82 protein-coding genes, 1 tRNA gene and 2 pseudogenes (1 of these 85 only partly in view) are annotated in these 81,421 nt (G+C 43.7%); 34 read left to right on the top strand and 51 right to left on the bottom strand.

Annotated features, from left to right (window positions below; translation table 11 throughout):
• The 9 genes from JZY04_RS13050 to JZY04_RS13090 form a co-directional block, all read right to left on the bottom strand.
• Positions 1 to 346, bottom strand: partial view of a DEAD/DEAH box helicase gene (locus JZY04_RS13050; RefSeq protein ID WP_005805377.1) — the start only. 974 nt of this gene lie to the left of the window's left edge; the window shows 346 of its 1,320 coding nt (coding positions 1–346); the start codon lies at positions 344 to 346; its stop codon lies beyond the left edge, outside the window.
• A 19-nt stretch (positions 347 to 365) separates the two neighbouring features.
• The gene (locus tag JZY04_RS13055) at positions 366 to 1,490 is read right to left on the bottom strand and encodes a BF3164 family lipoprotein (protein ID WP_122143422.1); all 1,125 of its coding nucleotides are present in this window, start codon (positions 1,488 to 1,490) and stop codon (positions 366 to 368) included.
• Between the two features lie 90 nt (positions 1,491 to 1,580).
• Complete coding sequence (nqrF, locus tag JZY04_RS13060; protein ID WP_005776994.1) at positions 1,581 to 2,852, bottom strand: NADH:ubiquinone reductase (Na(+)-transporting) subunit F; 1,272 nt, start codon at positions 2,850 to 2,852, stop codon at positions 1,581 to 1,583.
• 22 nt (positions 2,853 to 2,874) lie between these two features.
• Entirely contained in the window at positions 2,875 to 3,501 is a 627-nt protein-coding gene (gene nqrE / locus JZY04_RS13065; protein WP_005776993.1) for an NADH:ubiquinone reductase (Na(+)-transporting) subunit E, read from the bottom strand.
• A 28-nt stretch (positions 3,502 to 3,529) separates the two neighbouring features.
• On the bottom strand, positions 3,530 to 4,162 hold the full coding sequence (locus tag JZY04_RS13070) for an NADH:ubiquinone reductase (Na(+)-transporting) subunit D (RefSeq protein ID WP_005787205.1): 633 nt from the start codon (positions 4,160 to 4,162) through the stop codon (positions 3,530 to 3,532).
• Positions 4,163 to 4,178: 16 nt separating this feature from the next.
• Complete coding sequence (locus tag JZY04_RS13075; protein WP_005776989.1) at positions 4,179 to 4,856, bottom strand: Na(+)-translocating NADH-quinone reductase subunit C; 678 nt, start codon at positions 4,854 to 4,856, stop codon at positions 4,179 to 4,181.
• Positions 4,857 to 4,870: 14 nt separating this feature from the next.
• Entirely contained in the window at positions 4,871 to 6,049 is a 1,179-nt protein-coding gene (locus tag JZY04_RS13080) for an NADH:ubiquinone reductase (Na(+)-transporting) subunit B (RefSeq protein WP_032542406.1), read from the bottom strand.
• A 33-nt stretch (positions 6,050 to 6,082) separates the two neighbouring features.
• Complete coding sequence (locus tag JZY04_RS13085) at positions 6,083 to 7,435, bottom strand: Na(+)-translocating NADH-quinone reductase subunit A (protein WP_032530869.1); 1,353 nt, start codon at positions 7,433 to 7,435, stop codon at positions 6,083 to 6,085.
• Between the two features lie 545 nt (positions 7,436 to 7,980).
• Positions 7,981 to 9,378 carry a C1 family peptidase gene (locus JZY04_RS13090; RefSeq protein WP_122143435.1) on the bottom strand — a complete coding sequence of 466 codons (1,398 nt, stop codon included), beginning with the start codon at positions 9,376 to 9,378 and terminating at the stop codon, positions 7,981 to 7,983.
• A 162-nt stretch (positions 9,379 to 9,540) separates the two neighbouring features.
• Here JZY04_RS13090 and JZY04_RS13095 point away from each other — a divergent pair, with 162 nt between their 5' ends.
• The 17 genes from JZY04_RS13095 to JZY04_RS13175 all read left to right on the top strand — a co-directional run bounded on the left by JZY04_RS13095 (position 9,541) and on the right by JZY04_RS13175 (position 31,505).
• A complete protein-coding gene (locus JZY04_RS13095) occupies positions 9,541 to 10,758 on the top strand; it encodes a BamA/TamA family outer membrane protein (protein ID WP_032537960.1) in 1,218 nt (405 codons plus the stop codon).
• 135 nt (positions 10,759 to 10,893) lie between these two features.
• Positions 10,894 to 11,643, top strand: a complete 750-nt coding sequence (locus JZY04_RS13100) for a TolC family protein (protein WP_122143423.1) — start codon at positions 10,894 to 10,896, stop codon at positions 11,641 to 11,643.
• 13 nt (positions 11,644 to 11,656) lie between these two features.
• A complete protein-coding gene (locus tag JZY04_RS13105; protein ID WP_122143424.1) occupies positions 11,657 to 13,876 on the top strand; it encodes a hypothetical protein in 2,220 nt (739 codons plus the stop codon).
• A complete protein-coding gene (locus tag JZY04_RS13110; RefSeq protein ID WP_122143436.1) occupies positions 13,866 to 15,215 on the top strand; it encodes an O-antigen ligase in 1,350 nt (449 codons plus the stop codon). The genes JZY04_RS13105 and JZY04_RS13110 overlap by 11 nt, the downstream gene beginning before the upstream one ends.
• A 138-nt stretch (positions 15,216 to 15,353) precedes the next feature.
• The gene (locus JZY04_RS13115) at positions 15,354 to 16,244 is read left to right on the top strand and encodes a glycosyltransferase family 2 protein (protein WP_122143425.1); all 891 of its coding nucleotides are present in this window, start codon (positions 15,354 to 15,356) and stop codon (positions 16,242 to 16,244) included.
• Between the two features lie 43 nt (positions 16,245 to 16,287).
• Entirely contained in the window at positions 16,288 to 17,499 is a 1,212-nt protein-coding gene (locus JZY04_RS13120; RefSeq protein ID WP_122143426.1) for a glycosyltransferase family 2 protein, read from the top strand.
• 794 nt (positions 17,500 to 18,293) lie between these two features.
• A complete protein-coding gene (locus JZY04_RS13125; protein ID WP_122143427.1) occupies positions 18,294 to 18,524 on the top strand; it encodes a helix-turn-helix transcriptional regulator in 231 nt (76 codons plus the stop codon).
• 71 nt (positions 18,525 to 18,595) lie between these two features.
• The gene (locus tag JZY04_RS13130) at positions 18,596 to 19,540 is read left to right on the top strand and encodes a glycosyltransferase (RefSeq protein ID WP_122143428.1); all 945 of its coding nucleotides are present in this window, start codon (positions 18,596 to 18,598) and stop codon (positions 19,538 to 19,540) included.
• A gap of 122 nt (positions 19,541 to 19,662) precedes the next feature.
• The gene (locus JZY04_RS13135) at positions 19,663 to 21,123 is read left to right on the top strand and encodes a lipopolysaccharide biosynthesis protein (protein WP_122143429.1); all 1,461 of its coding nucleotides are present in this window, start codon (positions 19,663 to 19,665) and stop codon (positions 21,121 to 21,123) included.
• 27 nt (positions 21,124 to 21,150) lie between these two features.
• Entirely contained in the window at positions 21,151 to 22,266 is a 1,116-nt protein-coding gene (locus JZY04_RS13140) for a glycosyltransferase (protein WP_005805316.1), read from the top strand.
• Positions 22,263 to 23,423, top strand: coding sequence for a glycosyltransferase family 4 protein (locus tag JZY04_RS13145; RefSeq protein WP_122143430.1), 1,161 nt, complete (start codon positions 22,263 to 22,265; stop codon positions 23,421 to 23,423). The genes JZY04_RS13140 and JZY04_RS13145 overlap by 4 nt, the downstream gene beginning before the upstream one ends.
• On the top strand, positions 23,420 to 24,331 hold the full coding sequence (locus JZY04_RS13150) for an SP_1767 family glycosyltransferase (protein WP_122143431.1): 912 nt from the start codon (positions 23,420 to 23,422) through the stop codon (positions 24,329 to 24,331). Before JZY04_RS13145 ends, JZY04_RS13150 begins: the two co-directional genes overlap by 4 nt.
• 4 nt (positions 24,332 to 24,335) lie before the next feature.
• Entirely contained in the window at positions 24,336 to 25,487 is a 1,152-nt protein-coding gene (locus tag JZY04_RS13155; protein ID WP_122143432.1) for a glycosyltransferase family 4 protein, read from the top strand.
• Between the two features lie 3 nt (positions 25,488 to 25,490).
• Entirely contained in the window at positions 25,491 to 26,345 is an 855-nt protein-coding gene (locus JZY04_RS13160; RefSeq protein ID WP_122143437.1) for a glycosyltransferase family 2 protein, read from the top strand.
• Positions 26,346 to 26,364: 19 nt separating this feature from the next.
• The gene (locus tag JZY04_RS13165; RefSeq protein ID WP_122143433.1) at positions 26,365 to 27,570 is read left to right on the top strand and encodes a glycosyltransferase family 2 protein; all 1,206 of its coding nucleotides are present in this window, start codon (positions 26,365 to 26,367) and stop codon (positions 27,568 to 27,570) included.
• A 12-nt stretch (positions 27,571 to 27,582) separates the two neighbouring features.
• Positions 27,583 to 30,270 (top strand): ATP-binding protein, encoded by a 2,688-nt coding sequence (locus JZY04_RS13170; protein ID WP_122143434.1) that lies wholly within the window; start codon positions 27,583 to 27,585, stop codon positions 30,268 to 30,270.
• A 149-nt stretch (positions 30,271 to 30,419) separates the two neighbouring features.
• Positions 30,420 to 31,505, top strand: a complete 1,086-nt coding sequence (locus JZY04_RS13175) for an endonuclease/exonuclease/phosphatase family protein (RefSeq protein ID WP_022011842.1) — start codon at positions 30,420 to 30,422, stop codon at positions 31,503 to 31,505.
• Between the two features lie 217 nt (positions 31,506 to 31,722).
• Here JZY04_RS13175 and JZY04_RS13180 read toward each other — a convergent pair whose 3' ends face one another.
• From JZY04_RS13180 to ettA, 3 genes are all read right to left on the bottom strand, one after another.
• Positions 31,723 to 33,597 carry a choice-of-anchor J domain-containing protein gene (locus tag JZY04_RS13180; protein WP_220575412.1) on the bottom strand — a complete coding sequence of 625 codons (1,875 nt, stop codon included), beginning with the start codon at positions 33,595 to 33,597 and terminating at the stop codon, positions 31,723 to 31,725.
• Positions 33,598 to 33,619: 22 nt separating this feature from the next.
• The gene (locus JZY04_RS13185) at positions 33,620 to 36,409 is read right to left on the bottom strand and encodes a TonB-dependent receptor domain-containing protein (protein ID WP_032541399.1); all 2,790 of its coding nucleotides are present in this window, start codon (positions 36,407 to 36,409) and stop codon (positions 33,620 to 33,622) included.
• A 195-nt stretch (positions 36,410 to 36,604) separates the two neighbouring features.
• On the bottom strand, positions 36,605 to 38,293 hold the full coding sequence (gene ettA / locus JZY04_RS13190; RefSeq protein ID WP_005776885.1) for an energy-dependent translational throttle protein EttA: 1,689 nt from the start codon (positions 38,291 to 38,293) through the stop codon (positions 36,605 to 36,607).
• A gap of 116 nt (positions 38,294 to 38,409) precedes the next feature.
• Here ettA and JZY04_RS13195 point away from each other — a divergent pair.
• The 10 genes and pseudogenes from JZY04_RS13195 to JZY04_RS13235 all read left to right on the top strand — a co-directional run bounded on the left by JZY04_RS13195 (position 38,410) and on the right by JZY04_RS13235 (position 43,738).
• Positions 38,410 to 38,482 (top strand) — tRNA-Lys (locus JZY04_RS13195).
• A 274-nt stretch (positions 38,483 to 38,756) separates the two neighbouring features.
• The gene (locus tag JZY04_RS13200; RefSeq protein ID WP_118308302.1) at positions 38,757 to 39,986 is read left to right on the top strand and encodes a site-specific integrase; all 1,230 of its coding nucleotides are present in this window, start codon (positions 38,757 to 38,759) and stop codon (positions 39,984 to 39,986) included.
• 75 nt (positions 39,987 to 40,061) lie between these two features.
• Positions 40,062 to 40,637, top strand: a complete 576-nt coding sequence (locus JZY04_RS13205; protein ID WP_007483943.1) for a site-specific integrase — start codon at positions 40,062 to 40,064, stop codon at positions 40,635 to 40,637.
• A 65-nt stretch (positions 40,638 to 40,702) separates the two neighbouring features.
• A pseudogene (locus JZY04_RS21515) lies at positions 40,703 to 40,915 on the top strand (ORF6N domain-containing protein); the annotation flags it as partial.
• Between the two features lie 21 nt (positions 40,916 to 40,936).
• A pseudogene (locus tag JZY04_RS21520) lies at positions 40,937 to 41,200 on the top strand (ORF6N domain-containing protein); the annotation flags it as partial.
• A 258-nt stretch (positions 41,201 to 41,458) separates the two neighbouring features.
• Positions 41,459 to 41,911 carry a JAB domain-containing protein gene (locus tag JZY04_RS13215; RefSeq protein ID WP_122143613.1) on the top strand — a complete coding sequence of 151 codons (453 nt, stop codon included), beginning with the start codon at positions 41,459 to 41,461 and terminating at the stop codon, positions 41,909 to 41,911.
• A gap of 298 nt (positions 41,912 to 42,209) precedes the next feature.
• The gene (locus JZY04_RS13220; RefSeq protein WP_122143614.1) at positions 42,210 to 42,743 is read left to right on the top strand and encodes an antirestriction protein ArdA; all 534 of its coding nucleotides are present in this window, start codon (positions 42,210 to 42,212) and stop codon (positions 42,741 to 42,743) included.
• A 43-nt stretch (positions 42,744 to 42,786) separates the two neighbouring features.
• Positions 42,787 to 42,999 carry a hypothetical protein gene (locus JZY04_RS13225; RefSeq protein ID WP_122143615.1) on the top strand — a complete coding sequence of 71 codons (213 nt, stop codon included), beginning with the start codon at positions 42,787 to 42,789 and terminating at the stop codon, positions 42,997 to 42,999.
• 24 nt (positions 43,000 to 43,023) lie between these two features.
• The gene (locus tag JZY04_RS13230) at positions 43,024 to 43,239 is read left to right on the top strand and encodes a DUF3873 domain-containing protein (RefSeq protein WP_007483934.1); all 216 of its coding nucleotides are present in this window, start codon (positions 43,024 to 43,026) and stop codon (positions 43,237 to 43,239) included.
• Between the two features lie 19 nt (positions 43,240 to 43,258).
• On the top strand, positions 43,259 to 43,738 hold the full coding sequence (locus tag JZY04_RS13235) for a hypothetical protein (RefSeq protein ID WP_122143616.1): 480 nt from the start codon (positions 43,259 to 43,261) through the stop codon (positions 43,736 to 43,738).
• Positions 43,739 to 44,035: 297 nt separating this feature from the next.
• Here JZY04_RS13235 and JZY04_RS13240 read toward each other — a convergent pair whose 3' ends face one another.
• The 17 genes from JZY04_RS13240 to JZY04_RS13320 form a co-directional block, all read right to left on the bottom strand.
• Entirely contained in the window at positions 44,036 to 44,353 is a 318-nt protein-coding gene (locus JZY04_RS13240) for a hypothetical protein (RefSeq protein ID WP_044301334.1), read from the bottom strand.
• 12 nt (positions 44,354 to 44,365) lie between these two features.
• Positions 44,366 to 44,815 carry a DUF3872 domain-containing protein gene (locus tag JZY04_RS13245; RefSeq protein ID WP_122143617.1) on the bottom strand — a complete coding sequence of 150 codons (450 nt, stop codon included), beginning with the start codon at positions 44,813 to 44,815 and terminating at the stop codon, positions 44,366 to 44,368.
• 21 nt (positions 44,816 to 44,836) lie between these two features.
• The gene (locus tag JZY04_RS13250; RefSeq protein ID WP_122143632.1) at positions 44,837 to 45,415 is read right to left on the bottom strand and encodes a conjugal transfer protein TraO; all 579 of its coding nucleotides are present in this window, start codon (positions 45,413 to 45,415) and stop codon (positions 44,837 to 44,839) included.
• Positions 45,416 to 45,417: 2 nt separating this feature from the next.
• The gene (traN, locus tag JZY04_RS13255) at positions 45,418 to 46,326 is read right to left on the bottom strand and encodes a conjugative transposon protein TraN (RefSeq protein WP_118158788.1); all 909 of its coding nucleotides are present in this window, start codon (positions 46,324 to 46,326) and stop codon (positions 45,418 to 45,420) included.
• Positions 46,327 to 46,359: 33 nt separating this feature from the next.
• On the bottom strand, positions 46,360 to 47,745 hold the full coding sequence (traM, locus tag JZY04_RS13260; RefSeq protein WP_122143618.1) for a conjugative transposon protein TraM: 1,386 nt from the start codon (positions 47,743 to 47,745) through the stop codon (positions 46,360 to 46,362).
• Entirely contained in the window at positions 47,720 to 48,025 is a 306-nt protein-coding gene (locus JZY04_RS13265; protein WP_011107099.1) for a TraL conjugative transposon family protein, read from the bottom strand. The genes traM and JZY04_RS13265 overlap by 26 nt, the downstream gene beginning before the upstream one ends.
• 3 nt (positions 48,026 to 48,028) lie before the next feature.
• Complete coding sequence (gene traK / locus JZY04_RS13270; RefSeq protein ID WP_044135951.1) at positions 48,029 to 48,652, bottom strand: conjugative transposon protein TraK; 624 nt, start codon at positions 48,650 to 48,652, stop codon at positions 48,029 to 48,031.
• A gap of 12 nt (positions 48,653 to 48,664) precedes the next feature.
• Positions 48,665 to 49,690, bottom strand: coding sequence for a conjugative transposon protein TraJ (traJ, locus tag JZY04_RS13275; protein WP_011107101.1), 1,026 nt, complete (start codon positions 49,688 to 49,690; stop codon positions 48,665 to 48,667).
• An 18-nt stretch (positions 49,691 to 49,708) separates the two neighbouring features.
• Positions 49,709 to 50,338 carry a DUF4141 domain-containing protein gene (locus JZY04_RS13280; RefSeq protein WP_080783850.1) on the bottom strand — a complete coding sequence of 210 codons (630 nt, stop codon included), beginning with the start codon at positions 50,336 to 50,338 and terminating at the stop codon, positions 49,709 to 49,711.
• A 4-nt stretch (positions 50,339 to 50,342) separates the two neighbouring features.
• Complete coding sequence (locus JZY04_RS13285; RefSeq protein WP_122143619.1) at positions 50,343 to 50,699, bottom strand: DUF3876 domain-containing protein; 357 nt, start codon at positions 50,697 to 50,699, stop codon at positions 50,343 to 50,345.
• Between the two features lie 28 nt (positions 50,700 to 50,727).
• Positions 50,728 to 53,232 carry a TraG family conjugative transposon ATPase gene (locus JZY04_RS13290; protein ID WP_122143620.1) on the bottom strand — a complete coding sequence of 835 codons (2,505 nt, stop codon included), beginning with the start codon at positions 53,230 to 53,232 and terminating at the stop codon, positions 50,728 to 50,730.
• Positions 53,229 to 53,555, bottom strand: coding sequence for a DUF4133 domain-containing protein (locus JZY04_RS13295; RefSeq protein WP_032529744.1), 327 nt, complete (start codon positions 53,553 to 53,555; stop codon positions 53,229 to 53,231). Before JZY04_RS13295 ends, JZY04_RS13290 begins: the two co-directional genes overlap by 4 nt.
• Positions 53,556 to 53,566: 11 nt before the next feature.
• Positions 53,567 to 53,863, bottom strand: coding sequence for a DUF4134 domain-containing protein (locus JZY04_RS13300; RefSeq protein WP_007216059.1), 297 nt, complete (start codon positions 53,861 to 53,863; stop codon positions 53,567 to 53,569).
• A 165-nt stretch (positions 53,864 to 54,028) separates the two neighbouring features.
• Positions 54,029 to 54,709, bottom strand: a complete 681-nt coding sequence (locus JZY04_RS13305; protein WP_122143621.1) for a hypothetical protein — start codon at positions 54,707 to 54,709, stop codon at positions 54,029 to 54,031.
• Position 54,710: 1 nt separating this feature from the next.
• Positions 54,711 to 55,169: a DUF3408 domain-containing protein gene (locus tag JZY04_RS13310; RefSeq protein WP_122143622.1), complete on the bottom strand. Its 459-nt coding sequence runs from the start codon at positions 55,167 to 55,169 to the stop codon at positions 54,711 to 54,713.
• 4 nt (positions 55,170 to 55,173) lie between these two features.
• Positions 55,174 to 55,935, bottom strand: a complete 762-nt coding sequence (locus JZY04_RS13315; protein ID WP_007216062.1) for a ParA family protein — start codon at positions 55,933 to 55,935, stop codon at positions 55,174 to 55,176.
• 2 nt (positions 55,936 to 55,937) lie between these two features.
• Entirely contained in the window at positions 55,938 to 56,285 is a 348-nt protein-coding gene (locus tag JZY04_RS13320) for a hypothetical protein (RefSeq protein WP_122143623.1), read from the bottom strand.
• 359 nt (positions 56,286 to 56,644) lie between these two features.
• On the opposite strand from JZY04_RS13320, the gene mobA reads away from it, so the two are divergent.
• The 7 genes from mobA to JZY04_RS13355 all read left to right on the top strand — a co-directional run bounded on the left by mobA (position 56,645) and on the right by JZY04_RS13355 (position 65,034).
• On the top strand, positions 56,645 to 57,082 hold the full coding sequence (gene mobA / locus JZY04_RS13325; protein ID WP_122143625.1) for a conjugal transfer protein MobA: 438 nt from the start codon (positions 56,645 to 56,647) through the stop codon (positions 57,080 to 57,082).
• Entirely contained in the window at positions 57,067 to 58,305 is a 1,239-nt protein-coding gene (gene mobB, locus JZY04_RS13330; RefSeq protein ID WP_122143626.1) for a conjugal transfer protein MobB, read from the top strand. The genes mobA and mobB overlap by 16 nt, the downstream gene beginning before the upstream one ends.
• Before the next feature lie 20 nt (positions 58,306 to 58,325).
• Positions 58,326 to 60,329: a conjugal transfer protein MobC gene (gene mobC, locus JZY04_RS13335; RefSeq protein ID WP_122143627.1), complete on the top strand. Its 2,004-nt coding sequence runs from the start codon at positions 58,326 to 58,328 to the stop codon at positions 60,327 to 60,329.
• 69 nt (positions 60,330 to 60,398) lie between these two features.
• The gene (locus JZY04_RS13340; protein WP_122143628.1) at positions 60,399 to 61,052 is read left to right on the top strand and encodes a hypothetical protein; all 654 of its coding nucleotides are present in this window, start codon (positions 60,399 to 60,401) and stop codon (positions 61,050 to 61,052) included.
• A 183-nt stretch (positions 61,053 to 61,235) separates the two neighbouring features.
• A complete protein-coding gene (locus JZY04_RS13345) occupies positions 61,236 to 62,771 on the top strand; it encodes a DUF3945 domain-containing protein (RefSeq protein WP_122143629.1) in 1,536 nt (511 codons plus the stop codon).
• Positions 62,768 to 62,956, top strand: a complete 189-nt coding sequence (locus tag JZY04_RS13350) for a hypothetical protein (RefSeq protein WP_122143630.1) — start codon at positions 62,768 to 62,770, stop codon at positions 62,954 to 62,956. The genes JZY04_RS13345 and JZY04_RS13350 overlap by 4 nt, the downstream gene beginning before the upstream one ends.
• Positions 62,953 to 65,034, top strand: a complete 2,082-nt coding sequence (locus JZY04_RS13355) for a type IA DNA topoisomerase (protein ID WP_122143631.1) — start codon at positions 62,953 to 62,955, stop codon at positions 65,032 to 65,034. The genes JZY04_RS13350 and JZY04_RS13355 overlap by 4 nt, the downstream gene beginning before the upstream one ends.
• Positions 65,035 to 65,139: 105 nt before the next feature.
• Here JZY04_RS13355 and JZY04_RS13360 read toward each other — a convergent pair whose 3' ends face one another.
• From JZY04_RS13360 to JZY04_RS13465, 22 genes are all read right to left on the bottom strand, one after another.
• Positions 65,140 to 65,661: a dihydrofolate reductase family protein gene (locus JZY04_RS13360; RefSeq protein ID WP_118158777.1), complete on the bottom strand. Its 522-nt coding sequence runs from the start codon at positions 65,659 to 65,661 to the stop codon at positions 65,140 to 65,142.
• Positions 65,662 to 66,051: 390 nt separating this feature from the next.
• Positions 66,052 to 66,330 carry a helix-turn-helix domain-containing protein gene (locus JZY04_RS13365; RefSeq protein ID WP_005926255.1) on the bottom strand — a complete coding sequence of 93 codons (279 nt, stop codon included), beginning with the start codon at positions 66,328 to 66,330 and terminating at the stop codon, positions 66,052 to 66,054.
• 12 nt (positions 66,331 to 66,342) lie between these two features.
• Positions 66,343 to 68,382, bottom strand: a complete 2,040-nt coding sequence (locus tag JZY04_RS13370) for a bifunctional DNA primase/helicase (protein ID WP_122142014.1) — start codon at positions 68,380 to 68,382, stop codon at positions 66,343 to 66,345.
• Positions 68,345 to 68,773, bottom strand: a complete 429-nt coding sequence (locus JZY04_RS13375) for a helix-turn-helix domain-containing protein (RefSeq protein ID WP_175413995.1) — start codon at positions 68,771 to 68,773, stop codon at positions 68,345 to 68,347. The genes JZY04_RS13370 and JZY04_RS13375 overlap by 38 nt, the downstream gene beginning before the upstream one ends.
• Before the next feature lie 35 nt (positions 68,774 to 68,808).
• Complete coding sequence (locus JZY04_RS13380) at positions 68,809 to 69,666, bottom strand: RteC domain-containing protein (RefSeq protein WP_050496763.1); 858 nt, start codon at positions 69,664 to 69,666, stop codon at positions 68,809 to 68,811.
• 76 nt (positions 69,667 to 69,742) lie between these two features.
• Positions 69,743 to 70,591, bottom strand: a complete 849-nt coding sequence (locus JZY04_RS13385) for an AraC family transcriptional regulator (protein ID WP_122142013.1) — start codon at positions 70,589 to 70,591, stop codon at positions 69,743 to 69,745.
• A gap of 79 nt (positions 70,592 to 70,670) precedes the next feature.
• Positions 70,671 to 71,027 carry a hypothetical protein gene (locus JZY04_RS13390; protein WP_234058932.1) on the bottom strand — a complete coding sequence of 119 codons (357 nt, stop codon included), beginning with the start codon at positions 71,025 to 71,027 and terminating at the stop codon, positions 70,671 to 70,673.
• 17 nt (positions 71,028 to 71,044) lie between these two features.
• Entirely contained in the window at positions 71,045 to 71,641 is a 597-nt protein-coding gene (locus tag JZY04_RS13395) for a T6SS immunity protein Tdi1 domain-containing protein (RefSeq protein ID WP_122142011.1), read from the bottom strand.
• A gap of 97 nt (positions 71,642 to 71,738) precedes the next feature.
• The gene (locus JZY04_RS13400; protein WP_122142010.1) at positions 71,739 to 72,044 is read right to left on the bottom strand and encodes a hypothetical protein; all 306 of its coding nucleotides are present in this window, start codon (positions 72,042 to 72,044) and stop codon (positions 71,739 to 71,741) included.
• 83 nt (positions 72,045 to 72,127) lie between these two features.
• Complete coding sequence (locus JZY04_RS13405) at positions 72,128 to 72,712, bottom strand: T6SS immunity protein Tdi1 domain-containing protein (protein WP_122142009.1); 585 nt, start codon at positions 72,710 to 72,712, stop codon at positions 72,128 to 72,130.
• Between the two features lie 75 nt (positions 72,713 to 72,787).
• A complete protein-coding gene (locus JZY04_RS13410) occupies positions 72,788 to 73,270 on the bottom strand; it encodes a hypothetical protein (RefSeq protein WP_122142008.1) in 483 nt (160 codons plus the stop codon).
• Between the two features lie 99 nt (positions 73,271 to 73,369).
• Positions 73,370 to 73,891 carry a DUF2262 domain-containing protein gene (locus tag JZY04_RS13415; protein ID WP_122142007.1) on the bottom strand — a complete coding sequence of 174 codons (522 nt, stop codon included), beginning with the start codon at positions 73,889 to 73,891 and terminating at the stop codon, positions 73,370 to 73,372.
• 53 nt (positions 73,892 to 73,944) lie between these two features.
• On the bottom strand, positions 73,945 to 74,775 hold the full coding sequence (locus JZY04_RS13420; RefSeq protein ID WP_122142006.1) for a hypothetical protein: 831 nt from the start codon (positions 74,773 to 74,775) through the stop codon (positions 73,945 to 73,947).
• Positions 74,776 to 74,777: 2 nt separating this feature from the next.
• Positions 74,778 to 75,542, bottom strand: a complete 765-nt coding sequence (locus JZY04_RS13425) for a hypothetical protein (RefSeq protein ID WP_122142005.1) — start codon at positions 75,540 to 75,542, stop codon at positions 74,778 to 74,780.
• Between the two features lie 58 nt (positions 75,543 to 75,600).
• Positions 75,601 to 76,032, bottom strand: a complete 432-nt coding sequence (locus JZY04_RS13430; protein WP_120145246.1) for a hypothetical protein — start codon at positions 76,030 to 76,032, stop codon at positions 75,601 to 75,603.
• Positions 76,033 to 76,092: 60 nt separating this feature from the next.
• A complete protein-coding gene (locus JZY04_RS13435; RefSeq protein WP_122142004.1) occupies positions 76,093 to 76,455 on the bottom strand; it encodes a hypothetical protein in 363 nt (120 codons plus the stop codon).
• Between the two features lie 75 nt (positions 76,456 to 76,530).
• Positions 76,531 to 77,187 (bottom strand): hypothetical protein, encoded by a 657-nt coding sequence (locus JZY04_RS13440; RefSeq protein WP_122142003.1) that lies wholly within the window; start codon positions 77,185 to 77,187, stop codon positions 76,531 to 76,533.
• A 76-nt stretch (positions 77,188 to 77,263) separates the two neighbouring features.
• The gene (locus JZY04_RS13445; RefSeq protein ID WP_122142002.1) at positions 77,264 to 77,668 is read right to left on the bottom strand and encodes a hypothetical protein; all 405 of its coding nucleotides are present in this window, start codon (positions 77,666 to 77,668) and stop codon (positions 77,264 to 77,266) included.
• Between the two features lie 86 nt (positions 77,669 to 77,754).
• Complete coding sequence (locus JZY04_RS13450) at positions 77,755 to 78,306, bottom strand: DUF4240 domain-containing protein (protein WP_120145244.1); 552 nt, start codon at positions 78,304 to 78,306, stop codon at positions 77,755 to 77,757.
• Between the two features lie 77 nt (positions 78,307 to 78,383).
• Entirely contained in the window at positions 78,384 to 78,980 is a 597-nt protein-coding gene (locus JZY04_RS13455; RefSeq protein WP_220575411.1) for a hypothetical protein, read from the bottom strand.
• Positions 78,981 to 79,477: 497 nt separating this feature from the next.
• Positions 79,478 to 79,840 carry a hypothetical protein gene (locus JZY04_RS13460; protein WP_004328536.1) on the bottom strand — a complete coding sequence of 121 codons (363 nt, stop codon included), beginning with the start codon at positions 79,838 to 79,840 and terminating at the stop codon, positions 79,478 to 79,480.
• A 282-nt stretch (positions 79,841 to 80,122) separates the two neighbouring features.
• Positions 80,123 to 81,343 (bottom strand): transposase, encoded by a 1,221-nt coding sequence (locus tag JZY04_RS13465; RefSeq protein ID WP_118299854.1) that lies wholly within the window; start codon positions 81,341 to 81,343, stop codon positions 80,123 to 80,125.
• Positions 81,344 to 81,421 lie beyond the last annotated feature (78 nt).

Consider the following 81,421-nt stretch of genomic DNA (forward strand, 5'->3'; position numbering starts at 1 on the left):
TGATAACCGCCGGCTGCATTCCTTTCATCGTCCGATGCTCTTCCATTGCCGGACGTCCGCCATAACAACTCATTGCCTTGAACTCTGTTCCCATCGCCTTGAACACCTGCTCTATCTGCAACGCCAACTCGCGCGAAGGCACCAGCACCACAGCTTGTACTCCTTTCACATCAGCCCTCAGACTACCGACCAACGGTAACAAGAAAGCAAGGGTCTTGCCCGAACCTGTGGGCGAAAGCAATATCAGGTCTTCGCCACCTTTATTAAATGCCTCAATAGATGCTTCCTGCATCGGATTGAGCTGTTCTATTTTCAACCTATCGAGTATCTCCTTCAATCCATTCATTGTTTTTTCTTTCTCTTGTTTAATCCTTTAATTGATATATAAAGTAAGGGTCATCATTATAATAAGTAATCAGCATCAGGCGGTTCAACCGTCCGTCCACCATCATAGAAATGCTGAAATTATCCAACTTATACTTTCGGACCGGATTACCATTCCAATCGTACTGCTCTACGTACATATAGCGATTTCCTTTATCATTGTCACTGCCCACTGCATAAGGTGTACGTCCCGAATAGGAAATATACACATAATCTCTCGTCGGAGACACCTGCATATAATGCGTTACGTTCGCATCCAATCCATCAGCAATGTTTAAAGTTTCATCATCAAAACCTTTTTGCTGGAAGTTCAGAGTCCGGACGCTATCACCTTTCATATTCATGAACTTCACTATCTTGAAGTATTTATAAGCATAAACCATCCGATTTCTCTGCGGATTGGCAGCCAAAGATCCCAAAACCGGTGATTTTCGAGCGAACCTCAATGTCAACGGATAGCGTTTTTCTTCTTTCAATGAATCACCCTCCACCTTGATTGTACGTATATAGCGTCCTGACTGATAAACAAATTCATCCTTTCCAATCTCTTGCAAATCGTTTACTCCCCATTTTTCTGTAGGAAATAACGTATAGAGATACGTTTGGTTCAGTTCCTTATCCAACCGATATATCCTTCCATTACTTCTTTCATACAGACAGCATAATGCTTCCTTATCAACCGAAGGCACCACCTCCGGTATAAGAAATTCATCCGGCCCGTTACCCTTTACCCCTACAGTCTTTATGTAGGTCATGGCCGGATAATGGAAAACAAAGTAAGGTGCCCTATAATTTTTCTGCACCAAAATACTGTCCGAGCAGAGTAACATCCTGTCTTCGGACGTCTTGAATATAAAAGTATCGGGCTCAACGATCTGCTGCCCCTTCAGTTCGACAACTTCCCCAAACGGATCCTGATCTTTCAGAAAGACCTCGCCCGTCTCCAGTGGAGCTAAAGAAACGATATCCTTCTCCATTGCTTGGGCAATGACACTGTCCTGCACCTGTACTCCGTTTCCGGCTGCACTTTTCTGTCTTCCGCCACACGATAGTAAGTTCACGCCCAATAGAACGAAACAAACTGAACTGACAACTCTGTTTTTCATAGCTGTTTCAATTTTAACGATGACACAAAGATAAAAAAAAACTGCTTCCGGACAGCCGAAAGCAGTTTCTTTATTATAATTCCCGAAGGATTATCCACCGAAGTTATCAAACATCAGGTTCTTAGCCGGAACACCAAGATCGTCGAGCATCTTCTCAACAGCCTTACTCATCGGGCCAGGACCACACATGTAATATTCAATGTCTTCCGGAGCTTCATGGTTCTTCAAGTAAGTTTCGTAAATCACGTTGTGTACGAAACCTGCTGTATACTTCACGCCGGCTGCGTCTGCTGCAGGGTCCGGACGGTCGAGTGCCAAGTGGAACTTGAAGTTCGGGAAATCTTTTTCAATCTGCAGGAAGTCTTCCAGATAGAATACTTCGTTCAGTGCACGGGCACCGTAGAAGTAGTTCATCGTACGGTCAGTGATATGCAGTGTCTTCGTCAGGTGCATAATCTGAGCACGCAACGGAGCCATACCTGCACCACCACCAATCCACATCATTTCGTTCTTCGAATCGAGGATCGGGTGGAAGTCACCGTAAGGGCCACTCATGGTCACCTTGTCACCCGGCTTCAGCGTGAAGATGTAAGAAGAAGCGATACCCGGCATCACATCCATAAAGCCCGGTCCCTGGTCTTTCGGTTTGAAAGGAGGAGTAGCGATACGTACAGTCAGCATGATGCGGTCACCTTCAGCCGGATAGTTGGCCATAGAGTAAGCACGGATAGTCGGCTCGTCATTGCGGCACTTCAAGCCCAGCAGACCGAATTTCTCCCATGCCGGAAGATATTCGTCACCAATCAGGCTCTTATCGATATCCTTATCATAATCCATCGAGAAGGTAGGAATCTTGATCTGGGCATACGAACCCGGCACGAAGTCCATGTGTTCGCCCGGAGGCAGAGCCACGATAAACTCTTTGATAAACGTAGCCACGTTCTTGTTCGAGATCACCTCGCACTCCCACTCTTTCACACCCAGGATAGACTCGTCGATCTTGATAGACATATCCTGTTTCACCTTTACCTGGCAACCGAGGCGCCAGTGATCGGCCTGTTCTTTACGAGAGAAGAAACCGGTTTCGGTAGGCAAAATCTCGCCACCGCCTTCGAGCACCTGGCAACGGCACTGTCCGCACGAACCCTTACCACCACAAGCCGATGAAAGGAACACATTGTTGGCAGACAACGTACCCAGCAGTGTACCACCCTGAGATGTTTTCAGTTGTTGCTCTCCATTCATCGTAATCGTAACCTCGCCCGAAGGAGAAAGATAGCTCTTCGCAACGAGCAGTATAATGACAAGCAGGATGATCACCACAAGGAAGACTCCGATACTTGCTAATATTAAAGACGTCATTGTTTTATTCTTTTTACTTTAGTTATAACTTCAATCCAGAGAAACACATAAAGGCCATAGCCATCAGTCCTACTGTGATAAACGTAATGCCCAGACCTTTCAGCGGAGCGGGAACATCAGAGTAGGCCATCTTTTCGCGGATAGCAGCCAGACCAACAATAGCCAGTAACCAACCGATACCGGAACCGAGCGCGTATACCACAGCACTACCTACACCGGTGATGGCTTGCGGGTTCGACGGATCCATCGTGATTCTCTGCTGCATGAACAGTGAAGCACCCATGATGGCACAGTTAACGGCGATCAGCGGCAGGAAGATACCCAGTGAAGCGTAGAGCGAAGGACTGAATCGTTCCACTACCATTTCTACCAACTGCACGATACCGGCAATAACGGCAATAAAGAGAATAAAACTCAGGAAGCTGAGGTCAACACCTTCAATGATAGCATTGGCAGCCAGCACCTTTGTCTGAAGCAAGTAGTTGACCGGCAACGTAACGATCAAAACAAAAGTTACGGCGATACCCAGTCCTACAGCAGTTTTCACATTCTTCGACACAGCCAGATATGAACACATACCCAGGAAGAAGGCGAATATCATGTTGTCCACAAAGATGGAGCGGACGAATAAACTTAATAATTGTTCCATAATTTTTCTTTTACTTTCTTAGGTTGTATTACTTTTCCTGGAGTTCTTTGCAACGGCTGCGCTGATACCAGATGATACAAGCACAGATGATCAGTGCCATCGGCGGCATCAACATCAAACCATTGTTGATATAGCCCATCTTGTAGAATGACTCGGGGATAATACGGAAGTTGAGCAATGTGCCCGATCCGAGCAATTCGCGGAAGAAAGCCACGATAATCAGAATCTTGGCATATCCCAGACCATTACCCACACCGTCGAGGAATGACTCCCACGGGCCGTTTGCCATGGCAAATGCTTCCAGACGTCCCATCAGGATACAGTTTGTAATGATCAGACCTACATATACCGAAAGCTGTACGCTTACGTCGTATGCAAATGCCTTCAACACTTCACTTACTATAGTTACCAACGCAGCTACTACCACCAACTGTACGATGATACGGATACGGTTAGGAATCGTCTTACGCAGCAAAGAGATAACGACGTTTGAGAAAGCCGTAATCACAGTTACCGAAAGACCCATCACGATAGCCGGTTCCAGTTTGGCCGTTACAGCCAGCGCCGAACAGATACCGAGCACCTGCACGGTTACCGGGTTATTCAATCCCAGCGGAGTAGCGAATACTTCTTTATTCTTTTTAGAAAATAATTGGCTCATATTCTATCGTTCCTCCTTAATTATTAGTTAAAAATTTATCGTACTGGCTCAGACAAGCTTTGATCATGGCATCCACACCTTTCGAAGTGATTGTACCACCCGAAATACCGTCTACCTGATAAGCAGGGTCTGTCACCTTTCCGTTTTTCTCTACAGCCAGTGCAACCTGTCCGTCTTTCAACACCTTCTTGCCCGAGAATTCACCCTGGAAAGCGGTTGTCGCAATTTCGGCACCCAAGCCCGGAGTTTCGCTGGCATGCGAGAAATAAACACCATAAACAGTGTCCTTATCAGCATTTAAAGCCACATATCCCCAGATAGCGCCCCAAAGGCCGGCGCCATAAACCGGTACCACATACTTGGTCTCTCCGTCTACATCACATACGAAAACGTGCAAACGATTGTTTTCCTTTGCTTCTTTTTCGTAGCTGATAGAGAAACCATCCGTATTTTCTGTCAGAGTGCCATCTACGTTCATCAGCATGTCACCCTTTACATATTTATTATATTCAGCATCGGCGTCCTTCACATCTCTGATGTTCAAAGCAGCCAGAATTTGCTTCTTCGTATCCAGCTCCTGATTCTTGTTCTGAATCGCTTTCAGTGAAGAGCTGACGAATGCGAGCAGGAATGCCACGATAACAACCATTACCGAAGCATAAATGATAGTATAAGAATTACTATTTGTATTCATCTTTCTTGTTCGGTTTAATTGTTAGACTTAATAGCGCGTTTTTCACGCAGTTTGATGTTGCTCTGAACCACACAGTAGTCAATCAGCGGAGCGAAGATGTTCATCAGCAGGATAGCGAGCATCATACCTTCGGGATAACCGGGGTTCAGCACACGAATGATGATGGCCATCGCACCGATCAGGAATCCGAAGATATATTTACCGGTCTCCGTACGTGCAGAAGTCACAGGGTCGGTAGCCATAAATACGGCACCGAAGCAGAAACCACCCAGCACGAGGTGTTCGTACCAAGGCATGTGAGCCATGGCAGTGTCCGGACCTACAGCATTGAAAATCCAGCCCATGAAAGCACCACCTACGAATACGGAAAGCATCGTTTTCCAGCTTGCGATACCTGTCCACAACAGGATAGCAGCACCAATCAGAATAGCAATCACACTGGTTTCACCGATAGAACCCGGAATCAGACCGGTCACCATGTCCCAGGAGAAAGCCGGGAACCCGTTCGGATCGGTAGCAGTAGATGCTACACCCAACGAAGTGGCCGCTGTCAGTCCGTCTACCGTATTACCCAGTCCGAAGATACTGTCTTGTGCCACCCAAACGGCATCACCCGACATCTTGGTAGGATATGCGAAGAACAGGAAAGCACGGGTAACGAGCGCAACATTGAACACGTTCATACCTGTACCGCCGAATACTTCTTTGGCGAAGATAACAGCAAATGCAGTAGCTATCGCCAGAATCCACAACGGACAGTCCACCGGTACGATCATCGGAATCAGGATACCCGAAACGAGGAAACCTTCCTGAATTTCTTCTTTCTTCCACTGTGCTACGACAAACTCGATGCCCAGACCCACTACATAAGATACGATAATCTTAGGCAGTATGGCCAGGAAACCGTAAATGAACATTTCGATGAAACCACCCTGAGCTCCGGTGTGAGTGAAATGCTGGTAACCTACGTTGTACATACCGAACAGTAAAGCCGGTATCAACGAAATAACCACAATCGACATGATACGTTTGCTATCAATCGAGTCGTGGATGTGCGCTCCCGATTTCGAAGTGGTGTTTGGCACGAACAAGAATGTTTCGAAACCGTCGAACACCGAACGAAACGCGTGGAGTTTGCCGCCCTCTTCAAAGTTCGGCTTTATCTTATCGAGATAATTTCTTAACGCTTTCATTAATTATGAATTATATAAATTATGTGTTATGAATTACATCATTTCAGCACGAAGCATATCGAGTCCGGCACGAACGATGCGTTGCAATTCCAGTTTCGAAGAGTCGACAAACTCACACAAAGCAAAGTCCTCGGGCGCTACTTCGTAGATACCCAGAGCTTCCATGCGATCGATGTCTCCGGCAATGATTGCTTTAATCAGGAATTCAGGCAGAATGTCCATCGGGAACACTTTGTCGTATTCGCCGGACATAATCATGTGGCGTTCGCCTCCCTTGATACGGGCATCGAGCACATACTCTTTCTTATTCCCCATCAACCAGCTGAAATACGAACGGTTCACGCTGAACTGATTGAAACGTGGCATAATCCATCCCAACATTTCGTGGATGTCGTCGCCTTCGGGAATCACGGTCAACTGACTGTCGAAAGCACCGAGGAATCCGTTTGGTTTCACCTGCTTGCCTGTCAGCACATTACCGCTGATGTAACGCAACTCCTTACCTTTTGTCACGTTTCCGGCAAACACATTGGTCAACAATGCACCTACTTTCAGTTTGCAATAAGCCGGTTTCAGGACTTCAGAGCCTGTAACGGCTACAGTGCGTGTCAGATCCACCCGTCCGGAATTGAACAGACGTCCGATGAAGATCACAGCTTCTGCGCCGATGGTCCACACGGTTTCACCTTTCACCACAGGAGCTACATGATTGATTTGCACCCCTACATTTCCGGCAGGGTTCGGTCCGTCAAATACGGTTACCGTGACATTTTTAGCCTGTGTCAAGGCTGTCGTTTTTTGTTTGCTGCTAATACCGAGATACGTCTTGGCGATCTTAGCCAGGGCATCCAGTCCAGTCTGGAAATTAGCTTCTTCCCCTTTCAGAGCGAACTCAAAATCGGGTGCCAGCGGGTTGCTGTCGAAAGCAGAAATGAAAATAGCCCGCGGAGCGACTGTCGGATCGGCAATCACGTCATACGGACGCTGTCTCATAAATGCAAACATACCAGCTTCCAAGAGTGCAGCTTTCACAGCCTCACCGTCGAGTTTGGATACGTCCTTCTTGCCGAATTCTTCGTAATCCTGCTCAGCAGCGGCTTCAACCACGATGTTCAGCACCTTACGGCGTGCACCGCGCTCCACGCTTGTTACAACGCCGCTAACGGGCGAAACAAATTTAACTTCAGGATGGTTCTTGTCGATAAACAAGGGTCCCCCGGCCATCACATATTCCTGTTCTTTCACCACCACCTTCGGAGTCACTCCTGGGAAATCATCGGGTACGAGTGCGTAGAATCCCGGTTCTTTCACCGTTGAGAGCTCTTCAGCAGCTTTTCCTTTCAGGTTGATGTCAAGGCCTTTACGTAACTTTATTACATTTGCCATGTGATTATATAAAATAATGGTTTCATAATTTGCCCGCAAAAGTAATAAATAATAATGTGAATAAAGAGGAAATGTGAAAGGAATTAAGGAGATATTTCTTTAATTAGCATCGTTAACGATCACAAAGACACTAAAAAGGCTAAAATTATCACTGATGAACGGTCAACAAAGAACGAGGAACAGGCTATGCTGAATGAATTATTGACGACGAACAGGGGATGTCGGAAAGTATAAATTATGGGGGGACATAGCCATCCGGAAAGAAGGGTGTAGCCTTAGTTGCAAAAGGGTGTAGCCCTATGGATGAAAGGGCGTAGCCCCAACAGCAAAAGGGTGTAGCCATCCGCGGAGGACAGCTACACTCTTTTTTATTTAGCGTCGATCGTTTGGAACCCTTCAATCGATATATAAAGATATGTATTCAATCTCCTCTCCCCCCAAAGGACGCTCCCCTTATAAACCGGGGGAGAATGAAGGCAATACCTACCTTATGGCACAAACCTGTTGACCGTTTATCATTCAGAGTTCATCGGTCAGCGTTCATTTCACTCTTCCGGAGCAAACATCGGGTCCCAGGCAGGCAAACGAACAGGTTTCTGCTTCAGAACTTCCAACACTTTGGGAGTTGCGAATTTCTTTTCTACCACCAGGCGGAACATATATTCGTTGAACCACTGATCCGTCATAATCAAGTGTCCCTGATAGCCATTGGCAGCTCCCCAACTGTTTTCCACCATCCATTTCACCGGTTTGCCATCCTTAATGTCTACCGCCATCAGAGTCATGGCATGGCTCGATCCACTGGCAAATGTCTGCACACGCTGTTTCTTATCCATACCGAAAGTGGTACCCATCAACGAAGCATAGTCATAGTTGTTCACATCCAGCAACCCGCGTTCCGAGTTCAAGAATTTACCTACATCACACGAAAAATACATCATCGTACTATCCTTCAGCGAAGCGATGGCCATCTCCTTGATTTCATCGGCCGGCAGGTTAACATACGTCCAGTTACGTCCGTCATAACGGTGACGGTCAAAGTCGATTTCATAACACTTATAATATTCACGGCTCGGATCGTTCATCAGCATCACGTAATTGTCCAGCAGATTCTTGTCGCCGTATTTTTCGAGGAACGACATCGGTGTGTATTGTGCAGTCTCCACCGGATTCCCTTTTTCATCTTTACGCGTCCAGGTAAACTCCGTAGGAGGAACCCCCAGATTCAGCACCAGCATGCGGTATACGGTGCCCAGCATTTCCGTTTTACTGTTTTCAAGCGCAGGCAGTTTGTCTCCCTTTGCAGCCTGATCACGCAGTTGCAGACCAAATTCACGCAATTTTTCAGCAATCAGCCCAGCCATGCGTGATGTATTCTCGCTGCTGTTCGTCTCAGGCATCACCTCTTTGGGCACCAGACCATATTTAGAAACGATGTCGGCTACACCTGTAAACGTACCTCCGTCACTCAGCGGATTACGGAACAGCCACTCCACCATTTTGTCGTCCATCGGCTTCTCACGGGTGTCGATGACACCTTGCAGGAAAAGATTCGCTTTCTCCAGTTGATCCCAGAAGAAGTTGTAATTCTGAGAAAACTCAAACGATCCGAGTCCGTACCGGGCGATGGCTTTGGCGCGCATCACATTCAGGCCGGTGAACAGCCAGCAACGACCGGACGATTTCTGGTCTGTAATTCCTTTTGAGTCTACTTTAATAGAAAAATGGGTATCCATTCCCTTCAGGTTGTCCTGATTCAGAGCAAGCTTACGGATATCGTTGTTACCGATCGCGTTACGGATGGCCTTGTCGGTTGTCGTGCCCTGGTAGTTTTGTTTAATCCGGTTCAGCATTTCAGAGCTGATACCTCCCTTGTCCTGCTGTGCATACACACTTAAGAATGCGGCACTCAGAACAAAAACAGATAATATTCGTTTATTCATGTGGTAAAGTAATTTGGTTAATAAAGGAGCCTTCTCCTTTTTCTTTGCAAAAATAGCATCCTTTTCCGGATTTTTTGTCACAGTATTTAGATTTATTATCTATTCGAATGAAAACTAATCCAAATAAAATAGTTTCCTTTGCACCCATATTCGTACAAAGCAATGAAAAAATATATAATAGGTATATTGATGGCGATCATGCCCGCCACATTCACTGTGGCTCAAGAAGAAGGCACTACGCTCAGCACTGACACGACAAAGCAAGACAGCATTCCCGCCCTATCCAAGCGCGAACTACGACGTCAGCGGGTGGCCCGCCGTAACCTCCACTACAATATTCTCGGAGGTCCCAGCTACACTCCCGATTTCGGTCTGCTGATTGGCGGCAGCGGGTTGATGACCTTCCGGATGAATCCCAGCGACACCACCCAGCAGCGCTCTGTAGTGCCCGTAGCCATTGCCCTGATGTTCAATGGCGGACTCAACCTGTTCTCCAAGCCGCAACTTTTCTTTAAGGGCGACCGTTTCCGTATTTTCGGACAGTTCAGTTATAAAAACACACAGGAAAACTTTTACGGCATCGGTTACAGTACCAATAAGGATTATGTGCGCAGCGACACCACCAGCCAGTATCGTTACAGTGGATTGCAGATCAACCCCTGGTTCCTGTTCCGTCTGGGCGAAAGCAACTTCTTTGCCGGTCCGCAAGTCGACCTCAATTATGACCACATGTACGATCCGGCCAAATACCTTGTCGACCAACCCTCTTATAAAGCGGCCGGCGGCACAGAGAAAGGCTACAAGAACTTCAGTTCAGGTGTCGGTTTCCTGCTGACTTATGATACACGCGACGTACCCGCCAATGCCTATCGCGGCATGTATCTCGACTTCCGAGGCATGATGTACCAAAAATTCCTGGGAAGCGACAACAACTTCTACCGTTTGGAGATAGACTACCGCCAGTACAAAACGTTGCGCAAACGCGGTGTACTTGCATGGACCGCCCAAAGTAAAAACGTATTTGGCGACGTTCCGCTCAATAAATACGCGCTAAGCGGCACTCCGTTCGACCTTCGGGGATATTATATGGGGCAATACCGCGATAAATCGTCACACGTCGTCATGGCCGAATATCGCCAGATGATCAATACGGACAAGGGCAACTGGGTGAAACGCATGCTCAGCCATGTAGGCTATGTGGCTTGGGCCGGATGCGGATTTATGGGTCCCAATCCGGGAAAAATAGAGGGTGTTCTGCCCAACATGGGCGTGGGTCTCCGCATAGAAGTACAGCCCCGTATGAACGTCCGTCTCGACCTGGGACGCAACATGGTGAACAAACAAAACCTGTTCTATTTCAACATGACCGAGGCATTTTAAATAAATTATATTCAAATTCAATGCTATATTTATAAAAAAAAGGGGTATATTTAGGGCATTAGTTGCAGATTTGTCTTATATTTGCACAGATTTCACAAGCATACAGACAATATATACAAATAAATATACCCGTTTATGAAAAGAGCCCTATTCATATTCATTAGTATACCCCTACTCTTATTTGGTGCAGCTTCTCTTGTATATGCGCAGGAAACCAGCGATTACTCTAAACTGACTACGGAAGACTATACTAATATTTCCCTCCCCCCACTCGACCTTCTGTTCGAAAATGCCAAAGGAGGACCGATCTATGAACTGGCCGGTGTAAAAGAGCAGATAGAGCGCAAACTGCTGGCCAAGGAAAGACGCGCGTTCCTGAAGTTCTTCAGTGCCCGGGGTACTTATCAATGGGGAAAAGTAGGTATGGATAATACCTTTACTGATGTATCTACGCCCATCATGTACAACTACAATACATCCAAACAAACCATGTATACGATAGGTGGCGCTATCAACATCCCCTTTGACGAATTATTCGATCTGTCTCCTCGCGTTAAACGCCAAAAACTGAATGTAAAAGCTGCTGCCTTGGAACGGGAAGTAAAGTTTGAAGAGATGAAGCGGGAAATCATCGAGATGTATGCAACTGCAACCTCTCAGCTCAATGTATTAAAACTGCGTGCTGAAGCTTTGGAGTTAGCAACTATGCAGTATGATGTGGCCGAGAAGAATTTCGTAAACAACATCATTGACACAGGAAATTTATCTGTCGAGAAGCAAAGACAATCCGCTGCATTAGAAGCTTTCGAAAAAAGTAAGTTTGAAGTAATCAAGAGCCTAATGATTCTGGAAGTCATCACCCGTACACCTATTTTAAGAAAATAAACAATCATACATTATGGACTATGTATTTTATCTGCTCCGCTCCCTCTATCGCGTGAAATGGTGGATTCTGTTGGGTACCGCCCTTATTACCGCTTTTGTATATTTCCGTATAGGACGTATGCAAGGAGGCTACAATGTGGAATCCACTCTTTATACAGGTGTCGTTTCGGGCTATGGCATTGAAGAAGAGACTAAAGTAGACTGGGCGTTGGCTCAAAACTCAATGGACAACCTGGTCAATATCCTGCAATCGGAAAGTACCCTGAAGCGTGTCTCCCTGCGTCTTTTCTCACGCGTCCTGGTAAAAGGGAGGCCGGATAAAGACAACGAAGGAATCACCGCCTCCAGCTATAATTATACTTACAATCACATGAAGAACAGCAAGGATGGTAAAGCGCTGGTTGCCTTGATCGATCGGAACAGCGAAGACAAGACCATGGAGAACTTCATGAAATATGAACGTCCGGACAAAGAAAATTACATTTACGGATTGTTTTATTTTCAGCATGTATTTTACAGCTTTCAAGCCCTGAAGAAGATCAAAGTAGAACGTAAGGGAAACAGTGATTTAATCAAGACCAGCTATCAGTCCGGTGATCCGGGCATTGCCTATAATACGATTGACATCCTGATGAAGGAATTTGTCAACGAATATCAGGCACTCCGTTACGGAGGCACCGATAAAGTGATTGAATACTTTGAAGCTGAATTGAAACGCATCGGCAAAGAACTTGCCGGACAGGAAGATAATCTGACTCAATATAACGTGGACAACCGGATTATCAATTATTATGACGAGACCAAAGAGATAGCTGCCATCAATAAAGAATTTGAATTGCGCGAACAAGATGTCGAGTTTGCTTACAACAGTTCGAAAGCGATGCTTATGGAACTCGAGAGACAGATGGATGCAAACTCCAAGTTACTGATCCATAACGTGCAGTTAGTGGATAAACTAAAACAGACGAGCAATTTAACCGGAAAAATCACTGAGATGGAAACAATTTCATCGCCAAATGACAGTACCGGAACCAAGCTCCAAGCCTACAAAGACCGCTTAGCGCAGAATCGGAAAGAATTGTCAAGCATTGCCAGCCGATACGTGAACGGACAACATTCCAAAGAAGGAGTTGCCCGAAACACCATCGTGGAACAGTGGCTCGACCAACTACTGCTTTTTGAGAAAGCAAAGGCCGAACTGAAAATCGTACAAAAAAGCCGTAATGACCTGAATGCAAAATACACTCACTTTGCTCCGGTGGGCACCACCATTAAGCGCAAAGAACGCATCATCAACTTTACTGAACAGAGCTACCTGACCAATTTAAAGAGCTATAACGATGCCCTATTGCGCAAAAAGAATCTGGAGATGACAGCCGCCATCCTGAAAGTGCTCAATCCGCCTGCCTATCCGATCAATCAAGAATCTGTAGGACGCCGGAAAATTGTAGCGATGGCATGTGCTGGCACCTTCTTCTTTTTAGTAGCAGTATTCCTGTTGATAGAACTGATTGACCGCACCCTGCGTGACACAACCCGTACGCGCAAGTTGACAGGCGGCATTGTACTGGGCTCCTATCCTGCTCCCATGAAGCCCGGCCCCGTCAATAAACAATGTGAGGATATGGCCACCCGTTATATGGGCACCGCTATTCAACGTTTCTTTACCGGACGAGCAGAAGGGCTTCCTTTTATTCTCAATCTTCTCAGTACCGAAGAAGGCAGCGGCAAGTCCTATTTGGCAGAACGCCTTAAGAACTATTGGGAATCGCTTGGCCTGAAAGTACGACTGCTGACCGATGGGGTTGATTTCGACTCCGGTTCACCCGGCTTCATATTATCCCAAAGTCTGAAAGAGATCTATACGCCTCAGTCCGAAGAAATCGTGATTGTGGAATACCGCAATCTGAAGCAAATAAACATACCGACACCCTTGTTACAAGAAGCTCAATTGAACTTATTGGTTGCTTCGGCTATTCTTGGTTGGAAAGCGACTGACAAGGTATTACTCCAAAAGCTCAGGTTACAGATAGGAAAGCCTCCTTATTTCTACCTCAACCGCGCGCCGAAGTACGAAGTAGAGACTTACACCGGTATGCTTCCGCCATATACCTGGATGCGCAAACAGATGTATCGGATCTCTCAACTCGCACTGACAGAAAGGTCTCTATACCGCCTCCACAGCAAGAAAACCTCCAAAGACAATCTCCAGGATGACGATGATGATGAATGATGAAGAAATCTATAAAGAACGGGATCCGGATACATCCGAGCCCGTTTTTTATCTTTTGTTTGCCTCTCAGTTGATACTGATGTTGATGGGGATGTTCATGTCTGTCAAAATGGGTCTGGTCACTCTTCCGATAGTTACCGTATTGGGTGTGATTGCTTTAGGCAGATGCAGCAGCCGGAGTACAGACTGGAAACGGGGAAGAAACTTAATGGCAGGACTTATCCTGATATGGGGGCTCTATTGCCTGTTCGAAGTAGGCAATTCCAATCACGTGCAGGAAGCCTGGAACATAGCTATCACCCAATACTTTTTCTATCCGTTGCTTTGCGCTTTCCTGGTGCCTCTGACCATCCGTAACTATAAAGGGATAGAAGCTCTGCTGCTGATTTGGTCTGTTTTCGTTTTAATAGCCACCCTGAAAGGTTACTGGCAAAAAAATCACGGCTTCAACGAACGGGAACTCTATTTTCTTTACGTATTGGGCGGATATCGCACCCATATCATCTGGTCCGGCATCCGCTATTTTTCCTGCTTTTCCGATGCAGCCAACTATGGAGTCCACGCAGCCATGGCCGCCACCACATTCGGCCTGTCCGCCTTCTTCGTCCGTAAAAAGTGGATGAAGATATACTTCGGTGTCATCACCCTTTGCGCTCTTTATTGCATTGGCATCTCGGGTACCCGGGCAGCCGTAGGCGTACCGTTGGGAGGAATCCTGCTGTATGTTTTAATCTCTAAAAACTGGAAAGGATTTGTGCTTGGAGTCGTTTCACTGTTTGCCGTCTTTTCATTTTTTTACTTCACTAATATCGGAGACAGCAACCAGTATGTACGCAAGATGCGCTCTGCTTTCCGTCCCAATAAGGACGCCTCCTATCAAGTAAGGGTTGAGAATAAGAACAACATGAAAGCATTGATGGCAGTAAGACCCATCGGTTACGGGCTCGGCCTGTCGAAAGGAGCACGTTTTCAGCCCCGAGAACTGATGCACTACCCGCCCGATTCGTGGTTGGTGAGCGTATGGGTAGAAACGGGTATCATAGGACTGGTGCTCTATCTGCTTGTTCATGGAGTACTCTTTGCCTGGTGTTCCTGGCTATTGATGTTTAAGGTGATGAACAAGCGCTTGAGAGGCTTGTTGGCCGCCTGGCTTTGTATGGCTGCCGGTTTCTTCGTTGCCGCCTATGTAAATGATGTGATGCAATATCCCAACTCCATTATCGTTTATACCGGTTTCGCCCTTTGCATAGCGGGTCCTTATATCGATCCCGTGATGCAGAAAGAAGAAGAGGAACTGAAAAAGAAGAAAAATAAGACAGAGCAAGAAGAATTTTATTAATAATTAAAATAGAAATGAATACGATTCACCACAGATTACACAGATTAACACAGATATTTTAATTTAACTCGCAGTAAAATAAATTATTAATCTGTGAGAATCCGTGTAATCTGTGGTGAACTCAAAACCGTTACATAAATGAAACAAACACCTCCTGTCATCTCTTTTATCACCATCTGCTACAACGGCTTGAATGACACTTGTGAGCTGATAGAGTCGCTACGCGCTACCGTACATTCCGTCAGTTACGAAATCATTGTGGTGGACAACGCATCCCGGCAAGACGAAGCCCGGATGATACAGGAACGATACCCCTTTGTGCGTACCCTCCGCAGCGAGAAGAACCTCGGATTCGCGGGAGGCAACAACCTCGGGATACAGATAGCGCAAGGACAATACCTGTTCCTGATCAACAATGACACTTACCTGGTCGAAGACGGGCTACCGGCCTTGATCGAACGGTTGGAGAGCAGCCCCCGCATCGGGGCCGTATCACCTAAGATCCGCTTCGCCTTCCCACCGCAAAACATCCAGTTTGCCGGATACACCAAGTTGAGCCCCTATACGATGCGCAACAAGGCTTTGGGTATGGGATGTCCGGACGATGCTACTTTCAGCACGCCCCGCCCCAGCGCCTACCTTCATGGAGCCGCACTGATGCTGAAACGGGAGGTCATCTGGAAAGCCGGACTGATGCCGGAGATTTATTTCCTCTATTATGAAGAACTGGACTGGTGTACCAGCATGACGCGCGCCGGCTATCAGCTTTGGTACGAACCGCGCTGCACCGTTTTCCATAAAGAGAGCCAAAGCACCGGCAGGCAGAGTCCCCTTCGCGCTTTTTATATGATGCGAAACCGAATGCTTTACGCCTGGCGCAACCTGTCGGGAATGAAACGTTGCCTGTCCATCGTTTACCAAATGCTGGTAGTAGCTCCCAAAGACAGCCTGCGCTTCGCCCTGAAAGGACAGCCCAGGTTAGCAGGAGCCGTCTGGTGCGGAGTGAAGGATTTCTGGGCACTGTGCTGAATCGTCCGTATAAATGTTTAAACAATAACCCAATATCAGACTTATGATACTAACCTTGATCGACTGGATTTTATTCATTCCTCTGGCGCTCTGCGTCAGCTATCTGCTGGTGTATGCCATCGCTTCCAAATTCTATCGTTCCCCCATCTATCCGGAAGCAGACAAGTTACACCGCATCGCCGTATTCTTCCCTGCTTACAAGGAAGACAAAGTCATCATCGACTCCGTACGCTCTTTCCTTGAGCAGGACTACCCCAAAGAGATGTACGATGTATACGTCATCTCCGACCACATGCAAGACTCCACCAACGAAGCCCTTCGGCAGCTCCCCATCCGTCTACTGACGACCACCTACGAAGACAGTTCCAAGGCCAAAGCTCTCCTGCTGGCCATCCGTACCATCCAGGAGGACGGAAAGGCAAGCGGGCTAAGCGACTACCGGCTGGCTTACATGTATGACATCGCCGTGGTAATGGATGCCGACAACGTAACCGTCCCCGGTTTCCTTTCCGAAGTAAACCGTGCCTACTCTGCCGGAGTGAAGTCGATGCAAGCCCACCGCGTAGGCAAAAACCTAAATACGGACATCGCCCTGCTGGACGGGGTAAGCGAGGAAATCAACAACGGATTTTTCAGGAAAGGGCACAATGTCCTCGGATTGTCCGCCGGCTTGGCGGGTTCGGGTATGGCTTTCCAGTATTCCTGGTATTACGAGGCTGTGGATCAACTCAGAACGGCGGGCGAAGATAAGGAGCTGGAGCTTCTGCTGATTGAGTACGAAATGCATACCGTCTACTTGGATCACCTGCCCGTCTACGACGAGAAGACGCAAAAGAAAGAGAACATCAAGAATCAGCGCCGGCGCTGGATGGCAGCACAATTCAGCATTCTGCTCAGGGCGTTGCGCTTCGTAAGAGACGTCAAGGAGGATGCGGGATGGTGGCGATGGTGGCCGGAACCGGATTTGACCAATAAAATTGTCCAATGGATGCTCCCCCCACGCCTGGTACAACTGGCGGCCGTTTTCGGGCTGACACTGCTCGCCACATTAGTGAGCTGGCAGGCGGCACCCAAATGGTGGGTATTGTCGGCAGCACAGGTGGCAGCCATGTTCATTCCCGTCCCCGCCCGTCTGCTCAACGGTAGACTGCTGAAGGCACTGATGCAAGTACCCTCGCTGGCACTAGGAACCATCGCTAACCTGCTCCGGCTCAAAGAAGCTAACAAGAAATTCATACATACCGAACATGGGTGAGTGATAAATCACCACTTCGTGACACTGAGTTTCACGAAGTTTCAGTTCGCCACAGATTTCACAGATGAATACAGAGGATTTATTTTCTTTTGGATACCCATAAACGAGAGACTGGAACCCTATGAACTTCTGTGATAAATCATCCTCTGCGAAACTCTGTGAGCCTCTGTAGTAAATTATCACTGAGTTTTGCAGTTCCTTCTGTTCCTCGTTCACCGTTCCTTGTTCAAAAACGCTCATCGTTGGTGCAAGAGACGCAATCATCGATTTGAGAATCAAGATCCATCTTTTAATCAAAACAGTTTCGGTCAATATGTTCATAAGATTTCATTTTAAAAAGTTGAGAGTATGCCTTCCTTTCGGGGAACGACTGGACAAAGCTAAGCATTGGAAGTAGAGAATACAAAAAAGTGGTGCAGATTGGTGCACTTCGGTGCAAAAGAGCACAGCGTCCTCTTGATGAAACACACCCTCTACCAAGGTTAAACAGAGCCTCTTTTACTCCCTTTTAAACCCTCCATTTCCACCATTCAGAACCTGCAAAACACCAACACGGAGACCAACATACTTCCGCGCCCGCAATACTCTTTCAGTCAACAGTTTATAAAGAAAACATCGAAACCGGCCAACATGAAAACCTGCACATAAATAAATAATAAACAAAAAAGATATATTAAAATATATCAGCAGAATTTGCGATCGGAGGACGATTTTTCACTATTATCTGATCTCACTGCTCACGAAACAAATCCAGGACTCAGCATCATAAATCGCACCAGACTGTCCCGGAACTATTGGCGAGCTTACGAAAAAAAGCGAATTTATCTACCACACAGGCCTCCGAAATGATGGAAATAAGCCGCAGCTTGCTAAGCAAACTGGAGCACGGCAAAAACATGTCGACTGAAAAACTGGCAGACATCATCGCTTACTACATTGCTTTCATAGAAGAAAACTCGGAAGTGAAAATCAGTTGCCGGGAGATACTGAACGAAATCATCATGCAGGCCTCACCTTTTTCCTGAAGGAGAAAAAGACTTTATTTAAATCTTTTTGTGTATCTTTGCTCTATTGAACCGTACCTCATACAAACAACATGGAACAACCTAACGGGCACCCCAAGGTGAGTGTCATTATCCCTGTATATAACACCTGCAACTACGTGCAGGAAGCACTTGAAAGCATTTGCCGGCAGACATTGACGGACTTGGAAATAATCGTGATAGACGATGGGTCGACTGACGGAAGCCGGGAAGTTATAGACAAGATAGCTGCCACAGACAGCCGTATCCAGGTATACGGACAAACGAATCAAGGATTGTCTGTCACACGCAACGAAGGCCTCAAATATGCTGTCGGAGAATATATTTATTTCATGGATAGTGATGACCTCTTAGAGCCGGACGCACTTGAGCTTTGCTATAACAAATGTATAGCAGAGGCTCTCGACTTCGTCTTTTTTGATGCGGAAACCTTTAGCGGTGAAGCCAATACAGGCAATAAGCCTTTCGATTATAAAAGAACCTCAGGACTATCTGAAAAAACATATAAAGGCACAGATATATTGAAACAACAATTAGAAACCTACAAGTTTAAGTCATCAGTCTGCCTCAACTTATTCCGACGGGAATTTATCAGCACTGAAAAGCTTTCATTCTATCCCGGAATATTGCATGAAGATCAACTTTTCATGGCACAAGCCTATCTGCATGCTTCACGCATAGGATTCATCTGCCGTGCGTTTTTTCACCGCCGTGTCAGAACAGACTCTATCATGACCCGAAAATTTACATGGAAAAACATGGAGGGATACTTTACCGTAACCAACGAACTATTGAATAAAATCCCAACTTATCCCAAAGAATGCCATTACATCATATCCCTTTTCTTGCGACAGATGCTCGATGCTGCCGTATGGCAAGCCCATACATTACCTTTACGACAGCGCCTCAAGCTATGCCTGCTCTGCCTGCGGCATTACAAACGATACGTCAGCACACGGACACTGATGGTGCTGATGCTAAAAAAACAAAAGTTATGAATCCATTTCACCACGGAGGACACTGAGGACACAGAGAATATCTTTCTCTTAATTTTCTTGATAAATAAAAGATTAAAACCCTGTGTCCTCTGTGGTGAACCAAACTCAAAAACACCATAAGAATGACGTCTATCAAACATCAACTTTTCTCCGGAGTATTCTATACCGCCCTTGCCAAATACAGCGGCATAGGGGTGTCACTCGTCGTCGCGGGCGTATTGGCACGCCTGATTTCGCCGGACGACTTCGGCGTGATGGCCATAGCCACGGTGATCATTGCCTTTTTCAACCTGTTCACCGACGTAGGCCTGTCACCCGCCATCATCCAGCACAAAGGATTGACCCGGGAGAACCTGTCCGGACTCTTTTCTTTCACCATCTGGACAGGCATCGGCCTGGCACTGCTTTTCGCCGCTGCCTCGTGGCCCATTGCCGCCTACTACGACCGGGAAATACTGCGGACACTGTGCCAGCTGCTGGCCGTCAACCTGTTTTTCGCCTCTGCCACCATCGTTCCCAACGCACTGTTCTACCGCAACAAAGAATTCAAATTCATCGCCCTGCGAAGCTTCGTCATACAGATTGCCACCGGTGCGGCAGCCGTCGTGGCGGCTCTGTGCGGAGCCGGATTGTATGCGCTGGTCATCGGGCCCATTCTGTCGGGCATCCTGATTTTCGTGGTCTCCATACGACGCTATCCGCAGCGCCTGAGGCTTACGTTGGGGCTGGACGTGTTGCGCCGGATATTCTCCTACTCTGCCTACCAGTTCCTGTTCAACATCATCAACTACTTCAGCCGGAACCTCGACAAACTACTAATCGGCAAGTACATGGGAATGTCTCCCCTGGGTTATTATGAAAAATCGTACCGCCTGATGATGCTGCCGTTACAAAACATCACACAGGTGATCACCCCGGTGATGCACCCCATCTTCAGCGAATACCAGAACGACCTTGAACGCCTGGCATCGGGTTACGAACGCATTGTCCGCTTTCTGGCCTTCATCGGACTGCCGCTGAGCGTGCTGCTGTACTTCACGGCCGGCGAAGTGACCCTGATCCTGTTCGGCGACCAATGGATGCCCTCCATCCCTATATTCCGGATACTCACGCTGTCAGTAGGCATACAGATCGTCCTCTCCTCCTCCGGATCCATCTTTCAGGCGGCAGGCGATACGAAAAGCCTGTTTGTGTGCGGCCTGTTTTCATCGGTACTCAACGTGGCGGGCATCCTGCTGGGCATTTTCCGGATAGGCACACTCCAAGCCGTAGCCACGTGCATCACACTGACGTTTACCGTCAACTTTGTGCAATGCTACTGGATGATGTACCGGGTGACACTGCACCGCAACCTGCGGCATTTCGCGGTTCAGCTTGTATCACCATTAGCGGTCAGTGTGCTGCTGATAGCCGTACTCTATCCGCTCAGCCTGCTGACAGAAGGAGGCAACATTTTTCTGACCCTGATTGTAAAAAGCATTATATTTTTCTGTATATTTGGGTGCTACATACAGTTGACCGGTGAATATGACATCATCGGCAAGGCAAAAGGCATCCTGAACAAACGTAAAAGCAGGGGGTGAAAGCCCATCTTAAAAACAAAACAAACAATGAAAGCACTGTTTCTTATCTTCCACGGATTCGAAGAGGCAAACGGGATCAGCAAGAAAATCCGTTACCAGATAAAGGCACTCAAAGCGTGTGGCTTGGAAGTAGATACCTGTTGGCTGGATGACGCCCACGACCACAAACGGCGGATGATAAATAACCATGTCCTCCGGGATTATGGCAACGGAATCCGGGGAAAGATTCTGAAACGCACCGAATTAAACAGCATCGTCCATTATGTAAAGACAAACGGAATGCAACTGGTTTATGTAAGAAGCGACCACAATACAACTCCTTTTTTGATCTGCATGTTGTGGCGCCTCAAGCGGGCCGGCGTAAAAGTTGTCATGGAAATACCCACCTATCCCTATGACCAGGAATACAAAGGTCTTCCATGGGCATATCGGCGTGTATTAATGGCAGACAAGTGCTTACGTGGATTAATGGCCACGCAAATCGATAAGTTTGTCACTTTCTCAGACCACAAAACCATCTTCGGCCGCCCTACGATACAAATATCCAATGGAATCGATTTTGACTTCATTCCCCTCAAACAGAGCACTGCCACTACCCGAGAACTGCACTTGATAGCCGTAGCCACCATACACCCGTGGCACGGATTCGACCGTGTCATCCGGGGATTGACACACTACCTCCGGCACGAGCATCGGGAAGATGTCAAGCTACACATCGTAGGTCAGGGCGTACCGGCAGTCGTCGACGAATACCACGCCCTGGTGGAGGAAGGGGCAATAGAACAAAACGTTATCTTCCATGGCCCCTTGTTCGGAGAACCTCTGAACCGGGTATTCGACCAATGTCAAATAGGAATAGGCAGCCTGGGGCGCCATCGAAGCGGAATCACAGACCTGCGGTCACTGAAAAATCGCGAGTACGCTGCCAGAGGTATCCCTTTCATCTATTCAGAAACAGATGCGGACTTCGAATCGATGCCCTACATCCTGAAGATACCGGCAGACGAGTCTCCGGTAGACATCGGACAAGTGGTCCGGTTCTACCATTCGGCAAAAGAGATCCGACCGGCTGACATACGAGCCTCCATCCGGAATAAACTTTCGTGGGAAGTGCAAATGAAACATGTAATCGAGGAACTATGAAACAACCCATAAAAATAGCCTACTGTATCCCCGGACTCTATGCCGCAAGTGGCATGGAGAGGGTACTTACATTAAAAATAAACTATCTGGCCGACGTTTTGGGATATGATGTATACGTCATCCTGACTGAGGAAAAAGAACTGCCTCCTTATTATCCTTTATCAGAAAAAGCCCACATCATCCATCTGGACCTCAATTTCGACCGCATGCACACAGTTACTAAGCATTTGTGGCAGCGATTGTGGAAATACAGCCAACTGCAAAGAATCTATAAGAAACGGTTGACTGAGGCATTGATGCAAATCCGTCCGGATATTGCAATATCCGTTTTGCGGCGAGAGATTAATTTCTTAACTTCCATCAAAGACGGCAGCCTGAAAATCGGCGAATTCCACTTCAGCCGGCATAATTACCGCAGCCTGGAACACCAGAAGTTCCTTCCAAGCTTTGTCCGCCGGAAATTATCAGAATTATGGATCGGGCAACTGATTAATAAACTGCGTAAGCTGGACCGTTTTGTCGTGTTGACCAATGAAGATAAAGAGATGTGGCCGGAACTGGACAATGTCATTTGCATATACAATCCTGCTTCTTTCAAAGTAGAGCATACAGCCGAAGGGACCACACACCGGGCTATTACCGTCGGACGATACACTTACCAAAAAGGAATCGACTTACTGTTGCCTGCATGGCAGATCGTCAGCCGTAAACATCCGGACTGGGAACTGGAGATATTTGGTGCAGGTGACCGAGCTGCTTATCAAGAACAAGCCCGGAAACTGGATATAGAAAAAACATGCCATCTGAACGGCATTACCAATGACATAGCAACAGAAATGTGCCGAAGTTCTATTTTCATACTTTCATCACGTTATGAAGGAATGCCAATGGTAATCGGCGAAGCAATGGCATGCGGGGTACCACCGGTATCTTTTACATGTCCCTGTGGTCCACGCGACATCATTACAGACGGAAAAGACGGCTTATTGGCCGAAAACGGCAACATCAATTCCCTGGCCGAGAAAATCATCTACCTGATAGAACATGAAGGTCAACGACAGCAGATGGGACAACAGGCACAGCAAAGCATACGAAAATTTCATCTGGATACGATCATGCAACAATGGGATGAACTCTTTAAAAAACTACTATCATGAATATAACACAGCTTATAACACAGATACGTTATAAATTGAAATATGGCAGTACGGTGGAGTGGTATAACTTTTGGTATATAGTTCTCCGCAGACGGCAAAAGATTATCCCTCAAGTAGCATCAATAGATGAAACGATCCGGAAAATAATACAAGACCGATGCTCCGTGAGCCGCTTTGGTGACGGAGAAATGTTATTGACCAACGCCCACAAAAGAATTGGTTTCCAAGAAGGTAATCCCCAACTGGCCCAGCGGCTCAAAGAGGTGTTAACCAGCGATAATGATAAACATTTAGTATGCATATCCGATGTTTTTCAGCATTTGGAACGCTACAACCGGAAAGCGCGACGCTTCTGGCGCACTCACTTCTTTATCTACGGCTCGTGGTGGGACCGGCTATTACTTCCCGGACGAACCTATTATAATACATTTGTCACACGTCCTTATATGGATTTTAAATCGAAAAGAGAATGCGGGAAATGGTTCCATGACATGAAAGGCATTTGGGAAGGCAGAGACATCATATTTATCGAAGGCGAAAAAAGCCGTTTAGGGGTGGGCAACGACCTCTTTGACAATACACAGAGCATCCACCGGATTTTATGCCCGCCCTGTAATGCTTTCAACTCTATAAATCGCATCCGGGCAGAAGCATGCAAACAAAACAAAAACGTGCTCTTCCTGATCGCATTGGGCCCCACAGCCACAGTATTGGCCTACGATTTGTTCAAAGCGGGATACCAAGCTATCGACATCGGGCACGTGGACATAGAATATGAATGGTGGCGTATGGGCGCGCGACGCAAAGTGAAACTTGAACGCAAATATGTGAACGAAGTTCCTAATGGAAATCTGGTAGCTGACGCGGGAGAAGAATATAACAAACAAATAATCGCAAAAATAAGTTGATAGCATGAGAATCGTCTATTATCTTCCGTCGCTCTATGCCCCAGGTGGACTTGAACGTATCATTACGTTCAAAGCCAATTACTTTGCAGAACATCTGGAAGGTTACGAAATCTATATCCTCACATCAGAGCAAATGGGACGCCCCATCTATTATGATTTGTCGCCCAAAGTGAAGCACATTGATCTGAACGTACCTTTCGACTGGCCTTTCAATCAATCACGTGTCAGTAAACTTTTAAAGTACCCATATCGCTACAGGCTTTTCAAACAACGCCTCAGTAAAATACTGACAGAACTAAGACCCGACATCACAATTTCAACCCTGAGAAGAGAACTCTATTTTATCTCAGGTATCTGTGATGGAAGTACAAAAATCGGAGAATTCCATGTCACACGCCATTCATATGGAGTGGGAAGCAAGGAGTATGGTAAATCAATAGTAGGGAAACTCAGAAGATATTGGGAAAAAGCATTTTTAAAACATCTACAACAACTCTCTAAAGTAATAGTATTAACTCTTGAGGAAAAGGATTTTTGGCCGGAACTTACCAATCTTTGCGTCATACCCAATCCTATCATTACTCCGACTGATCTACAATCGGACTGCACTCAGAAATATGTAATAGCGGCCGGAAGATACGCTCCGCAAAAAGGGTTCGATTTACTAATAAAAAGTTGGTCCATCGTATCTCAAAAACATCCGGACTGGACGTTACGCATCTATGGTGAAGGCATACTGCATGACAAATTGCAACAGCAAATAAATCAGGAGGGCATCGACCGGACTTGCCTTCTAGAGCCTACCACCCCCAACATAGCTGATAAATATTGCGAAAGTTCAATCTTTGTACTCTCCTCCCGGTTCGAAGGATTCGGAATGGTCATAACTGAAGCGATGTCGTGCGGAGTCCCACCCGTGGCGTTCGCATGCCCCTGCGGGCCCCGTGACATCATAGAACACGGACTGAACGGACTCTTGGCACAACCGGAAGACATAAACGATTTAGCCACGCAAATAAACGACCTGATAGAGCATGAAGACAAACGAAAAGAAATGGGACGAAATGCCCGTATACGTTCAGAACGCTTCCGAATGGAAACTATCGCGCAGGAATGGAAAACATTATTTGAAACATTAAAAGTAACAAAAGAGTAAATGATGAAGTGGTATACAAAATATTTGCAAATATACGAAAAACCTTTTGCTGAAGCACCGCAAAATGTCATTGACGAAGTTCGTGAGAATTTGAGAAAGCTACAGTCGGATTCTCCGGTTGTTACAGTCTCCGTCATAGGATATAACGAAGAGAAACGTCTATTGGCAAGCCTGTGGTCCTTGAGTGAGATGAAGTGCAAATATCCGGTGGAGATTATCGGGACAGACAATGATTCTAAGGACCGGACGGCAGAAATCTATGAAGCGACAGGGGTACCATATGCGATAGAATATCAACACAGCTGCGGACACGCCCGGCTTTGCGGATTAAATCGTGCGCGGGGAAAATATCACATTAATATTGATTCCGATACTTTGTATCCTCCGCACTATGTCGAGACAATGGTTAACGCATTAGAGCGTCCCGGAGTTGTGGCGGTAAGTTCACTATGGAGCTATATACCCGACAAAGAACACTCCCGGACCGGATTAAAAGTATATGAGTTTCTCAGGGATATTCATCTATGGATACAATCAATCAAACGCCCGGAATTAAGTGTAAGAGGACTGGTATTCGCATACCGCACGGATTACGCCCGCCAAACAGGGATACGCACAGACATCAAACGGGGTGAAGACGGATCGTTGGCTTTACGGCTCAAAGAGTATGGAAAAATATACTTTATACGTAAAAAGAAGGCACGTGCGGTCACAGGATATGGCACCATAAGTGCTGACGGATCATTAGCCGGCAGTTTCAAAGTACGGGCGATCAATGCCCTCAGAAACATAGGAGGAATATTCACCTCCCGAAAAGAATATAAAGATGAAGACGACAACCTGATTCAACCTAAATAAAATTAAAATAAAAAATACTATGATCACCGTACAAATTCTTTTCTGGCTTGCCCTCTTCCTCGTATTCTATACCCACTTGGGATACGGAATACTGCTTTACACACTGGTCAAGCTCAAAGAACTCACTGTGAAACCCGTCAAGCGGCAACTCCCGCCCGACAAGCTGCTGCCGGACGTGACACTTTTTATCACAGCCTTTAACGAAGAAGACGTTGTGGACGAAAAAATGCACAACTGCCTGAAACTGGACTATCCCAAGGACAAATTGCACATTGTGTGGACCACCGACGGAAGCAACGACTCTACCAACGAACGGCTGAAGGCATGGCCGCAAGCCACCGTCCACTTCCAACCCCTGCGGCAAGGAAAAACCGCTGCCATGACACGGGGGATGACACTGGTGGACACGCCACTTGTGGTATTCACCGATGCCAACACAATGCTGAACCGGGAAGCGATACGCGAAATCGTGTTGGCTTTTGAGGATCCGGAGGTGGGATGCGTTGCCGGAGAAAAACGCATCGCCGTGCAAGAAAAGGATGGAGCCGCAGCCGGTGGTGAGGGCATATACTGGAAATATGAATCGGCACTAAAGGCACTGGACGCACGTCTTTATTCGGCTGTGGGAGCCGCAGGCGAGCTGTTTGCCATACGCCGGGAGCTGTTCACGGTAATGGAACCGGACACACTGCTGGATGACTTCATCCTGTCGCTGCGCATCGCCATGCAGGGATACAAGATAGCCTATTGCACCCGGGCATATGCCATCGAAAGCGGATCGGCAGACATGGGCGAAGAGCAGAAAAGAAAGGTGCGCATTGCCGCCGGCGGACTGCAATCTGTCTGGCGGCTGAGGGAACTGCTCAATCCCTTCCGTTACGGAGTGCTGAGTTTCCAGTATATATCACACAGGGTGCTGCGGTGGTCGGTGGCCCCGGTGCTGCTGTTCGCCTTGCTCCCGCTCAACGTTGCCATACTGCTGATGGGGGGCTCTCCTATCTGGTACGGCACCATTCTGGCACTTCAGGTATTGTTCTACATCTTAGCGATGGGAGGTTATTATCTGTCTGCCCGGCAAATAAAAAACAAGCTGTTATTCATCCCATATTATTTCCTGTTTATGAACATTAACGTGATGAAAGGTGTTAACTACCTTCGTAAAATGAAAGGAACAGGAGCATGGGAAAAAGCCCAAAGAACGAAAACAGAATCCTTAAACCAATAAACCGAACGAAGCATGGATAGAATACTGCATGATGTAAACAATGCCCATAAGATACTGCAACTGACAGCTGACACACTGATCTTGGTGGACAAAAACGGCACGTGTCTGGACATCGACCCGCACAGCGATTTGTGGTTCCTGCAAGAAGACAGGCTCTTGGGAAAAAATCTGTTCAATCTGCTTCCCGACCATACCTTCCAGAAACTGCTGCCGGACTTCCGCCGGGTGACCCAACAGGGGATAACGGTGAACCGCAACTACAGGCTGCCGTTGGAAGGGGACGAAACGTACTACTTCAAATGCATCATGCAGCCGTATGACGGCGACAAGGTGTTGTGCCAATATCGTGACATCACGGCACGGAGCAACGTAAAGCTGCAACTGGAACGTACGAATTACGAACTGAAAGAGATACAAAAAGCGGCACAGATAGGGCAATGGAAATATGCATCGCGCGAAAAGACATTCTATTATCGGGGATACAACGGAATAGTATGTACGGAAGAAGAGCGGAGCGTCAACTTTCAGGATTATTACGAGACCATTCTGAGCGAAGATCTGCCTGCCGTGAACACATGGATGGAGGCAAACCGCCGTAAACTGGTAAAGGAGTACATCGAATACCGCATTCTGTTGGAAGGACAGGTATACTATATGCGCCAGCAATGCTACCTGAGGGGTGAAGCAGAAGACGGTAACATCATTCTGGAAGGGTATATACAGAACATTACGGACATCCAGCGGAAGAGGAATGACATCAACACGCTGACGCATGCCATCAACAATGCCAAAGAAAGTATTTATGCGGCACGGAAAGACGGCACGCTGATATTTGCCAACAGACAGTTCAGGCTCAACCACCGGATCACGGAACAGGCGGACCTATCGCAAATACGGATTTTCGACATTGTAGGCGACATGGACAGTCCGAAGGATTGGGAAGAACGTTACCACAGCATACGGGAAGGACAGAATTTCAACTTCCTGGCCTACCACCCGCTGAAGGATGATAAAAGCACATTGGCGTTTGAGGGTACGATGTACAGCGTGACAACGGATGACGGAGAGGAAACCTTTTGGTCGTTTACACACGACATATCGGAACGTATACGGTACGAATCGCAGATAAAACGGCTCAACCGCATCATGGATACCACGATGGAAAACCTCCCGGCGGGGATCGTTGTGAAGGATATAGAGAATGATTTCCGGTATATCTACCGAAACCGGGAATCGTATAACCGGGATATCAGCGCGGAAAATGCCATCGGTATGAACGATTTCGATTATTATCCGCTGGAAATGGCACAGCAGAAACGGAAAGAGGACATGGAAATTGCCAATACCGGAAAAGGGATGCACTGGATCATGGAAGGTAAAGACAAAAATGGCAATCTGCTGATTCTGGACAAACAAAAAATCATAGTAGAAAGTGAAGACTTCTCGCCCATCATTGTCAGCATCGAGTGGGACATTACTCAGCTGGAACTGATGCGCCGCGAACTGATGGAATCGAAAGAGAAAGCAGAGACGTCGGATAAACTGAAGTCGGCCTTTCTTGCCAATATGAGCCACGAAATACGGACACCGCTCAACGCCATCGTAGGATTCTCACGCATCATCTCGGAGAGCGAAAACCCGGAAGAGCGAAAAGAATATTATGAAATAGTGGATGCCAACAACGAACGGTTGCTGCAACTGATCAATGAAATACTGGATCTGTCGAAAATAGAATCGGGCATCGTGGAGTTCACTTACGGACCGGTAAAGCTGCACACGCTTTGCAAAGAGATTCATGATGCACATGTGTTCCGCTGCCCGCAAGGAGTGGAACTGAAATTTGACTCGCCGGACGAAGCTTTGAGCATTCACTCAGACAAGAACCGGATTTTCCAAGTATTCTCTAACCTGATAGGAAATGCATTTAAGTTCACGACACAAGGCAGCGTGAGCTACGGCTACAGGCAAGAAGCCGAAAAAGTGGTATTTTACGTAAAAGACACCGGACTGGGCATCGAACCGGAGAAGTTGGGACGGGTGTTTCAGCGCTTTGCCAAGCTCAATAACTTCGCTCAGGGCACGGGGTTGGGATTGTCGATATGCAAGACTATCATCGAACGTCTGGGAGGAGAAATATCCGTTTCTTCGGAAGTGGGGACAGGTACTACATTTACCTTCTGGCTGCCTCTGGAAAGCGTAATGCAAGATGTGAAGGCCGATAAGGAAGAACGTTGGGACGGAGAAACTGACAACCGGCAATATCCGGAAGCCGACGACCGGACAAAAGAGCCGGCGGGAAGCAAGGAGGAACGTAAATCCATGGAAGTAACGGAGGCGGAAACCGATAAGGCTACCATCCTGATAGCAGAAGATACCGACAGCAATTATGACTTGCTAAATGCGATTCTGGGCAGGAAATACCACCTGATACGTGCCAGAGATGGCATGGAAGCTGTAACCATGTACGATGAAGCGGAACCGGACCTGATATTAATGGATATAAAAATGCCCAATCTGGATGGGCTGGAAGCTACCAGGATCATCCGGCAATTGTCCGCAGATGTACCTATCATCGCACAGAGTGCTTATGCTTATGAATATGACCGGAAAGCTGCCGAAGAGGCAGGATGCAACGATTTCATCTCGAAACCGATTGCTCAGGAAAAGCTGAAGGAGATGATAAAGAAATGGTTGAGATAAAGAACCTCACCATAAGTTCACCACAGAGGACACAGAGGACACGGAGTTTTTATTTTCCAGGTTTATAGAAAGATCTTAAATTCTTCCTCTGTGAACTCTGTGTCCTCTGTGGTGAACTTATGGTGGACTAAAATGCAGAATTCAAAACAATGGGAAAGAAAGCCGTATCCAAATTATTTTATTATACCTCTGTCGCACTGACTTTTGCTTTGGCAGGTGTCACCATCACCGGAGCATTTGCCGGGCATGTTCCCCCGGAAAGTTCTACTTTAATACCTTTCATCGGGCTCTTGCTGTCGGGGCTCTTGCTGATCAACCTCGCTGCGGCCATCTATTGGGGCATACGCCGCCGGTTCTGGATAGTCATTCCGCTGATAGCCATAGCTGCCAACTGGCAATATCTGGGACGGATATTCCAACCACCCTTTCCGGCGGAAAAAGGAGGTGGAAAAACTTTGAAAATAGCGACGTATAACGTAGACAGTTTCGGTAACGAGCAATCGGGGTACTCGTGCAAAGAAATCGCGAAATACATGGAAGAGCATCAAGTGGACATCGTCTGTCTTCAAGAGTTTGCCGCTAACCGATATTTCACCGCAGACAGCATACGAAACACTTTTGCAAACTGGCAATACGTCATTATCCCGCAAGCTCCGGACAGCATCTCCATCCTGCAGATAGCTTTATTCAGCAAATATCCGGTGAAGGACAGCAAACTGATCACTTATCCGGACTCAAGGAATTGCAGTATGTGGTGCGACCTGGACGTAGACGGACAAACGGTTCGTGTTTTCAATAACCACCTGCAAACAACGGAGGTCAGCCAAAATAAGCGCAGGCTGGAAAGGGAACTGGCTAAAAACGAACTGACAGGCAGAGAGGAAGCAGTGGCCAGGCAATTGTTGGAGGGACTCAACGAAAACTTCAGGAAACGTGCGGCACAGGCAAAGACTTTGGAACAATTAATCCGCACCACCCCCTACCCTATACTGGTTTGCGGTGACTTTAACTCTCTCCCATCGTCCTACACATACAGTACCGTGAAAGGTGACAATCTTCAAGACGGATTCCAGACTTGCGGACATGGGTACATGTATACGTTCCGGTACTTTAAACGCCTGCTGAGAATCGACTATATTTTCCATTCCAAAGAGTTTAAAGGGGTAGACTACTATTCGCCTGACCTCGATTTGTGCAGTGATCATAATCCGGTAGTGATGGAGGTGAAGATGTAAACGGGAGTGTATCAAAACGCCTTTTCACCACAGATCACACAGATTATCACAGATACCATAGATTAAAAACGTTAATAATCAACGAATTAAACTCGTTCTATGTTACTCTGCGTCCTCTGTGGTGAGTTTCACCCCCATAACTCTCTCGTTATAATATAAAAGAAGGCCATCCTGATTACTCAGAGCGGCCTTTCTTATTATAAATGAATTAGTTTTCTTATTCTACTTTCTTCAAAGAGTCTACAACATATTCAAACTGTCCTTTACCTGTCACTTTATACTTAATGGTATATTGTGCATCAGAACCATCGTAGATACCAAAATTAATCGTATAAATAACATCAACACCTTCCACAACATCTGCATCACCATAAAGTGACTGGAGTGCTGGCAAAAATGCTTCTGGTAAACGTTCAAACATAAGCTTTTTCAAATCATCATCAGACATAGTACCATAGGCAGCTGGGTTTTGTACTTTCCATTTATCTGGGCGGAAGTCGAAATTATTCTGATAAGCAGAACTACCATAATAATATTCATTATTTCCATATGAAGTTACATATTCAGAATAGTGCTCTTTCACCCAATCCACAATAGTCTGATAGAATGTAGAGGTTTCTGCATCACCTTTAGCCTTCAGCGTAATTACTGTGCTCGGGTCAAAGTTCCACTTACCGTCAGACAATACAAACTGCTCTGTTTTATCAACAATACGTGTATTCAATGACCACCTTGCAGTTTCAGCAGAATAAGTATATTCATCACTGTAGATCTTCAATTCGGTACCATTATAATATCTGTAGATCACTACACGTGCATCGCCATCAACAGGATATGCTACCATCTTAGACAAATAAGCAGGCAAATAGTTAACAGCCGGAACTTCTGAAGTAAAGTAACGTTTGCTCTGCCCCATATCTCCATAATCAGCGTATGTCGGAACATATACGTCACCACTCTTATCTTTCCAGCTCTTACCATCGTACACTTTCACTGCGTAAGCAGGAGTAGAAAGACTGTTAGCCGGGATAGAAGTACCTACCATGATGTTATCAATCTGATAAGTAGTAGTCTTTTTATTAGCACCATCACCTACATACTTAAAGGCTACATAAACCTTCTTGCCCGCATAAGCTGATAAAGATACCTTACCGGCAGATGCAAATGTTCCATAACCGCTTGTCGGCTTGGTAGGGATGTTGAAATCCGAAGTTACGTCAGTCCAGTGAGCAGCTTTAACATCTTTACCATCAAAATCTTCTGAGATAAGCACTGACAGACAGTTGGCATTGTAATAACCCACAGTTACATCAAAACCAAGATAATCACCGGCAACAACAGAAACAGCAGGGGTAACCATCCAAGCTATACATTCACCTTCCATCTTATTGGCCGAGTATTGCACATACTGATTATCATCATAAGAAGTCACTTTCCACTCGGTTCCACCAACAGAACTGAGAAACCAGCCTTTCAGCTCAGTTAAGTCTCCGGTAGGAAGTGCTTCAAAATCCTGCCACATTAACGGATTCTCCAACTGTCCTTCACCCGATTTATAATCTACGAAAACAGCAGTCCCCTTTTCGGCATCTTTGAAATTCTCGTTTAGCATCTTATACATCTGACCTTCTGTCTTTTCATTCAGATAAGGTGCAAAAGCATTTTCGCCATAAACTAACTTATAATCGGCGTCTGTCGGTTTCAGATATTTCACTGAAGCATATTCAGACAACAGGGCAGACATTGCCTCTTTATACTTATAGGTAATCTTTGCACTTGAACCTTTGTCGGCAGTATAATATTTGTCAAGCAAGAAAGCAGGAATATAGGTAGCTCCTGTAATCTTCTCTGTAAGATACATGTTAGTCTTAACATTTGCGAGGTCTTTAGCCAAATCCTTTCCCGCAATCTCTTCATTAGTAGAATTCGTGCTGATAGTTGCATAATCAGCATCAGTCAGCGTATATTCAATCTTCATCAAATTCGTCGGTTGGGTTATCTCATCCAATCCTTCGAAGTTGTCATCGTTATATTTACAGCCGGACAGCAGAATCAACGATACCGCTACAGGCATTAATAGATTTCTATTCATAATTTAAACTTCCTGTTTTAGATTAGAAATTAACTTTTAATCTCAAGCTATAAGTACGGCCAAATCCGTAGAACACATTGTATGCAGTCTTCCAGTCGTGATTGCTACCATCTGTAGCGTCAGAAATATAAGTCTGGTCAAATAAGTTGTTCACATTACCTGACAGCACTGCATTCAGCTTACCAAAGTTGAATTTATAACTTGCGTTCAAGTCGAATGTGCTTGCTGTCGGAATACGCCAGGGAGTAGAAAAGTCTTTTTCACTGTTCATTACCAGGTCGTTTGAGTTTAATGACCAGTCGGCATAGTTACGTGCATATAAGTTCCAATCAATACCCAAACGAATGGCTTTGTCAATCTTGAAAGTAGCACCCAATGCAGCAGTAGTCTGCGCCGATCCTCCCACTTTCACATCTTTCAGGTTCAGTTTCATTGTACCCGGTTCCAACCCATTGGCTGCGGCATTAACAAGAACCGTCACATTTTCACCCTTATCATTCTTCATAGATGCACTGTTTACAAATTGACCTTCAACGGTAAAACTTCCTGATGCATTGCTATCCCAACGCCAGTTACCGATAGAGAACATACCGCTCAAATCCAACCATTGGAAAGGTCTTGCAACAAAATCAAGTTCAACACCCTGGTGTAAGGCGTTTACACCTTGCATATTAATGACCGATTTGGTAGAAACCAGCTTACTTGCATCGTAAGGCTCGCTAAGGCTGCCTTCATAATAATTGTCAATATCCTGCGAACGGGTAGTTGTCTTATCCATCCAGCGAGTGTGATAAGCATTGACATTCACCGTCAAATAAGTTGAACGGTAGCCATATCCGATTTCAAAAGAAAATACTTTCTCGTTTACTGCATCGGGGTTTGTTGCATTGCTGACTGTTGAATTCAGGAAAGCACCACCCGAGAAGAAAGGAGCACGGCTGATATAACCGATATTAGCAAAAACGTTATGATTTTCGGTAAGGTTATAATTCAAACCTCCTTTTGCATTCCATCCGATAAAGTTGGTGGTTTTTGATTTAGCGTGTGCCTTGTCATAGTAGAAACGGTCATAACGCCAGTAACCGGTATTAGAAACCGAACCGGAAATGAAAGCACTCAGCTTATCTCTGTTATATTCACCCTGGGCAAACACACCTTCAGACATTACATAACCATCGTAGTCACGATAAACCACATCACCCACTTTCAACTTCTGATTTACGAATGCCGAACCGGCAGCAGCAGCGGCATTGTTAGAAGCTAAAACAGCTTTTCTTGAAGAAGAGTCCACGTAAAAGTCCCCCCCATAGAGGTCAACCAATTCATTCGTATGCGTACCTTTATAATAACGGTAGTCTATACCACCATAAAAATCAAAATAGTCACCAATCTTGGTTGTATAAGTAGAGAGCAGACCATACCAGTTATGGAAGTTCTTAGACTTCGACATAGCCATAACCGAACCGTTCTCGCTGGCTTCGTTCAAAGCATAGATTTCATCATAAGCAAATGTACCGTCAGCTTTACGGAAAGTCATATTCAGCTTTCCACTGTTACTACCATACCAGTTGCTACGATCAGCACTGGTCAATCCCTGACCGGAATAACCATATCCACGACCGATAGAAGCATACAAGGCTGTACTTAAGCTTGATTTATCATTAATCTGCCATAAGTGGTTCAACGACAACTGAGGTTTATTATATACATTATAAGCAGATGATTTTCTTTGTCCATTCAATCCAAAACCGTAAGTAGGATTATAACGATAAGGCTTTTCACCATTCATATAGTTTTTAGCAACTTCTTGCCATCCCTCGATAGTAAGTCCGTCTTTATTTCCACGCTGATTGTGCCACTGAGGAGCAGCAAAAGCAGTAAATGACAATTGATGATTGTCGTTGAAACGTTTTGTGATATTCACAAACCAGTTATAAGCCTCGTAGTCGGTTCCCTGAATATAACCATCTGCCCAGGTCTTACCTCCCAAAAGGGTCATAGCCCAACCTGACTTGGTCAATCCGGTAGATACCTTGAACAGGATCTTGTTTAATCCGTCATTACCCATACCATAAGATACGAAACCGCCCTTATTGGCATCAACTGTATTTGTCACGATGTTGATAGAACCACCCACAGAAGGAGCTGCTACCTTTGACGCACCCAAACCACGCTGTACTTGCATGCTACGAGTCACATCACTCAAACCGGCCCAGTTAGACCAGTAGATACCACCCCACTCCATATCATTCATCGGAACACCATTAATCATCATAGCAGAGTTCTCAGTCTTGAAACCACGTATGTTTACTTTGGAATCACCAAAACCACCACCTTGCTTAGTTGCATAGATACCCGGAGTTGACTTCAGAACTTCAGGAAATTCCTGCGTTCCGAGTTTTTCTTCGATAAAGACGGGGTCAACTGTTGATACAGCTACCGGAGTTTTACGCGAAACAGCAACGGAAGATGTAATGATAACGTCGTTCAATACCATTGCATCCGGTGCCATTTTAATCACGCCCAAATCTTCAGTACCCCCTTTGTGGGTGATCTTCTTACTGAAGTCTTTGTAGCCAAGGTACTTGATAAGCAGTGTCGAACCGGAGGCAGCTTTCTGTGTAAACTCACCATCCAGGTTAGTCACACTACCTTGGGTAGTACCGACAATCGTTACGGCTGCACCAATCAATGGCTCACCTGTTTCCGCATCCACAACTTGACCTTTCACTGTTACCTGGGCAATAGCCGTAGCGGCAGAGCATACCGTCAGTACTGCAACCAGCAGGAAATGAATTAGATGTCTTCTCATAATTCTCTTTGTTAGTTAATAGAACTTGTTAATTAATAAATTGTAAATAAACGTTTTGGAGCACAAAGGTAATTAATATTCTTTATATATACATTACAAAGATGCTACAATTCTTTAAGAGAGATAAACATATTATAGCTCTATGAAACAAAAAAGCCCCGCAATTAATTTGCGGGGCTTACACATTGTTAAGTATTAGTCAGCTATCAGCTTTCTATATCTCACGCGCTTAGGCTCTTCGTTGCCAAGCCGTTTCAATTTATTCTCTTCGTATTCCGAGTAAGAACCTTCAAAATAGAACACGTTCGAATCGCCTTCAAAAGCAAGAATATGAGTACAGATTCGATCGAGGAACCAGCGGTCATGCGAAATCACAACGGCACAACCTGCGAAATCTTCCAAACCTTCTTCAAGCGCACGCAGGGTATTGACATCAATATCATTGGTCGGCTCGTCGAGCAATAATACATTTCCTTCTTCCTTCAATGCCATGGCAAGGTGCAAGCGATTACGCTCACCACCGGAAAGTACTCCACAAAGCTTTTCCTGATCAGCACCCGAAAAGTTGAAGCGTGAAAGATAGGCGCGTGCGTTAATGTCACGCCCTCCCATGCGGATCAAATCATTTCCGCCGGAAATTACCTGATAAACACTCTTATTCGGATCAATATCTTTATGTTGCTGGTCTACGTAAGCCACCTTCACGGTCTCCCCTACTTCAAATTCACCCTTATCAACTGTTTCCAGTCCCATAATCAAACGGAAAAGAGTTGTTTTTCCGGCACCATTCGGACCGATAACTCCCACAATACCATTAGGAGGAAGCATGAAGTTGAGATCGTCAAACAACAGTTTATCACCGTAAGCTTTAGCCACATGTTTAGCCTCGATCACCTTATTACCCAAACGAGGACCGTTCGGTATGAAGATTTCCAGTTTCTCTTCTTTTTCTTTCACGTCTTCGTTCAGCAATTTATCGTACGAGTTTAAGCGGGCTTTGCCCTTAGCCTGACGTGCCTTGGGTGCCATACGTACCCATTCGAGCTCACGTTCCAGAGTTTTGCGACGTTTGCTGGCAGTTTTCTCTTCCATTTCCATCCGCTTGGTTTTCTGCTCCAGCCAGCTGGAATAATTACCCTTCCAGGGGATACCTTCGCCACGGTCAAGTTCAAGAATCCATCCGGCCACATGGTCAAGGAAATAACGGTCGTGTGTCACAGCAATTACCGTACCTTCGTATTGCTGCAAATGCTGTTCCAACCAGTCGATAGACTCAGCATCCAAATGGTTGGTCGGCTCGTCGAGCAATAAAATATCAGGTTTTTGCAATAACAAGCGGCAAAGCGCCACACGACGACGTTCACCACCCGAAAGATTAGCCACAGACTGATCTTCGGGCGGGCAACGGAGAGCATCCATTGCACGTTCCAGTTTACTATCCAGATTCCAGGCATCCGTCGCATCAATAATATCCTGCAATTCCCCTTGCCGTGCAAAAAGTTGATCCATCTTGTCCTGATCTTCATAATATTCAGGCAAACCGAACTTCTGATTAATTTCTTCGTATTCGTTCAGTGCATCAACAATGGGTTGCACACCTTCCATTACGATTTCTTTCACTGTTTTAGTGTTATCCAGATAAGGCTCCTGTGCCAGATAGCCTACTGAATATCCGGGAGAAAAAACCACCTCTCCCTGATAAGACTTCTCCAGACCGGCAATAATCTTCAGCAAAGTAGATTTACCCGAACCGTTGAGACCGATAATACCAATCTTAGCTCCATAGAAGAAAGAAAGATAAATGTCTTTTAGCACATTCTTGTTAGGTTGGAAAGCTTTGCTTACTCCCACCATCGAGAAAATTATTTTTTTATCGTCAGCCATATATAAATAATGTGTATTGATATTTATGGCACAAAGATAACAAAAATGTTCGGAATTTATTTGCAATTATAAAAAATAGCTCTATCTTTGCACCCGCTTAACAGCAATAAAGGATTGATTCGCTAGCTCAGCAGGTAGAGCACAACACTTTTAATGTTGGGGTCCTGGGTTCGAGCCCCAGGCGGATCACATAAGAACAAAGCCAAACGGCGACAAAAAAGAGACAAGTCCTACAATATCAACGTATTGTAGGACTTTTTTTATTGTTTCAGTCTTGCTTAAAAGACAAAAAAGGGGCACGAAAAGACACGGTTGAGTATCCAAATCGTACCCCCTTCCCCAAAAAACGATTAGGGGGTACGATTGTCGGAAAATGGCTTACTTTTGACGTGATTTGTCTATACTCTATTTATCTCATTTACAGTGATTAAAATTAGTTTTGCAATCTAAAAAAAGTGAGATTATGAAAAATGAAAAGAGTACATTCAGCGTATTGTTTTACCTGAAAAAAGACAAGATGAAAAAGAATGGTTTAGTACCCATTCATGCCCGTATCACAATCAACGGCAAACAAACCCAATTCAATACCAAGTTAGAAGTATTAGAAACTAACTGGAAATCCGGCAGAGCCATAGGTAAATCAATGGAGATACAAAGGCTTAATTCCATGCTGGACGACATCAAAGCAAATATCCGTTCCCACTTCCACAATCAATTAATGCGGGATAGCTATGTTACACCCGAAAGCGTGAAAAATGCACTATTGGGAAAAGAGGAAGAAGCAAATACCATTATTTCTTTTTTCACCCAGCACAACGACCAATACAAGAAAAAGGTCGAAGCAGGAGAAGCCACCCCAAAAACGTACAGCCGATACGAACTAACAAAGTTACGCCTAACTGATTTCCTAAAAGACGAATATCGTGTATCGGATTTGCCTATACGCCAAATCAACAAAGTATTTATTGAGAATTTCTACCTGTATATAATAAAGAACCACGATTGTTCACCCAATACGGCAATGAAGTTTATACAGCGTTTCCGCACGGTGGTAAACTTTGCACAGGGTACAGGATTGATAACAGCCGACCCGTTCGCCAATTATAAACTGAAATTCGAGTATATAGAAAGAGGGTATCTTGACAAGGACGAGATAAGCAGGATATGCAATAAGGATTTTGCTTCAAAGCGATTGGAGCAGGTACGGGATATTTTCATTTTTAGCTGCTATACGGGACTTTCATACGTGGATATATGCGAATTAACCAGTAACGACATACGTTTGGCATTTGATGATAATCTATGGATTATAAAGAAACGTCACAAGACTAAAGTAACATCAAACATCCGCTTGCTGGATATTCCTAAAGCCATCCTGAACAAATATGAAGGGAAATTGAAAAACGGTCAGTTGTTACCTGTTATCAGCAATCAAAAGATGAATGATTATTTGAAAGAAATTGCCGTTCTATGTGGTATCGACAAAAATATCACGTTCCACCTTGCAAGGCACACATTCGCAACGACTGTTACACTGGCTAATGGCGTGCCTATCGAGAGCGTTTCAAAGATGTTAGGTCATACAGATATTCGGACAACTCAAATCTACGCAAAGGTAATAGACACGAAATTGAGCAATGACATGGAACTATTGGCACAAAAGCTCAACAGTAAATGCCTTGTTACTGTATAACGCTCCGGAACTTATCACAGTTTGTGATAAGTTCCTATTTACCTACATATTAATAATCCTATAAATAATTGATATATGAAATCGCTACCAATCAAAAATACTTCCCTGACATTGGAAGAAACTAATCTTATCCTGAAAGCCCGGTTTACAATAACACGTTTAGATAAAATCCGGGATATATTTCTTTTCTCCTGCTTCACCGGATTAAGTTATAATGACATTAAAAATCTGACTATTAACAATTTGGTCATTACTCCTGATGGGAAATATTGGCTAAAGATATATGTGCAGAAAAGTAATACCCCGATAAAAATACCACTTTTAGACATATCTCGCACTATTATAGAAAAATATAGGAACAGTTCAAATGAAACAGGTTCATTACTGCCTGTACCCAGTATTCAAAAGACAAATTACTATCTTAAAGAAGTAGGTAAAGAATGTAAATTAGAGAAACATCTTACTTTTAATTTTGCAAGACACACATTCATTTGTACTATCATAATGGGTAACGATTTAGAAACTTCGATAGTAAATAAACTTATAGGAAGAAAAGTACAAGGCAATTCCAAAATCACAGACTTTCAGCTATACAAAGCAATGAAGACAGTTTCAGAGAAATTAAAAGGGAACAACATTATAAATATCTAAATAAAAAAATTATGGACTTACAAATCATCCAAAGCAAGATTTATGAAATCAGGGGTTACCGGGTTATGCTCGATAGCGACCTTGCGGCACTTTACCAAGTGGAAACAAAAGCCTTGAAACAGGCTGTAAAACGTAATCTCGACCGTTTTCCGGACGATTTTATGTTTGAACTTACCAAAGAAGAAACTGAATGTTTAAGGTCGCAAATAGCAACCTTAGAGAAAGGAGCAGATGATGAAACTAACTTGAGGTCACAAATTGTGACCTCAAGATGGGGTGGCTCTCGTTATCAAAATTTCGTGTTTACCGAGCAGGGGGTCGCCATGATTTCATCCGTTCTAAGAAGTGATACAGCCGTTAAGGTGAATATTTCCATCATGCGTGCTTTCGTCCTCATGCGGCAAATGTCAATCGGTTACGAGGAACTTCTTAAACGCATCGAAGAACTGGAACAGAGTACGGATGCACAATTCAGCGAAGTGTACCAAGCATTGACCCAGTTATTAAGCAAACCCGAACCGAAGCCACGCAAACCGATAGGATATAGAACCTATGACGAATAACGATTTAAGGTATTCGGTTGTCTAAGGGGTGTCACCAGTGATACCCCTTTTTTAGTTCCCTAAAGTAATGTATCTCAATCACAAATTTTAGCAAAGTTACAGCCCGGCGGGGACAAATACCAAATCCGAGCCGTTCCGGTTTTCTAAAAAATCTCCACACCTACGGGTCGTATTTTTTGAAAAGATTAGGTTGAAGTCCCCGCCAAACTGTGAGTGTCCGGCAAAATTTCTTATTGTTTAATTTAAAATTCAAGCGTTATGAAAACAACAGAATTTACCATGCCGGAAATCACTATCTCTTATAAAGACAATGTAAAAGCATCCGAAAGAATGAAAATACTTTCTTCTCAAACTTCTTATTCTTACTTAAAACCTTTCTATTTTGAATGTATGGAACATCACGAAGAAAGTTATGTAATGTTCCTCAATCGGGCAAACAAGGCTTTAGGCGTTTCCCTTATCTCTAAAGGCGGCATGGCTGAAACTGTAATGGACGTGAAAATCATCCTGCAAACAGCCTTAAAAGTCCATGCTTCGGGCATCATCCTCTCACATAACCACCCATCGGGCAATCTACGTCCGAGCGAACCGGACAAGCAAATCACTTCAAAAATAAAAGAAGCCTGCAAGGTCTTGGATTTACACCTGTTAGACCATATCATCCTGACAGAAGAAAGCTATTACAGTTTTACAGACGAGGGGCTTTTATAAGCCCTTTTTTTACTCTCTCATTACCCAATACAAAAAGCCTGATGGCTTTTGTTTCTATCCTCTTAAACAAGAGAAAAATTTTCCCTAAAACTGATTGGAACATTGTCAAAGGTATATCCGTGCCTGTTACTGTTCAAATTATTTTTTAGAAATCTCCACACCTGCGGGTAGTATTTCATAAATAATAATTTGCCCTGTACCAGTCCCGAACCTTTGAAAAGACAATGTTCCCATTCAGTTAAAGGAAAAATTTATGTGGTGGGCGACAAGCGATGTAAACGATTAAAATTCAAAAGTCATGGAAACAGTAACTTTATCAGAAGCAAGAGTTTATGTAGGTACTTACAACAAGTATAACAGTGGTTCACTTTTCGGCAAGTGGTTAGACCTTTCCGATTATTCGGACAAGGACGAATTTATGGAAGCGTGCCGGGAACTGCACAAGGATGACCAAGACCCGGAATTTATGTTTCAGGATTACGAGAATATCCCGGAAGCCCTGATTTCCGAAAGTTGGCTTTCCGATAAGTTCTTTGAGCTTCGGGATGCCATCGAAAAACTAAGCGAAACCCAGCAGGAAGCGTTTTTCGTATGGTGCGACCACCACAACAGCGATATAAGCGAAGAAGATGCGGACGACCTTATTTCTTCTTTTGAGGACGAATATCAGGGAGAGTATAAAGACGAGGAAGATTACGCCTATGAAATCGTAGAGGAATGTTACGACCTGCCGGAGTTTGCAAAGACCTACTTTGATTATTCGGCTTTTGCCCGCGACCTGTTTATGACTGACTACTGGATGGATAACGGCTTTGTTTTCCGTTGCGCCTGATTACTAACCGGGTGGAGCAATCCACCCGCAACACACCAAGACAATGAAAGTATATAATAAGATAACGACTTTTTTACGATGGTTTATACTTGCTTTTATCATCTATCAAGCAGCCAGCAGCACCGCCGGAATGTGGATAGCCCTAATCATAGGCTTTTTTATTATCCGGTTCGTTCTCCGGCTGCTTATCTCTGCCGTTTACCTGTTTTTTATGGCATTTATTTTCATTGTGCTGCTTTCACTTCTGATTATCTGACAACTCATTTTAAATTATAACAATATGGAAAGTTTAAACAAAAACGGGGTAAGCATTACCCAAACACCGGGAGAGGAAAAATATGTAAAATGCTGTTTAGGCGCATTTAGGGGTCAAATCTATTATCAATATGATTACCGCCATACAGACGGCGAACTGTTCAGCACCCTTGCCAAAACACTTGACGAGTGCCGCAAACGGCGGGATGAATGGATGGCGAAAAAAGAAAAGGTACAATAATAATTTAAAAGTTACATTTATGAAAACGACAGAAGTAAATAAAAGGATTATCGGCAGACGTTGTAAGTGTATATTTACGGGCTTACTGGTAACGGGTATTATTGAAGCCGTAGAAGAAAACGAACATTCCGTGCAGGTGAAAGTACATTTTGACACGCCGCACCAATGGGGGGATGAACTTTATTCCTATGACTGGTCTTTCGGACGTAAAACAGACGGTTTCGGGTCTTTGAAATATTTGGAACTGTTGCCCGACGAAACGACATTCGATGCAATGATAGTTACTTTCAGCGACCCTATCGGCACACTGGACGGTATTTTTGAAGATGTGAAAACGTGGGGTGTCTGTTCCCTGAAAGGCTGGATAGATAGCTACGAAAGCACCCGTTTCACGCCCATAGACGTAGATAAGGCAGTTATAACGAGTGAATATAATATGGAATGTGTAAAAGAGTGGTTGGAACATAACACACCCATAAAGGACATTATAATCGGTTAATGAAGAACGGCGGCAAATGCCGCCGCTACTTTCTTTCCGTGAGCCGAAGCGGAAAAAGAAAGATAGCAAAGAAACCTGTTTCCATTCCCTATAAAAAGATAACCCGCCGGGAAATACCCGCCGGATTATCTATCATAACATTACGCATAACGTATCATTCCAATTCTTCGCCCCATAGTTCCTTATCGGTCGGTGCGTATTTCATTTCATGCCAGCACCAGCCACCCACCAACAGGTAAAAGGCAGCCAAAGCCATAAAGAAACTACATACCATAATAGTATATCTGAAACCTGATATTATTCCTCATGGTGCAGAAAGGTTACTTTCAGAACACATACCATTTCTTCATCTTCGGCATCAAATTTCCACGTCCGCTTTTTGACAACCATTTCCGTATCAAAATCGAAATGTTCCAGTACGGGTGCATTATCTTCTTCATCCGCCCACCTGAAAGCCTGATTAGACGGTGTTTTCCTTAATTCCACCCGGTCAAATTGGGAAATGCTTTCTTTATCCACTATCACAATATCACCGACTGCCGGAACTGCATCTGTTTTCCATGTGGTATTTACAAAAAATGAAATACCGTTTATATCCAATTCTATTTTAACCATGTCCTTTTTACTTTATTTGTTTTCTTCTTCCTTGTTATTGTCATTGTTAAATGAAAATGTTAATTGCTGTAACGTCCCGAAGCTATCTTGAAAATACACATCTACCGTTTGCTGGTCGGTCGATGCAGAGGTATAGTAAAGCCGGAATGTTTCACCCGGAAGCGGGTACAGGTCATTCGGCAGTAAAACCGTCCCATCGGACATTTTCAGCGTTCCCGCCCCGTCCGGTTGGAAATAGCAGATGAAATACTTTGTTTCCTCAAACCGCCCATCCCGGTGAAGCTGACACCTGATTTCGGCGGTTTCACCCACCTTTAATTTTTTCGGCACTGGCATCGTTTCGATACTGAACGGGTAAGACTGCTGTATATCCACATTGTCATTACACGCACCCACCAATAGCAAGGCGGCCATTACATAGCAGCCTATCAAAATACGGCTTAAAATCTTTCTCATATTCATTATATATAATAGGTTAGTTTATCACATTATAAATTTCAGTCCTACGCCAAACTGTGTATGGAACTTTCCGACTGAAGAACCGAACAGGCATCTTTCCCTTGCGTTAATCAGGAACACCACCCGGTCGGTAATATAACTTTCCAGTTCCAGCGTCAGCGCACCGCCATAGACAAAACCGTCCTTATCGGTCAGGGTCGAGCCATCGGGTAGCAATTTATCGCCCCAGTTGCTCGTTTCGTACCCGGCAAGTGCGGACAATCCCAGCGAAAGAAAAAAGGTTTTCTTCCGGTCTGAAAGGAAGTTCATATAGTAACCGCCCTCGCCTGTAAACTGGCTGACTGGTATTTGCAAATCCTTGTAGGGGTAATGCTTTTCGAGGTATTCCCCGCCAACAACCCACCTGTTCCCGTTTTTGGTATAGGTGGAAAGAGCCGCCCCGAAATAATAGGCGAAATCGCTTTTACTGTTCCAGTGAACACCGTCCGCCATGCCGCCCGTAACCTGCAAGCCTTTCATTCCCGGCAGACATCTTTGTGCGTGTGCCTGGTTGAAAGTCAGGCACAGCACAAAAAGGGATATAATACAACATATCCTTTTCATGTTCATTTGATTTTAAGTTCGTTAATCACTTTGGCAGCCACTATATCCGAATTTTCCACCCGGATAGTTTGGTGTCTGCCCCCGTTCTTTTCCACCAGTTCGATGACTAATATCTTATCGTCAGGGATAGTGAACTGCGGAACGGTGTACACGGTGCGGACGGTACTTTTGCCGCCGATAACCAGTATCTCGTTATAGCTCCGCACCGGGTCAATCACCGTTTCCTGAATAGCCGTTCTTTTGGCTACTTTCTTATCCACAATCTTGAAACGGATAAAGTCGGTATCAAACGGCACGTTTGAACTGTTCTTTGTTTGTGTGTGGAAGTAGAACAGCCCGTTATGCGAATAAATCCCCTTTACCAAGAACTGCACCCCGAACCGTTTGCATCCCAAATGCTTTATTTCCCGGTCATTGTTCTTGTAGATGGACTGCATAATCAGCTTTACCAAAAGCGGGCTTTCGTTACCCAGTTCACGGAAATAGATGTTCATCCGGGTATGGCTGAAATCCGTTGTGTCCTCATTCTCCAAGAAGTCTTTCATTTCGATGTTCAGCATTTCCGGTTCGTGTGCGTATTTTGCGTTAAAACTGTAAAAGCTGCCATCCTCACAGATAACGGAAAAATTGGTTTCACCGGGAAAGCCCTCTGTCGTAGCCTTGACCCTGACAACATTTTCCGCCCCGTCCGCTTTTCCGGCAATAATGTAGTTACTGCCTAAGTCCACGTACTTAACGGCAGACGGGAAAATGATATGTACCGTTTTGGCGAACGTCACCTGTACACCGTAAGGTGTCACCATTTGGCGGTAAGGCAGCTTTTTTGTAATGCCCTGATACAAATCGTTACTTTGTGCTTTCATTGAAACCACGCCCAAAAGCAGGGCGAACATGATAATTAACTTTTTCATTTTGGATTGAAATTTTTATGGTTGATAAATAAATTACTGTTGTTTGGCGTAAAGCATCACCTGATAGTTCGCTTTCAGGTGTACTTTTACCGTTCTGAACTTCTTGGCAAGGTATTGCGACCCGCCTTGCATCAAGCCCCTTGTAATATCCATTGCGACCTGCTGCCCGGCACTTTGCGCAAATGAAATGCTCGTACCCAGTCCCGCACCGATGTTCGCCATCGCTTCCTTTGCCGCTTCCTGTTCCAGTGACGAGGGAACGGAAAGCCCCTTTTGCCCGTCACTGTCGTAAACGGCAAGTTCCACCGGAATGATGTTACCCGCATATTCGAGCGAGGACACCAGTATGTCGAGCCGTTCCCCCTGCACTTTGGCACTTCCTGAAACAAGGCTGTTTTTCGGGACAATCACGTTCCCCGCCTGTAACGGTTCTAACAGCCGGAGCTTGACGGTCTGCCCGTCCATAAGTGTTTGGTCGTTATGAATACACGCCCGGATAGTATTCTTTCCCATCGAATAACCGCTACCGACCGCCGTATTAAACCCGTAATTGCGTGGCTTGCTGTATTCGGCGACAAATTCGGCGTTGCTCATGGGCTGCTGCAATCCTGAAACCGTCCTGTCCGATACCGATTTTACAGGTGTGGCATTTCCTTTGCCCTGAACAGGTGCGGACGGTGCGACCTGTGCAATCTGTCCCGGTTGCGGTGGTACGCTTTGCCCGTTCTGTCCGTTCATATACTTTGCCGCCAGTTCGTAGGACTTTTCCATAAGTGCAACCTGTTCATCCATGTTACCCGCACCGCTTTCTTTCGCATCGAGCCGGGCAGTGAGTTCTTCCACCTGACGTTTCAGTTCCTCTTTTTCCTTGTCCTCTTTCGGCGTTTCGTAGAAACTGCCTAACTGACGGTTCATGTCCCGGTAAGCTGCCGCCGAAGATTGGATAGAGGAACGGCTATTGTTCGGCGCACCCGCCCCGAAGTCTATTACATTGGTTTTCGGTTTTTCTGCCGGAGCATCATCTATCAGGGTCAAATCTTCCCCGTTCCCGTTTTCCTCTCCGAGCGAAAAGGCAAAATCCTGTAAGGAGCGCATCTTGTCCGCCTGTTTGTTCTCCATTTGTTCCTGTTCGTAGGCGGTCTTTTTATCGCTGATTATCCCGTCCCCTTTGGGTTGCGGAATATCGGCATTAAATCCGCCCACGTTTTCCACCTTTGCTTCGTCCTTATCGGACGGTGCAAAAATCAGGTACATAGACCCTAAGAAAACCAGTCCCATAAGCGGGTAAACCAGCATCTTTTTTCGTTGCTGTATCTGCTGTGGGGTCAGTTCCTTTTTTTCCTTTCCCTGTTTTTCAGGTTCTTTTCCCTTTGCCGTTTCCGGTGTGGGAACTTCATTCTTCACTTCTTTTTCTTCCATTGTCTGACTGATTAAAAATGTTCGTACTGTCTTTACTTTGTAACTGCAACTGCCTGATGTGTTCTATCCGTATGGTTTCGCCATCCTCTTTTCCTATCCGGTAAATGGATGATACCGTAAAGTAGATGGATAGCCCGCCGAAGAACAGGAGCATAAGCAGGATTACCGCCAGCCTTATTTCCGGTGTCATGCGCCCGCACAGGCGGCGGAGTTTTTCATCCGCCCAGTCCTGCACATGGGTAATTGCCTGATTGACCGGAGAGAGTATTTTCCGTATCATGGCTTACCGCTTTATGGTGTTCAAGTCCTTATTTTCCGTTATCTCGAAACTTTCCATGATAAAGCCGTGCGGATTATTATCACTTCTTACGGCGTTTAATAACCGGCAACGGGTGACAAGGCTTCTTTCCGTCACGCTGCTTTCACGGATAATCATTTGGCGGGCATAGGTAGCCACCGCATACGGGTACACATCGAAATTGCATGAAACACTGTCTATCTGTATGGTCTGGCTGATATTGCCCGAAATGATACGGTTGTAATATCCCTTTTCCGAGAGGTCACGGTAATAGTTAAATGCGCTCTTATCGGCGAGGAACAGCGACCGTTTGATATTGCTTTCGATAGCGTTCTTATCCGGTGAGAGCGTGAAAAAGAGTTCGTGAAAACGCTTCACATGTTCCCTTGCTTCAACCGGACGGTTTTGTGTCAGGTCTTGCGAAAGCGCAAGCATCAAACTTTTACCACCGTCCAATACATAAATTTTCTGTCGTTGCGCTTCGGCAAATGTGTAGGAGTTCCAAACGGCATACCCCGTTATCAGGGTACACATAACGACAAACACAATCCCGAAAAGACGTATCTGTTTGAAACTGGTTTCAATGTTCTTTAAACTTTTAAATTCCATCTTGATTTTTAATTATTGATTACCTTTGATTAGTTTACCGCCGACCCTGCCGCCAGCGTTTCCGGTGGCTGCTCCGGCTACCGCACCAACGCCACTGCCCGTTTTATTGGCTGCACTGTTTATATTCCGGCTCATGTTGCCCATTCCGCCCGCCTGAATAATCCAGTTCGATACGGTGGGGATGGTGAAGTAACCGATGATACCGATTATCATAAAGATTATGTACACTGAATTGCTGCTATCGGGTACAAAATTGGGGTCTGATAGCTCCTGAATATCCTTTTGGAGCATAAGCACCTGTATTCGGGCAAGAATGGAACTGAACAGGTCTGAAACGGGTAGCCACAGGTAAACAGAAATGTACCTTGTTATCCATTGGGTCAGTGTCGCCTGAAAGCCATCATATACACTGATGGCAAAGGCTATCGGACCCAGTATGGCAAGGACAATCAAGAAAAAGGTTCGGATAGTGTCTATCACAAGGGCTGCCGATTGAAAGAGCAGTTCCAAAAGTTCCCTGAACCAATCCCGGACGGATTGCTTAATATTGTGGGCTGCCCTATCCATGTACATACCGCCCATTGTGGCAATATCTTTGGCAGACCATCCCAATTCGTCAATCTGTTTATCAAACGCTTCATCCGAAACAAGGTAAGCCGTTTCCGGATTACGCACCATCGCTTCATATTCCAGTTTGTCCTTTTGTTCCCGGTAGGCGTTCATATCGAAAGTTTGCGTTTCGAGCATATTGTTACACCCCTTGACTACTGGCGACATCACGCTGTTAATCGTACCCAGTACGAATGTGGGGAAGAACATAATACAGAAGCCTATTACAAAGGGACGGAGCAAAGGGTAAACGTCTATCGGTTCGGCACTGGCGAGCGACTGCCATACTTTGGCAGCCACATAAAACAAAGCCCCCAGTCCCGCTATTCCTTTGGCTACCCCCGCCATGTTCCCGCATAACGGCATCATATCCGTGTATAAACTACGGAGTATCTGATGCAGGTTATCAAATTCGATTGCTAATAACATACTACCTATTTTTAGAAGTTACCAGTAACGTTCATCCGCCGAACCGTACAAAGCCATTACCCGGTCAGTGTCCTTTTTCTTTTTCGCCCGCAGGTAGGAAACGGAAATATTTTTGCGGGTATAATAACTCACCAAATCCCGGTAGTTCCTGATGGCGTTATACGTCCGGTCGATAACGTCCATCCGTTCTTTATCCGACATGGAAAGCCCGTTGATGTTCACCACACTTTTCATTTCTTCCAGCACATCGGAACTTTCCTGCAACAGTTGGGTATAGCCATAGGCAATGGCGGAAAGCTCGTCCGGCGTGTAGTTTTCATCCGAAAGCATCTTCTGAAAACTGTTCACATAGATGTCGGAAATCTCACCGATAAGCAGGATAGACTTTTGTACTTTCCGGGCATCTTTGACAAGGTTATGCACTGATTTTAAGGCATCATAATAATCTTTTCCCTGTTGATAAATCTTTACCGTTTCCTGAAAATTCTTTATCATATTCTGTGCGGTCGAAGAAGTCTGAATGATGTTCTTTGACGCATTGATAATCCCTTGCGCCAAGTTGCCGGGGTCACTCACCACCCATTGTGCGTTTACCTTTCCGGCAAACAGGCTGCATACTACGAGCAGCATTATAATCTTTGTTTTCATACGCTTACTTCTTTATTGGTTGGTTACTCCGTTTATATTCTCCGCCGGGAGAAAGCAGAATCCGGTCATTCTCTTTGTCATAAGTCAGCAGGACGGACAACCCCGTTTCGATGAACAGGTTTCCGTCTTGTTCTGAAATCTGATAGGTTTCCGTTTGGATAGTCCCCCGGTAGGTCTTTCGATAGGTCGTTACCCGGTAATGCCCGTTTTCCTCAAAGAGAGAGAACGCAGGACGGTTTTTCACGCTTTCCCAGTCACCATGCATCGCCCTAAGACGGTCGGTGTTTGTTTCCTTACAGGAAGAAAGCCCCAGTAACAAGGTGCATAACAGCACCGGAAACAAGAATTTTAAATGTTTCATACTGAATGATTTTTAAATTGTTAATTGATTATTTTTCGGGATTGCGCTTGCTTTCGGCAAGCCGTTTGATAGCAAGTTCGAGATTACCGCCCAACTTTTCGGACAAGGCGAATAGTTCCATCTTTTCCGTTTCTTCGGTGGTGTATGTAAAATATTCTTCCAAACTCACTTCGGTAGCATATACGGCTGATTGTGTACCGCCTAAGCCTATCCAAACTTCCTTGTATTTCCGGTTCGGATGATTGGCAAGGTTGATGGAAAGCACCTGTGAACGTTCCTTATCGGTCAGTCCCAAAAGGTTCTGTATGCTATCGAATTTATTAAGGTATTTCCTTTGGTCGAGCAGTATCTTACAATCAGAATTGTTTATAATACTCTCTTTTACAATGGGCGAGGAAATAATATCTTCGACCTCTTGGGTAACTACAATCGCTTCGCCGAAATACTTCCTAACGGTTTTGTATAAATATTTTATGTAATCCGCCATATTCGCCGATGCAATCGCTTTCCACGCTTCTTCTATCAATATTAATTTCCTGATACCCTTTAGTTTACGCATTTTGGAAATAAATACTTCCATGATAATAATGGTTGTAATCGGGAACAGGATTTTGTGGTCTTTGATATTATCCAACTCAAAGACAATGAAGCGTTTATGCAGCAAATCAAGCTCCTTGTCGGAGTTCAGCAGGTAATCATATTCGCCCCCTTTGTAGTAAGGTTCTAATACATTCAGGAAGTTGTCTATATCGAAATCCTTTTCCCGGACGTTTTTTTCTTGCAGGTGTTCCCGGTAATCGGTTTTCACATACTCGTAGAATGTATTGAAGCAGGGAGTAACCGAATTGTCCTTAGTAATCAGTTCGATATAGGAACTTACGGCGTTTGACAAAGCCACTTCTTCCGCCCGTGTGGGTGCTTCATCATCCCTTTTCCACAGGGTCAGGATAAGCGTTTTGATACTCTCTTTCTTTTCAATATCGAATACCCCATCTTCCACATAGAAAGGATTAAACGCTATCGGGTTTTCAGTGGTATAGGTAAAATATATCCCATCTTCCCCGTGCGTTTTCCTATTTATCATTTCACACAATCCTAAGTAACTGTTTCCGGTATCAACCAGTAGGACGTGCGCATTTTGTTCGTAATACTGGCGCACCATGTGATTGGTGAAGAATGATTTGCCGCTACCACTCGGCCCAAGTATGAACTTGTTGCGATTGGTAATGATACCTTTTTTCATTGGCAGGTCTGAAATATCAATATGCAACGGCTTTCCTGTGACCCTATCCACCATCTTGATACCAAAGGGAGAAAGCGAACTTTTGTAGTTCGTTTCTTCGGTGAACATACAAAGAGCCTGTTCTATAAAGGTGTAGAAACTTTCTTCCGCCGGAAAGTCCGCCTGATTGCCGGGTATGCCCGCCCAAAACAAGGTCGGTGTGTCGGTGGTGTTATGACGTGGCTTGCACTCCATAAGTGCGAGCTGTGACCCCACATCATTTTTAATGTGTTTGAGTTCGTCCCGGTCGTCACTCCATGCCATGATATTACAATGGCATCGCACGGAGATAAGCCCCTGTGAATGTGCTTCGTTCAAATATTCCTCTATCCAAGACTTGTTAATCTGATTGGCACGGCTGTATTTGGAAAGGGAGTGCATATTGCGAGCCATCTTTTCAAACTGTTTCAGGTTCTCCGTATGGTCGTCAATGAAGATGTACTGGTTATAGATATGGTTACAGGAGAGCAACACGCCCACCGGAGAAGCAAAAGATAATCTGCAATCGCTCCGGTCGGTGGATAGCTTTTCATAGCGGGTATCAGTTCCCACCTTGCCCGGCATATCTTCCGCATCCGAAAGAGTATGCAAACAAAGAATATCGTCACCTATCCGCATATCTTCGGCGTTCAGTTGAATATCTTTCAATGTGGTAGTGTCTGTTTGTGAGAGTGAAAAGTATTTTTCCACGATACCCGCCGTTTCCTTTGTCCCGGTGATTTCGTCCGAAGTCAGGCGGGTAAGGGTAATGAAACCGCTATCATTCATAATGCTTTCAAACTGCCCCACCGCTTCGAGGAACTTTGTAACCGTTTCCTTGTCCTTTATCTCTTTGGGGACAAGGAAGCCCCGGCAAAGAGTAGAAAAATTACTCTGCATCCGGCTACGTTCCTTTGTCGTTTTCGTCAGAAACAAATAGCAGGTATGGTTTAAGAACGGTCTTTCATTAAAATGCCGTTCAAAGGAACGGGAAAGGAAACTCAAATCATCCTTTTGGATGTCAGGCGCATAGTTTTCTTTGATGAACCAGTCCTGTTTATGAACGATGCTATAATCGGGCAGCACCTTTACCGCCTTGTTCCAAGCGGAATGTATCGCTTCGTATTCGGCTGCCGTGACGGTGAACAGTTCCGGCAGTTCCACCCGGAACGCCACCGTTATGTCGGCGTCTTTGGAAACGATGCACCCGTTTTCCACCGTGAACAGTGGAAACTTGTTTTCCAGCGTAGTAGCTTTTAATATATTTCTCATTTCGATGCTTGTTTTAAATGGAATAATCGGGATATGGCTTTTCGGTTGATGATATGGAAAGGGTGGCTTTTGCGTGCGGACAATTTCATTAACCCGTGTGTCCCGTACTTTTCATTTAACCGGAATGTGAGCCATACAAGCAACGTTGCCGAAGTAACGCCGAAGATGATGCACACCCACTGGTTAATGCCTACCATGTACATGATGATGAAAAGCACGAACAGGGCTAACAGCCCGCCCGCAAAAATGAAAAGATACTGACTTTTCAACCCTTTAAACTCAACTGGCTTGCCTATCCCCCTGTTAATCGGATAGTCTGCCATAGTCCATTTCTTTAGAGGAAGAATGAACGTAGGATAGTGGCAGCGACAATCAAAAAGATACAAGCACCAAACCAAGAAGCCGCCGTTTTACTGGTGTCAGGGTCGCCCGAAGAAAACTTGCCATAGACTTTCACGCCGCCAATCAAGCCCACCACCGCACCGATGGCGTAAATTAATTTTGTCGCCGGGTCGAAATAGGATGTTACCATGTTGGTAGCTTCTGTAATACCCGCCATGCCGTTACCTTGTGCAAAAGCAGAGGATGCAGCCAATAGAGCGACTGCCGAAAAGAGAACTTTCTTTTTCATTATAAATACATTGATTTTTAAATTGCCGGGCGGTTGGATAGTCCGCCCGGCGGAGTGATTAATAATTGAATTTTTGTGGTTGTGGGGAGTGTTCCCCAGTGTTCAGAAAGGTTTGTCTTAACCGTAATCTCTTTGTTTCATCATCTTATTATTTAAAGTTTGCCATTAAAGAAAATCGTTCATGTCAAAGTCTGCCATTTCATTACTTCCGGCAACCGGGACGGTGGCGGGCACGGGTATCTCATGCTTTTGTAAAAGTTCCGCCACCCGTGACCTGCCCCCGTTAATCTGCTCCACCAGCGAATGAAACAGGTTTGTTTCCGTCCGGCAGATGGTTTGTACCGCTTGCCGTTCTTCCGTTTCGGATGCTTGTTTTATCTGAATGACCTGAACCATTTGCGCCAGTTCCCCCAGTGTGATACCTTGCGCCATTTCCGGTTCACCCTCACCCATGTAACAGGCGATTTCTTCCGCTTCGATTTCATCCGCCGAAACGTCCGTTTCTTCCGTATTTTCCGTTTCAAATTCCATTTCAAATTCGGTTTCAATCGCTTGCGCAGCAGGTGTTTCAGTTACCGTTTCATCGCTTTGCGGGACAAATATAGAAGCATTATCAACCCCTTTTGAAAGGTGTCCTAAGATGTCCCCGTTTGTCCTCATTTGTCCCATCCGGTAACGGCTTGCACCTACAAGACAATCACCGTTTCCGGCTTTCACGGTCGGTTTGCTTTCCGGTTGTTCCGGCTCTCTTTTCCCACCCGTGAACCATGTTCCCAAGCTATCCCTGTATCGCCATAAGAGAACGGCGTAATACAGGAGTGTTCCGATAATAAACCATTTCAACATATCAGAACGGCTTTTCAAATTTGCTTTCGTACAGTTCGTTTATCTCATCCTGAAACTGGTCGAAATGTCGGAGCAGGATATTTTCTACATAACTGCTGACGGTTGCCTTGCGTCCGCCGATAACGGTTACTATTTTCATTAACTTTTCGTGTGTGGTACGGCTGACATATAACGGTTGTCGGTCGGTCAAGTCCACCCGCATGAAATAGGTTTCCCGGTAGTCGCCCGGAGTGTTCTTTTTCCGGCGGGCAGGTTCTTTCACCGCCTTTTCTTCCTTTGGTTCTGCCTTGATTTCCGGTTTATCTGCCGTTTCCACAGTACCCGTTTTATCGTCCGGTTTATCCGGTGTTTCCACCGCCACCGATGACATTTCCTGTTTTTTCACGGGCAAGCCCTGTGAAATAATCTCTTTCATAAAATCCTCGTCAATTTGCGGTTTCCCGCCGCTTTGCTTTGCCATATCGTTACAGTTTTATAAGGTATGCGATTTCGGTTATCAGTTCTTCCATGTTGCTGCCCTTTACCAGCCGTTTGTCCGCCGGGAACAGCGTAGAACGGAACACGGTTTTACGTTGTGCGTCCAGTTCCTTTTTAAACCTTTTGGTGTCCGGGATAAATACTTTCATAAGGGGTAATTCCAGTTCCCCGATGGTCTGTTCATACAGGGTGTACAGGTCTGTTTTTTCCCGCCCATCTACCATGTTCCAAAACAGGTGCAGCCCTTTCAGTCGGCACGCTTCATTCCTTACCAGCAGTTTGTCGATAGCCACCGCAAAGGAAAGGCTGCTTTCCAATACCACCCGGTCGGCGGCTATGGGAGTGAAAATGTAGTCCACCCCTGAAAGGGAATTGATAACGCCCTCACTGTTCACCGTTCCGGGCAGGTCGAAAAAGACCACATCATAATCCGACCCGGCAGACGCAAGAAATTCATCCGCCGTTTTTATCGCTTCGTCCGGCGAACTGCATAAGACCGGGTACGCTTTCTTTCCCAGCGTCTTGAACTGGTGAAAGGCAAGCTGTTTGTAATAATCGTCACCGTTTACTTGTTCGGCATCCCGTTTGCGCATGGCGGAAATAGAATGTTGCGGGTAATCGCAATCCACGACCGCCACGTTATACCCTTTCAGGTAATACAGGTAACTTGCCACCAAGACGGTGAACGTTGTTTTGCCGACCCCGCCCTTTTGGGTGGAGAAAGCCACATACAAGGTTTCTTTCTTCATTGTCATTTTGAATTATTGTGATACATCTTTATTTCATTCCATCCGTTCAGATTGACGGACAGTTTTCTTTCGTTCCATGTTGAAAGCTCGAAAGCCGGAATGATTGCTTCCTTTCTACAAAGACAGCCTGTTTTCTTTCTTGCTTTTTTGTTTTCATTCATTCCACAAAGACAGCTTGTTTTCTTTGCAGACAGTTTGCTTTCCCGATTGAATGACCGTTTCCTTTCAATCATTCCATCCGGTTTGCTTTCCTGCTTTCTTGAAAGATTGCAATCTTGAAATCTTGTTTTCAAGTTTTCAAAACCGCTTTCTTTCCGTCCGCTTTCCGTTACATATTTCCATCTATCCATATTCCTATCTTTCTTGAAATCCGGGACAAATAAACGTAGAAAAACAACCCCTTTCGAGATGTGTCCTCAAATGTCCCCGTTTGTCCTCATTTGTCCTATAACCCGCTATTTCACAGCATTTTTAATACCTGTTACTTTGCAACCGAAAGGTATCGATCAAGCTAACCAAGCCCCCGGTATCGGGAGCGTTCCAATCTCCGCTAACTCCAATCCGTCCGTAGGCGGATTTTTATTTGCACTGGCAAATAGCAAGGTGTGTTCTAAGCAGCTTGAAATTCTTTCAGCAGCTTTGAACGCCTTGCCCGGACGAAGCCGGGATAGGGTCACTCCGAAGTCGTAACCCTTTAAAGAAATGTAGCATGAAACAGAAAAATGAAAATGCGCCCCGTCCGGGTGGCGCAGGACGAAAGCCCAAAGCAGACCCGGCAGTGTTCCGGTACTCTATCAGCTTCAATGCGATAGACCACGCCCGCTTTTTGGCATTGTTCGACCAATCCGGTATGCGCACCAAAGCGCATTTTATCACCGCCCGTATCTTTGACGAACCGTTCAAAGTGATTAAAATCGACAAGGCGGCAGTAGAATATTATACCCGGCTGACCGCTTTATATTCCCAGTACAGGGGTATTGCCGTGAATTATAATCAGGTGGTAAAGGCTCTCAATACCAATTTTTCGGAGAAGAAAGCACTCGCTTTTCTCTATAAACTGGAAAAGGCAACGATAGAACTTGCCGACCTGAACCGCCAAATTATTGAACTGACCCGTGAGTTTGAAACAAGATGGTTGCAAAGATAAGCGTAGGCAGTTCCCTGTTCGGTGCGCTTTCCTACAACCAAAACAAGGTGGACGAAGAACAGGGAAAGGTACTTTTAAGTAACCGTATGTTTGAAAGCGAGGACGGAAATTTCAGCATCCGGCGATGTATGGAATGTTTCGATATGCACCTGCCCGCAGACCTGAAAACGGAAAAGCCGATTATCCATATCTCCCTGAACCCGCACCCAGACGATGTACTTTCCAATAGCCAGCTTGCGGATATAGCCAAAGAATATATGGATAAGTTGGGGTACGGCAACCAGCCGTATATGGTTTACAAGCACGAAGATATTGCAAGGCATCATATACATATCGTTTCCATCCGGGTGGATGATACGGGCAAAAAGATAAACGACAAGTTCGAGCATATCCGCAGCAAACAAATCACCCGTGAACTGGAACAGAAGTACGGGCTGCATCCGGCAGAGAAGAAACAGGCAGCCGACCGCCCCGAACTTAAAAAGGTGGACTACCGGGCAGGGGACGTAAAGCACCAGTTAGCCAATACGGTGAAAGCCCTTGCCAGCAGCTACCGTTTCCAAAGTTTCACGGAATACAAAGCGTTGCTATCTATATATAATGTACAGGCAGAAGAAGTGAAAGGGGAAGTGAACGGCAAACCCTATAACGGCATTGTCTATTCGGCAACCAATGACAAAGGGGAAAAACAAGGCAACCCGTTCAAATCATCCTCTTTGGGTAAGTCGGTAGGTTACGAAGCAATCCAGCGACACATCAAGAAATCCACAAAAGACATTCAGGACAAGAACCTGAAAGAGCGTACCCGCCGGACGGTTGGGGCAGTAATGAAATCCGCCCGTAGCCGGGAACAGCTTATTACGGAATTGAAAGCGAAAGGCATAGATGTTCTTTTCCGGCAGAACGATACAGGTAGGATATACGGTGTAACATTCATCGACCACGAAAACCGTACCGTCCTGAACGGTTCACGGTTGGGAAAGGACTTTTCCGCCAATGTGTTCAACGACCTGTTTTCCGGCTCCCGTACTTTGACGGGAAACAGTAAACAGGAAACGCAGGAACACAAGCCGGAATATAACCCGACCGGACATCTTGAAAATACAGGAAAAGCCATTGCGGGACTGTTCAGCCTGTTATCCGGTGGGGACGATACGCCACCCGACAACAGCCAAGTTCCACCACCCAAGAAGAAAAAGAAGAAGAAACAAAGACGTATTTAATAACTATAAAAATTTCAATTATGCAGAATGAAGATGATTTAAGAGGACTTGCAAAGGTCATGGACTTTATGCGGGCAATCAGTATTTTATTTGTAGTGATAAACATCTATTGGTTTTGTTATCAGTCGTTTAGGGAATGGGGTATCAATATCGGGGTAGTCGATAAAATCCTGCTGAACTTCCAGCGTACCGCCGGGCTGTTCTCCAATATCCTATATACCAAACTTTTTTCAGTGGTATTCCTTGCACTTTCCTGTTTGGGAACAAAGGGAGTGAAAGAGGAAAAAATCACATGGAACAAGATTTATGTATTCCTGACAATCGGTTTTATCCTGTTTTTCCTGAACTGGTGGTTATTGGTTTTACCGTTGCCACTGGCGGCAAACACGGCATTGTATATCTTTACCATGACAGCCGGGTATCTTTCGTTATTGGCAGCCGGAGTATGGATTTCCCGCCTGTTGAAAAATAACCTGATGGACGATGTGTTTAATTTGGAAAATGAAAGTTTCGCACAGGAAACACGCCTGATAGAAAACGAATATTCTATCAATCTGCCGACCCGTTTCTACTATAAAAAGAAGTGGAACGATGGGTGGATAAACATTGTAAACCCGTTTAGGGCAAGCATGGTTTTAGGCACACCCGGTTCGGGAAAATCGTATGCGATAGTCAATAATTACATAAAACAGCAAATCGAAAAAGGCTTTGCTGTTTATATTTATGACTACAAATTTCCTGACCTTTCGGAGATAGCTTACAATCACTTAATCAACCATTTAGACGGGTATAAGGTACAACCGAAATTCTACATGATTAACTTTGACGACCCACGTAAAAGCCACCGATGTAACCCGATAAATCCGGCATTTATGACGGACATATCGGACGCATACGAAGCCAGTTATACCATCATGTTAAACCTTAACCGCAGTTGGATAACCAAGCAAGGGGACTTCTTCGTAGAAAGCCCGATTATCTTACTGGCTTCTATTGTGTGGTTTTTGAAAATCTATCAGGGTGGTAAGTATTGTACATTCCCGCACGCCATTGAGTTCCTGAATAAGAAATATTCCGATACATTTACAATTTTAACCAGTTATCCCGAACTGGAAAACTACCTTTCACCGTTCATGGACGCATGGGAATCCAATGCGCAAGACCAGTTGCAGGGGCAGCTTGCAAGTGCTAAAATCCCACTTTCGAGGATGATTTCACCCGCCCTGTATTGGGTAATGACAGGGGACGATTTTTCACTGGATATAAACAATCCGGAAGAACCTAAAATTTTGGTAGTAGGCAACAATCCCGACCGCCAAAATATCTATTCCTGTGCTTTGGGGTTGTATAATTCCCGTATCGTGAAGCTGATAAACAAGAAGCACCAACTGAAAAGTTCTGTAATCATAGATGAATTACCAACCATCTACTTTAGGGGACTGGATAACCTGATAGCAACGGCACGAAGCAACAAGGTAGCGGTCTGTTTGGGCTTTCAGGATTTCAGCCAGTTACGCCGGGATTACGGGGACAAGGAAAGCAAAGTAATCGAAAATACGGTTGGTAATATTTTTAGCGGTCAGGTGGTTTCTGAAACAGCAAAAACGCTTTCAGACCGTTTCGGAAAGGTCTTGCAGAAACGCCAAAGCATGACTATCAACCGGAATGATAAATCAACCTCTATCAGTACGCAAATGGATAGCCTGATACCACCCAGTAAAATATCCAACTTGACGCAGGGTATGTTTGTGGGTGCGGTCAGTGACAATTTCGATGAACGGATAGAGCAGAAAATATTCCATGCGGAAATTGTGGTGGATAACGAGCAAGTGAAACGGGAAACTGCCAACTACAAGAAGCTACCCCAAATCATAGATTTCAGGGACGAGGACGGGAACGACCGGATGCAGGAAGAAATACAGGCGAATTACAACCGGGTCAAGCAGGAAGTTCAGCAGATTGTCACGGATGAAATGGAACGGATTAAGAACGACCCTAATTTGTCATTTCTTATAAAAGAATAATTCGGATAGTTATTCATTAAAAGTAAATTATTAAAATTCATTATATTTGCACTCAAAAATAATAAATTTATGAATATAGAAAATCATCCAATTAAAACCATTCTCGGAACTTTTATTGCAGGATGTACTTTGTCATGGGCTATTTTAACATTTGTTTTAGATGATAATAAAGAAAAACTACATCAAGCAGAAATAGAAAATATTAAAGCTCAAATCAACAATAAGGCATCATTGATTGAGCGTTATGAACAGAAGGTTTCTGTTTTAGAAGAAGAAAACATAAAGCTCCAAAGTGTAAATAAGATATATTGGGAATGTATTTCACAAAATAAGGAACTTACACTTTATCTGAAAGAAAAGTTAGATAAGGTACTTACCGAACAAAAGAAAACCCAATTAGAATTTTATCAAAACGAGCCAATAAAATCGGATAGTACTAAAGTTGATGAAATTAAATCAAAGCTAAGTATCAATACTACTATAAAAAAAAGTAATTCATATATTAATAAAGAACTAAGATTGATTATTGGGATTAAAGAAATTTCTGTTTTAAACGAGGCTAAAATAAGTTTAAATATTGATGGAAAAGATATTGTCAAAGAAGAAAATGTATCAGCAGGTAAAGTTTATAAATTTAAAAATCAACTAAATGACTACATATTAGTAGTAAAGAAAATTGATTACATTTATGACGTAATAGAGATTGAAATAGTGGAATTATAATCTTTACATACTATAACTTAAAGGAAGCAGTCGAATAAGGCTGCTTTTTTTATGCACTTCTGTGGACAAATGAAGCCAAACGAGGACTAATGAAGCCACCCGTTTCCAAATCCTTAAATATACTCTATTTCATCCTTACTTTTACTTCCGAAAATTTATTTACTCATTAAAATTCAAAACATTATGGATGTAAACACAGCCAACCAATCCACCACTGACGAACAGATGATGGATATTCTTCTTGTACTGGATAAGGAGAAAAAGACAATCAGCGCAGTAAAAGGCGTGGATGAAAACGGGGAACTCCAAACCGTACCACCGGAGAACAACAGCGAACTTCTGAAATTCGACCGTCACGGTGATTTCTTTTCCAACTTCTTTTCCAACATGATGAACCAGTTGAAGAACCCGACCCGTTTTAACTTCTTCAAAATCCCTAAGATTGAACTTCCCAAAATCGAGCCGATAATCAGGGATAACTTCAATCATCCGACACCTGAAAACGAAGCGGGCATAGAGCGTTACCGGGTAACACCTGAAACCGTGAAGCAGGAAGCGAAGAAAGAACAGCAGGAAACCCAAACCCAACAACCACAGCAGCCAGCCAAAGAAACGGGAGCAACGGCGCAAGCACCGCAGCAACCCGACAAAAGCAAGTATGTGATTGACCCGGATAAAGTGGACTGGGAAGCCTTGAAGAATTTTGGTCTATCCAAAGAACAGCTTGAAAAGGCAAAAGCTTTAGAACCCATGTTAAGGGGCTACAAGTCACCCGGAGCGTTTACCATTGCCGGAAACTACAATTCAGCCATTATGAAACTGGACGCACGTTTATCTTTCCGGCACGACAAAGACGGAAATGTAGTTTTGGCGATACATGGCATCCGACAAAAGCCGGAACTCGAACGCCCGTTCTTCGGACATGAATTTTCCAAAGAAGATAAAGCCAATCTTCTTGAAACGGGAAACATGGGACGGATAGTAAACCTGAAAAACTATATCACGGGAGAAATGATACCCTCTTTCGTCAGCGTGGATAAGGTAACAAACGAATTGGTTTCCATGCGTGCAAGCAGCGTCCAAATACCGGATGAAATAAAGGGTGTCAAACTGAACAAGGAACAAAAGGAAGCCTTACGGGAAGGAAAAGGGGTATTCCTTGAAAATATGATTTCCAACCGTAAAAATCCCTTTTCCGCAACTGTTCAGGTCAATGCCGACAAGAAAAGTCTGGAATTTATCTATCCCAATGCCAAACAGTCACAGGAGCAAGGGCAGAAACAGACACAGCAGAACAGCCTTGTCACCAGTGACGGTGTAACCATTCCCAAAAGCATTTCAGGAATAGAGCTATCCCGCCAGCAACAGCAGGATTTAGTCAATGACAAAACCATCTTTGTTGCCGGACTGAAAGACAAGCGGGGGGTCGAATATGATGCTTATATTCAGGTGAACCATGATAAGAAGAAGTTAGGCTTTTACAGTGACAATCCCAGCTTTGACCGTTCCGCCGTGAAAGAAATTACCCCCGCCAGCAAGAACCGCACACAGGTAGCGGTCAATTCGGAAGGCAAGACCAACGAAGCCACCAAGAAAGTGAAAGAACCTTTGAAAAAGGGTCAGGACAAGCCCACTGAAAAACAAAAGACCAAGCAGGATAAAAAGGAGAAGCAGGAGCAGACGGACAAACCCAAACAGAGCAGGGGACGCAAAAGATGATAGCGGTATTAATCCTTATCCCGGTTGTCGGTTTCGCCCTGTTTACCCTTGTCTGTTACAAAACAGACTGGGAAGTCATAGACGAGCAGAACCGACAATATTATATAGATGGCTATCACATCTATTATGACCGGAAAATCCTAAGACAAAAAGAAGTGGAACAATTAAAATCAAAATTAGAATGATTGCAGTAATCGGAGAAAAACCAAGTGTGGCAAGGGACATTGCCCGTATTTTAGGAGCGAGTGAAAAACAGGATGGCTACCTTTCAGGTAACGGGTATCTCGTTACCTGGGCGTTCGGCCATCTTGTAGGTTTGGCAATGCCGGAAGCATACGGCATACAGAGTTTCCGCCGGGAAAGTCTGCCTATTATCCCGGATAGTTTTCAACTTACACCCCGACAAGTGAAAGCGGAAAAAGGGTACAAGGCAGACCCCGGCGCATTGAAACAACTAAAGATAATCAAAGAAGTATTCGACCAGTCGGATAAGATAATTGTCGCCACCGATGCAGGGCGCGAGGGAGAGCTTATCTTTCGCTACATCTACCAGTATATCGGATGCAACAAGCCCTTTGTCCGTTTATGGATAAGCAGCCTTACAGACAAGTCAATCCGTGAGGGACTGCAAAACCTGAAAGCCGGTAGCCTTTATGATAACCTTTTCCTTTCGGCACAGGCACGCAGCGAAGCGGATTATTTGATAGGAATAAACGGTACACAGGCTTTAAGTGTGGCAGCCGGACAAGGCATTTTTTCTTTGGGACGGGTACAGTCGCCCACGTTGGCAATGATATGTACCCGCTTTTTGGAGAACAAGCACTTTGTCCCGCAAAAGTATTGGCAACTGAAATTACAGACAACTAAGGACAATGTAACTTTTACGGCACTATCCACAGAAAAGTATGATATGCAGCAGCCCGCCATCGACACGCTGCAAAGGATAAAGGAAGCGGAAGCGGTACAGGTGAAAACCGTAGAGCGTAAGGAAGTAAACCAAGAACCGCCATTGCTTTATGATTTAACTTCACTCCAAAAAGAAGCGAATACGAAACTGAACTTTTCCGCAGACAAAACCCTATCCATCGCACAAAAGTTATACGAGGGTAAACTAATCAGCTACCCCCGAACCGGAAGCCGTTATATCTCACAGGACGTGTTCGAGGAAATCCCGGAACGTCTTGTTAATTTGGAACAGTACACCCGTTTTGGCGGGTATGCTGCCGGAATGAAAGGCAAAGCCTTAAATTCTCGTTCCGTGAACGATGGCAAGGTAACAGACCACCACGCCCTGATAGTAACGGAAAACCTGCCCGGTAAACTGGAAGCGGACGAACAGGCAATCTATGAACTGATAGCCGGACGGATGTTGGAAGCCTTTTCTGAAAAATGCGTCAAAGATGTTACCAGTGTAACGCTGGAATGTGCAGGGTCGCTTTTCACGGTCAAAGGGTCTGTAATCAAGTCCGCCGGATGGCGTGCCGTATTCGGCGAGAAAGAGGACGGAGAAGATAACGCCACCCTGCCAGCCATGCAGGACGGAGATAGTTTACCGCTTTCCGATATTGAATTACTGGAGAAACAGACCAAGCCCAAGCCGTTACACACGGAAAGCAGTTTGCTTTCTTCAATGGAAACAGCAGGTAAGGAACTGGAAAACGCCGACCTGAAAGCCAGCATGAAAGATACGGGTATCGGCACACCCGCAACACGGGCAGCCATCATCGAGACGCTGTTTTCCCGCCAGTATATCGTCCGGGAGAAAAAGAACCTTGTCCCGACCGAGAAAGGTCTTGCCGTTTACAACATCATCCGGGACAAGAAGATAGCAGACGTTGAAATGACGGGAATGTGGGAAAATACGCTTGCCAAAATAGAAAGCGGAGAAATGAACCCCGACACGTTCCGCAAAGGTATCGAAGTATATGCACGGCAAATCACGGCTGAACTTTTGGACGTTCAGCTTTCTTTCGCTTCGGGTAGTGGTTGTATCTGCCCGAAATGCAAGACCGGGCGCATCCTTTTCTATCCGAAAGTCGCCAAATGTTCTAATGTGGATTGTTCCGTTACCATCTTCCGCAACAAGAGCGACAAACAGCTAACGGACAAACAGATTACCGAACTGGTGACTACCGGGAAAACCGGGCTAATCAAAGGCTTTAAAAGCAAGAACGGCAAAGTCTTTGACGCTTCACTTGCCTTTGACGAACAGTTTAATGTTACTTTCGTGTTCCCTGAAAAGAAAGGCAAACCGAAGAAATAAGACGGAAATCGTTATATTTGCCACAGAAAGTTTCATTATAGATAGATTTATAATTGAAATTTTTGTGGTTGAAGCACCCGGAGGGACACCGGGTGCTTTTTTAAATCATTCTCCTTTATACTGGTAGGTCAGGCAAACGACCTGATTGTCTATAACCCGGTGTTCGGTCAGTTCCCACTTCGACCCGAAAGTCTTGCCTATAAACTTGATACCGTCCCCCAGCATGACCGGAACGATATACAGCGTTATTTCATCCAGCAGGGACGCTTCAATCAGCGAGGTTATAAACTTACCGCCGCCAATGACTTGAATGTCGGTTTCCGAACTTGATTTAAGTTCATTGATTGCCCGTAAAGGCATATCGGTAAGAAAGGTTACATTCTCCTTTTCGGTCACATTGGTGTCGTAGTGGGACACTACAAAAGTCTTTTTACTTTTGTACGGCCATCCGCCCCAATGTTCAAAAATACAGGTATAGGTATTCGTACCCAGTAGCAGGTAATTTGTAGTTTCGTATTCCTTATTCAGTAAGGTTCTTACATTTTGGGGCATCCAGTCCAGTTCATTGTCCGGCGTTGCGATAAACCCGTCAAGAGATACAGCGATGTTCGCTTTTATTTGCTTCATATTATCAGGTATTAAACAGTTTATAACCCTTATTCAAACTGTTCGCCAATATCTAAAAAAGAAGCGTGGCACTTGCACTGCTTCAAAGTAGAGGTACTGGCATACCTAAATGTGGAAACAGGCAAAGCCACGCTATGACAAATCATAGCATAAACCTTGCGCTGAAAATCCCCACATTTTTGAAAAGTGCCAGTTTTCTACTTTGGGACGTTCGGCGAACGTATATGTTATATATAAAGGCGAAATCACAAGTTAGTGTTCAATCGCCGTTATTTTCTTATGTAACTTTTGCAAAGTTAGCCAAATCCCTGAAAAGTCCGGCATACAATAAAAGAAATCCTGCCTTATCTCACGACAAAACAGGATTGAAAGCCATTAGAAAAGAAAAAATTAATCGGTTTTCTCACGGATTAACTTGTGTACATCCGTTGCTCGGTAATAACATCTACCATCCAGCATAAGGAAAGGGAGTATTCCCTTTTTCCGGTAACGGGTCAGTGTTCGGGGTGCTACTTTCAGAAGCAGGCACAAGTCCTGATTATCCAGCAATTCTTCCCCGTCTAAACAGTTACGCCCTTTTATCACCCGGTCTATCTTTTTATCTTGCATATCGAACCTATCCATGATACGTTCCATCCATGCGGTAAAATCATCTTTATCTATATACATAAGGCTGCCTGATTAAATTATACCAATCATAAAATAACTTTGGTTGGACGGGTCTTTAATGATAATATCCCGTTCCCGCATGAAACGGATATAGCTTTTTGCGGTACGCTCTTTCACGTCCAAAATCTGCTGTATCTGCTCGCACAGGTCTATGTAGGTTATATGTTCCTGCCTGCCGAACACGTCACGGGCAACCCCGACCAGTTCCTTTTCCTTGCGCTTCTCTTTCTCCTCACGGGTCTTTTCACCCCTGTAAAGGTGCATCCCGGCTGCCTTGTCCCACGAAAAGAGCATCAAGGGAACATCCAACGGGCTACCGTCCCTTACTTTCAGGGCTTTCACCACTGACATAGCCGGGTCTTCGTCTTTTTCTATCGAGAGGATAGCAGCCGCTTTGCGTTGAAGCTCCGAGCCTAAATGCCCCCGCAGTTTCAATCCGTTGGGTATGAAATGCAGCACGCAGATGATGCAGGTCTTATATATCCCTGCCAGTCGGTAAAGTTCATCTATGATTGCCACGCTTTCCGCTTCATCATTGGCACATCTTACAAGGTCTGCAATGCCATCTATCACTACCAACTGAATACCCCCATATTGGAAATAATACCTGTCCATGCTCTGAACAATGGCGTGCAGCCGTTCTTTGCGGGACATACCCGTAAGGCAGAAAGCCTTAAATTCATCCGGCTTGTCGGTCTGTTTCGCCCTCTTTATCAGGTTGGTTACATTCTTGAACAGTTGTACTTCCGATTGTTCCGTATCATAAAGCAGGACGGCTTTATGTTTCGTGTTCTCACTTACATTGATACCCAGCGTATCAATCTGAATATCCGCCGGACGGATTGAACCTGCCACCAGTGCAGCCACATAGTTACTTTTCCCTGTTCCCTCTCCGCCAGTGATGCAGCACAAGTTCCCCTGTGTTCCCAGTGGAACGTCACCCGCCGAAATAATTTCCTGCGCTTTTGCCGGAGGATTATTAAAATCAATCTCACACGATTTAAGCATAGTCATTGTTTCATTATAGATTGTATCTAAGAAGTCGATAAATAGTTTGATAAAATTTTCCCGGCTGTTGCCCGCCCGGAAATAATCGGAAATGTCCTTTTCCGATTTTGTCCCCTGCAAAGGGAGAAGCAACCGTTTCACACCGTATTCACAGAGTTGTTTCTCATGCTTTTTTGCGCTTTCCACTCCGGTAGCATCCATATCGTAAAGCAATATGATATGTTTAAACCGGAATGTAAGTTTATAAATGATGTTCGGCGGAACAGTTACCGTTTCGCTATTGAAGCAAATCGCATGGAAACCATGCGCTGCCAGTGACATGACATCTTTTTCCCCGCCCGTAATAAACAGGGTATCGCCTTTACTGGGTAGTTGTTCCAGCCCGAAACAATAGCTTTCGCCAATGTTTCCGCCATATAGAAAGCGGGTTTTTGAAAACGGTCTGTACAGTTTGATGAAGCGTTTGTTCTTATACCCGTAAATAGGTTCTTCCTTAGTGGAAGAATAAGAAAACGGATTGCCATCCGCATTTTCACTTTGGAACTGAACCACTGAACAGACTTTATACTGTTCCAGTATTTCAGGGGTAATGCCGTATTGTTGCCAGTATTCCAGTTCGGAAGCGGTAAGTTTCCTCTCCTTGAATGTGTACGGTCTGCCAGTACGTTCTACCGGAGCAGGTACAGGCTTTTCCGGTTCTTTGAATGTTTTAGGTACAGGTATGGGATTACCCTCTGAAAGTCCCAGTGACAAATCCCTGTCTATAATCCGCAATATTTCTATGAAACTGCTTGAATTGTTACAGTCCAGCCCTTTGAGCATACCCACAAAAAAGAAGCAGTCGCCTGAATAATCGTCATTTCCGAAGTCTTTCAGCTTATAACTGTTGCTACGGCGGTCAAAATAGATGTTACAGGACGCTTTGCTGTCCTCATACAACGGATTAAGGAAATTACGACCGACCCGCCACGTGCCGGGAATATAATGTTTAAATACGTTCAGACCGTTATTTGTCCTCTCTAATATTTCGTCTTTCCTTAACATATAGCTTGTGGTTAGTTATCAGGTTACGCATACATTCGTCATTGCTCTTTATCAAACGGCTTTCCAGCAACCGTTTTATTTCACCGATTTTATAGAAATTGCGTCCCCTGATGGTAGAGTAGGCTATTTCTCCTTTGGAGCGAAGCCGTTGCAGGGTACGGTCGCTGATTTTCAGGAAAGTACATACTTCATAACTATCCACCCAAATATCATCCTCATTCTCTTTGCAGTCATCCTGACGGGAAAATACATAATTGGCAATCACATTGATTTTTGCCATCAATTCCTTAAAGGCTTTTGTTTCTACTGTTATTACGTCCATTTTATTAACTAATTGATTTGCTGCAAAGTTGGACGGTTCGGGGAAATAAAAAGCCACAGGCGAACCCACCTGTGGCGAAATAAAGTTTGTTAATCGGATAAGGTTTACTCCTGTTCTTCCATCCGGCGCAACAGTCGTTTTTGCAGGGTGTTCAGGTAGTGTGTCCGGTCATTTGTCCGGGATTTAAGTTCCATGTAGGTATGGTAGAAATCACCTAAATCTATGTCGAACATATCTTCAAAGCAAGATACAATATCCTTTATATCAACCGTTCCCTTATTGAAATCGCCATTGGTGTAGAGTGCGTAGATAAGTTCCACCAATGCCCGTTTTGTCCCCGTCCACCGGAGCAGCTTCTTTATATTCCCGTTTTTGACCTGCTGGCGTTGGAAACGCCGTTCAAGTTCATTCAATCGGTTGGTGAGGTAGATGGCAAACAGTTCGATGGCTAAAATTTTGGCTACCTTATAATCATAACTGGTGCTGAACTGTGGGTCTGCTTCATAATAGAAATTGTCTATAAGGATATGAATGTCAGGTTTCCCACGCAGGAAATATTTATGGTCTAAATAGGTGGCTTTTGTCCGGTAATACTGGTAGAAACTTATATTACGTTGGAAATGCGCCAAAATCCGGTCGGTTTCCGCCATAATGAACTCCTTTTGCGTTTCTTCGCTGCCGTTCGGAAAACGCAGTTCAAACTGGTAAACCGTATTGTAATAGATAATTTTACTTGCTATTATTGGCTTTTGCTCTTTGAAGAAATAAATTTCTTCTTCCTTGCTGGTGAAAGAGTAGGAAATGATAAAGGCTTTCAGTTCCCCTATGATTTCTTGCAGATAGTCAATGACCTGTTTGCACAGGCTGAAAGGGTCGTTGTTGTTATCTTCAAAGTCCTGTATTTGTAAATCCACCTTTTGCAAAAGGTCGGTAAAGTATTCGTTCAAGTTCTGTTGTCCCATAATTAATCGTTCCTTTATTAATCGGGCGCAAAGTTACAGGCTTTAAATCACCGCTTTATTCTTCATTTCTCACATTCTATTCTTCATAGTGAACATTCCGTTGTCCTTTCAGGTGTTTACGCAGCACGCCGGGAGTTCCGAGCATATATTTCACACAGAAATCGTTCAGGTTACTGGCGGACGAAAACCCGGTGTCCTCTGCAATCTCCAATAATCTTTTGTCTGTATATTCCAGCAGGTAGGCTATCTCCTTTACCCGTTGTTCACGTATCCACTGGCACAGTGTTTTTCCAAATTCCGCCTTGAACCTGCGGCGGAACGAACGATATTCCATATTACAGCATTTGGCAAGGACGGTCGGCGAATAAACCTTATAGCCTTTTATCTGCACCATTTCCCGGAATGACCGCTGTCGCAGGTATTTCAGGTTTCGTTCGGCACGGCGGAACTGTTCATCGGTGATGTGGCTGCCTTTTCCGTGATAGACTTCCCGCCGTGCCTGAAAGAAGTAGTCGCACACCCAGTTATAGACACCCGACAAGTATCTGTGATTGTCGAAAACCTGCCGGAGCATATCGGTAAAGAACAACAGTTCGTCCAGCTTGTTTTGCTCGATATAAGGTACTACAAGGTTTTCTTTAAGATAGAAGAAAGCGAAATCTTCGGGACAATATGCCAAAAGAAAAATATAGGTTTTATAATCCTGTTGTTCCAATGTCGGCAGTTCTCCGCTTTCTTTCAGGCTGTTGGTGACAAAGTGCAGCAGTTCACTGTTTCCGGCAAACTGTTCTAAGGTTTCCAACTCTTTCAGTGAACGGCTGTTATTCACCAGCCATTGTATCTTGTCCGCCAATTCTTGCACAGGGGGCAATATCTCCGGACGCTCCGCCGCTTTGGATAGTAAAAATCCAGTAATTGTTTTCATAATGATTTAGAACTATGTTGGTACATTCTATTCTTCTTTATTGTCAGCAACGGTATTCGGATAACTGCAAATGCTTAGGTTATCCGACATTTCCGTTCATCATATCATTCCAGTCCTGCACCGCTTTTATGGCGCATTGGTAGTAGCAGATACCCCACACGATTAACCAATATACCAACACGGCAGTTATCTTGAACAACCGTCTTTTCCGTATATTATTCACTTGTTTTCCGATGAAGTGGAAAAGGAATAGCATAATCCCCCATAATACAAATGTCAGCATTTTGCATTTTATCGTTATGAATATATCGTTAGCCGCTATGTCGAAGTCGGGCAAAGCAGATGTATAGTAAGAAGTGATACGCCATCCCACCAGTAGAGAAATAATAGCAAACAGAGCGTTTTCAATTCTTTTATATGGCATTGTTGTTTTCATGTTTCTGTATTATTAAATCACCTCGCTTCAAAACGTTCAAATTCACCGATGAATTGAGCCGCCATGTCAATGTATGGAAAGATTTTAACTACTTGTATGTGTTCGTCTGTTTCTTCTCCACCTGCTGACAGGACGGGAACATAACCAAAACATTCATCGCCTTGCAGCGCACCCAGTTTTTCTTTTATTCGAGGATATAGCCCTAACTTATATCTGAACTCCAAAGAATCATTCTTGAATAAAAGAATGTTGAACAGCAGATTAAAGTTATCCGTGAAAATTTGGAATGTTCCATACCGTATATTCAAAAAAACGATGTGATTGCCAAGTTGCTTTTGGCTACTTTTGATATATACGAACAAATCCCCGAAAGCCGTTACCATGAAAGGGATTGCTGCTTCATTATACTCCCGTTGGTAATATTGGTTCACGAACTCTTGATAATCTGCCGGATTCATTATCCGGAACAGACCATTACAAAAGATACCCAATCCGACTTCTTGCCACAATGTAATCAACTCTTTAGGGGCTATATCGGCGTATTTTGCAAGAAAAGCACCATCCGCTACCTGCCTTTTGCAATCTATGTTCTGATTTAAAAATCTCTCGTACATAATGTTTATGCTTTAATAGTTACTAATTTTGGCGGATAACCGACCTTTTCTGGGAGGTTTAGCTGTTTGTTAGCAACAATTTTTTATTATCAATTCTTTAATCTGATGAATATTTACTCACAAAATCATGATAAATTGCAAAGAAAATATTCAATGCAGCACATTCACTACCACCTGTATTAAGTAATAGTAAATATGACCATGGGTAATTTACATCTTCAAAAGAATAATATAAGTTCACAAACTTATTGAAATGCTGAAAAAACTCAATTTCTTCAGCATCCTTTTCATGATCTGATAATGAAAAGCCCAATAACAAGTCGTAAAGTTCTGTCACACTTTCGTTTCTTAAATAGCCTCTTGGTCTTTTTTCTATATTCTCTATTAATTCCTTAAATCTCATCTGACTAATTTCTTTTTACGTTACTAATGTCTAAGTGAAAAACAGCATTTGGCTGTTTTCACACTCTGTTAGTAATTTTGTTATCATGCAAATTCAAAATCCCCCAATGACTGACATATTAAATCAATATACGGCACAAATTTGACACGTTCTACTTTATCTATGTCATTATCTCCACCTAATGCCAATGCAGGAACATAACCGTAACATTCATCTTCTGCAAGCCGTCCTAATTTGCTGACTAAAGCAGGAAACATTTCCAAGTCAAACATTTTAATACAAGTGTTCGATAGAATACGAACATTAAACAATATTTTGACATTGCTCGCTCCTATCTTCCATGTTCCTTTTCTGATATTTATATAGGCTACATAACTCTCATTGAGACATGTATCATAAATCCATACGAATATATCACCGAAAGCCGTTATCATAAATGGTATTTGCGGCTTGATTTGTCCCGATTCTCCAATATAAGCGTCATCCCAAAAGATAAATTCTTCGGGTGGCAGCAACCGAAACAGACCATTATAAAATGTTCCGAAACCAACTTCTTGCCATAAGGTAATCAACTCTTTAGGGGCTGTGTTGGCATACTTTGCAAGAAAAGCATCATCCGCTACCTGCCTCTCACATTCCATATTCTGACTTAAAAATTTCTCGTACATAATGTTTATCCTTTAATAGTTACTAATATCCAACAAATAATCAGCTTTTAGGACGATTAATCTGTTTAGTATCTGTTATTTCTTACGACTCTCTAATATTTTGTTATAACCGACACTTATTAAATCATTCTCTATTCTATTTAACAGTTTATTCCATTCGTAAATAAAACAGTCTCTTTTTATATTTATTATGTTACATTTATTTAGTGAACTTCTAAGTGTGTTTTTAATATCATCACATGCTATATCAATAAAACAAGCCATTATCGTTAAATTATCTTCTTCAATATAACATTCCCATTTAGCTGTAAATCCATTATCCAAGAAGTTCTCGATAAAATATTTTTCCCCTAAATTAATCTGCTCAATCATATGAATTATGTTAGGATATAAACTTCCAATGGAAGCTCCCAAAAGGGGTATAATATATCCATTCCAATTCAATTCAGCAACACATCCAGATTTATTATAAGTTGTCTCAATAGCCTCTGATATATAAATATCATCTAAGTCCTTCACTGGATTTATAATAATATTTTTAATATTGATTTGAAACATATCTAATATATTTAATTTTAACGTATTGTCCCTATTGTTTTCATAATGACTTGACAAGGAGTTACATTTAGCAGCTAACTTGGCTCGTTAATAACTTAATTATCCCTCTAATCCACAACATTTATAATGAACTGGATTAGAGTTCATAAAACGACAAAGAATAATATGACCAAAGAAATAATCAGGATTACACCCTAAATACAACTCAACCAACGGATTTTTATCGTTTTCATCAAGTACCAAAATTATAGATTGAAGTTTTATGCTTTGTAAGAAATCTTTTTGTGCTATTGGTACAAAAACTTTCTCGCCTTCATCTGTTAGGTAACACTCCTCGTCTTCATTTTCAACCTTAAATGCTTCATCTGCAACCCATTCTTCTGCAAGATTTATCATATCAGCATCAAGAATGGACTGTAAACACTCTTTTTGAGTGTCGTTTATCTGTTGCAGGCATTGCTGTACTTGCAATAGGAGTATTGATAAATCAGCGTTTTCATTACCATTTGGAAAGATTGTAACATTACAATCCACACTCCATATAGATACACTATGCCCATAACTCAAAGGTGTATCAATCTTTTGGAAATCCGTTGTCTTTAGTTGTGCTATTGCTGTCATATTATTGTCGTAATCAAATTATTATTAATGGTTAGAAAGGAACATTTTCGATGTTATCTTTCATTGTTACTGATGAATTTTATTCCATACTTATTTCTTTCAAGTTTATAAACTTCAATTTCTCTATCAACATATTCGGTATCATCTTTATTTTTTACAACAACAGGCTTTAATATTTCCTTTTGTTTTCCAAGATATACGATACGGGGAAACGTAAAATTGTTGCCAATGAATAATCGTGCGTCTATATTATCCTCTGCAAAACGATAAGAGATAGATAAATAATCCTTTTGCTGATTACCTGAAACGAATATTGTTTCTTTCTTCAACTCTCCATTTGCAAAACTAACAGCTTTCATTACTGCTAAAGGATATGCAGTCGCTATTTGACTTGTTCCCGAAAGCAGGTAATATCTTTTATCCGATGCTTGAATAGAATAAATAGTATCATAGCATACCCCCATATCATTATCATTATTTATATTGAAGAAATACGTGTGTTCTTTATCCTTATATTGAATATAAGAGGCAAACAATGGCATCGAACCACCGAAATAAGTGTTCCGGGAAAATACCCTCATATCCCCGTCTGTTGATACAGCCATAGTAAATTGCCGTTCTTTTTTCCTCAATTCTCTAAAGTCGTATTTCATTCCTTTATCGGCTGTACAAAGTTCTTCCAGCAGGTTAGAGAATCTATTTTGTAAAGAATCGCAATAATCATCATTCGTATAGGGATAATTTTGCCGTAGCATATATAAAGTATCTTGAATAAAGCAAAGCTGTTTTTCCAAAGAAGGCAAGTTATTGTCACTTTGTGCTATTGTAGCTTCCACTGCTCCAAAACACAAGACGATACAAAATATGTATTTAATCTTCTTCATTTTTATCTGATATTATCAGTAATGGTTTGACAAGGAATACCATTTAGGTATAATAAACTTAATTGTTCTTGCTCACTTACATTTTCGCTTATTAGTCTGCACATATATTCTTGCAGGCAACAATGATATTTTTCAGTAGTAAGCAATGACTTTATATAGTTCATATTTTCATATATGTATTTCATTTTATAAGCTAATATTTCAAAGGGCATATCTTCGTTATTATAAGTAGCTATTATCTGCCATAAATTTGAAATCGTTTGGCTTACGTCATTATCTTGGGGCTTTTTATTAGCTTCCATATTCTGATATTTATAGATGTAATACTCTGTGTATGCAGGTATGCGGTATGTTTCATGTGTGAAGCCAGTTCCACCCCCGGCGATACATCTCAACATATCGTTTACACAATAGAATATTTTGTTTAACGTCTTACGTTCGCTACGATAGTGTTTCCTATTATTGGCATTAAATTGTGCATACCACATACAATATAAGTCAAATCCGGTTTCTCCATAAAAGTAACCTTGCAATGAAGTGTATTGTTGGCAGTATAATGTATCGGGATAAACCGTTGCCGAATTTACAAACAATCTTTCAGCATCTTCTTTTATATAGTTATACTCTTTTTTACTTTGCTTGCGGAGTTTATCTACATTAAGTATTTCATCTTGTATGTTACGTTCACGCAGAGTTTTGCTGCAAGAACACCCCATTACCATGAAAATGGCAAGAACCAATAATACTATGTTTGCAAAACGATACATGTTGTTTATTATGGGATTAAGACAACTGTGTTTAGCAGTTTAGGTGATTATTGCAAATTTATCTTACTCCTTTCAATTCTTCTTTCATTCTTCCTTTTAGATGAAAATAAGCCAGTACACCAAGAACGTTGAATAATGCGGTTTCATCTTCATTGCGCCCTAATGCCTTATAGAATTTTGCAACGTTCCGGTAAGCAAGGATTAGAAAGATTAAATAAACAACAGCTAAAATCCCCCCACTAAATACAAGCGTACAAATGCCTATCAATGAATTTCTACTGTATGCTTTATACTGCTTTTCGGCTTCATCGTAATCATAGTTTGTTAAATAGCCGAACTGCTGTAAATCTTCTCTGCTCCAACCTCTCTTTTCCAATAAGTGGATGGCATAATCACGGAGTTCATCATCATAGCCATAACGCTTATAATTTTTCACTACGTCTATCAATTTATCATTGTCGAATTTATTTAGGATGTCTATATCTTCCATAATACTTCATTTATGTTTATAATGGGTTAGCCTGCTTCGTTATCAGTGAGTTTTATTAATCTATTCATTTGCATAATACATACCTGTTCTTTCTATGAATATATTTCTGACTACCATTGATATTCTCTTAAATTCATCTATATTCACAGGAGAAAACAGCAAAGTTATATTTTGGTATATTCCTAAATCCCAATTTCTATTTTCAGGCACATTAAAAGATATACAGCCGTTTCTAACACTACAATCAAAATATTCTGTATCAAAATACTTTCCGTTCACTTGACTATTTAATTCCATATAAAGGTTATCTTCTTCTTTCAACCTTGATATAGTATAATAGCCTTCACTTGTTTGAAAGAATAAGGCGTTAAGACCTTCTTCATTATCTAACTCATAAGAAATTTCTAAAACTTTTAATTCCATATATTAGTTTGTTAGTTGTTCAATTACTGATAATGGTTTGGTGAGGGACAGCGTTTAGCTGTTATCTCGACCTTGTTATAAGCTAAATTTTTCTGTTATTATATTCTTTATCATTTTAGCATCTGTGCTATTCAGCATATAAATGCTGCATAGTTTACTAAGAGCTTGCTGTATCTCTGCATCCATCATCCCTAAGTTGAACATTATACCTAAAGGAAGAAACCAAGAGTTAGGAACTTGCTCGTCCTCAATCTTTACCTTTGGGATATGGCTTTCTGCGTCATTTTCACAACTTAATACACACCCTCTGTCTTCTTCTTGTAGATTTCCGGTAGCATCTAATTCGGCACAATAGAAACGCTTTTCTTGGCTTCTCTCATAATAGCCATAAGCGTAACGATATTCCCATAAATCTATCGAGAAGTAATAGACACCGCATTTTGCCGAAAGCCTTTTACCCAATGTTTCGTAAATATATCGCAAACATTTCCCTTCAACGATATAATATCCGTTAATGACTGACGAAATCAATATCTTATCCACTCTCGGTAAAAGGTCATTAAGATAATTGTCTGCATTTTCATAAGTAGTACAAAGTATTGGGTTGTTATCCCACTGCTCATTTTCAGACAAAAGGGTTAGTCCCAATATGTCTGCAACATCTTTTCTAATGGATGCAGGTATTAAGATCCAATCAGCACAGCTAAAATGTTCTTGTACTTGTTCGTTCATAATTTGGTGTACTATTGCTTATAATGGCTTGACAAGGAGCTGCGTTTAGCAGCTAACTTGGCTTGTTAGTAATAATTCATTCCTCTTTCTGTTCATCCAAACATTCATTCACCCAATCTCTAAGTCCTTCATCAATATCTTTCTGCAATGTTTCTTCTAAAATCACTATACCTTCTGATTTTTCGGAAGTGTCAAGAGAGTTTAAGAATCTGTTAAGCATCCATATATTATATTCAGTAGGCACTCTACGAATAGAAGCATATAAAAAAGGAGCATAAGTATTATTATCAAGTTTTTCCAAATAATGGACTACACGACCGGGATTGCCAAAGTTGAAATGTGGATGCCTTTCAAGCAATCTAAATAAAGGCTCGATTAAAGCATTATCCATTTCAGTTAAAACAGATTCTACCTCTTGCAAATCTTCTTCGGATTGAAGATTCATATTGTTGATTTTAGAAATAATCTCATTTACATTCATACTTCGTTTATGTTTATCAAGTTATTACTAATGTTTGGTGGCTAATCGACCTTTGGGGAGATTTAGCCGCTTGTTAGCAACCTCGTTCAGAACACATCATTTTCCCACCATTTATCAAAAGTTCGTGGACAAACCTTGCGGATGGATTCTTCATCGTCCTCTTCCCATTCAAATTCGATTTCGTGAGCATACTGGGGTAATGAATAGTTTTCTTCCGCTGTATAAAAGTAATCTTCATTCCCGGTTCGCTCTCCAAGAATTGCCTGAACGGCATAATCTAAGTCCTCTTGTTCTGGATAATCGTCTCCTTCCGGATCTTCAAGTTTCGAGAACACATCACACAAGGTATCTGCATTTTCCAATGCGTTGTAAAACACTTTCCGCCCCTGCACAATAAGCCAAAATCGAAAATAGTCGAACCCGTCATCGCTGCATCCGCCAAGCACGACGTAGGCAACAGCCCATAAGTCCTGCTTATAGGATAGGCTGCAAAAATATTCCCACCAATATCTAAACCCAAACAATTCTTCTTCGGAAAGTGGGGTTAGACACTCTTTCAAATTTCGTCCACGATTAGAATTTTCGATGATTGTCCAAAACTTTTCTTCTGTCATCAATTTGGATGCTTCTTTTGTCATTTTCTTTCTTTTTCAGGGTTGCTAATGGTTTGACAAGGGGCTGCGTTCAGCAACTATCTTGGCTTATTAGCTGTATTCTAATTATCTTTTATTGAATTTAGAAGTTTACTTAATTCACTCTCATTATCCACAAATCCTGTTTCCATCAATGCTTTAATATATTCTTTTGTAAAAGAAGCAAATTTATCTTTGTATTTCAAACTGTAAAGGAGATTGGCAATATCGAATAACTCCCAATTATCTTTTGAGAACAAAGCATATTTATCTACCAATTTAATTATCTGCTCTTTAATTATTACCTCTTTATCTGATGATTGATTTAATGCCAAGATGATATTTTTTGCTAAGGCAGAAGATGAAACCCGTGTATTGAGCATAACAAAAAACAAATCATCTAATAAACGTATCTGTATTTTTTCAGGAATATACTCATACATCATTACTTTTAGCGTAATATGCAAACCTTGTTCATCTTTACGGTTGCGCAAAGACTTCGATAAATCATTATAGATTTGCTCTTCATCACAAGCTAAAAATAAGGCGAGACTTTGCCTGTATTCGTTATAGGCAATATTGACCTGTTTCCATTCCTTTGAATATTTATCTTCCATATTACAATTCATTTTACAGCTAATGGCACGGAAATATGCACCGTTTAGGTGCTTAATTTTCATGTTCAAGACAGTTTTACCCGCCTTGNGTTCAGCAGGGAACGGCTTGTCCGTTATCCTGCTTCGTTAATGGTAAATTATATTTTTCCCTGTCTGTGCAATGCCTCTATGAAAAAGCAAGTAAAGGTTGCCACTATATATACAGTAAGTGCCCACACTCCAACTTTACGTTGCACAGAGTTTTCATCCTCATACTTGGTTATAATTCTTCTGTACCTTTTCTTGAAGAAAAATCTGCCACACAGCAATGCTATTAAACTGCCTTCAATGATATAGTATTGAGTATCGGACGGATAATCAATGATTCCGTATTGGGTTAATATACCCCATGCGGTTAATACATTTGTACTTAACATGACCGAAAACAAAAGCATTGCCAAAAATGTGGCTCCTTCCGATACAGAAGAATGAAGCCATAATCTATAAAACCTATAATATAAATAGTCTATCATATACCTTATTACCATTAATGGCTAAGCGGGGAACGCTGTTAGGCGTTATCACGCTTTGTTAGCAATATTTTTACTTCTAAATTCTTTTAATTTCTTTTCAATAAAAGCAAAGTCATTGATTGCTTTAATCCCGTCTTTTGCTCTATCGTATTTTTGTCGCCATTTTCTAATGCCATACAGATAAAACTTTAATCCCTCTTCCGTTAAATCTCCAATTTTTATTTCAGTATTATCTGTAGGCTTTTCTCCTTTTTTTAGTATTTCTTTAGTTGTCAATCCATTATCTTGTAAGAAATGGATGATATTTTCAAAAAAGATAATTTGCTCTGTTTTGAATTTATCAGTTAAGGGTGGTATAGACTTCATTTGAGTAAACCATCCTAATTTTGATATTATCTCGTCTTTATCCATATTTCAAATTTTATTGCTAATGGCACGGAAATATGCACCGTTTAGGTGCTTAATTTTCATGTTCAAGACAGTTTTACCCGCCTTGCCTTTTTACATATTATATAGAACTTCAATTTTTAACTGCTGTTTCCGGCAGAAAGAGGTGTGAAGTTCATGCTTACACCTTCCTTGTTTTATTACTGCTCTTATCTGTATTTCATTCATTTTTTGTTCTCTTTTCTTCTGTTTTATGGGATTTTTCTGTATTTATTCACGGCAGGGCATAGCTATCCCATGTTGCTATCATGCCGCTTTTCGTCTGTGTATGTCGCAATGCTCCAATACAACCGTATATGTTGTGCCGCCACTTACTACCGTTGTGTGACTGTAAACTCTCATTTGTCCGCAGCACTCGCAGAAATACGGGTTTTCATACTCGCTTTCTTCCTGCTGCAATTTGGTTTCCTCAATCTCGCTTTTATCCCGTCCGAAGTATTCTTCCGGCAAATTACCTTTGTTGGAGTAGAAGCCGTAATACCTCACGATGCGGAAGTAACGCAGGGGAACGTGTTGCAACAATCGGGGGAAGAACTCACGATAGTGCAATGTCAGTTCCTTTTCTACCGGATTTCTTCTGTCAGGCGAGTTCAGGTAGTCACGATAGCGGAATGAAATGTTTTCACCATCCATTGCCGTAATCTTATACTCACTCAAACACGCTCTTTTGGAATATCTGCCTACATATTGTATCACCTGCTCCGGCATTTGTATCGGCGGCTCCAAATGCACAATCCAATCCTTTTTGTTCGCCACCTTTTTGATGAAGCCCATAAACTCCATGCGGTCACGAAAATCATGTTCCAGTCTGCCCGCATCGAACAGTTCTATCAACGCATTTTCAAACTTGTAGCGGAACACCTTACAGATAGAGGGGATATGTACATAGTCACGTTCGGGAATGACAATCTTTCCGTTGCTGTCAATACCACCCCACGACATAATCATGTGCGTGTGTACATGAAACTGCTTCGTTTCCCCGTAGGTATGTAACACGGCAATCACTCCGGTTTTCAAGCCGAACTTATGCTGCATCCAGTCTTTAACAGTTTCAGCCGATGTGCGCATCAAGATATTCAATATTTCTTTCTTGTTGTGCTTCACCAAATCCAGTAATATATGCGGCAAGGTCATAACCACATGGCGGTGTGGCACTCGCAGCAACTTGTCTTTCATGCGTCCCGCCCATTTCAGCGTATCACGCCAACCGCATGACGGGCAGAAACGGTTCTTGCAGCTATGGTAGATTTCCCGTACTTCGCCACATTCGGGACAAGCATATGTATCTATGCCTAAAGCTGCTGTACGGCATACACGGATAGCGTTCACCGCCTTGTACTGTTCGGGGGTGATATACTCCGCCGGGTGCTGTGCATACTCGTCCCACCACCGATTGAAGAAGTCGGATAAACGGTACTTTTTCGCTTGGCAACCATCTGTGTATATGTCGCTTAACAAATCTATCATACTCGTGTCGTTATTTCCGTTGTTTTTGCCACTTCGCTATAAACTGCTGATTCATAGTTGTTTTAATTGTCTTGAATT

It is taken from the genome of Bacteroides sp. 11BF (assembly GCF_019633765.1).
Lineage (GTDB): Bacteria > Bacteroidota > Bacteroidia > Bacteroidales > Bacteroidaceae > Bacteroides > Bacteroides hominis.

Coding starts and splice junctions, on each gene's coding strand:
- JZY04_RS13055 (WP_122143422.1), bottom strand. CDS start 1,490: ATGAAAAACAGAGTTGTCAGTTCAGTTTGTTTCGTTCTATTGGGCGTG.
- nqrF (WP_005776994.1), bottom strand. CDS start 2,852: ATGACGTCTTTAATATTAGCAAGTATCGGAGTCTTCCTTGTGGTGATC.
- nqrE (WP_005776993.1), bottom strand. CDS start 3,501: ATGGAACAATTATTAAGTTTATTCGTCCGCTCCATCTTTGTGGACAAC.
- JZY04_RS13070 (WP_005787205.1), bottom strand. CDS start 4,162: ATGAGCCAATTATTTTCTAAAAAGAATAAAGAAGTATTCGCTACTCCG.
- JZY04_RS13075 (WP_005776989.1), bottom strand. CDS start 4,856: ATGAATACAAATAGTAATTCTTATACTATCATTTATGCTTCGGTAATG.
- JZY04_RS13080 (WP_032542406.1), bottom strand. CDS start 6,049: ATGAAAGCGTTAAGAAATTATCTCGATAAGATAAAGCCGAACTTTGAA.
- JZY04_RS13085 (WP_032530869.1), bottom strand. CDS start 7,435: ATGGCAAATGTAATAAAGTTACGTAAAGGCCTTGACATCAACCTGAAA.
- JZY04_RS13090 (WP_122143435.1), bottom strand. CDS start 9,378: ATGAATAAACGAATATTATCTGTTTTTGTTCTGAGTGCCGCATTCTTA.
- JZY04_RS13095 (WP_032537960.1), top strand. CDS start 9,541: ATGAAAAAATATATAATAGGTATATTGATGGCGATCATGCCCGCCACA.
- JZY04_RS13100 (WP_122143423.1), top strand. CDS start 10,894: ATGAAAAGAGCCCTATTCATATTCATTAGTATACCCCTACTCTTATTT.
- JZY04_RS13105 (WP_122143424.1), top strand. CDS start 11,657: ATGGACTATGTATTTTATCTGCTCCGCTCCCTCTATCGCGTGAAATGG.
- JZY04_RS13110 (WP_122143436.1), top strand. CDS start 13,866: ATGATGAATGATGAAGAAATCTATAAAGAACGGGATCCGGATACATCC.
- JZY04_RS13115 (WP_122143425.1), top strand. CDS start 15,354: ATGAAACAAACACCTCCTGTCATCTCTTTTATCACCATCTGCTACAAC.
- JZY04_RS13120 (WP_122143426.1), top strand. CDS start 16,288: ATGATACTAACCTTGATCGACTGGATTTTATTCATTCCTCTGGCGCTC.
- JZY04_RS13130 (WP_122143428.1), top strand. CDS start 18,596: ATGGAACAACCTAACGGGCACCCCAAGGTGAGTGTCATTATCCCTGTA.
- JZY04_RS13135 (WP_122143429.1), top strand. CDS start 19,663: ATGACGTCTATCAAACATCAACTTTTCTCCGGAGTATTCTATACCGCC.
- JZY04_RS13140 (WP_005805316.1), top strand. CDS start 21,151: ATGAAAGCACTGTTTCTTATCTTCCACGGATTCGAAGAGGCAAACGGG.
- JZY04_RS13145 (WP_122143430.1), top strand. CDS start 22,263: ATGAAACAACCCATAAAAATAGCCTACTGTATCCCCGGACTCTATGCC.
- JZY04_RS13150 (WP_122143431.1), top strand. CDS start 23,420: ATGAATATAACACAGCTTATAACACAGATACGTTATAAATTGAAATAT.
- JZY04_RS13155 (WP_122143432.1), top strand. CDS start 24,336: ATGAGAATCGTCTATTATCTTCCGTCGCTCTATGCCCCAGGTGGACTT.
- JZY04_RS13160 (WP_122143437.1), top strand. CDS start 25,491: ATGAAGTGGTATACAAAATATTTGCAAATATACGAAAAACCTTTTGCT.
- JZY04_RS13165 (WP_122143433.1), top strand. CDS start 26,365: ATGATCACCGTACAAATTCTTTTCTGGCTTGCCCTCTTCCTCGTATTC.
- JZY04_RS13170 (WP_122143434.1), top strand. CDS start 27,583: ATGGATAGAATACTGCATGATGTAAACAATGCCCATAAGATACTGCAA.
- JZY04_RS13175 (WP_022011842.1), top strand. CDS start 30,420: ATGGGAAAGAAAGCCGTATCCAAATTATTTTATTATACCTCTGTCGCA.
- JZY04_RS13180 (WP_220575412.1), bottom strand. CDS start 33,597: ATGAATAGAAATCTATTAATGCCTGTAGCGGTATCGTTGATTCTGCTG.
- JZY04_RS13185 (WP_032541399.1), bottom strand. CDS start 36,409: ATGAGAAGACATCTAATTCATTTCCTGCTGGTTGCAGTACTGACGGTA.
- ettA (WP_005776885.1), bottom strand. CDS start 38,293: ATGGCTGACGATAAAAAAATAATTTTCTCGATGGTGGGAGTAAGCAAA.
- JZY04_RS13200 (WP_118308302.1), top strand. CDS start 38,757: ATGAAAAATGAAAAGAGTACATTCAGCGTATTGTTTTACCTGAAAAAA.
- JZY04_RS13205 (WP_007483943.1), top strand. CDS start 40,062: ATGAAATCGCTACCAATCAAAAATACTTCCCTGACATTGGAAGAAACT.
- JZY04_RS13215 (WP_122143613.1), top strand. CDS start 41,459: ATGAAAACAACAGAATTTACCATGCCGGAAATCACTATCTCTTATAAA.
- JZY04_RS13220 (WP_122143614.1), top strand. CDS start 42,210: ATGGAAACAGTAACTTTATCAGAAGCAAGAGTTTATGTAGGTACTTAC.
- JZY04_RS13225 (WP_122143615.1), top strand. CDS start 42,787: ATGAAAGTATATAATAAGATAACGACTTTTTTACGATGGTTTATACTT.
- JZY04_RS13230 (WP_007483934.1), top strand. CDS start 43,024: ATGGAAAGTTTAAACAAAAACGGGGTAAGCATTACCCAAACACCGGGA.
- JZY04_RS13235 (WP_122143616.1), top strand. CDS start 43,259: ATGAAAACGACAGAAGTAAATAAAAGGATTATCGGCAGACGTTGTAAG.
- JZY04_RS13240 (WP_044301334.1), bottom strand. CDS start 44,353: ATGGTTAAAATAGAATTGGATATAAACGGTATTTCATTTTTTGTAAAT.
- JZY04_RS13245 (WP_122143617.1), bottom strand. CDS start 44,815: ATGAATATGAGAAAGATTTTAAGCCGTATTTTGATAGGCTGCTATGTA.
- JZY04_RS13250 (WP_122143632.1), bottom strand. CDS start 45,415: ATGAAAAGGATATGTTGTATTATATCCCTTTTTGTGCTGTGCCTGACT.
- traN (WP_118158788.1), bottom strand. CDS start 46,326: ATGAAAAAGTTAATTATCATGTTCGCCCTGCTTTTGGGCGTGGTTTCA.
- traM (WP_122143618.1), bottom strand. CDS start 47,745: ATGGAAGAAAAAGAAGTGAAGAATGAAGTTCCCACACCGGAAACGGCA.
- JZY04_RS13265 (WP_011107099.1), bottom strand. CDS start 48,025: ATGATACGGAAAATACTCTCTCCGGTCAATCAGGCAATTACCCATGTG.
- traK (WP_044135951.1), bottom strand. CDS start 48,652: ATGGAATTTAAAAGTTTAAAGAACATTGAAACCAGTTTCAAACAGATA.
- traJ (WP_011107101.1), bottom strand. CDS start 49,690: ATGTTATTAGCAATCGAATTTGATAACCTGCATCAGATACTCCGTAGT.
- JZY04_RS13280 (WP_080783850.1), bottom strand. CDS start 50,338: ATGAAAACAAAGATTATAATGCTGCTCGTAGTATGCAGCCTGTTTGCC.
- JZY04_RS13285 (WP_122143619.1), bottom strand. CDS start 50,699: ATGAAACATTTAAAATTCTTGTTTCCGGTGCTGTTATGCACCTTGTTA.
- JZY04_RS13290 (WP_122143620.1), bottom strand. CDS start 53,232: ATGAGAAATATATTAAAAGCTACTACGCTGGAAAACAAGTTTCCACTG.
- JZY04_RS13295 (WP_032529744.1), bottom strand. CDS start 53,555: ATGGCAGACTATCCGATTAACAGGGGGATAGGCAAGCCAGTTGAGTTT.
- JZY04_RS13300 (WP_007216059.1), bottom strand. CDS start 53,863: ATGAAAAAGAAAGTTCTCTTTTCGGCAGTCGCTCTATTGGCTGCATCC.
- JZY04_RS13305 (WP_122143621.1), bottom strand. CDS start 54,709: ATGTTGAAATGGTTTATTATCGGAACACTCCTGTATTACGCCGTTCTC.
- JZY04_RS13310 (WP_122143622.1), bottom strand. CDS start 55,169: ATGGCAAAGCAAAGCGGCGGGAAACCGCAAATTGACGAGGATTTTATG.
- JZY04_RS13315 (WP_007216062.1), bottom strand. CDS start 55,935: ATGAAGAAAGAAACCTTGTATGTGGCTTTCTCCACCCAAAAGGGCGGG.
- JZY04_RS13320 (WP_122143623.1), bottom strand. CDS start 56,285: ATGGATAGATGGAAATATGTAACGGAAAGCGGACGGAAAGAAAGCGGT.
- mobA (WP_122143625.1), top strand. CDS start 56,645: ATGAAACAGAAAAATGAAAATGCGCCCCGTCCGGGTGGCGCAGGACGA.
- mobB (WP_122143626.1), top strand. CDS start 57,067: ATGGTTGCAAAGATAAGCGTAGGCAGTTCCCTGTTCGGTGCGCTTTCC.
- mobC (WP_122143627.1), top strand. CDS start 58,326: ATGCAGAATGAAGATGATTTAAGAGGACTTGCAAAGGTCATGGACTTT.
- JZY04_RS13340 (WP_122143628.1), top strand. CDS start 60,399: ATGAATATAGAAAATCATCCAATTAAAACCATTCTCGGAACTTTTATT.
- JZY04_RS13345 (WP_122143629.1), top strand. CDS start 61,236: ATGGATGTAAACACAGCCAACCAATCCACCACTGACGAACAGATGATG.
- JZY04_RS13350 (WP_122143630.1), top strand. CDS start 62,768: ATGATAGCGGTATTAATCCTTATCCCGGTTGTCGGTTTCGCCCTGTTT.
- JZY04_RS13355 (WP_122143631.1), top strand. CDS start 62,953: ATGATTGCAGTAATCGGAGAAAAACCAAGTGTGGCAAGGGACATTGCC.
- JZY04_RS13360 (WP_118158777.1), bottom strand. CDS start 65,661: ATGAAGCAAATAAAAGCGAACATCGCTGTATCTCTTGACGGGTTTATC.
- JZY04_RS13365 (WP_005926255.1), bottom strand. CDS start 66,330: ATGTATATAGATAAAGATGATTTTACCGCATGGATGGAACGTATCATG.
- JZY04_RS13370 (WP_122142014.1), bottom strand. CDS start 68,382: ATGTTAAGGAAAGACGAAATATTAGAGAGGACAAATAACGGTCTGAAC.
- JZY04_RS13380 (WP_050496763.1), bottom strand. CDS start 69,666: ATGGGACAACAGAACTTGAACGAATACTTTACCGACCTTTTGCAAAAG.
- JZY04_RS13385 (WP_122142013.1), bottom strand. CDS start 70,591: ATGAAAACAATTACTGGATTTTTACTATCCAAAGCGGCGGAGCGTCCG.
- JZY04_RS13390 (WP_234058932.1), bottom strand. CDS start 71,027: ATGAAAACAACAATGCCATATAAAAGAATTGAAAACGCTCTGTTTGCT.
- JZY04_RS13395 (WP_122142011.1), bottom strand. CDS start 71,641: ATGTACGAGAGATTTTTAAATCAGAACATAGATTGCAAAAGGCAGGTA.
- JZY04_RS13400 (WP_122142010.1), bottom strand. CDS start 72,044: ATGAGATTTAAGGAATTAATAGAGAATATAGAAAAAAGACCAAGAGGC.
- JZY04_RS13405 (WP_122142009.1), bottom strand. CDS start 72,712: ATGTACGAGAAATTTTTAAGTCAGAATATGGAATGTGAGAGGCAGGTA.
- JZY04_RS13410 (WP_122142008.1), bottom strand. CDS start 73,270: ATGTTTCAAATCAATATTAAAAATATTATTATAAATCCAGTGAAGGAC.
- JZY04_RS13415 (WP_122142007.1), bottom strand. CDS start 73,891: ATGACAGCAATAGCACAACTAAAGACAACGGATTTCCAAAAGATTGAT.
- JZY04_RS13420 (WP_122142006.1), bottom strand. CDS start 74,775: ATGAAGAAGATTAAATACATATTTTGTATCGTCTTGTGTTTTGGAGCA.
- JZY04_RS13425 (WP_122142005.1), bottom strand. CDS start 75,542: ATGTATCGTTTTGCAAACATAGTATTATTGGTTCTTGCCATTTTCATG.
- JZY04_RS13430 (WP_120145246.1), bottom strand. CDS start 76,032: ATGGAAGATATAGACATCCTAAATAAATTCGACAATGATAAATTGATA.
- JZY04_RS13435 (WP_122142004.1), bottom strand. CDS start 76,455: ATGGAATTAAAAGTTTTAGAAATTTCTTATGAGTTAGATAATGAAGAA.
- JZY04_RS13440 (WP_122142003.1), bottom strand. CDS start 77,187: ATGAACGAACAAGTACAAGAACATTTTAGCTGTGCTGATTGGATCTTA.
- JZY04_RS13445 (WP_122142002.1), bottom strand. CDS start 77,668: ATGAATGTAAATGAGATTATTTCTAAAATCAACAATATGAATCTTCAA.
- JZY04_RS13450 (WP_120145244.1), bottom strand. CDS start 78,306: ATGACAAAAGAAGCATCCAAATTGATGACAGAAGAAAAGTTTTGGACA.
- JZY04_RS13455 (WP_220575411.1), bottom strand. CDS start 78,980: ATGAAAATTAAGCACCTAAACGGTGCATATTTCCGTGCCATTAGCTGT.
- JZY04_RS13460 (WP_004328536.1), bottom strand. CDS start 79,840: ATGGATAAAGACGAGATAATATCAAAATTAGGATGGTTTACTCAAATG.
- JZY04_RS13465 (WP_118299854.1), bottom strand. CDS start 81,343: ATGATAGATTTGTTAAGCGACATATACACAGATGGTTGCCAAGCGAAA.